The following is a 115,343-nucleotide window of genomic DNA, read 5'->3' as shown; positions in this document are numbered from 1 at the left end:
CGGACGCCGGTCGCAGGTGTCGCAGAAGCCGGTCTCGTCCACCGACCCGGTGCAGCCCGGGCGGTTGCACTTCTCCGTCACCGCGCCGCACCCGGCCGCTCGTCCCGGCCGTCGCGCGGTCCTGGATCATCCACCTCGGCGGGTCGACGATCAACGGGACGGTCCTCCGCCTCGGCGGCCCGCCGCCGGATCGCCGTGGCGTACCGGTCGACCAGCACGGCGCAGGCCGCCAGGTCGGCCGGCCCCTGCCAGAGCGCCTCGTGGGCCTCGCGGTAGAGCGCGGTCAGTTCCCGGTCCTCCCGCAGCGGTGCCGGTACGCCAGCCCGGTAGCCGTCGAGCCGGTCCCGCAACCGGTCGCGTTCGTCGAGCACCGCCTCCAGTTGCCGGCGTGCCTGCCTGGCGGCGTCAAGTGCCCGGTCGGCCTTCCGCCGGCACGACTCGATGCCGGGCAGCAGCGGGCTGTCGCCGGCTCGGGTGGCGGCCGCCCGCAACGCGGTCAGTCGCAGCCGCAGCCCCGGCTCGTGCGAGGACGGTGCCGGTACCGGCCTGACCCGGGCGGCGACGTACGCGTACCGTTCCCGGGCAGCCTGTTCCGCGGCCCGTACGTCGGCGACCCGGGCGGCCAGCAGTTCGAGCGCGGCGTACCCGAGGCTCGGCGCGTGGTCGTCGTGGAAGACCAGCAGCAGCCGGAGGTCGCGTCCGGCCACCCGGTCGGCGATGGGTCGCACCACCTCGGCGACCAGCGCGGCCGGGTCGGCCGCCCGGTCCACGCCGTCGAGCACCAGGTTCATCGGCGGCGGATCGCCGGCCAGGCTGTCGGCCAGCGACTTCCCCGGGTCGGCACCGACGCTCATCCAGTTGACGATCCGGCTGCTGACCTCGTCCACCGTCCGGCCCGAGACATCGAGCGCCAGGTCGATCCGGCCCGCTGGGGACTCCCCGGCGGCGGCCGGTGCCGGTGCGGGCCCGCCCCGGTCGGTGGGCCGGAACTCCCGACTGGTCCGCAGCACGACGTCGCGCAGGGCGGCCTGCGCAGCCGAACCCGGCGCGGTGACGATGATCCGCGAGTCCGGCGGGGCGCCGGGTGCGAGGAAGTCGGTGAGCTGCCGGACGACCGTCTCGTCGGTGGGCACCGGGCCGGCCGGCGCGGCGAAGCTCGCGTCGACCGCCGAGTCGCCGCTGACCCACTCCCGCACCCGGGGGAGGTATCTGATGATCGTCTCGACCGGGATCATCCAGGACAGTGCCGAGCCCCGGCCGGCGAGGTAGCTGACCACGATCCCCAGCACGTGGTCGGTTTCCTCGTCGAAGACCGCCGTGCCGCTGAACCCGGGTTCCACGGCGGGACCGGTCGGCTCGGAGTCGAGCTGGATCCACTCACCACCGGGCCCGCCGTCCCCGGCGAGCCGGGCCCGGGCCCAGACCCCGGTCGGGACGGTCGCGGGGAAGCCGAACATCCGTACCGCGCGACGCGCACCCGACGGCAGCCGGCGCAGCACCGGACCGGTGCCGGACGGCAGCGGCTCGGCGAGCCCGAGCAGGGCCAGGTCGGCCCGCTGGTCGTCCTGCGGCGGCCTCCAGCAGCCGTCAACCACCCCGGCCCGGACCGCCGGTACGCCGGGATGCCCGACGAGTTCCACCTCGAAGTCCCGGGACGGTCTGCCGTGGGCGCCGCCCGGCTCGTCATGGGGCACCGGAAGGAGAATGTGTGCACAGGTCAGCACGTGCCGGTCGCCGAGGACGATGCCGGCACCGCGGATTCCGGCCCGCTCGTCCCGGATGCATGCCCGCCACTGTGCGCGGCCCGAATGCGACACACGGCAACGTTATTCGCAGGTGTCGGATCGATGCCACCCGTAACAAGGTCGGGAATCAGTCTGCCGACCGGCCGGCACCGCCGCAGGCTACCGCTGGACCCGCAACCGCCACTGCCTTTCGGGTGACATTGGATGAAATGACCACGAGCTTCCGTGGTTGGTGCCGGGAGGCCGCGTCCTCAATTCGAGACGAATCCTGTCGGTCGGCGAAGGTGGTCGGCTGCGGCGGCAGGTCCGCCGACCGTGTCGGGAGGGTCGCCAACCGCGAGCCGCCTGGCAGGGCCGCGGAGTGTCTACCGGCCGACCAGCATCTTCCACGGCCGGCTCAAGCTGGCCCTACCCTTCGATCTCGACATCGGCCTCACCGAGCTCGACCGGCTCTGACGGTCGCGCTGCCAGACACGATCGCCTACCTCGCCAACCTTGCCGAGGCCGTGCTCTGGCTCAACAGCTCCCGGTGATCTGAAGACGGGCGTCCACCCTGAGTATGTCGCCGACGGTAGTCCTTGGGAGATATGCCGTAGACCGAGCGGAAGGTCCGGCTGAACGTCGCGGGGTCGGCGAAGCCCCAACGGTTGGCTACCTCGTGGATCGGAGTGGTGGCCAGCGCCGGATCGGCGAGGTCCCGGCGAACCCGTCCGAGGCGCTGCTCACGGATCCACGCCGCGACGGTGACGCCCTCCGTCTCGAACAGCCGGTGCAGGTAGCTGACGGAGATGTGGTGCTCGGCGGCGATGGTGCTGACAGTGAGCCGCGGATCGTGGAGGTGCCGCTGGATGAACGCCCGAATCCGCAGCGCCCGGGTCCGGCGATGCGTTTCCGATGGAAGTACGTTCTCGGCGTCGAGCGTGTGGGCCAACAACGCCGACAAGAGATCGATCAGGACCCCGCCCAGTCGTGGGCCGTCCGCCGGTCGGTAGCCGTCGGTCTCCCCACAGAGCCGGGTAATGACCCCCACCAGCAGAGCCCCGATTCCGCCCTTCCCCGGCAATCGCCGTGCCAGGAGCTTCTCGACCCTCTGCTCGGGCAGCGGCAACAGGACCTTGGGGACCTCGACTCCGATCATGGTCAGGTGCCCGCCGCCGATCAGACGGCAGTCGAAGGGCCGGGACAGATCAACGACAGACAGGTCGTGTCGGCCGTGTACGGCGTGCTTGCCGTCCTGGCGCACGTCGAGCGCTCCGCTGAGGACCAGCGAGATGTGGTACCGCTCGGACGCGGACTCCCGAAGCAGCCGTACCGTTCGCCGAAACCGCATCGGCTGAAGTGCCATGGGCCACACCTGTAGGGCGCCAAGGTGCAGTACCCGCGCCCGCGCCTGGAAGTCAGGGGCATGCTCGCTCGCCATTTCCATCGGCCCCATCAGTTGGGTCATTCGTTCGCACCAGATCGCAAACCGATCGGCCACAGGAAAGTCTTCAGTCTGGAATGTGACAGTCTCCATCATCAACGTCCCCCGTCAACGATCAATAGAGCGGTCGCCTCATCACCATATCTCGACGCGCTGGGCAGAAGATTTGTGACATCAGAGCCCCGGCCCCAACCTGCCGAGGACCGGGGCCCGCCGGAGTGGCACATCGAAGATCGCGCCACGCGGGTGGACACATCGTCAAGACAATGTGTACGGCGCGCCAACGACCATTCCGGGCACCGGTGGCACGCTTGGCACATCGATCGATCCGCAACGAGCCTCAGCTCAGAATGGAGACGTATCACGTGAAGCACAAGATCGTGGCGGTGTTCGCGACTGCGGCCATGTCCGTCCTCTCCGTCGGTGTCGCCGCGGGTCCCGCCTTCGCCGACTGCCCCGCCAACACGTTCTGCCTCTACGAGACCAACGGCTATCAAGACCGGGAGTTCCAGTTCGCACCCACCACTACCTGCCGCAACCTGCCGAGCGGCATCGACAACGACGCGAATGCGATGCGCAACTACCGGAGCCACGCCGTCAGGATGTGGGACCTTCCGGGGTGCGGGGGCTCCAGCACCTACTACGCGCAGGCAAATTCCTATGACTCGAACTTCGGGAACAACAACTTCTCGAACAAGGCCAGCTCCCTCAAGCGAGTCTGAGGTAGCGACCGATCGAGTTGCCTGAGTGAACCGCGACACAGGTGCTGGCACACGGGAGAACCGGTGTGCCAGCACCTGGCGACATTGGAGCGAAAATGATTCTGCGATCGGGACGAATTCTTGTCGTTGCCCTCCTGGTAGCCGGCTGTGCCGCACCTGAGTCACCGCGGTCCTCGCGGGACGTCGAGCCCTTCCCGCCGACCGCTGAGGTCGAGAACCTGCGCCTACCGTTCGACGCCTACACGCTCTCGCTGGCCGGGCTGTACATCATGGCGAACGCCCAGGATGTGCTCACCCAGGAATGCATGGCGGCGAGGGGACACGACTGGGAGATCATTGAGCGGCCCACGGACCTGAAGGACCTGAGAAACCGCCGACGGTACGGCGTCATCGAGATGAGCATCGCCGAGCGGTTCGGCTTCCATGTCCCGGCTGGGCTGCTCACGCCGCTGGATGTCGAACAGCGGTACGACCGGCGCGACAACGCCCTCAGCGAGAGCCAGCAGTCGGCGGTTTTCGGTGCGGACGGGTGCGGACGCGAGGCGGCCACCCGGCTCCGGCCGGAGAAGAGCGCGGACCTGGATCTGCTGCGGAAGCTGGACCGCGCGTCGCTGGACGAGTCCCAGCGTGAACAGCGCGTCGTGGTGGCGATGGACGCCTGGCGGGACTGCGTCCGCAACCTGGGTTTCGACTATCAGGACCCCTTCGCGGCCATGTCCGATCCACGATGGTGGGCGGATGACGCCGCCGCGGCGTCGAGCGAAGAGGCCACCGCGTCGAGCGAAGAGAGCACCGCGTCGAGCGAAGAGAGAGCGGTGGCGGTCGCCGTTGTTCGCTGCGAGGAGCAGACAGACCTGGTCGAGGTGTGGCACGCCGCCGAGGTGAAGATCCAGGAGGAGGAGATCCGGCGACACCCGGACTACTTCCAGGACCTCCGTGCCGCAACGGAGGCGGAACTCGCCGCCGCTGAGGCGGTGCTGGCGAGCTCGAAGCTCCGCTGACCGCCCTGGCGGCCAAACTCAGGTGACGCCGTCCTAGTGCAGGGCGACGGGCTGGCCGGCGTGGTGCCGGGCGAGCCGGCGGATGAGTGAACCTTTTTCAACCTGGACCGCGCGGCGCTGACGCACCGCGTCCGGCCTTGCGGTCCGTCGGACCGCAAGGGGAGGTTGAAAAAGGTTCAGTGGTACGGGATCGTCGGCCACGACCGGAGTCGGGGTCTGCGTTACCGGGATCGGCTGGGCGGGTCGTCGGGAACGCGACGGGCGACGGCGAGTTCGAGATATTCGAGGCAGTGCCCGACCGCGGCCTCCGCGCTGGGTCGGGCGGGCAGGGTGTCGGGGGCGACCGGCAGCGCCGGCGGTGCGACCTCGACGTGCGGACCGATCTGGCCGACCAGGGGTGGGCCGACCGCTACCTCACTGCGGATCGGGCGTGCCGTGCTCCCAGACGCACGGTGAGCTGCCGATCAGATAGATGTCGACCGACCCCGGCGCCCGGTTGTAGACGGTGACGCTGATCCGGTAGCCGTCGGCCGGGTCCTCGACGCTCAGCCGGGGATCGCTGCGCTCCCGCAGGTCGTTGACCACCTTGTAGTCGCGCTGCTGCCAGTAGTCGGCCAGCTTCGGCAACGCCTGGTCGGCGGGCCAGTTCGCCGGGAAGACCACCTCGTACTGCTGCTCCACGAAGACCCGGCCGGCCGGGCCACCGTCGGTCGGGTCGTCGCACGGCAGCGTGCCGCTGTCGCCGAACGGCTTCAGCTCGGCGCCGGGCGGGAGCTGCGAATGTGCCTCCCGCAGGATCTCCTCGACCCGCTGGGCCGCCTGTACGGCGGTGACGGTGGGCTGCACGTCCTCGTCTCCTCCACATGCCGATGTCGCCAGGCCGGCCATCAGGGCCGCCGCCAGTACGCCGGTGCGCCAGCGCCGCGCGGCCATCAGGTGACCTTGCCGTTCTGCCCGGTCACGATGTACGCGATGTTCTCCCGGGCCAGGTTCCCGTCGTCCCAGTACGCCGAGTGGGTCGCCCCCTCGTCGTCCGGGTCGCCCGGGTTGCTGCTGAACACCCGGCCGCCGAAGTCCTCCCGGGTCGGGTCGTTGCCGTGCGCGAGGTCCCAGTCGGGTACCCGCTTGATGGCGTCGTGTTCGGCCCTGGTCGCCCACACCTCGTGCGGGGAGACGCCCTTCAGCTCCGTCGCCGAGTTGGTGTCCACCCCGGGCGAGCCGACGAAGACCACCGCGTCGGCGTTGATCCCGGCGCCGGTGGCGGCGTGCCCGATCACTGTAGAACCGTAGCTGTGCCCGAGGACGACGTTGCGGGAGGGCTCTCCGTCGTGGGTGGCCCGCAGGCCGTTCTGGAACTGGTTGAGTTCCGGCGCACCGCCCTCGGCCGAGCCGTCGAAGGGTGCGTTCCAGGCGATCGAGTCCGGCGCGTCGTAGCCGAGCCAGAGCAGCGCGGCGGTCTCCTGGCTCGGGTCGACCCGCTTGGCGTCCAGGGCCATCCGGTCGGCCCGATCGATGTCGCCGCCCACCTTGGACAGTTCGGCGCCGGTGCCGGGAACGTATGTCAGCACGTTGTCGGCGGCGTCCGGGTTGCCGACCGAGACGATCGCCCGGCCGTCGTCCGCGGTGGAGAGCCCGATCAGGTACGCCCGCGGCTTGCCCGGATCCTCCAGCCGGTCGTCGATCCGGTTCAGCCCGCGCAGGCTGCCGTCGATCCGCTCCCGCTCTTCCTTGATCTTCTCCAGTTCCGCCAGCGCCGCCCCGGCCGGGTTACCGGCGTCCGGATAGAGTTCCGCGCCGCGCCCCTGCTCGACCATGGCCCGGATGTGCGCCTCCCGGGCGTCCAGGTCGGCCCGGCGCTGGGTCAGCCCGTCCAGTTCGCGGTCCAGCACGATCCGGTTGGCGATGTCCCGGCTCGCCACCGGTACCCCGTCGAGCGAGCCGATCAGCTCCGGGTACTCCGACATGACGTACCGGCGCTGTGCCGACGAGAGCGAGTCCCACCACTTCTTCACGTCGGCCGGATCGGTCCCCTTGGCCGGCACGCTGGACCTGTCCACCTTGGCCGATGGCGTACCGGAGGCGGTCGCGGTGTTCTCCGCGATCGCCTTCGCGGTCCGGGCGTCCAGCTCGGCGGCCTCCTTGAGCAGCGCGTCCCGCTGCCACACCAGACTGGACATCGACCGCGCGGTCCACTCGTTGGCGTGCGCCGGGTCCATCGTCATCGACCCGTCCGGGTTGATGGTGACGTGTGCGGCCCGGCCCTGCTCGACCAGTTCCTCGGCCCGGGCCCGCAGTTCCGCGACGTCGGTGCCGTGCTGGGCGAGTGCCTGGGCGATCAGCAGCACCGGTGGGAAGGCGGAGTCGAGTTCCTTGCGCAGACCGTCACAGTGCGCACCGGCTGCCTGCGATGCCGAGCCGGACTCCCAGACGTCCGGCAGCCGCCGAGTCGACAGCGCCAGCGCGTCCGCCCGCTCGTCGGTCGACCTGCCGAGCCGGTCCCAGCCGGCCGCCGCCTTCCGCCACGCCTCCGGGTCGGCGTTCAGCACCATCTCGAAGGTCACGCCGCTCATCGGCACGCCCCGCCGTCAAACGCCGAGCGATCAGGTCGACCGATCCGCGCGCTCATTGGACCCGCATCCCGCCGTGCCGCTGGCCGGCGCGCTGGTCCGAGCCCTGGTAGTTGTCGGCGGAGTCGATCAGGGACTGTCCGGCCGCCTCGATCCGGCCGCCGAGCCCGTTGAGATATGCCTCCCAGCCGTCGGAGGCCCTGGTCGTCGCGTCGAGGGTGGCCCAGCCGTTCACCCCGGGCCCGCCCGGGGGCACCAGTTGACCCTCGACCGCCGTGACATTGCGCTTCAGTTCGGTGCCGTGACCGACGATCTCGCCGCCCACCGTCCGCAACCCTGGCACGTTGACCCGCACCGGCTGCGTCATCACGCCTCCCCGTCAGACCCCGGGGGCGGTCACCCGGCCGACCGGGCCCCGTTGGGGAAGCAATATATCAACATCGACCTGCCGGCTAGGACTGGCCAACTGTCCTCACCCGACACACGGCCGCACCGGCTGTCCGGGACGGTCCGAGGCCGTCCGGCAGGCCGGTGCGGGCGGAGTCGGCCGGCTCGTCGGCCGGCACGAAGGACGATCGGAAACGATGCGCACGGGTCCGGCCGGCGGCCGGATCTGGCGCCTCACGCCGCTGGCGAACTCGGTCACTGGCGGGTGTCCATCGACGTCTGGAGTGCGCGACGAGCCTGCTCGCGGGCCTCGTCGGTGTTCTCCGGCTTGGGTTTGGTCGGCTTGGCGGCCATGACGTGGCTCCTTCCAGGGTGGGTGGCACCGCACGGCGCGGTCCACCGCGACAGGGATCCTGCTGATCGGCCGGTACGGCGGGTCCGGGATCTCCGGGCGAGACGGCCGGGACGGCGTGAGCCCCGGGTCGGTTGACCCTGGGAGGCAGGCGATCTGCGACGGGTTGCCACACCTGGTCACGGGTGGGACAGGTGCGACCACAACCCTAGGTGTCGTTCAGTTCCCTTACCCAAATTATCGTTCAGGTCCACATCCTGTGCAGCATTCCCGCCATACGGGACAGTACGAACCGTCAGATCTTGGCGGCTCGGCTGGTCAGCGCGGCCCTGCGCGGGACTGGGGTTCCGGAAACGTTCAGCGGGCGAAGAAGTGCCAGCCCATCCACCACCAGAAGCCGAACAGGGCGATCCGGCCGACCGGCACCGGGCCGACCTCGTATCGCATGACGTAGGCGCAGACGTCGCCGAAGGTGGGGATCCGGGAGCCCTCCCGACGGGCGGCCCACTCGACCACCACGAAGAGCAGCAGCGCCACGGTGAACCCGGCGATCGCGACGTATCTCATCGACGCACCAATCCCCAGAACGCGGCGAGCCACGCGAAGTAGCCGACCGAACGGACCAGCGAGTCGTCCAGCAACGGGTCGGCGATCTTGGAGAAGGTCGGGAAGTCGTCCCGGGAGCCGAGCATGAAGGTGCTGGCCTCGAAGACCCCGAAGACGAGTACCGGCAGCAGCCACCAGACGGCGCCGGACCGCAGCCGGTGCGGTACCGGCCGCCGGGGCACCCGGTTGGAGAGCCCAAGCCACACCAGCACGCCGCCGGTGCCGATGGCGTAGACGTTCGCCTGCGTCGAGAACGACGGGAACTGCCCGCCGATCAGGGACAGAACGGTGAGGGTCGGAACCGTGACGACCGGTCGGTCCCAGGCCCGGGGCACATCCGCAGAGAGCTCCGGCTGCTGTTCCATGAGCCGATTGTCCCCGGGCCACCGCCCGGCGGAAAGCTAGATGCCGTCCGCGTCACTGCCGATCTTGCGGGTCACCCCCGGTCGGTCCGCCCGCCGTGGCGTCCCGGGCCAACTCGGCCCGGATCGCGTCGACGACCTCGGGCGCCGCCCCGTACCCGGTGAACCCGGCCGCCAGCCGGTGCCCGCCTCCGCCGAGCGCCACCGCCACCCGGCTCACGTCGGTGCCGCCCTTGCTGCGCATCGAGACCGCCCACTCCCCCTCGGCGACCTGCTTGAGCACGCAGCTCACGTCCGCCTCGGCGGTGCAGCGTACCGAGTCGATCAGCGGCTCCAGGGTGTACGGGCGCTGCCCGTGCCGGGCCAGGTCGTCCAGGGTCGCGTACGTCCAGACCAGCCCCAGCCCGCCGGCCGCCAACGGCTCCAGCTCGGTACGCCCCAGCACGTCGCCGTAGAGCCGGACCGCGCCGAACGGCCGGGTGTCGAAGATCCGCCGGGAGATCTCCCCGGGGCGGATGCCGGTGGCCAGCAGCCGGGCGGCCATCTCGTGCACCGCCGGGGTGGTCATGTCGAACCGGAACGAGCCGGTGTCGGTCGCCAGCGCGATGTAGAGGCACTCGGCGATCCCCTGGTCGAGCGGCACGCCGAGCCGGACCAGCAGCTTCTCCACCACCACCGAGGTCGCGGCGGCGTCCGGGTCGACCAGATGGATCCCGCCGAACCGGGTGTTCGAGGCATGGTGGTCCAGCACGATGGCGGTGCCGGCCCGGTCCAGCCGGTCGGCCAGGTCACCGAGCCGGGACACGGCGGCAACGTCGAAGCAGATCACCAGCTCCGGGTCCGGGTCGGCGGCGGTCGCCGGGACCAGCAGGTCGGAGCCGGGCATCGCCCGGAGCGGCTCCGGCACCTCCGGACGGCCGGGGAAGGTGGCCTGGAGCTGCCGTACGCCGAGCCGGCGCAGCCCGAGCCCGAAGCCGAGCATGCTGCCCAGCGCGTCCCCGTCCGGGTTGACGTGACAGATCAGGAGTATCCGGCCGTCGGCGGGAAGCCGGGTGATGGCGGAGACCGCCGCCGCCCACTCCGCCTCGGTCGGCTGTTCGGCGGCCGGCTGGGACACGTCGGCGAGCAGTGCGTTGCTCACCGCCGGTCTCCGCCGTCCCCGGCCGGGGGCCGGTCCTCGTCCCGACCGTGGTCGGTGTCGTCCTCGTCGTCGTCCTCGTCGAGCTTGTACGGCTGCGCCTCGCCCGCGTACTCGGCCTGGGCGGCCAGCCGCTGCACCTCCGCGTCGGCGGTACGGGCCGCCGCCAGCAGTTCGTCGATCTGCTTGACCTGGTCCTGCACGTCGTCGAGGACGAAGGTCAGGCTGGGCGAGTGACGCAGCCCGAGCGCCTTGCCGACGGTGCTCCGCAGCAGCCCCTTGGCGCTCTCCAGCGCGGCGGCGGTGGCCGCCTGGTCGGAGGCGTCGCCGAGCACCGTGTAGAAGACGGTGGCGTCCCGCAGGTCGGGGGTGATGCGGGCGTCGGTAATGGTGATCATGCCGAGCCGGGGGTCCTTGATCTGGGTACGCACCACCGACGCCACCAGTTCCCGCACCCGCTCCGCATGCCGACGCACCTTGGCCTGGTCCGTCATCTCCGCACCTCCACGCCCATCTGCGCTTCCGGGCCGGACCGGCGACGCTGGGCGCCGCGGCCGGACCGGCCGACCTGGGAAACACTACCCGCGCATCCTGCGGCCTCGCCGCCGCCGTCGCCATTGGCCGTACCGGCCGATTACCCCCTGGCCAGCCGCCGATTCAGTCCTCCTCGCCGTGCAACCGGCGCCGTACGGAGAGCAACTCGACCTCCGGTCGGCCGGCGACCAGACGCTCGCAGGCGTCCAGCACCGTACCGACGTGCTCGGGTTCGGAGGCGACCAGGGCGACCGCGATCTGGGCCCGGCCGTGCAGGTCCAACGCGCCCACCTCGGCGGCCGAGACCTCGAACTTGCGCAATGCGGCGACGATGGGGCGGACGTAGGACCGCTTGGCCTTCAGGGAGCGCGAGTCTCCAGGCAACAGCAGGTCGAACAGGGCGGTTCCGGTATACACGGCGGGAAGGGTACGCCATTCCACCCCTGCCGTTCACCGCGTTTCGCCGGCGGCCGCCGCAGGCGACCGGCGGACAGGCCGGTGGCCGGAGCCCCACGGGCTCCGGCCACCGGTATCGAACTCGCTCAGGCGCGCGGCTTCTCGCGCATCTCGAACGTCTCGATGATGTCCCCGACCTGGACGTTGTTGAAGTTGCTCAACGTCAGACCGCACTCGAAGCCCTCACGGACCTCGGTGGCGTCGTCCTTGAACCGCTTGAGCGAGCTGATCGTGACGTTGTCGGCCACGACCGTCCCGTCACGCAGCAGCCGCGCCTTGGCGTTGCGGCGGATGACACCGGACCGGACGATACAACCGGCGATGTTGCCGATCTTGGACGAGCGGAAGACGTCGCGGATCTCCGCGCTGCCCAGCTCGACCTCTTCGAACTCCGGCTTGAGCAGGCCCTTGAGCGCGGCGTCGATCTCCTCGATGGCCTGGTAGATGACCGTGTAGTACCGGATCTCCACACCCTCGCGGTCGGCAATCTCCCGGACCTTGTTGGAGGCCCGGACGTTGAAGCCGATGATCGTGACCGCCTCGGACGAGGCGCTGGCCAGCATGACGTCGCTCTCCGTGATGGCACCGACGCCCCGGTGGATGATCCGCAGTTGGACCTCCGCCGGAATGTCGAGCTTGAAGAGCGCGTCCTCCAGCGCTTCCACCGAGCCGGAGCCGTCGCCCTTGAGCACCAGGTTGAGCGAGGTCTTCTCGCCCTCCTTGAGCTGCTCCATGATCGTCTCGAGACTCGGCCGCCGCTGCGAGTTGGCGAAGCTCGCCGCCCGCCGCCGCGCCTGCCGCTGCTCGGCGATCTGCCGGACCGTACGGTCGTCCTCGGCCGCCAGGAAGGTGTCACCCGCTCCCGGTACCGCGGTCAGACCGAGCACCATGACCGGACGCGCGGGGCCGGCCTCGGTGACCGGCTTGCCGTTCTCGTCCAGCATGGCCCGGACCCGGCCGTGCGCCCCACCGGCGACGATCGAGTCGCCGGCCCGCAGGGTGCCCTTCTGCACCAGCACCGTGGCCACCGCACCGCGCCCCTTGTCCAGGTGCGCCTCGATGGCCACACCCTGGGCCGGCCCGTCGATCGGAGCGGTCAGCTCCAGCGACGCGTCGGCGGTGAGCAGGACCGCCTCGAGCAGTTCCTCGATGCCGATGCCCGGCTTGGCCGCCACGTTGACGAACATGGTGTCGCCGCCGTACTCCTCGGCGACCAGCCCGTATTCGGTCAGCTGCTGCCGGACCTTGTCCGGGTTGGCCTCCGGCTTGTCGATCTTGTTGACCGCCACCACGATCGGCACGTCCGCCGCCTTGGCGTGGTTGAGCGCCTCGATCGTCTGCGGCATGACGCCGTCGTCGGCGGCGACCACCAGCACCACGATGTCGGTGACCTGGGCACCACGGGCACGCATGGCGGTGAACGCCTCGTGACCCGGGGTGTCGATGACGGTCAGCGCCCGGTCCTCACCCTCGTGCGGCACGTGCACCTGGTACGCACCGATGTGCTGGGTGATGCCACCGGCCTCGCCCTCGACCACGTTCGCCTTGCGGATCGCGTCGAGCAGCTTGGTCTTACCGTGGTCGACGTGACCCATGACGGTCACCACCGGCGGACGGCTGACCAGCCGGTCCGTGGCGACCTCGGCGTCCAGGTCGATGTTGAACTGGGCGAGCAGCTCGCGGTCCTCGTCCTCCGGGCTGACGATCGAGACCTCGAAGCCGAGGTGCTCGCCGAGCAGCTGAAGCGTGTCGTCGGAGACGGACTGGGTCGCGGTGACCATCTCGCCCAGGTTGAACATCTCCTGGACCAGCGAACCGGGGTTCGCGTTGATCTTGTCTGCGAAGTCCGACAGCGACGCGCCGCGAGGCAGCCGGATGACCTGGCCCTGGCCGCGCGGGGCGCCCGAGCTCATGGTCGGCGCGGACAGGTTGTCGAACTCCTGTCTGCGCTGCTTCTTCGACTTGCGACCACGGGTCGGCTTGCCGCCCGGACGCCCGAAGGCACCCGCGGCACCGCCACCACGGCCACGGCCACCACCACCGGGGCGACCGGCGCCACCGGCCGGCGCACCGCCACCGGGGCCACCGCGGTAGCCACCACCGGCACCGCCGCCACCACCAGGGCCACCGCGGTAGCCGCCACCGGCACCGCCGCCACCACCGGGACCGCCGCGGAAGCCGCCGCCACCGCCGCCGCCACCAGGGCCGCCGCGGAAGCCACCGCCACCGCCACCGGGACGACCGGCACCGCCACCGCCACCGGGACGGCCGGGGCCGCCACCGGGACGACCGGGCCGCTGCGTCGGCATGGACGCCGGGCTCGGCCGGGGCGGCATCGAGGCCGGGCTCGGCCTCGGCGGCATGTTGGCCGGGTTGGGCCGGGGCCCACCCGAGGCAGCCGGACGCTGCCCGCCCGGCGTGATGCCGAACGGGTTGTTACCGCCACTGCGCGCCGGCGGACGGCCACCGGGCCGGCCAGGGCCGGGCGTCGGGGCGCCAGGCGGCGCGGGGCGGGCACCCGACGGGGTACCCGGACGCGGCGGAACGGCGTTCGGACCCGGCTTCGGCCGGTTCGTGGGGCCGCCGTCGGCCGGCGGTTCCCGCCGGACCGTGTCGTTGCGCTGCTGCCGAGCCGCCTGGGCGGCCTTGACGGTCGCCTCCTGCTCGGCCTTCAGCGCGGCCGCGCGCGCCTCGGCGGCGGCCAACTCGATGTCATGCGCGCTCGCCGGCTTGGCGACCGGAGTCGCCGTCTGCGGCGGACCGGGCACCGGCCCCTTGGGCTTCGCCGGCGGCGTCGGCCGACGGGGTGGTCCGGGCTTCGCGGCGATCCTGGGCTCTCCCGGACCCGGCGCCGGAGCCGCCTTGGGTGCCGGCGGTGGCGTCGGGGCGGCGGCGGGTGCCGCCGGCTCCGGAGACGCGACGAAGGCGCCGCGCAGTCGCCGGGCCACCGGGGCCTCGACGGTGCTGGACGCTGATTTGACGAACTCGCCCATTTCCTTCAACTTGGCGAGAACGGTCTTGCTTTCGACCCCGAGCTCCTTAGCCAGCTCGTGTACGCGGGCCTTGCCTGCCACTGCACTCCTCACTCCGAGGTCGTGCGGGCAGCACCCGCAGCGACCTCACTCGTGCACTTGAAGCCTGGTCATTTCTGGGACTTCATCGTGTGCTCATGTCGGTCGTCCTACCTTGCTCGGGTTCCGTTGCGTCGATCCCGCCCGGCCGGATGGCCGGTCGTGGTCGTCGACGCCTTGGAGGTGCTCGGCCAACTCACTCGCGTCGGGTACGCCAGCGATACGCAGCGCCCGCCCGAAGGCCCGACGCCGCACTGCCAGCGTGAAGCAGGCCGGGTCGGGATGCAGGTGTGCTCCCCGCCCCGGCAGCTTACGGGTCGGATCGGGTCGGAGGCTGTGACCAGTCTCATCGCCGACCGCGACGATCCGCAGCAGCTGGCCGGCCGGCGCCCGTCGCCGACAGCCCACACAGGTGCGCTCCGGCTCCGCGCGTCGTACCACTGAGAAAGTCTACCCCTACCCGGCCGAGATCGCTCCGTCCGCCTCGGCTGCGTGATCAGGACCGCCCTGCCGCCCGGCCGGCGCCTGGCTCGGCATCTGCTCGGTGTCGGGCCGGATGTCGATCCGCCAACCGGTCAATCGGGCGGCAAGCCGGGCATTCTGCCCCTCCCGCCCGATGGCCAGCGACAGCTGGAAGTCCGGCACGGTCACCCGGGCCGTACGGGTCGCCGCGTCGACCACCTCGACCCGGAGCGCCTTGGCCGGCGAGAGAGCGTTGCCGACGAACTGGGCCGGATCCTCCGACCAGTCGATGATGTCGATCTTCTCACCGTGCAGCTCGCTCATCACCGCCCGGACCCGCTGGCCCATCGGGCCGATGCAGGCGCCCTTGGCGTTCACGCCCGGCACGGTGGAACGGACCGCGATCTTGGTGCGGTGACCGGCCTCGCGGGCGATCGCGGCGATCTCCACGGTGCCGTCGGCGATCTCCGGCACCTCCAGGGCGAAGAGCTTCTTCACCAGGTTCGGGTGCGACCGGGAGAGGGTGATCTGCGGGCCCCGGAAGCCCTTGACGACGTGTACGACGACGCAGCGGATCCGCTGGCCGTGCTCGTACAGCTCGCCGGGGACCTGCTCGGCCTGTGGCAGCACCGCCTCGACCTTGCCGAGGTCGACCGAGACGATGCCCTTCTCGCTGCGCGCCTCGTGCGCCTGCACCACCCCGGTGACCAGGTCGCCGTCCCGGCCCACGTACTCGCCGAAGTGCACCTCGTCGGTGGCCTCGCGAAGCCGTTGCAGGATGACCTGTTTGGCGGTCATCGCGGCGATCCGGCCGAAGTCGTGCGGAGTGTCGTCGAATTCCCGGATCACCGCACCCTCGGCGTCCTGCTCCTGGGCGTACACCAGGGCGGCGCCGGTCTTACGGTCGATCTCGACCCGGGCGTGCGCCTGGGCCCCCTCGGTGTGCCGGTACGCCGTCAGCAACGCGGTCTCGATCGCCGCGAGAATCGTGTCGAACGGGATCTCCCGCTCGCGCTCCAATGCGCGCAACGCCGCGAGGTCGATGTTCACCGCTCCTCGCCCTCCACATCTTCGTCGTCGCCGTTGCCGACGTCGTCATAGTCATCATCGCCGGCACCGGTCGGATCGTCGTCGGCGATCTCGTCCAGCCGGTTGAACTCCACCTGGACCCGGCCCGGCCCGAGGTCGGGGTACGCCCAGCCGACCGGTCCGGCGTCGGTCTCCAGCACCACCCGCTCGTCGTCGGCGGCGACCACCCGGGCGGTCACCTGCCGGTCCGCGGGTGCCGGCGGCCGCTCGTCGGCGCCGCCCCGCTCCGGGTGCTCACCCGGGCCCCGCACGGTCACCTTCACCAGCCGGCCGACGTTGCGCCGCCAGTGCCGCGGCTGGGTCAGCGGCCGGTCCACGCCGGGGGAGCTCACCTCGAGCTGGTATTCCCCGGCGACCAGGTCGCCGCCGGTCTCCTCCGCCTGGTCGAGCGCCTTGGACAGGAGCCGGGAGACGTCCGCCACGGCGTCGAGGCTGACCCCGGCGTCGCCGTCCACCACCACCCGGACGACGTACCGCCGGCCGGCCCGGGACACCGAGAGGTCCTCCAGGTCATAGCCGGCGGCGGTCACCACCGGTTCGATCACGGCACGGAGCCGGAGCCGACGCGCGGACGGGTCCTCGCGGGGACGGTCCGGAGCCCGGTGACCCGTCCTGGGCCGACCGGCGTTCCGGCCACGCTGCGTCATCTCCGCCCCTCTCTCGTGATCGCCGGCTCCGCCCGGCAGCCATACCAGCGTGCCACCGGACTGACGCGCCCGGCGGCTGCGCAGAGCGTAACGCGCTGACCGCCGGAGAGCCCGATCGGCGCACCGACGACCGGCCGTGGTGAGCGTGCCGACCCCGCCGGCGGTACCGATGGTGTTGACTTGCCGGGTGCGGACCGGCAACACGAACCAGACGATCGGCGCGGCGGGGCGGTCCCGGCGCGAAGTGGTGCGGGCGGTCGCCCTGGCGGCACTGGTCGGTACCACCGGCCCCCTCACCGGCTGTGGTCTCTTCGGCGGCGAGCCCGACCCGCCGCCTCCGCCGGACCCGCTGGCGCCGTTGATCACCGGCGCTCTCGACCTCGCCGCCCGATACGAGGCCGCGGTCACCGCGTTCCCCGAGCTGGCCGACCGGCTCCGCCCGGTCGCCGAGGCACACCGCGCGCACGCCGCCGAACTGTCCCGGGTGACCGGCACCGCCCTGCCGAGCGCCACCGCCACCGCCCCGGCCCCCGGCACCGGAGCCGGCGGTGTCTCGGAGACCCTGGGGCAGTTACGGGAGGCCGAGCAGCAGGGCCGGGACGCCGCCGCGAAGGCCTGCACCGCGGCGCCGGCCGCCCGCGCCGCGCTGGTCGGGTCGATCGCCGCGGCTCGGGCGACGCACCTGGAGGTGCTCCGGTGACCGGGCGCGGCGGCGCCCGGGGAGAGGCGGCCTGATGTCCGAAGCACTGGCGGCGGCCCTGGCCGCCGAGCACGCGGCGATCTACGCGTACGGGCTGATCGGGGTACGACTGAAGGGGGGCGCCGCCGAGCAGGCCCGCTCCGCCGAGGCGGCACACCGCAGCCGGCGGGACGAGCTCGTGCTGCTCCTCACCGAGCGGGGCGGTCCGGTACCGGCGGCCGAGCCGGCGTACGCGCCGCCGTTCGCGGTCACCGACGAGGCGAGCGCACTGCGGCTGGCGGTCGAGGTCGAGGAGCGCACCGCGGCGGTCTGGCGGGCCGCGCTGCCGGCGACCGAGGGTGCCGAGCGCACCCGCGCGCTGGACGGGCTCACCGACGCGGCGGTCCGGGCCACCCGGTGGCGCAGGGCGGCCGGAGTCAGCCCGGCCACGGTGCCGTTCCCGGGCCGCCCGACCTGACCTGCACGCCCCGCGTCCGAGACGGATGACGGTGCGGGCGAACCGGGGCGACGGTCAGCCGGCACACTGTATCGATGTCCGCTCTGGGAAGACCGGTCTCCGCGTTCGGCCGGGCCGTACGCCGGCTCGGCCACTCACGCTGGTTCGCCGCCTGCACCCCGGTACTGGTCCCGGCCGACCGCCTGGTCGCCAGGCTGACCCGGGGCCGGGTGGTGGCCCTCGGCCTGGTGCCGTCGCTGCTGATCACCACCACCGGGCGCCGGTCCGGACGCCCGCGCAGCAACCCGCTGCTCTACGTGCGCGACGGCGACGCCTTCGTGGTGACCGGCTCGAACTGGGGTCGCCCCGAGCAGCCGGCCTGGGCCCTCAACCTGCTCGCCGACCCGAGCGCCACGGTCACCGTCGACGGCACCCGGATACCGGTCCGGGCCCGGCTGGCCGAGGGGGCCGAGCGGGAGCGGCTGTGGAACCTGCTGGTGGCCGAGTGGCCGGCGTACCGGACCTACGTCCGCCGGGCCGGTGGTCGGGACATCCGCGTCTTCCGGCTCGAACGGACGTCTCCGCCGGGGCGGGAGTAGCCGCCGCCCCGCACCCGGCCCCCGGGACACCGGCGCGGTCAGGTCACGCCGACGCCGATGAGCCGGCCGACCAGGTACGTCGCGGCGGTGGCCGCCGCGCCGAGCAGCAGTTGCCGGCCGCCGCTGACCCACCACTTCCGGTTGGTGAACCGGGCGACGATCGCACCCGCGACGAACAGGCCGACACCGCCCACCCCGAGCGCCAGCCACAGGCTGGAGAAGCCGAGCAGGTACGTGATCAACGGCACCACGGCTCCGACCGAGAAGCAGAGGAACGACGAGAAGGCGGCGGTCCACGGGCTGGGCCGCTCGTCGGCGTCGACGCCCAACTCCTCCTGGACGTGTACCCGCAGCGCCTCCTCCGGGTTGTGCCGCAGCGCCTCCGCGACCTGCTCGGCGAGGTCCCGGGGCAGCCCGCGCTCCACCCATGCCTCGGCGAGTTCCCGGGCCTCCCCGGCCGGGTTCCGCTCCAGCTCGCGGCGCTCCTTGGCGACCTCGGCGGCCACCTGCTCGTTCTGCGACTGCACGCTGGTGTACTCGCCGAGCCCCATCGAGATCGCCCCGGCGACCAGCCCGGCGAAGCCGGTCAGCACGATGTTGCGCGGCGCGACCCCACCGCCGCCGACGCCCGCGATCAACGCGATGTTGGTGACCAGGCCATCCATCGCGCCGAACACGGCGGGGCGCAGCCAGCCACCGGAGACGTCCGCGTGGTGGTGCTCGCTGACCGGGGTGGACGCGTCCGTCACGAGTGTCCGTCCGTCACGAGGGCGCGTCCGTCACGGCAGGGTGAGGATCTCGTGGCCGTCCTCGGTGACCAGGATGGTGTGCTCGAACTGCGCGGTCCAGCGCCGGTCCTTGGTGACCACGGTCCAGCCGTCGTCCCACATGTCGTACTCGTGGGTGCCGAGGGTGATCATCGGCTCGATCGTGAAGGTCATCCCCGGCTCCATCACGTCGGTCGGCCGGGGGCTGTCGTAGTGCGGCACGTAGAGCCCGCTGTGGAACGCCTCGCCGATGCCGTGCCCGGTGAAGTCCCGGACCACCCCGTAGCCGAACCGCTTGGCGTACGACTCGATGACCCGGCCGATCACGTTGATCTGCCGGCCCGGAGCGACCGCCCGGATGCCCCGCATCATCGCCTCGTGGGTCCGCTCCACCAGCAGCCGGGCCGGCTCGGACACCTCGCCCACGCAGAAGGTGGCGTCGGTGTCCCCGTGCACCCCATCGAGGTACGCCGTCACGTCGACGTTGATGATGTCGCCGTCCATCAGCACGGTCGAATCCGGGATGCCGTGGCAGATCACCTCGTTGAGGCTGGTGCAGCACGACTTGGGGAAGCCCTTGTAGCCGAGGGTGGAGGGATAGGCGTTGTGGTCGATCAGGAACTCGTGCACCACCCGGTCGATCTCGTCGGTGGTGACGCCGGGCTTGCAGTGCTCGCCGGCGAGCTGGGTGGCCTGGGCGGCGATCCGGCCGGCGACCCGCATCTTCTCGATCGTCTCGGCCGACTGCACGTGCGAGCCGCGCCACTCCTTCGGCCGCTTCTTGCCGACGTACTCGGGGCGGACGATGTGGGGCGGCACCTGGCGCCACGGGGAGAGCGTGCCAGGGGTCAGCGGTGCACGTACGGTCATGACCTCCAGCCTATCGCCGGGACCGGGACCGCTCATCCGTCCGGCCAGGCAGCCACCGAAACCGAGGACGGCCGCGACGCCGCCTCCGGCCGAGGGTGGCCGAACTGTCGGCGGTGGGCAGGGCTCGCGCGGCGTCGACCAGCGGGGCCGGGGCGAGCACCCGTACCGGCGGGCCGGTGACCTCGTGGACCAACACCGGGGAGACGGCCAACCGGTAGAGATCGGTGGCGACCAGGTGCAGCATGCCGTCCTGCAGCTCGAACAGGATGCCGCCGAGCATGGGTAGCTCGGGCCCGTGACCGACCGCGAACCGGACGGCGTCGATGGCGGCAGCCAAATCGGCCGTAGCCAGGTCAATTCTGGTAGGCGTCGGCGAGGCCGTCCGCAAGCCGGAGCAGGTGTGCGTCCAGGAGATCGCGTACAGTCACCAGGTCGCTCAGGTGGCGAGCACCGAGCTGATCTGGGCCAGCGGCATCCCGACGCGCCGGATGCTGGCCAGCAACCGGGCGGGACCGAGTTGGCGCTGGTCGTGCCAGCGGTAGCCGGCGGTCGCAATTTAGATCTTGACCCTTGTTTCGTCCGACCACTAGCTTCCTGGTTGTGCAGGGGACGGACCAGCCGTCAACGACCGTACTGGGCCGTCGCGGTCGGTGGGAGTGTGTCCGAGCCCGGGGCCGCCCTCGATGACCGGGCCACGATCGGTAATGCCGCCACTGGTCGGACGTGACGACGATCTCGACCGGCTGGTGTCTGTGGTGTCCGCGTCACCGGCGGTGGTGGCGGTGGAGGGCGAGGCGGGAATCGGCAAGACCCGACTGGTGACCGAACTGATGGCCCATCCGCTGCTAGCAGGTCGACGGGTGCTGGTAGGCGCGTGCCGCCAGATTCGCGAGCCGTTCCCGCTTGGACCACTGGTGGAAGCGGTACGCGGCCTCGGCGAGGCGCTGGCAGGTGTGGAACTTTCCCCGGTGGCGGGCGCGTTGCGGCCGTTGCTTCCAGAGCTGACCGGGATGCTGCCACCGCGTCCCGAGCCGGTTGCTGATCGTGCTACGCGTCGGCATCAGGTGTTCCGTGGGCTGGTGGAGGTGCTCGGCGCGGTGGGCCCAGCGATTCTGGTGATCGAGGATCTGCACTGGGCGGATGAACAGAGCGTCGAGTTCCTCGACTACCTGGTGTCCGTACCGCCGTCGGGCCTGTCGATCGTTCTTACCATGCGGGGTGAGGAGGCGGCCCCGCGAGTACGGGCGGTGACCGTGCGACTGCCAGAGACGGTGCGCCGGGCATGGATCGCATTGGCGCCGCTGGATCCGCCGGCTACCGGGACGATGGCAGCGGCAATGCTCGGGATCGACCGGGTCTCCGAGGAGTTCGCCGTTCACCTGTGTCAACGGGCGTCGGGGCTGCCGCTGGCGATTCAGGAACTTGTCGCACTCCTTCACGCGCGGGGAACGTTGATCCGGCATGACGGAGGATGGGCCCGCCGGGTGTTGAGTGACCTGGACGTGCCGGCCGGTATTCGAGACCCGGTGCGAGAGCGGGTGAGCCGGCTCGGTTCTGCGGCGAAGGCGGTGGTGGAGGCCGCGGCGGTGTTGCAGACACCCTTTCCAGAGTCGCTCTTGCTGAGCGTGGCGCGACTGTCGACGGCCGATGCCACGGACGGGCTGACCGAGGGCCTGGCGTCGGGCCTGCTGGCCGATTATCGCCCGACCACGGTCGGGTTCCGCCATGTGTTGGCGGCACAGGCGGTGTACGGGGGTATCACCGGGCCTCGCCAGCGTGAACTGCACGCTCGGGCGGCGGAAGCACTGCGGGAGCTGCGACCGATGCCGGCGGGACAGGTGGCCCACCACCTGCGCCGGGCGGGCCGGTTGACCGAATGGGTGGCGGCTGCGGAAATTGCCGCCGACCAGGCCGTCGCGCTCGGCGACGATGCCGAGGCGGTCCGGCTACTGGCCGAGGTGCTGCGTCATGCGCCGCTCGACACCGCGCGGCAGGGGCACATCGCGGTGAAGCTGGGCCGGGCAGCGCTGGAGTCGCTTCGGCAGGACCCCGAGGTGATCGACCTGCTGACTGCGGCGCTGGAGCACGACCAGCCCGCGGCGGTCCGCGGTGAGCTGCGCTTCGCTCTGGCCATCCTGTACGACGCGTTCGAACGCCACGACCTGCAACGAGAGCTGTTCGCCGAGGCGCTGGCCGATCTCGCCGACCGGCCCGAACTGAAGGCATGGGCGATGGTGGGGCTCGGAATACCCCGGTCACTCGGAGTGCCGGCCGCGGAGCACCAGATGTGGCTGCACCGGGCGCTGCAAATCCTGCCCGAGGTGGCGAATCCGGTCGTCGAGGTGTTCCTGCTCGGCAAGGTCGCTATGGTGCTGGCACCAATGGGTGATCCACAGTGGCGCCCGGTGACCGATCGCATCGTGCGTTGCACGGGCGGCACGCCGCGGCACCCGCGGGAGGTGAACGCCTACCATTCGGTCGCGCTGGACGCGTGCAGGGCCGGGCATCATGCGGTCGCGGCCCGGCTGCTGGACCGGGCCCGGGAGGGCGCGGCGACTGCGCAGAACGAGCTCCTGGAGCTTCGGATCCAGATCGCCCTGGCGTTGCTGGACTACTGCCAGGGCAGGTGGGGCGGGCTGGGCGAGCGAGTTGAGCCGCTGATCGAGGCGGCGAAGTCGTCCCGCAACCACCTTGACGGTGAGGTGGTCGCTGGCTGCCTCGCCCTCGCCAATGGCGACCTGGACCGCGCCGAGAGCCGCCTAACCCGCCTGGTGCGACAGCTCGAACGGCACTACGCATTCGACGTGTTGGCCATTCCGGTAGCGGCGTCGGCCCGGCTCGCGGTGGCCCGTGGCGACCTGGACCAGTTTCTCGCTGGGCTCGATCGGTTCATCGCCTTGACCGAGTCCAGCGGGGTCTGGGCGTCGGCGGTGCGAGCACTGCCCTCGGTGCTGCAGGCGCTGGTCGCAGCGGGGTGGGTCGACCAGGCGCGCCTGTTCCTGATCCGGTTCGCCCGGCAACTACGGGGCCTCGACGTGCCCTTGGCCCCGGCGGCCCTGCACCATGCCCGGGGTTTCCTCGACGCGGCCGAGCGGCGCTGGCCCGCCGGTGGCCGGCACTTTCTTGCCGCCGCCGAGCGGTATGAGTCGCTGCTCTGTCCGTACGAGGCGGCGCAGGCCAGGGAACAGGCCGCGATGTGTCTGTTCGAGGTCGGAGATCCTCGGGCCGAGGAAGTGCTGCGTACGGCGATGACCACTTTCGACGGTCTCGGCGCCCGGTGGGACCTGGAACGCGCGGCCAGTATCGCCCGCCAGTGGGGGATGTCGCTGCCGGCCCGGCACCGGGGCGGCCCGCGCGGGTACGGCTCGGCACTCTCGCCTCGGGAGCGCGAGGTGGCCGACCTGGCGGCCACAGGTCGCACCAACCGGGAGATCGCCGCCGAACTGTTCCTGTCCCCGAAGACGGTGGACAAGCACCTCAGCGCCGCGCTGCGCAAGCTCGGCCTGCGTACGCGTACCGCGCTCGCCCGTTATCTGCGCGACGCGGTCGACGGGTAGCTCAGCACAGGTCGGCGAACGCCGCCGGTAGGAATGGGGAGTTTTTCCCATAGGTACGGCGAGGTGTTGGGCCGCACCCTGACCGTGTGCACGACGCCGAAGATCCGCGCGAGGGCCGAGCAGCGGAGCCCGACCTACTTGACGACCCTGGCCACGACCTGGGTACCAGGAGCCTCCCGGACCCATCTCCGCCCGAGGATGTCAAGCCGTCCAGGTCCGGTAAGCGCGCCCCCGACGTACCTGAGCAGATGCCCGGATTGGGCGACGGCTGGGTCGAGGTGTGACGGTGCGTCGCTTCGGCCCACCGCGGTGCACCTGCCGAACGGCCGATTGGAGGAGAAGAGATGGAGTCCACGGTGATCAGAGGTAACTTCCATCGATCGGCCGGGCGGCGGCACCGCCGTTCCCGGCCTCGCCCGCCGCGAGCTGCCGCGTTCGCGACGGTGGCGGCCGTGGCTGCCGCCGTGTTGGCTGCGCCGACCGGTCCGGCTGCGGCGGCGCCGGCCGCACCTGCGGCGCCCAGCCCAGATCTGACCGCGCCGGCCGGTGCTGGTTCCACCACGATCACACTGATCACGGGCGACCGGGTTACGTTGACCGGTACCCCTGGCCGGTACGGTGTCGCGGTCGACAAGGCGGCCCCACGGTCGGGCTTCGCTGGTGTGCCGTCCTTCGAGACAGAGTCCGGGCCCGATGGCGTGTACATCTTCCCCGAGGATGTGCTGCCGGCGATTGCCGCCGGAGTGTTGGATCGGGATCTATTCAACGTCACGTATCTGGCCGAGCATGGCTATGCCGATGCCGATGCTGGTCACCTTCCGGTGATCGTTACCTATCCGGCTCCAGCCGGTCGGCCCGGCGGCAGTGCGCCGCTGGCCGCAAAGCTGTTGACGGAGCGGGTGGAGCAATTGCCCGCCACTCCCGGCAAGGCGGTCGCGCTGCCCAGCATCAACGGTGCCGGCGTCGCGGTGGAGAAAAAGACCGCGGCGCAGTTCTGGCACCGGCTGCGCGGTGCCGAGGCGGCGCCCACGGCCCCGAAGTCGGCACCGCGTTCTGGCGCCGGGTCGGGTTCGTTCACGGTGGCGTCGAGGCCAGCGGGTCCGTCGGTGCTGGCCGCTGGAGTGGGAAAGGTGTGGTTGGACCGCGAACTGGAGTTGAGCCTGGCCGAAAGCGTGCCGTTGATCGGTGCTCCCGCTGCCTGGAGCGCGGGGTATGACGGTAGCGGGGTGAATGTCGCGGTGCTCGACTCCGGTGTCGACGCCACGCACCCCGACCTGGCGGGCAAGGTCGCCACGGCGGTCAGTTTCATTCCGGGCTCTGACGCCGGGGACCGGCACGGTCACGGGACGCACGTGGCGTCCACCATCGCCGGGTCCGGTGCCGCGTCCGGTGGCCGGTACAAGGGTGTGGCGCCGGGTGCACGGCTGTTGTCCGCGAAGGTGTGCTTTGACACCAACGGGTGCCCGACGTCGTCGATTCTCCAGGGGATGGAGTGGGCCGCCACCGAGCAGGACGCCGACATCGTCTCGATCAGCCTCGGTGGTTGCTGCACGGACGGCACCGACCCGTTGAGTCAGGCGGTTAACAGCCTGACCGCGCGCACCGGCACCCTGTTTGTGATCGCCGCCGGTAACGACGGGCCGAACGCGCAGACGGTCGGGTCGCCGGGTACGGCGGAGGCGGCGTTGACGGTGGCGGCCACCGACAAGCGGGACCAGATGGCGCGGTTCTCCAGCCGAGGCCCGCGACTGGACGGGGCGCTGAAGCCGGACATTGCCGCCCCAGGGGTGGATATCGTCGCCGCCCGTGCAGCGGGGACCACGCTGGGTACGCCGGTGGACGCCCGTTACACCTCGGCGAACGGTACGTCGATGGCCACTCCGCATGTGTCGGGTGCGGCGGCACTTCTGGCGCAGCGGTACCCGGACTTGACCGGTCCGGAGCTGAAGGCGGCGTTGATGAGCAGCGCCCACGACGCCGGGCATAGCGTCTATGAGCAGGGTGCTGGGCGAGTCAATGCGGCGCGGGCGGTCGACCAGGAAGTCTTCGCCACCACCCCGAATGTCGACTTCGGTCGGATCACCGGGGATACCGGTTCCGACCCGGTCAGCAAGCGGATTACCTATCGGAACCTGACCGACCAGCCGGTCGAGCTGACGCTGACGCCGAGTCTGCGGAGTATGGCGGGTGAGCCAGCACCGAACGGGGCGTTGACCGTCGATGGCACGCTCACCGTGCCGGCTGGAGGGGCCGCCACCGCCACGGTCATCCTCAACGTCGGCAGGCTCGGCCTGGAGACCTACAGCGGCACGGTGGTCGCCGCTGACGAGGCGAGCGGGGTCCGGCTCTCCACCCCGGTCGGGCTGGACCGCCGGGTGGCGCTCACCGTTCAGGTCCTCGGCCCGGACGGCCAACCGGCCGTCCCCAGCATCCGGCCGAGGGTGCAAGCGGTGGACGTCCCGGGTGAGCAGATCACCGACGTCACCTCGGTCGGCGTGGGTCGGTACCAGGCGCTGGTCCGGCCGGGCACCTACAGCGTGATGGCGGGGTTGACAGGACACGACGGCACTGCGGGGCGGAAGGTTTCGGCTTACCTCATCGACCCGCAGATCACGGTGACCGGAGGCACCGAAGTCATCCTCGACGGGCGGCAGGCCCGACCGATGTCGATCGCCACTCCGCGACCGGCCGCACCGTACGCCCTCTCCGTTAACTACGAGCGCAGCCACGCCGACGGCAGCATCACCACCATCAGCACCACCGGCAGCATCACGTGGGCCCAGACGAAGCTGTGGGTGACCCCGACCGAACGCGTCACGGTGGGGGAGTTCCAGTTCTCCAGCCAGTGGACGCTGGCGAACCCACCGGCCTCGATGCGGGTGCGCGGCGCCAACGACCTGGCATTGCAGCCGATGCTTCGCGCCCACGCCGACCGGGGGCTGACGTTCGATCCGGGTGCGTTTGACTGGGCCGGCGGCTGGCTGCCGTTCACCCGCAACGGGACGTTCGAGCTGGTCGATGCCGGGTTCGGTGACCCGGAGGACATCGCCGGACACGATCTGCGCGGCAAGCTCGCCCTGCTCCAGTGGGGCGATGACCGGTGGGGTGCGGGCAACACCCCGCCGGATGGCACCCCCGACCTTGCACTGTGGGTGGACCGGCTCAACAACCTGCACCGGGCCGGTGCGATCGGCGTCATCGCCTTCTCCAACCCGCCACCCGGCTACGAGCACCACCGGCTCGGTATGGCGCCCACAACACCGGCTAACTCGACCGTCATTCCAGATGAGCAGAAGCTGCTGCTACCGGAGGTCCAGATCCAACGGGACGAGGGCAAGCGGCTGCTGGACCTGGTCCGGAAGGGCACGGTGACCATCGGCCTGACCAGCGACCCGAACATCCGGTACAGCTACCAGCTCTCGCTCTATCACGACCAGCAGGTCTCCACGTCGCTGGACCACCGGTTCGGCGAGCGTGACCTCGCCCGGGTGGAGAGCACCTTCCACGCCACCCAGCCGGGACCGGCCTTTTCGCGTGACGAAGCGTCGAAGCCGGGCGCGCAACCGGGCGCGAGCTCTGACTTCGAATTCGCGGTGCCGCAGACCCGGACCCAGTACTTCGGCCCGGTCGACCCCCGGATGGTACGCCGGAGCGAGGTCTTCTACCGTGACGCCAGCGGAACCAAGGTCCGGCTAGAGGCGGCTGCTCGGGTCTTCGGCCGGCCGGGGCAGACCACCGAGCGCTGGGGCACCGCCCCGGTGGCCCCGGGAGCCGCGCCTTCGCTGCCGCCCGACTTGCTCGTCCACCCCGCCCACAAGACCGGGGCGCGGGATTGCATCGGGTGTCGCGAGGGCGACCTGATCTATCCCAAAACAGTCGGGATCACCGGAAGCCTCCACGCCGCGGAGGACGTCTGGAACAGTGCCGTCCGACTGCACCGGGAGGGCGGCCAGGAGATCCCGCTCAGCATGGAAGGGTTCCTCCCGGTGTTCCGGCTTCCGCAGGAGCCCGGCACCTACCGGCTGACCGAGTCCAAGCGGGATCTGAACAACACCACCACGACCTGGACGTTCAAGTCGGAGCATCCGGAGCGGGCCACCGCCAAACCCGGCACCCTGTGCTGGCTCAGCCGCGGCTACGGGCACAACCCGTGTCATCCGGAGCCGTTCGTCTTCCTCCGCTACGACCTCGGCAAGGACCTCCAGCTCAACAACACGGTCAAGGCACCCGGCCTGCACACCTTCACTGTCACCGCATACAACGGGCAGTCCATCGAGGCGATGCCCCGGATCGACGGGATGAAGGTGTGGACCAGCCTCGACGACGGCCAGACCTGGCAGCGGGCGGTGGTGCTGCCGAAGGGTCGGGGTGATGGTGACGGCCGGAGCTTCCAGGTCCTCACCGGCTACCCGGCGGTGAACCGTACCTCCGGTGCGGTCAGCCTGAAGGTGGAAGCCTGGGACGTCGACGGCAACCGGGTCGAGCAACGGGTCGACCGGGCGTTCGCCCTCAGCGCCAATCGGTACCAACCATCCAAGTAACCCGCCGATCGACCGATTACCACCAAGGCGACGTGCCCCGGAGACCAGACCTCCGGGGCACGTCCCGGATCGGGGGAGTATCTGCCAGCGCCATGACCACCTGAGGGGCGGCACGCTGGACCACGGCCCTACCGGGGCGACTCGTCCGGTGTGAAGACCGCCCGGACCCAGCCGTCGCGCTTCTCTCTGAACATCGCGTAGCCCTCGGGCGCCTCGTCCAGGGGCAGCCGGTGCGTCGCGAGATGCCCGTCACCCGATCCCTGATCGCCTACGACCACTGACCGGGATTCGGAACTACTCGTCTAGAGCCGGCGTGACGTACGCGCCGGTGATGCCGCCGTCCACCACGAACTGGGCGGCGGTCATGAAGGACGCGTCGTCGCTGGCCAGGAAGGCCACCGCGGCGGCGATCTCGCCGGGCTCGCCGAACCGACCCATCGGTACGTGCACCAGTCGCCGCGCCGCCCGTTCCGGATCCTTGGCGAACAGCTCCCGCAGCAACGGCGTGCCGATCGGGCCGGGACAGAGCGCGTTCACCCGGATCCCCTGCCGAGCGAACTGGACCCCGAGCTCCCGGGTCAGCGCCAGCACCCCGCCCTTGCTCGCGGTGTAGGCGATCTGCGAGGTGGCCGCGCCCATCAGCGCCACGAAGGAGGCGGTGTTGATGATCGAGCCCCGGCCCTGGCGCAGCATGTGCGGGATGACGTACTTGCAGCAGAGGTAGACGCTGGTGGTGTTGACCCGGAGCACCCGCTCCCAGGCGTCCAGGCCGGTGGTCAGGATCGAGTCGTCGTCCGGCGGGGAGATGCCGGCGTTGTTGAACGCGATGTCGATCCGGCCGCGCCTGGCCGCGACCTGGTCATACAGATCGCGTACCTGCGCCTCGTCACTCACGTCGCAGGCCACGAACTCGCCGTCCACCTCGTCGGCGGCGGCCCGCCCGGCGTCGGTCGCGATGTCGACGCAGACCAGGTACGCGCCCTCGGCGGCGAGCCGGCGCACGGTGGCCAGCCCAATCCCGCTGCCGGCACCGGTCACCACCGCCACCCGCCCAGCCAGTCGATCACTGATCATCGCCGTACTCCTCCCGGGGATCGCCGTCCCCGGCATCCTCGCCGACGGCGTGGCCGGTGGTCGAGGGGCGCCGGCCGGCAACGTGTCCTCGGGGCGCACCGTCAGCGACGTCGCGGCGTCCACTCCGGAGAGGTCGAGCAGCCGGCCGGCGTCGGCCACGTTCAGCCCGAACGCGGCCACCCAGTCGACGTCGACGCCCTCGAACATCGCCGGTACGTCCGCGAAGGTGGCCAGCCGGACCACCGGGTGCTGCTGGACGTCCTGTGCCCAGGGTTCGCGGGCCAGGAATCCAGTCCTGGCCCGCTGCGCCGCCGGGTTGGAAGCCGCGGTACTGCCGTTCGCGGCCCCGGCCGGGTCCGCTGGGCCGGCGAGATCGTCCTGCTCCTGGAGCAGTGCGAGCAGGCGGCCGGTGGCCAGTAGTCGTACGTTGGAGTTGGGGTGGTCGGTCAGGTGTAGGTACCTGGCTCGGGCCCGGCCAATCTCCCCCTGGTAGGCGAGAATGCCCGCTTGCCGCAGCTCGGGGCAGTCGGGCTCGACGGGAAAACGCAGCATGGCTTCGACGTACCGCAGGGCGGCAACGTGGTTGCCCGACCCGGCGCATTCGGTCGCGTACTGCTCGGCATGTTCAATGGCATACCGCGTGTAGTCGTCGTCGTCCTGTAGGGCGGCCAGCCTCAGTGCCGCCACGGCTGTGGTGTGGTCGCCCCGCTCGTAGGCTGCCTGTGCGTCGTCGAGCGCCGCGTTGGCCGCATCGTCGTCGACCGCGAGGGCGCCCGGCATGAGCGGCCGAATCCAGGCGGCGAACCGTTCGCCCAACTCCTGCTCGGCTGCCTCGATGGTGTCGTTCGGGTCCGCCGCGGGCGCCAGGCCGAAATGCTGGTGCAGCCAGGCGACGTACCGGTCGTGGTGCGGGGTGGGGCTGTGCGCGTCGCGGAATCCGAACGCGTCAAGGATCCACGGCTCTTCGTCGGGACCTATGGCGGCGATGAACTGGAAGAATTCTCGGAGGTGGCGGGCGACGAGTTGGACTCCACCTTCGTCGCCCAGCATCACGATCGGGAGATCCGCCAGGTCGGCGCGATCGTCGAGTCGCCAGAGCGCATAGAGCGAGCCGGAGTTGTTGGCCTGCCCGAAAGTAATCAAGCCGTCGATCAGCCTGGGTCCTCGAGGAAATCGTTCTTCCCGTACCCGTCGAGCTGAAAGCCATGCACATACCAGCCGTCCAGGCTGTCTTCGAACTCCTTTAGGAGATTCAGTTCGGGGATGGGAGAGTACGGCATTGTCACGCGGGCCTCCGTAGGCGACAGGGCCACATCGGGAAGGAGGCTATCCGGCGGAGGCGCGCCCCACACCTCGGCCGTCGTGTCGGACGCTCGTGGCATGCTTGCGCGAAATGATCGCCCGAGAAGGCATCCATAGTGGCCGATCTATCCCTGCTGGGCCCCTTGGCCGCCGTGATGCTCGCCCCGGCCTTCCAGTCGTATACGTCCTTGGACTCCGACCGGGCGCTCCTCCGGAATCTCGCTACTCACGGATTCGGGTCAGAGGCGTTCGAAACCGCGTCGCAGCTCCCAGTCCGTCACCGCCGCGTCGAAGGCGGCCAACTCCACCCGCGCCTGGTTGGCGTAGTGCGCCACCACCTCGGCCCCGAACGCGTCGGCGGCCAGCGGCGACTCCGTCCAGCGGCCGAGGGCGTCCCGCAGGGTACCCGGCACCCGGGGCGCGGACTCGTCGGCGTACGCGTTGCCGGCGAACTCCGGCTCCAGCTCCAGTTCCGCCTCGATCCCGTGTACCGCCCCGGCCACCAGCGCCGCGATCGCCAGGTACGGGTTGACGTCCGCGCCGGGCAGCCGGTTCTCCACCCGCATCCCCTGGCCGTGCCCGACCAGCCGCAGCGCGCAGGTGCGGTTGTCGGTGCCCCAGCGCAGCGCGGTCGGGGCGAACGAACCGGGCTGGTAGCGCTTGTACGAGTTCACGTTCGGGGCCAGGAAGAGGCTGAAGTCGGGGATCGTCGCCAGCAGCCCGGCCAGTACCCGGGTGCCGGTCGGCGACAGCCGGGCCGGGCCGTCGCCGAGCATCGCCGAACGCCCGTCGGCACGCCGCAGCGAGAAGTGGATGTGGCAGGAGTTGCCCTCCCGCTCGTTCGGCTTGGCCATGAACGTGAGCGACATGCCCTCCTGAGCGGCGATCTCCTTCGCCCCGTTCTTGTAGACGACGTGGTTGTCCGCGCAGGTCAGCGCGTCGGCGTACCGGAAGGCGATCTCGTGTTGGCCGAGGTTGCACTCGCCCTTGGCGCTCTCCGGGGTCAGCCCGGCGCCGGCCATCTCGGTGCGGATCCGCCGCAGCAGCGGCTCGACCCGGGCGGTACCGAGCAGCGAGTAGTCCACGTTGTAGAGGTTCGCCGGGGTCAGCTCGCGGTAGCCCCGGCGCCAGGCGTCCTCGTACGAGTCGCGGTAGAGCACGAACTCCAGCTCGGTCCCGGCGTACGCGGTCAGCCCGTGCCCGGCGAGCCGGTCGAGCTGGCGGCGCAGGATCTGCCGGGGCGAGGCGAGCACCTCCCCGCTGCCGTCGAGCCAGCGCAGGTCGGCCAGCAGCATCGCGGTGCCCGGCTGCCAGGGGACCCGGCGCAGCGTACTCAGGTCCGGGACCATGGCGAAGTCGCCGTAGCCGCGTTCCCAGCTCGACATCGCGTACCCGTCGACGGTGTTCATCTCGACGTCGACGGCGAGCAGGTAGTTGCAGCCCTCGCTGCCGTGCCGGAGCACCTCGGCGAGGAAGTACGGCGCGTGGAACCGCTTGCCCTGCAACCGCCCCTGCATGTCGACCAGGGCGAGGACCACGGTGTCGATGTCGCCGCTGTCCACCGCCACCCGGAGCGCCTCCAGACTCAGCGCCGGGACCCGGGCCCTCATCCGCCGTCCCCGTCCGCTGCGACCGCCCGGTCCGGAGCCGGGACGCCCACAACCGGGGCGGGCACGTCCGGGTCGGGCACGTCCGGGTCGGGTCGCGGGGCGGTCGGGACCACGTTCTGCCGGGGACCGGTGAACCAGTGCCGGGCGCCGAGCAGCCACCAGAGCCCGGCGGCGCCGAGCACCGCCGCGACCGCCACGATGGTGTAGTTGAAGGTCGACGGGGTGATCGGCGCGGTGGTGGGGAGCACGAAGAGTACGCAGATCACCGCCACCCAGCCGATCGCCAGCCAGCCGACCAGCGGGCTCCACCGGCCCAGGTGCCACGGGCCGGGCCGGAAGTCCCGGCTGCGGCGGCGCAGGAAGACCGGCCCGACGTACGCGATGTAGAGGCCGATCACCGCGATCGAGGTGGCCGCCAGGTAGGCCGTGGTGTTCCACAGCGACGGGAGCACCAGCAGGGTCGAACAGGCGACGCAGAGCCAGATGGAGTTGGTCGGCGTACCGGTGCGGAGGTTGACCCGGCGCCAGATCGCCGAACCGGGCAGCGCGCCGTCCCGGCTGAACGCGTACGCCATCCGGGAGTTGGCGGTGACCGAGGCCATCCCGCAGAAGAACTGCGCCACCACGCAGATGAAGAGCAGGAAGGTGCCCATGGTCTCGCCGGTGGCGTCGATGAAGATCTGGGCTGGTGGGAGGCCGAGCTCGGTCTGCCGCTGGACGTCGTAGTCCCGGATCGACCAGGTGATCGCGACCAGCAGGAAGAAGCCGGCGACCACCGAGACCACCACCGACATCACGATGCCCCGGGGCGCCGCCCGGGCCGCGTCGTGGGTCTCCTCGGCGACGTGCGCGCTCGCGTCGTAGCCGGTGTAGGTGTACTGCGCCATCAGCAGACCGATCAGTACGGCGTAGACCGCCGCGCCGGAGAAGTCGAAGCCGGTGGCGTTGCGTACCTCGAAGAAGACCTCGGAGATCGGCTTGTGCTGGTCGGGCACGACCGCCAGCACCCCGACGATGATCGCCACCCCGGCCAGGTGCCACCAGGCGCTCACGTCGGAGAGCACCCGGACCAGGTTGACCCCGAAGGTGTTCAGCAGGCCGTGCGCAATGATGATCACCAGGAAGACCACGAAGGTGCGTTCCGGGGTCACCTCCAGGTCGAAGGCGAGGCTGAGGAACGCCGAGGTGGTGATCGCCGCGCCGAAGTCGATGGCGGCGGTGACCGCCACCTCGCCGAGGAAGTTGAACCAGCCGATGAACCAGGCCCAGGCCGCCTTGTTCCGGCTGGCCAGCGCCGCCGCCCACCAGTAGAGCGCCCCGGCGGTCGGGTAGACCGAGCAGATCTCCGCCATCGCGAGCGCGACCAGGGTCACCATGCCGCCGACGAAGAGCCAGCCGAGGGTGATCGCCAGCGGGCCGCCGGAGTTCATCGCGATGCCGTACGAGGTGATCGCGCCGGCCAGGATCGAGATGATCGAGAACGAGACCGCGAAGTTGGAGAAACCCGAGAGCTTGCGGCGTAGTTCCTGCTGGTAGCCGAGTTCGGCCAGGCGTTGCTCGTCGAGGTCGACCCCGGCGGCCGTCGGCGTACGGGGCGGCGGGACAGGTGCGCTCATCGGCGTCTCCTTCGTCCGGATCCGGGGTGGGACGCAGCGTGTGACCGGCGTCACGCCTCTGTCCGAGATCGTGCGCCTCCGGAAGATCCACGTCAACCGATGTGGATCGAGTAACCGAGATCACGGCTCCCGTCCGGCCGCCGAAGCACGCCGTCGAGAAGTTCTCGATTGCTCAGACTCAGGTTCCGGTGTCCGCCGTGGCGTGTCGGCACTTGATTTCGGCAATATCATCCGGGGCTTCGGCTAGGTTTTCCCGCATGACGTTGTTGGACGACGCGGTGGCGGTGCTGGACGAGCAGGGCGTACTGGACCGGCTGGGTCGGCTGATCCAGCAGGTCTACCGGCGCGCGGCGGACCGGCACGAGCCGGAGCTCGGCGACGACGCGATGAGCTTCGGCACCACCGTGTGGCGCAACCTGACCAACCTGGGCAAGGCCGAATTCGACGGCCTCGACGGCATCCGGGTCCGGCTGGAGGACAACTCACTGGAGATCGCCTGCGCCGGTTACGTCGTCCGGCTCTACTCGTTGCAGGGCGGGATCGAGTCGATCCGCTGGGAGGGCAGCGAGGCCCGGCTCGGCGGCGCGGTGGAGAACAGCCGCGACGGGCAGCTCGCCTTCGACGACGAGGGGCAGTTCCCCGAGGTCTTCGCCGAGGTGGTGCCGCCGAAACGGCACATCCGGATCGCGCACACCGGAGACATCGTCACCGGCGAGGCGGTTGCCTACATCGGGCTGCCCCGGGACAACCGGGACAGCGGCTCACCCTGGTTCGAGGTACGCCTCTGGTTCGGCGAGCCGGCCACCACCGGAGCACCGCTGCCGGTGGTCGACGGTGCGGTGCCGCAGCCCCGCACCGACGAACTGCCGATCCCCGAGCTGGACCTGCTGGCCATCCAGCCCGACGACCGGAGCGGCCGGTTCGGCGCGGCATTCGGTCGTCCGGCCGAGCGGTCCGCGTGACGGGCCGGCTCCGACCTCCGGTACCCGCAGCCGCCGCAGCCGCCGCGTTCGCGCCGCACGCTCTCGCCCTGGCCCGGCGGTGGCGGCGGATGCGCAAGAACGAGCTGGCCCGGCAGGTCGGGGTCACGGCCGCGGCGGTCAGCCAGTACGAGCTGGGCCAGGCCCGACCGTCGGCGGCGACGCTGGCCCGGTTGGCCCTGGCGCTCTCGATGCCGGTCGAGTTCTTCGCCGCCGGATTCGCCGTACCGGTCACCTCGGGGCAGGCGCACTTCCGCAGCCTGCGGACGACCAGCCAGGCCGAACGGGATCAGGCGGAGGCGTTCGGCGAGCTCGCCTGGCGGGTGGTGGAGGCGGTCGAACGGCAGCTCCGGCTGCCCCGGCTACGGCTGCCGCACCTGGAACTGGCCGAGCCGACCGGCCCCGACGACGTACGCGCCGCCGCCGTCACCGCCCGGGACGCGTTCGGCCTCGGTGCCGCCCCGGTACCGCACATGGTGCGGCTGCTGGAGTCGGCCGGGGTGATCGTGCTCGCCCTGCCGGACGTCTCCGAGCGGGTCGACGCGTTCTCGCACTGGTACGGCCAGCGGCCGTTCGTCTTCCTCAACCCCGGCAAGGACGACAAGGCCCGGTCCCGGATGGACGCCGCGCACGAGTTGGGCCACCTGCTGATGCACCACGACGCCGAGCCGGGCAGCCAACTGCTGGAGCGGCAGGCCACCGCGTTCGCCTCCGAGTTCCTGGCCCCGAGCGCGGCGCTGCGCGACGAACTGCCGTCCCGGCTCGACTTCGACCGGCTGCACGACCTCAAGCGCCGCTGGGGGATCAGCCTGAAGGCGCTGGTCTACCGGGGGCACGACCTCGGCGTCTACCGGGAGCACACCTACCGGCGCGGGATGGCGCTGCTCGCCCAGTGGGGCTTCCCGGAGCCGGGCGACCTCGGCCCCCGCGAGCAGCCGTCGCTGCTCGGCAAGGCCGTCGAACTCCTCGGCCGGCAGCAGATCACCGTCGACCGGCTGGCCGCCCGGGCCGGACTGCCACCCGGGCTCACCGGTGCCGTGCTGGCCGCCGCCACCGAGCACGTCCCCGAGCTGGACATCGCCGTCACCTGAGGTGACCCGGGCGACCCCGCGCCGTGGGCGTCGACGCCGGTAATTGCGTTGCCGACCTGCCGTTTTGGCAGCATGATCTGAGCCATGACATGGCAGGCATCGCACACCGCACGCCGCCGACGCCGGCGTGCCGGGTCCCTGGCCTGACCGGACAGCATCGCGCGCGATCTCGGCGCGCCGGTCCGGCACCGCCGGACCCGTAGGACCCCGCCCGGGGCCCGACGCCGGGTTCTCGGACAACCCGGTTTCCCGCGGCGGCGCGGGGCGCGGTCACCTCTCTCATCGGGTACGACGCAGGTCGTGCCAGCGCCCGCCCCGCGCCGCCGCACCGCACCCGCACCGACCGGCGGCGGCGGCGATCCTGATCCTTCGGACGTTCGCCAGGTGGGCCTCGACACCGGTTGGTCCCGCCACCCCTCAGGTGAGGACGAGACCGACCAGCCAGACGGCGGTGATGCCGAGCGCCGCGGCCAACTCGACCAGCAGCGCGAGCCCGACCGCCGACAGCGCGTGCCGGGTGGACGGCCAGGCCTGCTTCGCGTCACCGAGCCGGGCCAGTTCGGCGAGCCAGAGCCCGAGTACGAAGCCGAGCACCAGCCCGACCACCGGTACCACGAAGAACCCGACCAGCCCGAGTACGCCCCCGGCGAGCAGGGACATCGTCGGCACCCCGCTGCGCTTCAGGTTCCGCCCCGGCCACAGGTACTTGATGGTGGTGCCGAGCACCGTGATCGCGGTGGCCAGGCCGAGTACCACCCAGCGGCCGAACCCCTCGCCGTCGCCGAAGAACGACCAGACCACCACGCCCAGCCAGCACAGGATCAGCCCGGGAATGATCGGCACGATCACCCCGCAGACGCCGATCACGATCGTCACGCCACACAGCAGGGTCACCACTGACTCGGTCTCGGTCATCAAGAGCCGCCCGAGGAATCCCTGGCTTCAGCCAGGGGAAGGAGAGGGCGGTCAGGCGTGGTGGTGGTTGTCGGCATGGGCGTCGACTCCTCCGTATGGGCGAAACTGTCGGATGCGGCTGAGATGGTTCGAGGTGTGGCCGAGACGGTGCGGTACACCTATCGGTTGCGCCCCGGCGCGACCGTGGAAGCCGCGCTGCTGGCCGGGTGGGGCGGTGTCGCTGGCTGTGGAACGAGGCTGTCCACCAACAGGCACTGATACGCCACAACTCCCCCGGCCTCCAGTCACGGGGAAGCGTTGAGTCCATGCCTCCCAGGGTGCCCTACCCGCACCTTTCACGCCGCATCCACCACCCGGCGTCAGACGGCACCCTCCCGGCGCCGCTGCGCGCGGGCGGCCAGCCACCTGGTGATCTCGCCCTCCGGTGCCGGCGCCGCGAAGTAGCGCCCCTGGGCGGCGTCACAGCCCAGCGCCCGGAGCTGGTCCGCCTGGCCGAGCGTCTCCACCGCCTCGGCGGTGACGGTCAACCCGAGGGCGTGGGCCAGTCGCACCAGCGCGTCGACGATCCGCCCGTCCACCAGGCCCTGCCGGTCGCTGGACCGGATCCCCTCGACGAACGGGCCGGCGAGCTTGAGATTGTGGATCGGCAGCCGGCGCAGGTACGCCAGGTTGGAGTAGCCGGTGCCGAAGTCGTCGATCGCCAGCCGTACCCCGAGGGCGGCCAGCCGGCGCAGCGCGGGCAGCGGCTCGCCGTCGGTGGCCATCACCGCGCTCTCGGTCAGTTCGAGTTGCAGCAGGTCGGCCGGGAGTTCCGTCTGGCGCAACACCTCGGAGACCGTGCCGACGACGCCCGGGTCGCGGGCCTGCCGGGCGGCCAGGTTCACGCTGACCACCAGCCGGGCGTCGGGGAACTCCCGGTGCCACCGGCTGGCCGCCTCGCAGGCCCGGGCCAGCACCCAGCGACCGAGTTCGACGATCAGCCCGGTCTCCTCGGCCAGGCCGATGAACTCGTCCGGGCCGAGCAGCCCCAGCTCCGGGTGCCGCCACCGGACCAGCGCCTCCACCGCGCAGATCGCCTCGTCGGCCAGGGTCACGATCGGCTGGTAGTCGACCATGAACTCGCCCTGGTGCAGCGCCGCCGACATGCCGGCGACCAGGGCCGACCGAGTCTGCTCCCGGGCCCGCCGCGCCGGGTCGTAGCTCACCCACCGGCTCCGGCCCTCGGCCTTGGCCCAGTAGAGGGTGACGTCGGCGGCCTTCATCAGCTCGGCGACCGAGGTGGTGGCGAGCGGCCCGGAGACCACGCCGATGCTGGCCGAGACCGACAGCCGGTGCTCGCCGATCTGCACCGGCTCGGCGACCGCCGCCAGCGCCAGGTCGGCCACCGCCTTGACCGCCCGGCAGCCGGCGTTGTGGTCGATCAGGATCACGAACTCGTCACCGCCCATCCGGGCGACCAGGTGCCCCTGCTCGGCCACGCAGTCGGCAAGTCGCCGGGCCACGGTGACCAGCAGGTTGTCGCCGAGGTCGTGCCCGAGGCTGTCGTTGACCGCCTTGAAGCCGTCGAGGTCGAGGAAGCAGATCCCGACCCGGTCGTCCGGCCCGCCGGTGGCGAAGACCTCGCCGAGCCGGTCGAAGAAGAGGGTACGGTTCGGCAGCCCGGTCAGCGGGTCGTGCGACGCCTGGTAGCGCAGCCGCTGTTGCAGCTCGTGCCGTTCGGTGATGTCCTCCAGCATCGCCACGGTGAACCGGGGCCGCCCGTCGTCGTGCCGGATCAGCGAGACCGCGAGATCGGTCCAGACCGCGCTGCCGTCCTTGCGGTAGTAGCGCTTCTCCACCCGTACGGCGTCCCGCTTGCCCTCGATCAGTTCCTGGTACAGCTCCCACATCCCGGCCGCGTCGTCGGGGTGGAACAGTGCGGCCACGTTGATCTCACGCAGCTCGGCGACGGAATAGCCGAGCAGCTCGGCGAAGGCCCGGTTGACGTCGATGATCTGCCCGTTGACGTCGGCGATGCCGATCCCGATCGCGGCGTCGACGAAGACCGCCCGGAACCGTGCCTCGCTGTCCCGCAGCGCCTGCTCGACCCGGTCCCGGGCCTCCCAGACGGCCTGGGCGATCCGCTCCTGCTGGCTGAGTGTCCGGTGGCGCAGCGCACCGGCGAATCCCGCCGACAGGGCACCCTGGAGGGCGGCGACCCGGGGTGCCGCCGCCGGCTCGGGCAGGGTGGGCAGGACGAGGGCACGGAACCGCTCGCCGAGGGCGCGTACCGACCAGTCCAGCACGCCCGGCTCGGTCAGGTGGGCGTCGACCAGGGCCCGGCCGACGTCGTACCCGGGCTGCGGGGTGAACGGGTCGGCCAGCACCGCCTCGGCGAGCCGTACGGTGTGCGCCAGCAGCAGCCGCTGGTTCTCGGCCGTACTCGTCGCCACGAAGCCGCACCGGATCACCTCCCGCGCCCAGCGTTCCGCGTACCGGTGCGCGCCGGACCGGTCGAACTCGGAGCCGGCGACGGAGACCGGCGGCTCGTCGACCGGCTCCGATCCAGCAACGGAGACCGACGGCTCGTCAACCGACGACACGTCCCCACCGGTTCCGGTGACGGAGGTCGACACCGCTAGCCCGCGCCACGGTCGTGCCGGCCCACACCGCCGAACGCGCCGAGCCGCTCCGGATGCTCCCCCGGGTCGCCGGGTTCGTCGGGCCGCCACAGCGGCATGTGCACCACACCCGGCTCGACCAGGGTGAAGTCGCCGAAGAACGCGGTGATCTCGGCCCGGGAGCGGAGCGTGATCTCGGTCGACGTCCGGGCGGAGAGGCGCTGCGCGTCCAGCATCTCCGGGGGCTGGTCCTCGTAGGTCGAGTGCGAGAGCAGCAGATAGCTGCCGGGCACCGTGGCGGCGCGCAGGGTGGCCAGGATTTCCTGCGGGTCGTCCGGGTCGGGGATGAAGTGCACCACCCCGGCCAGCAGTACGGCGACCGGGCGGCTGAAGTCGATCACGCCCAGCTTCTCGGCCTCGGCCAGGATCCGCTCCGGCTCCCGCAGGTCGGCGTGGATCACCCCGGTGTACTCGTTGCCGGCCAGGATCGACCGGCTGTGCGCCACCGCCACCGGGTCGATGTCGACGTACGCGATCCGGGCGGTCGGGTTGAGCGCCTGGGCCACCTCGTGCACGTTGCCGACGGTGGGAATGCCGGAGCCGATGTCGAGGAACTGGTCGATGCCCTCGCCGACCAGCATCCGTACGCCCCTGCGCAGGAACGCCCGGCCGGCCCGCATCGTCTCGGCCAGGTTCGGTGTCATGCTCGCGATCTGCTCGGCGAGCTGCCGGTCGATCTCGAAGTTGTGCGCGCCGCCGAGGAAGTAGTCGTAGACCCGGGCGGCGCTGGGCCTGGTCAGATCGATGTCCGCGGGTAGCCCGTCCGGAAGTCGCATGTCCGCCTCAGCTCGTCACTCCGGCCCGTGCAGGGGCTGGTCGGCCACGACCTGCACCGGCATGCAGCGCCGACGAACCCGGCGGAGTCGTGGTGATCGACCCACACTTTAGGGCCTGTACAGCGGATCTTCTACCGGCCGTACGGCGGCGGGATAGGTTTGGCCGCATGGCGCAGGCACAGTTCCTCCGGGTGACCGACGTCGATGGCCCGGTCGTCCGACCGGCCGGCCGGTCCCGCCCCCGGACTGGCCACCCGCCCCGTCTCCGTCGCGCCCGGAGGTGACCCGCCCGGAGATGACGGCCGCGCACCGGCCCGCCCTGGCGCTCGCCGCCGCGGTCTGCACCCTGCTCGGCACGGCTGCGGTGGCGCTCGCCGTCTACGCCGGACCGGCCCCGGAACTCAGCTCGTACGTCAGCGAGGCCGGCGCGTCGGACAGTGCGACCGTCTGGGCGTACCGGATCGGCCTGCTGGCCACCGCCGCCGGCCAGGTGTTGCTCGGCGCAGCCCTGCCCGCCGTGTTGCGGCTGGCGACCGGGCTGCTGGTGGCGAGCGCGGTCGGCACGGTGGTCTCGGCCGGGGTGAGCTGCCGGGCCGCCTGCCCGCTGCCACCCTTCGACCGGGTGACCCTGGCCGACCTGGTGCACGGCGGCGCCAGCATCGCGGCGGTGGCCGGCACCGTCTTCGCGATCCTGGCGGTGGCCGGGACGACCGGGGTGGCCCGGCCGCTGCGCCGGATCTCGGTGACCGCCGCCGCGGTCGCGCTGCCGCTGTCGGCGGTCGCCGGGCTCACCCTGCTACTGGTCGGCCGGAGCGTGCTGATGGGCGCGGTGGAGCGGCTGCTCCTGCTCGACCTGGCCGCCTGGGGAGTCGCCATCGCGCTGATCCTCGGGCTGGCCCGGGCACCCGCGACGCTGAACCTTTTTCCACCTGAACCGCGCGGCGCCCACGCACCGCGTCCGAGCTTGCGGTCCGACAGACCGCAAGGGGAGGTTGAGCGTTGAGCAAGGTTCACTGGTCGGCGGGGAGCGAGGCGCGCCGCCGACGAGGCGCCTCAGGCGATGGCTGTAAGGCGCCTCACGAAGATCCATCCTTTCATTACCGGCTCCGGCGTCGTATCGTCTCTTGACGATGACCAATGTCTGGTTCCTGACCGTGCGCCTGTATGTCGATCTTCGGCTACAGGCCAGCGGCTGCTGTTGCGGCTGACGCGTCTCCGCCGACCGCAGTCCGCCAGTCCGGCGTACCCCGGCCACCACAGCGCCGCGCCGGATCCAGACCTAGGGATTCCGTTCATGACTTCCGTGATCTCCACCATTCGCAAAATTCCATTTTCCGTACAGATCCTCGCCGGTCTGGTCCTCGGCATCGCGCTCGGCTATCTGGCCCGGGCAGCCGACATCTCCTGGCTCGGCACCACCCTCGACGAGATCGGCAGCATCTTCGTCCAACTGCTCCGGCTCGCCGTGCCCCCGCTGGTCTTCACCGCCCTGGTGGTCAGCGTGGTCAGCCTGCGCGGGGTGGCGAATGCCGCCCGGCTGGCCCTGAAGACCCTGCTCTGGTTCGGCATCACCGCGCTGATCGCGGTCGCCGTCGGCATCGGGCTGGGCCTGCTGACCAACCCGGGCCGGGGCGTCACCCTGGACGTCGCCGGAGCCAAGGCACCCGAGCGGACCGGCTCGTGGACGGACTTCCTCACCGGCATCATCCCGGAGAACCCGGTCGGGGCGTTCGTCGAGAACAACGTGCTCCAGATCGTCTTCCTGGCCGTGGTCGCCGGGATCGCGTCGCTGCTGGTCGGCGCGGCGGCCGAGCCGTTCGTCAACTTCAACAAGGCACTGCTGGCGATCACCCAGAAGGCGCTCTGGTGGCTGATCCGGCTCGCCCCGATCGGTACCCTCGGCCTGATCGGCCACGCCGTCGAGGCGTACGGGTGGGACCTGCTGGCGCCGCTGGCCAAGTTCACCACCGCGGTCTACGTCGGCTGCGCGATCGTGCTGCTGGTGGTCTACCCGCTGGTGCTGATCGTCGCCGGCAAGCTCAACCCGCTGCGCTTCTACGCCGGCACCTGGCCCGCGATCGAGCTGGCCTTCGTCTCCCGCTCGTCGGTCGGCACCATGCCGGTGACCCAGCGCTCGGTGGAGCGGATCGGCGTGCCGCGCGAGTACGCCTCGTTCGCGGTGCCGTTCGGCGCGACCACCAAGATGGACGGCTGCGCGGCGGTCTACCCGGCGCTCGCCGCGATCTTCGTCGCCCAGGTCTTCGGGGTCAGCCTGAGCCCGCTCGACTACCTGCTGATCGCCTTCGTCTCGGTGGTCGGCTCGGCCGCCACCGCCGGGCTGACCGGGGCGCTGGTGATGCTCACCCTGACCCTGAGCACGCTGGGCCTGCCGCTGGCCGGGGCGGGTCTGCTGCTCGCCATCGACCCGATCCTGGACATGATCCGCACCGCCACCAACGTCGCCGGACAGGCGCTGGTGCCGACCGTGGTCGCGGCCCGGGAAGGCGTACTGGATCGGACCGCGTACGACGCCGCCGGCCGGCGCGAACTGCTGGACGAGGAGCCCTCGGCCGAACCCCCGGCCCGAGACCTCAACCCGGCCCCGCAGCCGGCCTGACGCTAGGTTGACCGTGGTCTTCCGCCACCCCCGCACCGGGGCGGCGGAAGACCACGATCCGTTTCCGGCGCCCGCCCGGGAGCGCGGGGGAAGGGACGAGGATGAGTGTGCTGTTCAGCCCGCTGACGCTGCGTGGTCTGACCCTGCCGAACCGGATCGTGATGTCGCCGATGTGCCAGTACTCGGCGGGGCCGGACGGGCTGCCCACCGACTGGCACCGGATCCACCTCGGATCCCGGGCGGTGGGCGGGGTCGGGCTGGTGATCAGCGAGGCCACCGCGGTCGTACCGGAGGGCCGGATCAGTCCCCGGGACACCGGGCTCTGGTCGGACGCCCACGTCGACGCCTGGCGGCCGGTCACCGCGACCGTCGCCGGAGCCGGTGCGGTGCCGGCCGTGCAGCTCGCACACGCCGGCCGCAAGGCTTCCACGTACTGGCCCTGGTCACCCCGCAACGGCGGGGTGCCGGACGAGGAGGGCGGCTGGACCCCGGTCGGGCCGGGCACCGAGCCGTTCCTGCCGGCGTACCGGACGCCGGCGGCACTGGACCGGGCCGGCATCGCGCGGGTGGTCGAGGCGTTCGGGCGGGCCGCCGCAAGGGCGCTGGGCGCCGGGTTCCGGGCGGTCGAGATCCACGCCGCGCACGGCTACCTGCTGCACGAGTTCCTCTCCCCGCTGGTCAACTTCCGCACCGACCCCTACGGCGGCGACCTGGCCGCCCGGAGCCGGTTCGCCGTGGAGGTGACCCGGACGGTCCGGGCCGCGGTCGGCGACGACGTACCGGTGCTGGTCCGGATCTCGGCCACCGACTGGGTGCCGGGCGGCTGGACCCCGGCCGACAGCGTGCTGCTGGCCAAGCTGCTCGCGGAGGCCGGCGCCGACCTGGTGGACTGCTCGTCCGGCGGCGGCGTGCCGGAGGCCGAGATCCCGCTCGGCCCCGGCTACCAGGTGCCGCTGGCCGCCCAGGTGCGCCGGGATGCCGGGGTGCCGACCGGCGCGGTCGGGCTGATCCGCGAGCCGGAGCACGCCGAGGCGATCGTCGCGACCGGCGACGCCGACCTGGTGCTGCTCGGCCGGGAACTGCTGCGCGACCCGTACTGGCCGCGCCGCGCGGCGGACCGGCTCGGCGCCGCCGTGCACACCCCGGAGCAGTACCTCCGGGCCTGGTGAGCGCTTCGAGGAGGCAGAACAGCGGAGTCAGAACAGCACGGTGGCGAAGGTGCCGACCGAACGGAACCCGCAGCGCTCGTAGACCCGGCGGGCCGGGGCGTTGTAGTCGTTGACGTAGAGACTCACCGTGGGGGCGACCCGGGCCAGCGCGTCCCGGACCACCGCCGCCATCGCGGCGACGCCGATCCCCCGCCCCCGCCAGGCCGGATCGACCCAGACCCCCTGGATCTGCGCGGTGCGCCGGGTGACGACCGCCAGCTCGGCCTTGAAGATCACTTGGCCGTCCACGATCCGGGCGTACGCCCGGCGGGCCCGGACCAGCTCGGCCACCCGCTGCCGGTACGCCCGCCCGCCGTCCTCGGCCAGCGGCGACACCCCCACCTCCTCGGTGTACATCGCCACCGCCGCCGGAAACAGCGCGTCGATCTCGCCCACCCGCACCGGATGCACGTCCGGGTCCGGCGCCACCTGCGGCGCCGCCCCGGTCGCCAGCAGCGGCTGGTTCGGGCGTACGTCCCGGGCCGGTCCCCACCGCCCGGAGAGCCGCTCCCAGAGCCCGAGCACCCCGTCCGCCCGCCCCACGATCGACGAGCAGGTGCGTTCCTCGGCACCGAGCGCCTCGGCGAAGGCGGCGATAGCGGATCGGCCGGCGCAGACCGGGGTGACCTGGCCGCCCAGCCAGCAGACCGATTCGAGCTTGTCCCGGCTGCCGTAGCCGAGCACCCGGCCGTCCGCCCGCCACCAGGACAGGCCGTGCGCGGCGACCCGCTCGGCCACCTGTGCGGCGGCGAAGGGGTCGAGGTCGAGGATCCGCTCCACCGCGCCGCGTTCGGCCTCTCCGAGCTGGCGTACCGGCACCATCAGCACGCCTACCAGCGTGCCAGATCATCGGCCGGGGAACGGGCCGGATCACCGCGCCCGCCCCGGGCGGGTCCGGACACACCGGCCGTTACGCGGACTCCCGGACCACCAGCTCGGTGGGGAGGATGACCGCGGCGTGCGAGTCGCCGGCCAGGTGCCCGAGGAGCAACCGGACCATCTCGGCGCTGATCCGGGCCCACGGCTGCCGGATCGTGGTGAGCCGCGGTACGGAGGTGGTGGCGACCTTGGAGTCGTCGAAGCCGCCGACCGCGACGTCGTCGGGTACCCGCTTGCCGGCCCGGCGCAGCGCGGCGATCGCGCCGGTGGCCATCAGGTCCGAGCTGACGAAGACGGCGTCCAGCTCCGGCACCTGGCGCAGCAGCCGCTCCATCGCCGCCTCGCCGCTGTCGTGGGTGTAGTCGCCGGTCACCACCAGCCGGGGATCGGTCTCGCCGAGCACGTCGTGGTAGCCGGCGAGCCGGTCCACCCCGCCGGAGGTGTCCAGCGGGCCGGTGATGGTGCCGATGGTCCGGTGTCCCCGGGACCGCAGGTAGCTGACCATCTGCCGGGCACCACCCCGGTCGTCGGCGGCGACGTAGCTGACGTCGGAGTCGTGGCCGAGCGGGCGGCCGACGGCGACGAAGGGCAGGCCCCGCTCGTCCAGCTCGTACAGGAGCGGGCTGCCGGCGTGGTTGGAGATCACCAGCGCGCCGTCCACGTGGCCGGCGGTGACGTACCGGCCGACCCGCTTGCGGTCCTCGGAGGTGCCGGCGATCGTCAGCAGCAGCGTGATGTCGTGCTCGGCCAGCTCCTGGGTGCAGCACCGGAGCAGGATGTTGAAGTTCGGGTCCTCGAAGAGCCGGTCCTGCGGCTCGGAGAGGATGAACGCCACCGAGTCCGAGCGCTGGGTGACCAGGCTCCGGGCGTGCTGGTTGAGCACGTACCCGGTCTTGCGGATCGCCCGCCGGACCGCGTCCAGGGCCGGGCCGCTGACGTTGTGCCCGCCGTTGAGCACCCGGGAGACGGTGCCCCGGGAGACCCCGGCCACCGCCGCCACGTCGTCCATGGTCGGGCGGGGCCTCGTCCGGCGGGTACGGCTGCGGTCAGGCGCGGTCACCCTGTCATTGTCCCCGCGCCGGCACCCGGCGGCGGCACCGGACCTTGTGACACAGCTCGCCGTTACCTTCCCCATACGACCGCTACGCCTTGGTCGCCCCGGAGAGCAGGTCGATCCGCCAGTAGCGTTGCAGCGACAGGAAGAGCGCCACCAGCGGGATGATCGACAGCAGCGACCCGGCGATCACCAGCCGGTAGAGCGCCGGCTGGGTGTTGCCCTGGTTGAGCAGCGTGTAGAGGCCCAGCGTCACCGGGAACCGCTCGTCGTTCGCCAGCATGATGAACGGCAGCAGGAAGTTGTTCCAGATCGCCACGAACTGGAGCAGGAAGACGGTGATCAGACCGGGCACCATCATCGGCAGCGCCACCCGGCGGAAGATGCCGAACTCGCTCGCCCCGTCCACCCGGGCCGCCTCGACCACCGAGTCCGGCACCGCCGCCGCCGCGTAGATCCGGGCCAGGTAGATGCCGTACGGGCTGACGATGCTGGGCAGCAGCACCGACCAGTACGTGTCGGTCAGCCCCACCCTGGCCAGCAGCAGATACTGCGGTACGGCCAGCGTGATCCCCGGGACCAGCACCCCGGCCAGCAGCACGTTGAACACCACCGACCGGCCGGGGAACCGGAACTTGGCCAGGGTGTAGCCGCTCAGCCCGGAAACCGCGGCGGAGAGTGCCGCCCCGACTCCGGCGTAGAACAGGGTGTTCAGCATCCACCGCCAGAACAGCCCGTCCCGGTACGTCGACAGGTCGGCCAGGTTGCCGAGCAGCGCGTCGCCGGGGGCGAAGGTGGAGCTGGTGAAGAGGGTGGCCGCGTCCTTGCTGGCGGCGACCAGCACCCAGGCCACCGGCAGCAGGCAGTAGAACGCCCCGATCAGCAGGATCGCGGTCGGCACCAGCCGGGAGAGGCGGCCCTCGCCAGGGCTGCCCGTGCCGGCCCGTGCCGGTGGCGCCGTCCGTCCGGCCGCCGCGGCCCGGGCGGCGGTGACGGTGTCGGTTCCGGCCATCTCACTGCTCCTGTCCGAAGGCCCGCCGCTGCACCAGGCGCAGGAAGCCCAGCGAGAGGAGCAGGGTGATCGCGGCGATCAGCACCGAGGTGGCCGCGGCGGCGTACCGGTCGTCGGTGGCGAAGGCGTCGCGGTAGATCTTCATCAGCGGTGTCCAGGTCGACGAGATCGAGTTGGCCATCGGCGCCAGCGTCATCGGCTCGCTGAACACCTGCAACGTGGCGATCATGGTGAACAGCGTGGTCATCACCAGCGCCGGGGTGAGCAGCGGGATCTTGATCCGGAGCGCGACCTGGATCTCGGAGCAGCCGTCCAGCCGGGCCGACTCGTACAGCTCCGGCGGGATCGCCCGGAGCGCCGTGTAGAGCACGATCATGTTGAAGCCGACGCCGCCCCAGAGCGCGATGTTGACCACCGCGTAGAAGACCGCATCGGTGCCGAGCAGGTCCGGCTCGGGCAGGCCGAACCGGGCCAGCAGGTCGTTCAGCGGGCTGGTCGCCGGCAGGTAGAGGAAGCCCCAGAGCAGGCTGGCGATCACCGCCGGCACCGCGTACGGCAGGAAGATCGCGGTACGGCTGAACCGGGCGAGCCGGGCCCGGGGCCGGTCCAGCAGCAGCGCGAAGAGCAGCGCCAGCCCCAGCATGGTCGGCACCAGCAGGGCGCCGTAGCCGAGCACCCGCAGCGCACCGGACCAGAGTTCGGAGTCGGTGACCGCGGTGCGGTAGTTCTCCAGTCCGGCGAAGACCTCGGTCCGGGAGCCCCGGCCGAGTCCCAGCCCGGAGATCCGGACCTTGCGCAGGCTCAGGTACCCGGCGTACCCGATCGGGGCGAGGAAGAAGGCGAGGAACAGGATCACCGCCGGGGCGAGGAAGACGTACGGGATGCCCGTACGCCTTCCCCGGCGGCGCACCCCGGGGGTGGCCGTTGGCATCGACTCTCCGTTCGGTCGGCCGGTCGCTGACGCCTGCCCGGTGAACCTTTTTCAACCTGGACCGCACGGCGTGTGCGCCCCGACTTCCGCCTGCGGCCACGACGGACCGCGAGGGGAGGTTGAAAAAGGTTCAGTGGTCAGCCGGTGATGGTGAAGCCGTTCTTGCGCATGTCGTCCACGGTCGCGGTCTGCATCGCGTCCACCGCCGCGCCGAACGGCGTCTTTGCGGTGATCGCCTTGCCGAACGCGTCCTGGTAGGTCTCGTAGGTGACGTTGACGTTCGGTCCCCAGGTGACCCCCGCGGCGGTGTCGGCGATCTGCTTGGCCAGCGGATAGAAGTCGGTCTGGTTGGCGAAGAAGTCCGGTGGCGAGCCCAGCGCCGGGCCGGACTGGGCGTCCCGGGCCGCCGGATAGACCGCGCACTCCCGGACCAGCATGGTGGTGGCGGCCGGGTCGGTGTTCAGCCAGGTGGCGAAGCGGACCGCCGCCGTCTTGTGCTTCGAGGCCGCGGTGACCCCGGTGGAGGAGCCACCCCAGTTGCCGGTCCGGTTCTCTCCGGCGCTCCACTGTGGCAGCGGGGCCATCGCCCACTTGCCCTTGGTGGCCGGCGCGTTGCCGACCAGTACGCCGGGGGCCCAGACCGCGCTCGGCCAGGCCAGCAGGGTGCCGTCGTTCAGCGACTTGTTCCACTCCGGGGTGTACATCGGCTTGCCGTCGACCACGCCCTCGCCGACCAGCCCGCCCCAGTAGTCGGCGACCTTCCTGGTGCCGGCGTCGTTGACGGTGACCCGCCAGGACTCGCCGTCGATCCCCCACCAGCTCGCGCCGGCCTGCTGGGCCAGCCCGGCGAACCAGCCCGGGTCGCCCGCCGAGAAGGTGGTGAGGAAGTGCTTCCTGCTCTTGCCGCGCAGCGTACGGGCGGTCTGCGCGAACTCCTCCCAGGTCTTCGGCACGGTCAGCCCGAACTGTCCGAACAGGTCGGCCCGGTAGTAGAGCATCATCGGCGCCGCGTCCTGCGGGATCGCGTAGACCGCGTCGGTGCCGAGGGTCACCTGCCGCCAGGTGCCCTCGGAGAACTTCTCCTTCAGCGGCTTGGCCTGCTCGGCGATGTCGGCCAGCACGTCGTTGCTGACCAGGGTGGGCAACGACTGGTATTCGACCTGGGCGAGATCCGGCGGGTTGCCCGCCTTGGCCGCGGTGAGCAGCTTGGTGACGATGTCCGCGCCGCCGGCCTGCTTGCTGAGCGTCACCTTGGTCTCCGGGTTGTCGGCGTTCCACCGGTCGACCAGCTTCTCCATGTTGGGCGCCCAGGACCAGAAGGTCAGCTCGACCGGCCCGGTCGGCTCCGCCGGGTCGTCGTCCGACGTGGAGGTGCAGGCAGCGACCAGGCTGGCGCCGAGAGCCACCGCCAGGATCTTCGCGCCGAGCGTACGGGTCATCTCAACCTCTCAGTTTCCGTGGTGTCATCGGCTGCTGATCGACCAGAAACAACTGGGAGCGCTCACAGTCTTGAACCCTCGATCGATCATGTCAAGACACGTATTCACACTTGTTCACCTTGTAGATCCGTGTGCAATCATGCGCACTATCCCTGGGAGCGCGCACAGTTCGGAGATCCCGCATGAGTCAGACCCCGCATCTCCTGGTCGCCGCCGAGGACTCCGCCGGTCGGGCCGGGCCGCTGCCCCGGCTGGCCCGCCTGGCGTACGGCGGCGACTACAACCCCGAGCAGTGGCCGGAATCCGTCTGGGCCGAGGACGTCGAGTTGATGCGGGTCGCGGGGGTGAACCTGGTCAGCGTCGGGATCTTCGCCTGGGCCCTGCTGGAACCGGCCGAGGGGCAGTTCGAGTTCGGCTGGTTCGACCGGCTGCTCGACCTGCTGCACGACGGCGGGATCGGCGTCGACCTGGCCACCCCGACCGCCGTACCGCCGGCCTGGTTCCGCCGGCGACATCCCGAGGCCCGGCTCGTCGACCGGCACGGCGTACCACTGGGCGGGGGCGCGCGGCAGTCGTTCTGCCCCAGCTCACCCGCGTACGCCGAAGCCAGCGCGCGGATCACCGAGCAGCTCGCCCGCCGCTACGCCGACCACCCGGCGCTGGTGCTCTGGCACTCGCACAACGAGTACGGCGGCGCCAACGCGCTCTGCTACTGCGCCACCTCGGCCGAGGCGTTCCGGGACTGGCTGCGCGACCGGCACGGTGACGACCTGGACCGGCTCAACGCGGCCTGGGGCACCACCTTCTGGGGCCAGCGGTACGCCGAGTGGGCCGAGATCGAGCCGCCGTTGGCCGCACCGACCTCGGTCAACCCGACCCAGCAGCTCGACTTCCTGCGCTTCTCCTCCGACGCGCACCTGGACAACTTCCGGCGGGAGCGGGACATCCTGCACCGGCTCTCCCCCGGCGTGCCGGTGACCACCAACTTCATGATCGCCAACTGCAAGACGATCGACTACTGGCGCTGGGCGGCCGAGGTGGACGTGGTCTCCAACGACCACTACCTGCGGGCCGAGGAGCCGGACAACCACATCGAGCTGGCGATGTGCGCCGACCTGACCCGGGCGGTCGCCGGTGGTCGGCCCTGGCTGCTGATGGAGCACGCCACCTCGGCGGTGAACTGGCAGCCCCGCAACATCGCCAAGCGTCCCGGCGAACTGCGCCGCAACAGCCTGTCCCACCTGGCCCGGGGCGCCGAGTCGGCGCTCTTCTTCCAGTGGCGGGCGTCCCGGTTCGGCGCCGAGAAGTTCCACAGCGCGATGCTGCCGCACGGCGGTACCGGCACCCGGATCTGGCGCGAGGTGGTGGCGCTCGGCGCCGACCTGCCCAGCCTCGAACCGCTCCGCGGCACCCGGGTGGTCGCCGACGTGGCGATGCTGTGGGACTGGGAGTCCTGGTGGGCCGTGGAGCTGGACTGGCGGCCCTCGGTCGACCTGGACTACCGGGAGCGGATGGCGGCCTACTACGAGCGGCTCTGGCGGGACCGGCTCACCGTGGACTTCGCCCACCCGGAGCAGGCCCTGGACGGCTACCGGCTGGTCGTCGTACCGAGCCTCTATCTGACCACGCCGGCCGCGGCCGAGAACCTGCGCCGGTACGTCGCGGGCGGCGGGACGCTGCTGGTCTCGTACTTCTCCGGGATCGTGGACGCGGACGACGCGATCCATCCCGGCGGGCACCCGGGGGCGCTGCGCGACCTGCTCGGGCTGACCGTGGAGGAGTTCCTCCCGCTGCGCTCGGGTGAGACGGTCCGGCTGGCGGCGATCGACTCCGAGCCGGCCGGGGCGGGAGCGGGCGCGGAGACCACCGGGGATGTCTGGGCCGAGGTGGTGGTGCCGCAGGGCGCCACGCCGGTACTGAGCTATCTGGACGGCCCGGCCGCCGGCGGGCCGGCGGTCACCCGGCACGCCCTCGGCGCCGGCCACGCCTGGTACGTCTCCACCCGGCTCACCGCCGCCGGCCTCGCCCCGGTGCTCCGGGCGGCGTACCGGGACGCCGGTCTGGTCCCGCCGGACGGGGTGCCCGAGGGCGTCGAGCTGGTCCGCCGGGCCGGCGCCGACGGCAGCCGGTTCCTGATCGCGATCAACCACGCCGACCGGGAGGTGGAGTTGGCGGCCACCGGCACCGACCTGCTCGACGGCAGCTTCCAGCAGGGCGTGTGCCGGATACCGGCCGGCGGGGTACGCGCGCTGCGCGCCTGACCGGGTAAGGAGAGCCGGCGGCCCCTTGACATCCATCGACGGCGATGGTTCCGTGAGCGCTCACAACAACCTCTCTCAAACCTCGGACGAGATCGCTTGTTCGTCCAGTTCAGCGAGGGCAGACCGTGACTGTGAGCGCTCCCAACCCGGAACCTGGGCGACCGGTGTCGTCTCGGCGTTTGCCAAGAAGGAACGTCCCATCCCCCTCGACGGAAGGAATCCCCATGAGCGGTCCGTCCCATCCGCTCCGTACGGCAGCCGCCGCTCTCGGCGCCGTACTGCTCGCCGCCGGCCTGGTCGCCGGCCCCGCTCCGAGCCCCGTCCGCGCCGCCGCCGCCATCACCAACCCGGGCTTCGAGTCGTCCGGCGCCGGCCAGAGCCCAGCGGGCTGGTCCGAGTCGTCCAGCTCCGGGCAGCAGAGTGCCAGCTTCACCGAGGCCGGCGGGCGGTCCGGCAACTACCGCCTGTCGCACTGGGCCTCCGGCGCCTACCGGGTCGAGACCTACCAGCAGCTCACCGGGCTCGGCGCCGGGTCGTACACGTTGCGCGCCTGGGTCCGCTCCGGCGGCGGCCAGATCGCGGCGTACCTGGCGCTGCGCAACTGCGGCGGCGCCGAGCAGCGGGTCACCATCCCGACCGCGTCGAGCTGGACCCAGATCTCGGTGACCGCCCAGGTCAGCAGCGGGCAGTGTACCGCCGCGGTGGTCTCCGACGCCCGGGCCGGAAACTGGATAAACGTGGACGACGTCGAGTTCACCGGCGGTGGCACCAATCCGGGGGGCAACATCTCGATCCGCGGTGCCGACATCTCCACCCTGCTCAAGAGCCAGGACCGGGGCGGCGTCTACCGGGACGCCGCCGGCACCCAGCGGGACCCGCTGCAACTGCTCACCAGCAACGGGGTCAACTACGCCCGGCTGAAGGTCTGGGTCAACCCGGCCGACGGCTACAACAACCGGGCCCGGGTGCTGACCATGGCCAGCCGGATCAAGGCGCAGGGGATGCGGCTGCTGGTCGACTTCCACTACTCGGACAGCTGGGCCGACCCAGGCAAGCAGAACAAGCCCGCCGCCTGGAGCGGCTACAGCTTCAGCCAGCTCCGGGACGCGGTCTACAACCACACGTACGACGTGCTGAACGCACTGAAGGCGCAGGGTACGACGGCCGACATGGTGCAGGTCGGCAACGAGATCAACGACGGCATGCTCTGGCCGGACGGGCGCAGTGACAACTGGGCCAACCTGGCCGCCCTGCTCACCGCCGGCAGCAACGCGGTGAAGGCGGTGAACAGCTCGACCCAGGTGATGCTGCACCTGGCCGAGGGCGGGAACAACTCGCAGCACCGGTGGTGGTTCGACCAGGCCACCTCCCGGGGAGTGCCGTTCGACGTGATCGGGGTGTCGCACTACCTCTACTGGCACGGCTCGCTGGCCAGTCTCCAGGCCAACCTCAACGACCTGGCCTCCCGGTACGGCCGGCCGGTGGTGGTCGCCGAGACCGCGTACGGCTTCACCCTGAACGCCGACGACAGCGAGCCGAACATCTTCAACTCCTCGTTGCAGTCCGCCGGCGGCTATCCGGCCACTCCGCAGGGCCAGGCCGACGCGCTGCGGGCGGTCTTCGACGTGGTCCGCTCGGTGCCGAACGGGCGGGGCCTCGGCGTCTTCTACTGGGAGCCCACCTGGACGGCGGTGCCCGGCAACGGCTGGGACCCGACCAACCCGTCCTCGGGCAACGGCTGGGAGAACCAGGCGCTCTTCGACTACGGCGACCGCGCGCTGCCGGGGCTGGCGGTCTTCGGCTCGGTGTGACGCGAGGCACACCGGCCCGGCCGGGCGCGGTGTGCACACCTGTGGCGGCTCCCGCCCGGACCACCGGGCGGGAGCCGCCGTCGCCGGCGGACCGCACCGGTTGCGTAAGATAGACGATCGTAAATAAAGCCTGTTACAAGCTGTTAGCGATGGCGAGCGCTAGGGATCGATGTCCTTCGATGTAACCTGGTAGTCGGCGTCCGTTTACCCACCGGCCACCGGATGATATCCAGGAGGACAGGACCCATGCCCCAGCTCGCCCTCTTTGCGGCGGACATCGTCGCAGTGATCCTGCTCGTGTTCGGGCTCTACTTCCCACGCCACCGGCGCCGAGACCTGGTCGCCGCGTACCTCGGCGTCAACATCGGGGTGATGGCGGTGGCGAGTTCGCTCAGCACCAGCAGCGCCGGTACCGGTCTGGGTCTCGGTCTGGCGCTCTTCGGGGTGCTCTCCATCATCCGGCTCCGCTCCACCGAACTCGACCAGCACGAGGTGGCGTACTACTTCTCGGCGCTGGCGCTCGGTATCCTCTCCGCCCTCGGCGGCGGTCCGGCGTGGCAGGTCCCGACCATGATGGCCCTGATCCTCGTGGTGATGTTCGTCGGCGACCACCCCCGGCTGTTCCGCAGCTACCGGCGGCAGAGCATCTTCCTCGACTCGGCCATCACCGACCACGTCACGCTGGTCGCCTATCTCGAACAGAAGCTCGGCGCCCGGGTGCACTCGGCCAGCGTCCAGCGCCTCGACCTGGTCAACGACACCACCCTGGTGGACGTACGGTACTCGCACCCCTCGGTGCGGCAAGCGGTCCGGAACGTCCCGGTGACCACCGGTGGGGTGCCGCGATGACCGTCGCCGTCGACTGTGCCCCGCCCGCGCACCTGAAACCGATCGGACTGGACGAACTCACCGAACGCGCCGCGTTGCAGACCCGGGTGGACCGCAAGTACGTGCTGCCGGTCAGCGAGGCGCGGGCCGTCGTCGCCCAGCTCGACCTGGACACCCTGGCCTTGGAGATCGACGGACGCCGCTGCTTCAACTACCGCTCGATCTACTTCGACACCCCGGAACTGACCAGCTATCTGCTCACCGCCCAGCGCCGGCGCCGCCGGTTCAAGATACGCACCCGGACCTATCTCGACTCGGCGGAGTGCTGGCTCGAGGTCAAGACGCGTGGCCCCAGGGGCAACACCGTGAAGGACCGGCTGCCGTACCGGCCGGACCACGAGCGGAGCCTCTCCCTCGGGCGGCAGTTCGTCGACGACGTACTCGCGAGGGAGTCGATCGAGGTCGGCGGCCGGGTCTTCGCCCCGGTCCTCGTCACGCGATACCGGCGCAGCACGCTCTTCCTCGCCGCCACGGTCAGCCGGGTGACCATCGACACCGAGTTGACCTGGGAGGGCGGCACCGGCCCGCTCCGGCTGCCGGGGCTGGCGGTGGTCGAGACCAAGACCGGTTCGACCGCGTCCTGCGTGGACCGCCTGCTCTGGGCGCGGGGCCACCGGCCGGTCCGGATCTCCAAGTACGCCACCGGGCTGGCCGCGCTCCGGCCGGACCTGCCGTCGGCACCCTGGCGCCGCACCCTGCGCCGGCACTTCGCCTTCACCGGGGCCACCGACGGCCACCGGTCCCATTTCGACGTCGACCGGTCCGGTCTCAGCCTCGTGGCGAGCGCGGTCCCCCCGAACAGCTCTGGAACGGAGTAGGAATGCGCACACTCGGCTACTACCTGGCGGGCGTCCTGGTCGCCGCGGCGATGGGTCCGGCGGCCGGCCCCGCCCCGGGGCGGGGCGACGGGTCCGACCGTCCGGTGTCGGTCGCCCAGGACACGGCGGCGGAGGCCCAGGCGGATCCGACCGGTGACATCACCTTCTCGGTGCCGAGCGGCACCTTCCAGGGCGAGGTCTCGGTCGCGCTGGGCAGCACGGTGAGCGGGGCGGAGGTCCGGTACTCCACCGACGGCCAGCCGCCCGGCGCCAGCTCGCCGGTGTACTCCGGCACGCCGTTGAGGTTCACCCGCACCACGCAGCTCCGGGCCCAGGCGTACCTGAACGGCGCTCCCACCGGTGCACCCGGCACCGCCATGTACGTCGCCCGGGCGGTGAACACCAGCCACGACCTGCCGGTCCTGCTGTTGGACGCGTACGGGGCCGGCGCTCCGGGGCGGGAGTACGTCGACACCGCCGTCATGCAGTTCTCGCCGGTGAACGGGGCGACCTCGCTCTCCGCCGCACCCAGCCTGGTCACCCGGGGCGGCTTCCACCTGCGCGGGAACTCCAGTGCGATGTTCCCGAAGACGCCGTACCGGCTGGAGTTGCGGGACAACGCCGACGACGACGCCGACCTGCCGCTGCTGGGCATGCCGGCCGACTCCGACTGGGTGCTGCGCGGGCCGTACTCCGACAAGGCGCTGATCCGGGACGCCTTCATGCACGGCCTCGGCCAGGACATGGGCCTGCACGCCCCGCGCTTCGCCTTCGCCGAGGTGTACGTGAACACCGACGCGCAGCCGGTGGCGGCGACCGACTACCTCGGGGTCTACCTGATCATGGAGACCATCAAGAACTCGAAGAACCGGCTCGACCTGAAGCAGCTCGACGAGGAGGACGTCACGCTGCCCAAGCTGACCGGCGGATACATCTTCAAGTTCGAGTGGATGGCGGCCGAGGAGCCGACCCTGCCCTGCCAGGGCGCCGACGCGACCTGCTGGCACTACCTGGAGGTGGTCGACCCCGATCCGCTGCAACCGGCGCAGGCCGACTGGCTGCGCCAGCACATCCAGCAGTTCCACGACCTGTTGCGCAGTCCCGGGTTCGCCGATCCGGTGACCGGCTATTCGTCCTTCATCGACGTCGACTCCTTCGTCGACCAGCTCATCATCAACGAGCTGGGCCGGGGCATGGACGCGTACCTGCGCAGCGCGTACTTCCACAAGGACCGGGATGGCAAGATCGTCGCGGGCCCGCTCTGGGACTTCGACCTGACCTTCGGGGTGGGCGGCTTCTTCCAGAACGACCAGATCGCCGGCTGGCAGCACCAGCAGACCCGCAGCCCGAGCGCGAACGACTGGTTCCAGCGGCTGCTCCAGGACCCTGCCTTCGTTAACCGGGTCAAGGCCCGCTGGCAGCAGCTCCGCCAGGGGGTGCTCTCCAACGCCCAGCTCCAGGCCCGGATCGACCGGCTGACCGCCCCGCTGACCGCCGCGGCCCAACGCAACTTCCAGCGCTGGCCGAACCTCAGCACCCGGATGCTCGGCCCGTTCGTCACCCCGACCTCGCCGACCTGGCAGGGACAGGTGCAGTTCATGCGGGACTGGATGTTCCAGCGGGCGGCGTGGCTGGACACCACCGGCGGCTGGGGCTCCGGCGGGCCGACCAACCCGCCGACGACTCCGCCGGCCACCACCAGGCCGCCGACCCCGCCGGCCACCACCCCACCGGCCTCGGGCCGGACGTGTACGGCTGCCTACAGCGTCGTCGGCCAGTGGACCGGCGGATTCCAGGCCAGCGTACGGGTCACCGCCGGCTCGGCGCCGATCACCGGCTGGCGGGTCGACTGGACGTACGCCAACGGCCAGACGGTCAACCAGTCCTGGGAGGCGACCGTCACCAGCAGCGGTACGGCGGTGACGGCGACCAACGCCCCGCACAACGGGACGCTCGGCGCGGGGGCCAGTACCACCTTCGGGTTCCTCGGTACCTGGAACGGCACCAACAGCCTGCCCACCCCCACCTGTACGGCGTCCTGACCGCCCGCTGGCGGCGCCGGCCCTCGGGTCGGCGCCGTCGGCGTGTTGTCGCCGATAGTTTCCCGATATATCGTTGAGCTATCAGCGACAGTCAGAAGGAGGCCCAGATGGGTTTTCACCGAGGGTTCCACGCGATGCAGGAAGCTCGGATGCGGGGCTTCGGCTTCCCGCCGCCCGGTCACGGACACGGCCACGGCCGGGGTGGCGGCCGGGGACGCGGCGGTGGCCGCGGACGCCGGCCGAACGTCCGCGCCGCGGTGTTGGCGCTGCTGACCGAGCGGCCGATGCACGGCTACGAGATGATCCAGGAGCTGGACTCCCGCACCGGCGGCGCCTGGCGACCGAGCCCGGGGTCGATCTACCCGACCCTGCAACTCCTGGAGGACGAGGGCCTGATCGCCGGCAGCACCGAGTCGGGCGGTGGACGGCGCCGCTTCGGGCTCACCGAGGCCGGGCAGGAGGAGGCCGCCCAAGCGGCCGCACAGCCGCCGTGGGCCGAGTTCGCCCAGGACACCATCAACAGTTGGCACGACATCCGGGAGGCCGGCTTCCAGGCGATGAACGCACTGCGCCAGGTCATGGCGACCGGTACGGACGATCAGCGTGAGCGGGCCGCCCAGGTGCTCGACGAGACCCGGCGCAAGCTGTACGCCATCCTCGCCGAATCGGAGTAGCCGGAGTACGCCGGCTCGTGCCGGCGACCGGACCGGGCCGGTCGGTAGTGCCGCCGCGCCCGGCGGAGACCAGTCGATCGGGGCACTGTAGAGCTGCCCCGCCTGTGCGCCCGGGCGCCGCGGTCGGCATCAGGCCGACACGGCGCTCGGGCGATCACTGCACTCGGGCGATCGCAGCACTCGGGCGATCGCAGCACTCGGGCGATCGCAGCACTCGGGCGATCGCAGCGGGGAGGGCTGTGGGTGCCCCGGCTGTGCACCCAGCTCGACAGCCTCCGGGAAGACTTGCCCACGGCGGGCCGACTCCGGCGTCTCATCCCCGGCCGCAGGCAACCCCGACCACCGCCGCCGGTGCCCGGGGCGGCGGTCAGTGCACCGTCACGGTGGGCTTGACGACCAGGTCGCGCAGCTCCTCGGGCAGCTCGGCACCCATTTCGTCGGCGAGCCGGACTGCCTCCTCGATCAGGGTCTCCACGATCTGCCCCTCGGGCACAGTCTTGATCACCTGGCCCTTGACGAAGATCTGCCCCTTGCCGTTGCCGGAGGCCACCCCGAGATCCGCCTCCCGCGCCTCACCGGGACCGTTGACCACGCAGCCCATCACCGCCACCCGCAGCGGCACCGGCAGCCCCTCCAGGCCGGCGGTGACCTCCTCGGCCAGCTTGTAGACGTCGACCTGGGCCCGGCCGCAGGACGGGCAGGAGACGATCTCCAGGCCGCGCTCGCGCAGCCCCAGCGACTCCAGGATGGCGGCGCCCACCTTGATCTCCTCGACCGGGGGCGCGGAGAGCGAGACCCGGATGGTGTCGCCGATCCCCTCCGCGAGCAGCGCGCCGAAGGCCACCGCCGACTTGACCGTGCCCTGGAACGCCGGCCCCGCCTCGGTCACCCCGAGGTGCAACGGATAGTCGCACTGCTCGGCGAGCTGCCGGTACGCCCGGATCATGACCACCGGGTCGTTGTGCTTGACCGAGATCTTGATGTCCCGGAAGCCGTGCTCCTCGAAGAGCGAGCACTCCCAGAGCGCCGACTCGACCAGCGCCTCGGCGGTGGCCTTGCCGTACTTCGCCAGCAGGCGCTTGTCCAGTGAGCCCGCGTTGACCCCGATCCGGATCGGTACCCCGGCCGCCGAGGCCGCCGCCGCGATCTCCTTGACCTTGTCGTCGAACTGCCGGATGTTGCCCGGGTTCACCCGTACCGCCGCGCAGCCGGCGTCGATCGCCGCGAAGACGTACTTCGGCTGGAAGTGGATGTCGGCGATCACCGGGATCTGCGACTTCTTGGCGATCGCCGGCAGCGCCTCCACGTCGTCCTGGGACGGCACCGCCACCCGGACGATCTGGCAGCCGGAGGCGGTCAGCTCGGCGATCTGCTGGAGCGTCGAGTTGACGTCGGCGGTCAACGTGGTGGTCATCGACTGCACCGACACCGGCGCGCCGCCCCCGACCAGTACCGAACCGACCTTGATCTGTCGGCTGACCCGCCGGGTCGCCAGCGGTGGCGGCGGTACGGCGGGCATGCCGAGGCTGACGGCGGTCACTCTTTCTTCACCTCTGGATCAGGGTTATCGGATTGACCACGTCGGCGGTGATGGTGAGCAGCGTGAACGCGCCGCCGATCAGGATCAAAGCGTACGTTACGGGCATCAGCTTGAAGTAGTCGACCCGCCCGGGGTCGGGCTTGCCGAGCCGGGCGAAGAGCCAGGAGCGGACCCGTTCGAACCAGGCGATGGCGATGTGCCCGCCGTCCATCGGCAGCAGCGGAAGCAGGTTGAAGACGCCGATGAAGAAGTTCAGCGAGATGAAGAGGAGGACGAAGACCTCCCAGAGGCCGTGCTGGACGGCCTCGCCACCGAGCCGGCTCGCCCCGACCACGCTGATCGGGGTGTCGACGTCGCGCTCCTCACCGGTGATCGCCGCCCAGAGGGCCGGGATCTTCTGCGGGATCCGCTGGATCGCCTTGGCGGTGTTGACCGCCATCTCGCCGGTGAAGTCGGCGGTGGCGCCGAAGGCCCCGATCGGGCTGTAGGTGACGGTCGGCGGAGTGCCGAGCCCGACGCCCATGGCCGAGACCGGGCCGACCGGCCCGTCCGCCTGGTCCTGCGGCGGGCGCTGCACCTCGGCCAGGTTGACCTGGGCGGTCTGGGTCGTGCCGTCCCGCAGGTACGTCACCTGCACCGGTCCCGGCTTGGTCGCCCGCACGGCGTCCAGCATCTGGCCCCAGTTGGCCACCGGGGTGCTGCCGATCGCGGTGATCACGTCGCCGCTGCGCAGGTTGGCCTGGGCCGCCGGGCTCGCCGGATCGCCGGGCTGGCAGGCCCGGGCCGCGTTCTCCCGGACCACGCAGGGCGCCAGCTCGATCCGGGCCGGCTCGTTGCGGATCTCCGCGGTGTTGGTCGGGTAGTCGGGGTTGGGCAGCCCCATGAAGATCGCGGCGAACCAGAGGGTCACGATGGCGAGGGTGAAGTGCGCCACCGAGCCGGCGGCCATCACCGCGGTCCGCTTCCAGAGCGGGTACCGCCACATCGCCCGGGGCTCGTCCGCCGGGTCGACGTCGTCGTCCTGCGGCGTCATGCCGACGATCTTGCAGAAGCCGCCCAGCGGGATCGCCTTGAGGCCGTATTCGGTCTCACCCCGCCGGAACGACCAGATGGTGGGGCCGAAGCCGACGAAGTAACGGGTGACCTTCATCCCGAACCGCTTGGCCACGAGCATGTGCCCGGCCTCGTGCAGGCTCACCGAGATCAGGATCCCCAGGGCGAACGCCACCACCCCGAGCAGATACAGCATCAGGCTCCTTCCACCGCTTCCGCGATGATCTCCTGGGCGTGCGCCCGCGCCCAGGACTCGGCGGCGAGCACCTCCTCGACGTTACCCGGTTCGGCAAAATCCGGGGCCGCCTCCAACACCCGTTCCAACGTGTCGACGATGCCGAGGAACGGCAGCCGGCCGGCCAGGAAGGCGGCGACGCACTCCTCGTTGGCCGCGTTGTAGATCGCCGGGCGGCAGCGGCCGACCGCACCAGCCTGCTTGGCCAGGCGTACGGCCGGGAACGCCGCCTCGTCCAGCGGTTCGAAGCGCCAGCTCTGGGCCGCTGTCCAGTCGACCGCGGGCGTGGCCCCGGCGACCCGGTCCGGCCAGCCGAGGGCGAGCGCGATCGGCAGCCGCATGTCCGGCGGGCTGGCCTGGGCCAGCGTCGAGCCGTCGACGAACTCGACCATCGAGTGGATCATCGACTGCGGGTGCACCACCACGTCGATCTGGTCGTACGGCACGCCGAACAGCTCGTGGGTCTCGATCACCTCCAGCGCCTTGTTCACCAGGTTGGCGGAGTTGATCGTGACCACCGGCCCCATGTTCCAGGTGGGATGGGCCAGCGCCTGCTCCGGCGTGACCCGGGTCAGCTCGTCCCGCCGCCGGCCCCGGAACGGTCCGCCGCTGGCGGTGAGGATCAGCCGGCGTACCTCGGCGCGGCTGCCGCCGCGCAGGCACTGGGCCAGCGCCGAGTGCTCGGAGTCGACCGGCACGATCTGGTCCGGTCGCGCGACGGCGGCGCGGACCACCGGCCCCCCGGCCACCAGCGACTCCTTGTTGGCCAGCGCGAGGGTACGCCCGGCGCGCAGCGCTGCCAGGGTGGGCGCCAGCCCCAGCGAACCGACGACCCCGTTGAGCACGATGTCGCAGGGCCACTCGGCCAGCTCGGCCATTGCGGCCGGCCCAGCGACGATCTTGGGAAGCTTGAAGTCGCCGCTGGCCCATCCCCGCTTGGCGGCCTCGGCGTAGAAGGCGAGTTGCAGGTCCTGCGCGGCGGATGCCTTGGCGACCCCGACCGCCTCGACCCGGAGTTCGAGGGCCTGGGCGGCGAGCTGGGCCACGTTGCCGCCGCCGGCACCGAGCGCGACCACCCGGAACCGGTCCGGGTTGCGCCGGACTATGTCGATCGCCTGGGTACCGATCGAGCCGGTCGAGCCGAGCAGGACGACCTCGCGCGGAGAACTCACCCGGCTATTCTCCCTGACCGTCGCCGGACGTCCGCCGCAGCCTCGGCCCTGCACCCCGAGGTGCCTCTCCCGGCCTCGTCGGGCGGCCGGAAGGCGGTCACCTCCCGGCCGGGCCGGCGCACCACCTGGGCGCTGCCAGTGTTCGCCCTGTCGCGGTCAGTGTTCGCCCTGTCGCGGTCAGAGTTCGTCGGTGGTGATCAGGCCGTCCTGCAGTGCCCGGGCGACGAGGGCGGCTTTGGTGGGTGCCTCGCGGCCGACGTTGGCGTACTTGATGCGTACCCGTTCGAGGCAGGAGTTGACCCGATGGACGGTGAGCCGAAGGCGGCGGGCGACCATCTCCTTCGATTCGGAGTGGAACCATTCGATCAGCACCTGGTGCTCGCGGGGGGAGAGCCGGGGCCGCTGCGGGCGCTCGTCGGTGCCGAAGGCACCGGCGAGGGCAGGTGGGGTGTACGGCGTCCCGGCCGCGGCGGCCGTGATGGCGGCCACCAGGTGCTCCTCCCCCTCGGCCTTGGTGAGATAGGTGAAGGCGCCGATGTCGAGGGCGGTGAGGACGCTGTCCCGGTCGCTCCGCATGCTGTAGACGACGACCTGGCGGCCCGCGTCGACGAGTCGCTTCAGGTCGCCGTACGCGGGACCGGTGACGTCGAGCTGGAGGTCGAGGACGACGACGTCGGCCCGGTCGCCCGGGTCGAGCCAGGCGACGGAGACGGTCGGGCCGGCGGCGACGACGCTGATCGGCGGATCGGCCAGGGCACACCAGGCACGCACCCCGGCGATGACGACGGGATGGTCGTCCACGACTACCGCAGTGATCATCGTTCTCCCTGCCAGGCGGCCTGGATCCACAGGCGATCTCCGACGACCGTCGTGGACTGCCGGACCCCGTCGCCGTCAGGCATCGGTGGTGGGGCCGAACACGCGGCGACGACGCTGACGGTCACCGTCTCGCGGGTGCTGGCGACCGTGAGCCGGGCCTTGCCACGAGCGGTGGCGAGGGCGGCGATGGCCGGCTCGACGAGCCGCTGGCAGACCAGTGGTGGCAACTCGGGGCGGGTGCCGCACTCCGCGAAGGAGACCGAGACGCCGTTGCGCTCGGCCTGCTCGATGCAGGCCCGTAACTCGTGCGACAGCGAGTCGGCGGCGCCGTCGGTGGCGATGAGCCGGCGCATCCGGGCGGCTTCGGCTGCGCACATCCGGCGCACGGACTCGTCGCCCGGGTCCAGCTCGCCGGAGGCCAGGCCCGCCAGCAGTGGTACGGCGGTGGCCGACAACCCGGAAAGCCTGCTGGTCCGGTCCGCGTGCAGGTGCCGGGCGACCGCGTCGGAGGTGCGCACCCGTTCGGCGGCGCGCAGCGCCTGGGCGGACGAGGTCGCCATGCCCCGCAGGACGGCGGCGATCATCGCGATCGCGAGCTGGTAGGCGAGCACGGCCCAGGTGGCGCTCACCGCGCCGGCGACACTCAGGGCGGCCTGGCCGGCTCCGGCGGCCTGCCCGAACGTCATGAGGTAGTGGGCGGCGAGGACGGCGACGAAAGCGGGGATCCGACCGTCCATCATGAGCAGCACGACCTGCCAGCCCGCGTCCCCCTCCGACCAGTGCGCGGCGCCGAGCAGGTACTCCGGTCGCACCGACGCGGTCGCCAGGGCGGAAAGCGCGAAGACCAGCACGAGCAGTGCCGGACGCCACCGGCCGAGCGGGCGGTCGCGCCAGGTGGCGAGGGCCACGGCCAGGGTCACCGCGACCAGGCCGGCCCAGGTGACGACCTGGGGCCAGAACGCGGCGTACGCCTCGCGGCTGGACAGCAGGCGCGGCAGATCGAGAAACAGGAGGATCGCCAGGGACATGACGACGACGGCCCAGCGCAGGCCGCGCTGGAACGAGCCGGCGATGATCTCCTGGTCGTTGCCGCCGAGGTCGGGGACGGTCCGGGGACAGCTGAGGGTGACCGTCGTACCATGGCCGGGACGGCTCTGGATCCGCGCCTCACCGCCGATCCGGATCATCCGCTCGACAAGTGATCGGGTCACCCCGTACCGGTGGCTGCCGACGCGGGCGAGGTCGAAACCTCGGCCCTGGTCAGCGATCTGCACGGTGACCCGATCGGCGTCGTGTTCCACCCGGATCTCGGCCCGGTCGGTCCCCGCGTGCCGGACGACGTTTGTCAACGCCTCGCGCACGCCGCGACTGAGCGACACCGCGTCCGCGGCCGGCAACGGCAGGGAGTCGGGAGTCTGCCAGGCGATGTGCGGGAGAGCGTTGTCGGCGACCTCGTGCAGCAACGGGACCAGGTCTGCCTCGCCGTGCAGCACCTCCTCGGAGCGCCCCAGCTCCCGCAGGTCGCGGCGGGCCTGCTCGGCGAGCCACGGCTCGGTCCGGGCAACCACGCCGCCGCCCACCATCAGCAGCGTCGCGGCTGCGGTGTCGTGCAGTGCCGCGAGGTACTCCCGTTCGTCGCGTCGCCGGGCCGCCGCGACCGTCGCGGCGTGCCGCAGTTCCGCAGTGCGTTCGATGGTCCGGTCCGCGGCGCGGGCACCACGCCGGACGAACCGGTAGAGCCCCCACGAGAGGGCTGCCTCGGCGGCCGTCCAGGGCCCGATCGACGGGTCGACGAGCCAGCCGCCCGGATCGGCCAGCGTCGCGCCAACGTAGTAGGCGGTCACGATGGTGAGCGTGGCCCCGGCGAGCAGCCGCCAGTCGAGCTGCCAGGGGTAGGTGACGACCACCAGGTTCAGGGCGACGAAGATCCACGTTCCGCCCCCGCGCGGGTCCGAGGTGACGGTCCAGGGCTGCGTCAGGCAGGCGGCGCAGACCGCCGCGACGTCGGCGAGCGGCAGCCAGCGGCGGACCGACCGGGAGCCCCGCACCAGGGCGGCGGCGTAGCAGAGGCTCCAGCCGTTGAAGGCGGCCACCACGGTCACGGCCACCGCCCGGTCGGGCACCGGAGCGAGCGCGAGGTAGGCCGAACTGGACAGACCGATCACGACGACGCGGAGCCCGAGTGCGTAGATCAGTCCCTGACGGAGGAGCCTCTGTTCCACCGGGCCCGGCACGACGCTCATGGTATCGCCGCGCTGTCACATTCCGGGTGCCGCTGGTGGTCGAACGACCACCACTACCCACCCCACACGATCGATACGCTCAATGACGCAGGTAGGACAGCGTGTAGTTGGGGGGTGCCATGACGGGAGGGGTGCCGTACCCGGCCACTCCGGCTTCGCCCCGGCCGTCGAAGCCGTTGCGTTGGGCGACCGGGCTGCGCTGGGCCGCCGCGCTGGCAGCCACAGCCGTCCTGATCGGGCTCGCGGTGATCGTCGTCGTGCAGGCGGGACAGATCGATCAGTTGCGCGGCGACGTGACCCGGGCACAACGTGACGCGGAGGCCGCCGCGGACGGGACCGACCAGCGACTGGACAGTCTGGACGGCCGGCTCTCCTCGGTCGAGAAGCAGAACGAGCAGGCCTTCGATCCGCAGCGGGTCGCAGCCGCCGTGCTGCCCAGCGTCTTCCAGGTGATCGCGGACGACTTCACCGGCAGTGCGTTCGCCGTCGGAAAGGCCACTACGACCGGGCGCACCAACGTGTTGACCGCCTTTCACGTGATCGAGCCGGTCTGGTCGCGCAACGGCAGGTCGGTGAAGCTCGAGCGTGACGGCAAGCGGTACACCGCCCAGATCGCGGACGTGGACCAGTCGCAGGACATCGCCCTGTTGAGGGTCGACGCCGTGTTCACCGGACTGCCGCCTGCCGCCGAGGACCCCGATCCCGGCGAGAACGTCCTGGTCGTCGGCACGCCGCTCGGCCTTTCCCAGACCGTCACGACCGGCGTGGTCAGCGCGGTGCGTGAGCGTACCGACGGACCCGGGTCGATGATCCAGTTCGATGCGCCGGTCAATCCCGGCAGCTCCGGCGGGCCGGTCGTCAACACGCGCAGGGAGGTCGTCGGGATCGCCGACGCGAAGGCCCGTGACGCGGAGGGCATCGGGCTCGCCGTGCCGATCCAGACCGCCTGCGCGACCTTTCACGTCTGCTGATCAACACCGCGGAGGAACCCATGTCGTACCCGTCGTACGGGCCGGAGGACACCCAGTACCGTCCGCCAGCCGTACCCCACCAGCCGCACCAGCCCCACCAGCCCTACCCGGCCGGCGGCTACCCGCAGGCGCCCACGCAGCCGGTCCCTCCGGCGCCGTCGGTGTCGCCTGCGGCGGCCCCGCCGACCTCCGCACCACCCACCTCCGAACCGGCGACGCAGGCCTTCCCCGCGCAGCAGGCGTATGCCCCGGGCACGCCGTATGCGCCCGGCACGCCGCATACCCCGGGTATGCCGTACGCGCCGGGTGTGGCAGCCGCCGAGGCCCAGGCGCCGTCGTACGCGTCGGGGCCGCCGCCCGTGTTCAGGGGGCGTGCCACGCTGCTCCTCGCGATCCTGTCGGTCGCGCTCCTCGTCCTCGGCGGTGTCGGTTTCGGCCTGTACTTCAACGAGCGCGGTGAGCTACGCGAGACCAGATCCGACCTCAACACCCAACTTCAGGAGCAGCGCGACACCGTAACGCAGCGGGACGCGAAGATCGCCGAGACCGAGAAGAAGGTCAGCGACCTCACCACCGAACTGACCACCACGAAGGACAACCTGTCCGACGTCACCAAGGAACGCGACGTCCTGCTGCCGTGCATGCGGCGGGCGCAGGACATGTTCGACGCTGCCCGCGACCGGAACGAGAGCAGGCTGAGCACGGCACTGCGCCAGGCCGACACCGCGTGCAGCAAGGCCCAGGCCGGCATCGACTGAGCTGCCCGTTCGTCCATCACGGCGGTGAACATCGGCGGATCGGGTCGGGTCAGGATCTCCTGCCGGGCCAGCCGCGTCGCCACCTGCTCCTCCACCTGCTCGGCGGTGAGCAGCCCGCCGCTGGCCAGCAGGGCCCGCGCGTACGCCTCGGTCTGCAACAGTCCGGGTTCAACCCAGCACCGCCGGTTCCGCCGTACCCGCCGGTTCCGCCGCACCCGGCGGGGCTGCGGACGTACCCGGCGGGGCCTCGGATCGGCGCGAACCTGCCGCCCACGCGTTTCGACGGACTACCGCGACGACCGGGTCGGGCTGCACGTGTACCTGGGTGCGGCGTTCTTCGCCGCCACCGCCGACCTGTACCGGCTCAACCCCCCCGGAGCTGACCTCGGTTGCCTCTCGCGCTGATCAGGGCCTGCCCGGGACCGCTCACGGGCGGCTGAGTCGGAAGGTCTCCAGTTCCTCGCCGCCATACCAGTCGGTGCGCCGGCCGATCGGGGCCATACCGAGCCGACGGGCGACCGCCATCGACGCCTCGTTGCCAGGCGCCACCACGGCGTAGATCTCCGGCACCCCGGCGGCGAAGGCACGCTCGACCGCGCCCCGGGCCGCCTCGGTGGCGTAGCCGTGCCCCCAGGAGTCGGGGTGCAGGTGCCAGCCGACCTCGATATCGTCGGTCAGCTTTCCCTCGTCGCGTCCGGGCATCGGCTTCAGCAGTATCGTGCCGACCACCCGGCCGTCATCCCGGCGCTGCATCGCCCAGATGCCGTACCCGGCGCCGAACCCGGCGTTGCGGGCATGCCAGCGGCGTACCGTCTCGGCGGCCCCGGCCGGCTCGCGGAGCGGCAGCGTGGGCGCGTTGAGGAACCGGACCACCTCGGGCCGGGAGTACGTGTCGTAGACCCGGGCCAGGTCGTCGGGCTCCAGCGTCCAATCGCGGACCACCAGCCGCTCGGTCTCGTAGATCGTCACGCGGCCGGATGCTAGTCAACCGGCACCCAGTTGAACAGCCATTTACGGCGCGGCGCGGCGCGGCCCGGCCAGGCTTCGGTCGAGGCGCCCGACAAGTCAGACTGTAGGGGACGGGTTAAGGCCGTCTCGGTGGAGCCCAGTTCAACCGTCGTAGCGACCGGCGAGGTCGGCCGCCGACTCGCGGACGCCGTACCGGCGGTAGACCTTGGCCAGCGGGCCCGGCGCCCACCAGTTCCACCGGCCGAGCAGCCGCATCGTGGCCGGCACCAGCAGCGCCCGCACCAGCGTGGCGTCGACGACGATCGCCACGATCATCCCGATCCCGATCAGCTTGACGAAGACCACGCCGCCGGTGGCGAACCCGGCGACCACCACGATCAGCAGCAGTGCGGCGGCGGTGATGATCCGCCCGGTGTGCTGGAGGCCGGCGGTCACCGAGGCGGTGTTGTCGCCGGTGGCGTCCCACTCCTCGCGTACCCGGGAGAGCAGGAAGATCTCGTAGTCGGTGGCGAGTCCGAAGAGGACCGCCAGCATCAGGATCGGATTGCTCGGTTCGATGAAGCCGGTCGGGGTGAAGTCGAGCCAGTCCGCGAGGTGTCCATCCTGGAAGATCCAGACCACCACGCCGAACGACGCGCCGATCGAGACCAGGTTCATCAGCACCGCCTTGATCGGCAGCAGCACCGACCCGAAGGCGAGGAAGAGCAGCACCAGCGTTGCCGACGCCATGATCAGGGCCATCAACGGCAGTCGCGCCGTGAGGCTGTCCAGCAGGTCCACGTCGAAGGCGGGCCGCCCGCCGACGAGCACCTCCGCGCCGGCCGGTGCCGGCAGGTCCCGGATCAGCCGGACCACCCGCTCGGCCACCGGGCCGGTCGGCTCGCCCGGATAGGTCACCGAGAAGAGCGTGGAGTCGCCCCGGTTCGCGGTCGGCTGCACACCGGTCACGCCGGGAAGTTGTCGGAGCGTGTCGGCGAACCGCTGTGCGTCGGCGGCGGGAGCGCCGGAGAGGAGTACCTCGACCGGGCCGACGCTGCCGCCGGGGAAGTCCGACTCGATCCGCTCGGCCACCATCCGGGGCACCGCGTCGGCCGGGAGTACCCGCTCGTCGAAGCCGCCGGCCTCCATCCGCAGCGAGGGGGCGGCCAGCACGGCCAGCACCGCGAGCACGCCCAGCAGGTAGAGCACCGGTCGCCGCATCACGCTGTGGGCCAGCCAGGCCCAGGCACCGGAGCCGCCGATCCCCGCCGTTGCGGCACTGTCCAGCCGGCGCTGCCACGGCAGGCGTACGGCCAGGGCGTTGATCCGGGTCCCGAGCACCGCCAGCAGGGCCGGCAGTACGGTCAGCGCGGCAAGCATGGCGACCAGGACGGCAGCGATCCCGCCCAGTCCCATCGAGCGCAGGAACGACTGCGGGAAGATCAGCAGACTGGCCAGCGCGGTCGCGATGGTGAGCCCGGAGACCAGTACGGTCCGGCCGGCGGTGCTCATGGTGCGCCGGATGGCCTCGGTACTGGACCGGCCGGCGGCAAGTTCCTCGCGGAACCGGCTGACGACGAAGAGGGCGTAGTCGACGGCCATGCCGAGGCCGATCAGCGTGATGATGTTGATGGCGAAGACGGAGACCTCGGTGACCGTGCCGATCAGGCGTACCGCGACGAAGCCGCCGAGGATAGCCAGCCCGCCGACCAGCAGTGGCGTCGCGGCGGCGATCAGTCCACGGAAGATCAGGATGAGCAGCACCAGCAGGACCGGCAGGGAGAGCATCTCGGCCCGGGTGATGTCCTCCTTGCTCTGCTCGTTCGCCTCGTCGAGGAAGGCCACCGTGCCGCCGGCCTCGGTGCGGACCCCGGGCGTGTCCAGGGCCGGCCGCAGTTCCCGGTACGCCTCGGCCTGCTCGTCGGGGTCGGTCGCCCGCAGCCGCACCGCCGCGTATGTGGCGTGCCGGTCGGTCGAGAGCAGGGCCGGAGCCTGTGTCTCGTACCAGCTCGTCACGCTGGCCACCTCGGGGTGCTGGCGGAGCCGGTCCAGGGTGGCGGTGACCGGGTCGCGGAAGGCGGGCTGCTCGACGGTGCTGTCCGGGCTGGAATAGAGGACGAGCAGGTCCACGCTCTGGTTGCCGAGTTCGGCGGTGATCCGCTCGTGGGTGCGGACCGACTCGCTGCCCGGATCCTCGAAACCCCCGCCGGTCAGCGAGCCGAACACCCCGGTCCCCCAGGTGGCGCCGACCGCGACCAACACCAGTCCGGCGGCGAGCACCGCCCAGCGGAGTCGGACCACCGCCCTACCCCACCACGCGAACATCGTCTCGCCTCCCCCGTCGGCCGCTACCAGAAAAGGCCGCACAGCAACCAAACCGCAGCTGCCCCGACCGCGCACACCGGGCGCGGAACACCCAGGACGCACGCCAAGACGCCCGCACGCCCCGAAATTAGGCAACAGGCTCGTGCCGGGCCCGCAAACGATTATGTGCTTCGACAGCCCGGCAAGCACCGCCGGTCGACTGGTTCCAGATCCAGACGGCGCATCCGGCCGCGCGGCATCGCGACCTGATCCCGCGCCACGAGCACCTCAATCGGGTTGGCGCGCCCACCCGCGAGCCAACGGCATGACCGACTGCCGTACCTGAGGTGCACTGGTCAAGTCGTTCAAGGCACTGGACCGTCGGATTCCGCGGTCGCGCTGAGGCGGTCCCGGATCAGCGCGATCACGGTGTCGGCGGTCCGGTCGAGGTGACTGCGACCATCGGGTAGCCGGGCCTTCGGGCTGATGTAGCTGCGCGGACCGACGTGGGTGGCCGGGTCGAGCCGGTGCACCGTGATCTTCCCATCCCGGTGAGCCCGGTTCCATCCGCTCCAGCGGAACAGTCGCCACCGCTGCGGGAACATCCAGGTGCCGACTCGCTCAATCCGGTCGCCGGTACTCGTGAGCCGGTCGAGGTGCTGGGCGTGGCTGATGTCGTTGGCGCCGTTGTGGAACCCGCCGAGAGTGATCAGCCAGAGCGGGGAGCGCAGTTGGGACCACAGTTCCTCCACCGCGCCGGTGGCGACCTGGGCGCCGCCGCTGTAACTGAGCATAACCACCGGGATACCACTGTCAGGCTGATAACCGGCGTACCGGAGCTGAGTGGCGATCTGCGAGCCGACGGCGCGGTTGTACAGGGGTCGGTACCGGCGGTCGGCGGCGACGAAGGTCTGCATCACGTTGTGCAGGAACAGCACCAGACCGATGTGGCGGCGCAGCCATTTCCACACCGGCCGGTCGGCGAGCGGAAGGGCCAGCGGGGAGTACGGCTGCACCTGGCCCAGCACCCTGAGCTCCGGCGCTCCGTCGATCAGGGACTTGACCAGTCGGCCGCCGTCGCGGGTGTCGTGGAAGCGGCGTTTCCCGATACCGTCCAGATAGACCAGGTAGGCGTCCGGGGGGCGGTCCGCGTCCGCGCCTCGGGCCGGGGGCATGCCCTTGGGGCGTACGATCGTGGGGGTCCGCCAGCCTGCGGCATAGACCAGCACCTCGTAGCGGGCGAGCAGAGCTTCGGCGATCAGGACCGGTCCGACCCCACCGAGCAGCAGCAGAAGCGCAAACTCCATCATGCGAGCGGCTCCGGTGTTCTTGTCGTGTTGAGCCTCACGACCAGGCGGCGAATACCCTCGACGGCGACGCCGAGCGCGATTCCCGCGACGGCTACGCAGCCGGCGGCATCCCACCAGCCGATCCCGGTCACCGAGGCGAGCTCGGTGGCGAGGCCGGCCCCCACTCCCACCATGAGGAGCAGGTGCAGTAGCGGCCCGAGCAGCGGGAACGCGAGGATTGCGGCAAGCAACAGCGGGGCGGCCAGGCCTGGTGTCCAGACCAGCGCAGCCTCGTCGCCCGGTGAGGTGGGCAGCACCAGTTCGGCGAGGGTCCAGGCGGACAGTGGCCAGAGCGCGAATACCGCGCCGTCGACCACGGCGCCGCCCAGCACCATCCCCACCACCCTGGTGTGCGACACACCAGACAGGCGTGCCACCACGGGCAGGAGACGCCCGACGGCCTCGGACAGCCCGGCGAACAGCAGCAGGATGATAACGACAGTGGACATCGGTCAGCCCCGCGGTGGCAGATCGGCAGAGTCCGGCTCGGTCAACGGGCCGGTCTGCCGCAGATAGCGCTCGAGTTCGTCGGCGGCGCGCGAATAGCCGCCTGCCTGACGCTGGGCGACCTGAAGGGTGCTCGCGGCGGCCCGGAATCGGGGCTCGCCGAGCACACGTTGGGCGAGGGCGCGCACGACCTCCACGTTGACGTCCTCGGTGCGGATCGCGAGGCCGGCACCGAGTTCGACGATGCGGGAGGCCACCAACGACTGGTCAGCGCCCTGCGGGACCACCAGCATCGGGACGCCCGCGTACAGGGCCTCGTTGACGCTGTTCACCCCGCCGTGGGTGATGAACAGCGCTGCGCGGGACAGCACCTCCGGCTGCGGTACGGAGCGGTGGGCGATCACGTTGGCCGGCAGCGGGCCGAGCGCGGCGGGATCGGTGGGTCCGGTGGAGACGATCACGGTGCCACCCAGCGGGGCGAGCGCGTCGGCAAAGCTGCGCAGCAGCCGCCGGTCGGCACCGAACACCGTGCCGAGCGAGGCGTAGAGCACCGGGTCCAGCAGCCGCTCGACCGGAAACGACGAGTCAACTGGGCGGGCACCGATGCTCGGTCCGACGAACCGGTAGGAGTAGTCGAAACTGTCGACCTCGGGGTGGAACGCTCGCGAGGTGTAGACCAGGTTGAGCGGCTGACGGATGTTCGCCAGGTCGACCAGGGGCACCTCGCGCGTGTCGTACCGGCGGCGCAGCTCCCAGCGCGACTTCAGGTACCCCCCGGCGTGCCGAGGCAGGGCCGCCGCCGCGGCGAGCAGCTCCCAGGAGCCGTGGGTGGGGCTGGGCACGTGCCGATTGAACGCGAACGTGGTGAACGACGACGCTGCCGGCACGCCGAGTTCCCGGGCTGCCACCGGCCCCCACAGGCAGAGGGAGTCGTGCACGATCAGGTCGGGCCGGGCGCCGCGCAGATCGGTGAGTACGGCGGGTAGCACGCGTACGGCGGTGCGGGCAAGCTGCTCCATCACCGTGACCGGCGTCGGCGGGCCGGAGAGCGGCTGGTCATCCCCGGAGTAGAGGAGCACTCGGGCGCCGGTAGCCGCGATCTCCTCGGCGTAGGCAGGCGTCGTGTGGTAGGTGACGGAGTGGCCCCGACGAACAAGCTCGGCCACGACCGGCAGCGTCGGGTTGATGTGCCCATGCATGGCGATGTTGAGGAACGCGACTGTGCTCATCGGCCGACCCCGGACAGGAATGGGGTCAGCGCCCGGCAACATGTAACGATCACGATCCGCCTTTCTCGATCACAGCGTAGACGCTGCCGGATGGCATAGTGCCGTGGACAAGGTACTCGCCACGTTCCGCATGCAGGTTCGAGCGGGTCGAGCCGCACCGCACCGCGACCGGGTTCGTGTCCGGGCTGCTCGCCGATCGCGAGGTCAAGACGTTATGCCAGCTCGCTGAACAGGCCGGACATGCCCGTCCGACACGACGCCGGTAGCCGCGCACCGGCAACGGCCAAGCTCGCACCGGGGCGGCCCAACCGAACTAGGCTTCCCGAGCATGACCGCCGAGCTACCCTCCCGCGCCGACGTCGTGATCGTCGGCGCCGGCCACAACGGCCTGGTTTCCGCGATCCTGCTGGCCCGGGCCGGCCTCGACGTGGTGGTGCTGGAGGCCGCCGACACGCTCGGCGGGGCCGCCCGCACCGAGAACCCGTTTCCCAAGGTGCCGCAGCTACGGCACTCCACCGGCTCGTACCTGCTCGGCCTGATGCCGCCGGAGCTGATCCGGCTGCTCGACGTGAAGCTGCCGGTGCTGCGCCGGGACCCGCACTACTTCCTGCCCACCCCGGGCGGGCCCGGCTCGCCGTACCTGCTCTTCGGGGCCGACCGGGAGACGACCCGGCAGCAGATGGAACGGTTCTTCTCCCGGGCCGACGTGGCGGCCGACGACGCGATGCAGGCCGAACTCGCCGCGCTCCGCGACGACCTGGCGCCGGCCTGGCTGGCCGAGCCGCTGCCCGTGCCGGAGACCGCCGACCGCTACATCCGGCCTGCGCTGCGCCAGGTCTTCGTCGACCTGGTACGCGGCTCGGTCGCCGACTACCTCGCCCGGTTCGACTTCCGCTCCGAGCTGCTGGTCTCGATGTACGCGGTCACCGACGGCGTCTCCGGGTTGAACGCCGGGCCGGACGACCCGGGTACCGGCTACAACTTCCTGGCCCACAACATGTGCCGGCTGCCCGGGGCGGGCGGCACCTGGATGATCGTGGCCGGTGGGATGGGTACGGTGAGCCGCACCTTCGCCGACGCCGCCCGGGCCGCCGGGGCGAGGCTCTTCAGCGGTACCCCGGTCGCCGCGATCACCATGGACGGCGGCGCCGCCAGCGGAGTCGTACTCGACGACGGGCGGAGCGTCAGCGCCGGGGTGGTGCTCGGCGCCGGTGACCCGTACCGGCTGATGGAGCTGGTGCCCGACGGCGCGCTGCCGGCCGCGCTCACCGAACGGATGGCGGCGGTCCGGCGCACCGGCACCACCCTCAAGGTCAACCTGGCGCTCGCCGGGCTGCCGGACTTCTCCTGCCTGCCCGAGGGGGCGCCGAGCCCGTTCGGCGCCACCATCCACCTGCTGCCCGGCTCCGCGGCACTACTGCCCGGCTCGGCCGGCGACTCGCCGATGGCGGCGCTGCGCGGCATGTGGGCGGACGTGCGGGCCGGGCGGCTGCCGGACGAGCCGACCATCGAGTGGTACCTGCACACCACCGTCGACCCGTCGCTGAAAGACCCGGCCGGGCACCACTCGTCGGCGCTCTTCGTGCAGTCCGTCCCGTACGCCCCGACCGGCGGCTCCTGGGACGAGCTGCTGCCCGGATACGTGGCCCGGCTGCTGGAGATCTGCGACCGGTACGCCCCCGGCACCACCGGGCTGGTCGCCGACGCCGTGCCGCTGACCCCACCCGGCATCGAGGCGCACTTCGGCATCACCGGCGGGCACATCCACCACGTCGACAACACCGTCTCGTTCACCGACCGGATGCCGTACGCCACCGGGATCGACGGACTCTACGCCGGCGGTGCCGGGTGCCACCCCGCCGGCAGTGTGATCGGCGCGGCCGGGCACAACGCGGCTCGCCGCATCCTCACCGACCTCGGTCGGTTCGGCCCGGCCGCCTGAGTTCCGGCTCGGCCACCGTCCCGGCTCCACCTCGGGCCGGCAGCTCCGCCGGCTCCGGTCCCGCCTCGGGCCGGCGGGCTCCGCCGTCCCGGGGTGGCGGTGGGGCTCAGCCCGCGCTCTCGGACTCGGCGGCGGTCGCGGTCGCCGGGGTCTCGTCGACCCGGTGCGCCCGGATCGAGTGCCCGACGCTGGTCAGGCAGCGCCCGCTGGCCAGGTCGAACCGCCAGCCGTGCAACTGGCAGGTGAGCTGGTTGTCCTCGACGATGCCGAACCGGGTCAGGTCCGCCTTCAGGTGCGGGCAGCGCCGCTGCACCACCCAGTCGCCGAGGGTGATGTCCTCGGCGTCGGTGGCCCGCTCGTGCTCGTCGTACCAGCCCTCGGCGTACTGGAGGCGCTCCTCGGAGAGGCACTTGAAGAAGGCGTAGACGAACTCGTTGTACTGGCCGATCCGCGCCGCCGAGAACCGGCAGGAGAGGAAGAGCGAGTTGACCCAGTCCACCTCTTCGATGTGCAGCAGGTGCTCGACCAGCGCCCGCTCGGTACGGAACCGGTAGCGGACCTTCTCGTCCGCGTACGGCCGGACCTCCTTGCCCGGGAAGTCCACCAGGATGGATTCGACCGACTCGCCGTCGTAGCCGACCAGGTCGAACCGGACCGGCCCGCCGACCCCCTTGGCGAGATAGATCGACTCGTCCAGCAGCGGCTCGATCCGGCGCTTCATCTCGGCCAGTACGTCGATCTCCGGGTGCCGCCAGGACGCCTTCGCCGCCTCGATCACCGGCCGGGAGCGCTCCTGGTACTCCCGCAGGTGCTCCTCCTTGCGCGCGAAGAACTCCCGCACGTCCGGCACCGGGTGGGTGGTGTGCACGGTGTCCGTGCCGATCTCGGAGACGCTGCCGGGGAGCAGGATCACCCCGTTGTCGTAGCCGAGCCCGGTGTAGTGGTCGAGGAAGACCTGCTGGTCGGGGAAGATGTTTCCCTCGTCGCCGTGGATGTCGTTGAACTGCCACAGCTCGTCGTCGAGGAAGCACGGCGGGCCGGCGATCGGGAACACCCAGGACGCCTTGAGGTCGTCGATGTAGCGGATGGTCCGGTCCATCTGCCGGTCCCGCTTCTGCTTGCCGAACGCGGTCTTCGCCGCGCTGGGCAGCTCGTAGACCATCGGATACCAGATCGCGCCGGAGAACTGGAGCAGGTGCGCGTGCACGTGCCCCAACTCGGCGAAGACGCCGAGGTCGGCCGGGCGCGCGTCGTTCTGGTTCAGCAGCCGCACCCCGTCGTACTCCACCCAGAGCGAGGAGTCGCCGATCGGGCCGTCGGTGGGGCTGGTCAGCGCCTGGATCATCACCTTGAGGCCGCCGTCCAGCTCGACGACCTCCTCGCTCTTCGTCTTCAGGAAGCTGGTGAAGCCGAGTTCCCGCAGCTCGTCCTCCAGCTCAGAGGTGGGGTACTCGGGCAGCAGGACGGTCGCCTTCTTGGAGACGAAGCGCGTGAGGTGCGCCGCGTCGAAGTGGTCCCGGTGCAGGTGCGAGACGTAGAGGTAGTCGACGTCGCCGAGGCTCTCCCAGTCGAGCTGTGAATTGTCCGGGAAAGGGAACCATGAGGCGAAGTAGGCCGGGTTGACCCACGGGTCGCACAGAATGCTGCCCGCACCGGTGTCGATCCGCATGCTCGCGTGTCCCGTACCGGTCAACCGCACCGCACGGTCCCCCTATCTCGTCCCTCGCCGCAGGCGATCACAGGTGTACGCCCAAACGCTACCGGAGGCCCCGTACCGGCCGACCCGGGACGCCCGGTTGCGCCACCCGATCGCGCCGGAGCCCTGCCGAGGACGGAGCGTTGAGCGCGGCGCCAGGCCGCTGGAGAGCGCGGCGCCGGGCCGTGCCGAGGCGCTGCACCGGGCAGAGCCGGCTGCGGCGGAAGGCCCGGCCCGTGCGCCGTACGCCGGGTGGCACATGCCAGACTTACCAGCATCCGATCGTGAGGAAAGGACCGGAAAGTGGCTGGAAGCGAGCCGGTGACGTCACCCGACCAACGCAAGCCGGGGCACCGCAAGGCGGGCCAGATCGGCGCGATCCTCTCTGCGGCGGCGCTGGTGCTGATGATGTTCAACAACAACGAGGTCAGCGGCATCGCGAAGATCTGGCTCGGTTCGATCGCCGCCGCCCTGGTCCTCGCCGTCGTCGGCGACGCGATCCTGCGCCGCAACGGCCTGCGTTCCTGACCCTCGACCCTCGGCGTTCCCGACCCTCGACCGTCGGCGGTCCTCAGCACCGCCGGCGTTCCTGTCCCTCGACGGCGACGCCGGGGAGACCTGCCCAGCAGGCTCGACAGACCCGTCCTCGACCTGGGCGGGGTGGCGGCCGGCGCTGATCGGCGCCGGCTGCGGTTCATCCGGCCCCGGGGCGGGGCCGGATGCGCGACCGGGCCGGGTGTGTGACAGCGGCCGGATTCGTGTCACTGGCCGAGCAGCAGGTCCTTGACCTCCTTGAGCGCGGCGTCGACCTCGGCCTCGAAGTAGCCGCCAGGGACCAGTCCGAACCGGGTGGTGTCGAGGTCGGCAGGGTTGACCGGCATCGGACCCCGCCCCGCCATGCTGCCGAGGATCCCCTCGAACAACCGGTCGACCTGGTCCGGGTCGTAGCCGCTGCCGAACCGGCGTACCTGGAAGGAGCGCCGGATGTGGTCGATCCGGGCCATCTCGCTACCGGGTGGGCCCATCAGCGGCGGACCGCCCGCCGGTGGGCCTCCCATCGGCGGCCCGCCGGCCGGCCCGGGCATCGGCGGCAGGGCGTCGCCCATGCCACGCCCCGAGCCACGAAGGTCCCGGTCCGGCATCCGTATCTCGGCCGTCATGTCCGCCCGGCTCGGCCGCCCCGCGTCGAAACCGTCGAAGCGCTCGTTCGCCCCGAACCCGCCGGGCGGCGCCCCCGGAGCGCCCGGGCCGCCCGGCGTACGCGGCGGAAGTGGTGCCCCCGGGCCGCGCTGCGGATCGAACCCGCCCCGCTGCGGATCGAAGCCACCCCGCTGCGGATCGGGCGGACCACCCCGCTGCGGCTCGAACCCGCCGCGTTGCGGTGGCTCCATCCCGCGTTGCGGTGGCTCCATCCCGCCCCGCTGCGGATCGAAACCACCGCGCTGGGGCTCAAAACCGCCACGCTGGGGCTCGAAACCGCCGCGCTGCTGCGGATCGAAACCACTTCGCTGCGGCTCGCGCCCTTCGCGCTGCGGGTCGAAGCCGCCCCGCTGGCCGCCGAAGCCGCCGAAGGTGCCGGTCGGCTCGTCGTACTGGCCATAGGCGTCGTTGGGCGGACCGGCCTGGGCCGGCATCGGCCGAGGCGGAAGCTGGCCGGGCGGAAGACCCCGGTCGTCGCGCATCGGTGGCCCCATCCGGTCCGGCGGACCCATCCGGTCCGGCGGACCCATCCGGTCGGGAGGACCCATGCGGTCCGGCGGCCCCATCCGGTCGGGGGGACCCATCCGGTCCGGCGGACCCATCCGCTCCGGTATCCCCCGGTCGGCGAGCCGCGGGTCCCCGCCCCGACCGCCGCCGCGCTCCTCCAGCTCGGCGATCTGCCGCTCCACCCGGTCGAGGTGCAGGTCCACCTGCCACTCGTCGTACCCGCCGAAGCGCACCCGGAAGACGACGTCGTGCACCTCCTGGGAGGCGACGGGCGCGCCCAGCGGCTCACCGGCGAGCGTGGCCTCGACACGATCCAGGAACGTGTCGACCTCATCGACCTTGTAGCCCCGCCGGAGCGCCTTGCGCCGGAAACGCTGACCCTGACTCGCCACTATGTCTCCTGGTTCGCTCGCTCGCTTCGCTCGCTCACGCCGCCGCCCCGCCACGCGCGTCGGCGCCGCAAGCGGCACTACTAAGCCTGTTGACCCGGTCGCTCACTGCGTCACCGCCGCGGCGGCCAGCTGGCCGCACGCCCCGTCGATCTCGCGCCCCCGGGTGTCCCGAACGGTCGTCGAGACACCGGCCGCGCGGAGCCGCCGGACGAACTCCCGCTCTACCGGCTTCGGGCTCGCGTCCCAGCGGCTCCCCGGAGTCGGGTTGAGCGGGATCAGGTTCACGTGGGTCAGTCGACCGGCCAGCAGCCGACCGAGGAGGTCGGCACGCCACGGCTGGTCGTTCACATCCCTGATCATCGCGTATTCAATGGACACGCGACGCCCCGTACGCTCCGCGTAGTGCCATGCGGCGTCCAGCACCTCGGCAACCTTCCACCGCTGGTTGACCGGAACCAGTTCGTCGCGCAGCTCATCATCGGGCGCATGCAGCGACAACGCAAGAGTCACCGACAGTCCCTCGTCGGCCAGCCGGCGCATCGCGGGGACCAGACCGACGGTGGAGACGGTGATGTGCCGCTGCGAGAGACCGAGCCCCTCCGGGGCGGGCGCGGTCAACCGCCGGACGGCGGCCACCACCCGGGCGTAGTTGGCCAGCGGCTCGCCCATGCCCATGAAGACCACGTGGGACAGCCGGGACGGGGAACCGGCGATCGCGCCGGACGCGGCCACCCCGGCGAGGTACACGGCCTGGTCCACGATCTCGGCGGTGGAGAGGTTGCGGGTCAGCCCGGCCTGACCGGTGGCGCAGAACGGGCAGGCCATGCCGCAGCCGGCCTGGCTGGAGATGCAGACGGTGACCCGGTCCGGGTAACCCATCAGCACGCTCTCCACCAGAGATCCGTCGTGTAGTCGCCACAACGCCTTGCGGGTCGCGCCGTCGTCGGTGGCGACCTCGCGTACCGGGGTGAGCAGGTTCGGCAGCAACTCGGCCGCGATCCGGTCCCGGGCGCCGGCGGGCAGGTCGGTCATCTGCGCCGGGTCACGGACCAGCCGGCCGAAGTAGTGCGTGGAGATCTGCCGGGCCCGGAACGCGGGCTCCCCCAGCTCGGTGACGGCCGCCTTCCGTCCGGGAAGGTCGAGGTCGGCGAGGTGTCGGGGCGGCATCGCCGCGCGACGCGACGTAGACCCGGTCGGGTCGTCCGGCGCGATCTGGATCAAGGGCAGGCTCGTCATGGCCCGTCCAGTCTCCCACGTCGGCGCGACAACGCACCTGGCCGGCGGTGCCGAACCCGTGACCAGGCCCGCAGCTCGCGGATGTGCAGGCTCATCTCACCTCTCAGCCGGCCGGGACGAAGATCGCCAGCAGCAGGTAGGCGGTGGGCACCGCGAAGAGGATCGAGTCCAGCCGGTCCATCAGCCCACCGTGCCCCGGCAACAGGTTGCTCATGTCCTTGACCTTGAGGTCCCTCTTGATCATGGATTCGGCGAGGTCGCCGAGGACGGCCGCGACCGAGACCGCGACCCCGAAGAGGGCACCCCACCAGAACTCCACGTCGAGCAGGTACGCCAGCAGCAGGGAGCTGCCCACGGCAGCCGCCAGCACCGACCCGGCGAAGCCCTCCCAGGACTTCTTCGGGCTCACCGAGGGGGCCATCGGGTGCTTGCCGAAGGCCACTCCGGCCGCGTACCCGCCGGTGTCGGAGAGGACCACCGCGACCAGGGTGACCAGTACCCGCAGGTCGCCGTCGGCCGGCTCGGCGGCGAGCAGCGCCGCGAACCCGCCGAGGAACGGCACGTAGACCGCGATCAGGGTGGCCGCGGTCATGTCCCGTTGGTAGCCCGCCGGCCCGTCCCCGAGCCGCCAGACCATGGTGGCCAGCACGGTCACCAGCAGCCCCAGGCTGAGCGCGTCCGGACCGGCCCACCAGGCCAGCCCGACCATCAGCAGCCCGCCGGCGACCAGCGGCACGAGCGGCGGTCGCATCCCGGCGGGGCGTACCGCCCGGGTCATCTCCCAGATGCCGACGCTGACCGCGAGCGCCACCACGACCAGGAACGCCGGGCGGAACAGAAAGAGCGGCACGACGATCGCCGCGCCGAGCACGAGTCCGACGCCGATCGCGGCCGGCAGGTTCCGGCCGGCCCGGGACTGTCCGGCGGGCTTGCCCGACCGGGTCGCCCGACGCCGGCCGCGGCCGGGCCGGGTCGCCAGCGCCGGATCGGGGTCCGGTTGCGGGTCCGGGTCGACCAGTGGCCAGCCGACCGGGTTGGTCGGGGCGTCCACCGCCGGCTCGGCGCCGGCCAGGGCGCCACCGCCGAGGTGGTCGGTCCGATCGCGGTACCCCGCCACGCCGCCCTCGGGACGTGCCGGCCCACCGGCCGGCTCGGGAGAACGCCAATCCGCCGTCGGATCCGGTACGCCCTCGGCGAGCTGACCGTTGCGGTGCCCGGTCGCCCCACCCGGCCACCGGCCGGCGTCCGAGCCGCCGACCGCACCCGGATAGCCCTGCGGTACGGCGGGATACCTCTCCGCCGCGCTCGGGTAGCCGTCCGGCGCGGCCGGGTAGCCGTCCGGCGGGCTCGGATACGCCTCCGGAGCCGCCGGACGGGACTCCGAGCTGACCGGATACGCGTCCGTCGGGGCCGAATAGGCGTCGGGCGCGGCAACGCCGTGCCGCGCCCGAGCCCACGCGTCGTCGTCGCCGGCCGGCCACTGTCGGCCCGCCGGCCCGTCCTGGTGCCCCGGGCCACGGGACCACTCCCGGCCGCGTGGTTGCTCCGGCCGCTGCCAGCCACGCGGCTCCGTGGTACCGCCGTAGGGGTCGACGTGGGACATCAGACCTCGAGCAACTCGGTTTCCTTGTGTTTCACCAACTCGTCGACGTGGGAGACGTACTTGTGGGTGAGGTCGTCCAGTTCCTTCTCGGCACGCCGGCCCTCGTCCTCGCCCGCCTCGCCGTCCTTGACGATGCGGTCGAGTTCCTCCTTGCCACGCCGGCGGATGTTCCGGATCGCCACCTTGGCTTCCTCGCCCTTGTGCCGGGCCACCTTGATCATGTCCCGGCGCCGCTCCTCGGTCATCTGTGGCAGCAGGATGCGCAGCTGGTTGCCCTCGTTGTTGGGGTTGACGCCGAGATCGGAGTCGCGGATCGCCTTTTCCATGGCCTGCAACTGCGACGCGTCGTACGGCTTGATAATCGCCATCCGCGGCTCGGGCACCCCGACGGAGGCCATCTGGGTCAGCGGGGTGGGACTGCCGTAGTAGTCAATAATGATCTTGGAGAACATCGCCGGAGTGGCCCGCCCGGTGCGGATGGCGCCAAACTCCTCCTTGGCGTGCTCGACCGCGCGTTCCATCTTCTCCTCGGCCTCGAGGAGGGTGTCGTCGATCACCTGCTCCTTCGCCTCCCTCTGCTGGCTACTGCTCCCGAAAACTCCACCCGGACCCCCACCCGTCGGCCCGGGCTCCTGCCCGACTCACGTCGTGATCAACGTGCCGATCGGCTCGCCGGCGACCGCCCGGATGATGGTGTCGTCACCCTCGGCGCCGAACACCAGCATCGGCAGGCCATTCTCCTCGCAGAGGCTGAACGCGGCGGCGTCGGCGACCCGGAGGCCCCGACGCAGCACCTCGGAGAAGGTGATCTTGTCGAGCTTGCTGGCGTCGGGGTCGGTACGCGGATCGGCGGTGTAGACGCCGTCCACCCCGTTCTTGCTCATCAGCACCACGTCGGCGCGGATCTCCAGGGCCCGCTGCGCGGCGACGGTGTCGGTGGAGAAGTACGGCATGCCGGCCCCCGCGCCGAAGATCACCACCCGGCCCTTCTCCAGGTGCCGGATGGCCCGCAGCGGGATGTACGGCTCGGCCACCTGGGCCATCGTGATCGCGCTCTGCACCCGGGTCTCGATCTCCTCCTTCTCCAGGAAGTCCTGGAGCGCGAGGCAGTTCATCACGGTGCCGAGCATGCCCATGTAGTCGGCCCGGGCCCGGTCCATGCCGCGCTTCTGCAGCTCCGCGCCACGGAAGAAGTTGCCGCCGCCGACCACCACCGAGACCTGCACGCCCCGGCGTACCACGGTTGCGATCTGCCGGGCGATGGCCTGGACGACGTCCGGGTCGACGCCGATCGCCCCACCGCCGAAGACCTCGCCGGAGAGCTTGAGTACCACCCGGCGGGCCCGCCCGGGCGGCGGTGCCGTCGGATCGTCCGCCGCCAGGGTCCGGTCACTCACAACCTGCGTCATCCGACCCGCCTTTCCCACGCCGGTACGCCGGCGCCCAGTTCAGCCAACCTGCCGCTGCTGACCCTACGTGACGAGGAGGCCGCGGTGTCCGTCACGTACACCTGCGGCCTCCCGTCCGTCCGACTCCGCCGCAGGCCCGGTCACGGCGATCCGGGCCTGCGGTAACGACTCAGGCCTGGCCGACCTCGAACCGGACGAACCGGGTCACCTCGATACCGGCCTCGGCCAGCACCTGCTTGACCGACTTCTTGTTGTCGGCGACCGAGGCCTGCTCGATCAGGACGTAGTCCTTGAAGAACGCGTTGACCCGACCCTCGATGATCTTCGGCAGGGCGGCCTCCGGCTTGCCCTCCTCGCGGGCGGTCTGCTCGGCGATGCGCCGCTCGGAGGCGACGGTCTCGGCCGGCACCTCGTCCCGGGTCAGGTACTTCGGGCGCATCGCGGCGATCTGCATGGCGACACCGCGCGCGTCGGCGTCGCCCGCCTCGTCGGTCTTGCCGGCGTACTCCACCAGCACGCCGACCTGCGGCGGCAGGTCCTGCGCCTTGCGGTGCAGGTAGACCGCGACGGTCCCGTCCACCGCGGCGAAGCGGTTGAGCACCAGCTTCTCGCCGATCTTGGCGGACTGCTCCTGTACGGCGTCTGCGACGGTCCGGCCGTCCGGCAGCGTGCTGCCGAGCAGCGCCTCCGCATCGGCGACACCGGCCTGCGCGCCGTGCTCCACCAGGAGCTGGGCGAACGCGATGAAGTCGGCGTTCTTGGCGACGAAGTCCGTTTCGCAGTTGAGCTCGAGCAGCGCCTTGCCGGAGTGCGCCACCAGGCCGTTGGCGGCCGTCCGGCCGGCCCGCTTGCCGACGTCCTTGACGCCCTTGACGCGCAGGACCTCGACAGCCTTGTCGAAGTCGCCCTCGGCCTCGGTGAGGGCCTTCTTGCAGTCCATCATGCCGGCGCCGGTGAGGTCCCGGAGCTTCTTGACGTCCGCGGCGGTGAAGTTGGACATGACTCTCTCTTCGGTGTGTAACGCGGCTGATTCGTGGTCTTCTGCGGATTACCCCGATCGGGATCCGCCCTGCCTCGTACCGGGTCGGGCCCGCCGGCTGCGACGATCAGCCGGCGGAACCCGACGGAGGGGTCACTCGGCGGCGACGCCCGCCGGCTCGCCGGCCTTCTGCTCCGCCTCGCCGGCCGCCTTCTTCTCGGTGTCCTCGATCAGCTCGCGCTCCCACTCGGCGAGCGGCTCGTCGGCGCCGACCACACCCGGCTCGGGCTTCTCGTCGGTGCCCCGGCGCTTGCCCGAGCGGGCGATCAGACCGTCACCGACGGCCGCCGCGATGACCTTGGTCAGCAGCTCGGCGGAGCGGATCGCGTCGTCGTTACCCGGGATCGGGAAGTCGACCTCGTCCGGGTCGCAGTTGGTGTCGAGCACGGCGATCACCGGGATGCCCAGCTTGCGGGCCTCATCGACGGCGATGTGCTCCTTCTTGGTGTCGACCACCCAGATCGCGGCCGGGACCTTCTGCATGTCCCGCAGGCCACCGAGGGTGCGGGTCAGCTTGTCCTTCTCGCGGGAGAGCTGCAGGGTCTCCTTCTTGGTGTAGCCCTGCGCGGTGCCCGACAGGTCGCCGAGCGCCTCCAGCTCCTTCATCCGCTGCAGCCGCTTGTAGACCGTCTGGAAGTTGGTCAGCATGCCACCCAGCCAGCGGTGGTTGACGAACGGCTGGCCGACCCGGGTCGCCTGCTCGGCAATCGCCTCCTGGGCCTGCTTCTTGGTACCCACGAAGAGGATGCTGCCACCCTCGGCGACGGTCCCGCGGACGAACTCGTACGCCTTCTCGATGTAGTCGAGGGTCTGCCGCAGGTCGATGATGTAGATGCCGTTACGCTCGGTGAAGATGAAGCGCTTCATCTTCGGGTTCCAGCGCCGGGTCTGGTGCCCGAAGTGGACACCGCTCTCCAACAGCTGGCGCATGGTCACTACGGCCATGGTGGGGTGCTCCTTAGTTGTCCCTGGTTGTCACGCCGGGCCGGCGGCCTGGCGTCCTGGCGCCTGATCGCCGGCCATGGCGGACCCGATCGAAATCGGGACCAGGGGGCCGTCGCTCCACGGACGGACCGTGGAGAGGGCACGCGAGGTCGACCGCACGGGGCGGTCGCCAATCGCCAAGTGTACGCCCCGCCGCACCCACCAAGCACACAAACCCCCACCCACCACCGCTCACCGGCAGATCCGGCCAACCCGACCCGCCGGTACCCCGGGCGGTTGCGCCCGTTTCGCGACGTTCGGGCTCCCTCCGGCCCGGACGTCACCTTCCGGACCAGTCGTCCCGCCGGCCCTGCCCGGTTCGGGTTGCTTCCTGCGTCCACTCACCCGGGCCGCCGATCAGCCGGGCCGCCGGTCAGCCGGGCCGCCGATCAGCCGGGCCGCCGGTCAGCCGGGCCGCCGGTCAGCCGGTCAGCCGGTCAGCCAGGCCGCCAGGCCGCCGGGCCGCCGAGCCGGCGGGCCGGCGAGCAGCCGTGGCCGGCGAGCAGCCGTGGCCGTGGCCCTGTCCGACGGACGGGCCGGTCAGCCGGCGGCGAGTGCCGCCGCGACGAAGAGCACGAGGCCGATGCTGAGATAGCCGGTCGGTGGGCGAAGCCACGCCCGAGCCGGGTCGGCCAGCGCGGCGGCGCTGGTGACGAGGCCGTACAGCCCGGCGGCGAAGATCGGCAATCCCAGCACCAGGAAGGTCCCGGCGAGCACCGCCGACGGCAGGACCGGACCGCCGAACGCCCCGTCGAGGAGCAGGCGTACCGCCGGCACCTCGAAGATCACCGCGAGCAGTGCCAGGACCACGGCCAGAGCGGGCCGGCGGGTCCGGTACACGCCGTCGCCTGCCGGCTGGCCGAGTCCACCGGGCAGTCCCGGCGCCCCCGGTGCGGTTGGCCGGTATTGCGCGGCCCGGTCGGTCGCCTCGGTGTGCGGGCTCGACGGGCCGGCACCGACCGGTACGCCACCCGCACCGGCCCGCGAACCGAGCTGCGGCACCAGGTTGGTCGGCTGGTCCAGCACGCCGCCCTGGTCTGGGCCGCGCGCCGGCTGCCCGGTCTCGCCGCCCCGGCCCGGAGAGGTTGCCTCACCACCACCGCCCATCGAGACGGGATCGCCGCCACGGCCCGGCGGGACGGCCGCACCACCACCGCCCGCCGGGACGGGGTCGCCGCCACGGCCGGGCTGGACGATCGGGTACCCGGTCAGCGGCGCCCGGCCCTGGTCGGTGGTGATGGGCGGGCGTCCCGGATCGGTCGCCGCAGCGGGCGGCTGCCCCGGATCGGCCGGCGGGGCGCCGTGCCGTCCGGCGCCCCAGCCCTGGTCCGGCGCGAGCGGGCCGGCATCGTGCCGTCCGGCGACCCGGGCCTCATCGTGGGGGCCGGCAACGGTTTCCTGCCCCGCCCCGACGGGCAGGCGGCTCGTGCTGTCCGGTGACTGGAGGCGACCAGTGAGGTCGGCGGCGCCGGCCGGCCCGGTCGGGTCCGCCGCCCACGGGCTGGGCGGATACCCGGACCCGGTCCCGGTCGGGGCGGCGCCGAAGCTCGGCAACGGCACCTCCAGCGAGGACCGGGCCGGATCGGGGGCGCCCGCCGGCCCGAAGCCGGGGAATCCGCCGCCGTCGAGCGGGTTCCCGCCGCGCGGATCCGGCGTGGCGTACTGGTCCGGTCCGGCGGAACGCTCCGGTGCGCCGTACCGGGTCGGATCGGTGTACCGCTCGGTGCCGGTGTCGAACGGCTGACCGTACCGGCCGTCCGGTGCCGGACCACCGCGCTGGGTCGGCGCTGCCGGCTGCTCCGTACCGGGGTAACGGTCCTCGCCGGCGCCGTGCCAGCGCTGGTCGGGATAGCCACGGTCGTCGGCCCGCCAGCCGGACGCCTGCTCTTCCGGGAAGTCGCGTTGCTGCTCCACGGCCACGCACCGTATGTGACCTGCCCGGGTACCCGCCAGTCGGCCGTACCGCCGTCGCTCGTCGACGGGGTGCCCGCCACTGGCTCGCTGCTGACCTCGGCCGATGCGTCGGCGGGCCCACCGTCGCCGTCCCGGCCGGACGGCCGGCGGCACGCCGCAGGTGCGGGTGACCCGCCGAAGAGCTCGCCCCGCTCCAGGAACCCGGCCTCGCGGCCGCCCCTGGCCGCAGTGGCTCGCATAGCAGCAGTGGCTCGCATAGCAGCCGAAGGGCTTGATCGTCCGACCGTCCACAGCACCTCCCGATATCCACAGCCGGACGCTCCGAGGGTTGTCCCGGTCGGCAGCCGGGGCCAGGGTCCAGCCATGACAGCGGCGAGACAGGCGATCGGCGCGTACGGGGAACGGTGTGCCGTACGGCACCTGGTCGAGGCCGGGCTGCGGGTGGTGGCCCGCAACTGGCGGTGTGCCCACGGCGAGATCGACATCATCGCCTGGGAAGGCGACGTCCTCGCGTTCTGCGAGGTCAAGACCCGTCGGGGTGACGCGTTCGGCACACCGGCCCAGGCGGTGGTGGGCAGCAAGTCGCGCCGGCTGCGCCAGTTGGCCGCCGAGTGGTTGCGGACCAGCGGGGCGCATCCGGAGGAGATCCGGTTCGACGTCGTCGAGGTGTACCCGGCGCGCCGCGGCCCCGCCCGTGTCGAGCATCTGCGTGCGGCGTTCTGAGTACGACCAACTCTTGTTGCAAGAGATTGGCAACAAGATCAGACTCGTTCCATGCCCTCACCCGAGCCCCACCCGTCCGCCGGTCCCGCCCCGTCGATCCGTCGGTCCCTGTTCCTGCACTCACCGATCCACCGGATGCCCCGAACGGTGCTGCGGCAGATGCTCGACCAGGTCGACGACGACACCCCGCCGGCCGGGCCCGATGCCCCGGTCGCTCGGCTGGAGCGGCGGATCGCCGACCTGTTCGGCACGGAGTCGGCGCTCTTCTTTCCGACCGGCACGATGGCGCAGCAGGTGGCACTGCGGATCCATGCCGAACGTCGCGGCCGGCACGCGTTCGCCGCACATCCGCAGAGCCACCTGGACGTCTGGGAGCAGCGGGGCTACCACGTGGTGCACGGACTGCGGTTCCACCCGGTCGGGGACCGTCACCGGCTGATGACCGGCGCCGCCCTGGCGGCGATCGGGGAGCCGCTGGCCGCGGTGGTCTGGGAACTGCCGCAACGGGACATCGGTGGGCAACTGCCCGAGTGGGACGAACTGCGCGAGCAGGTCGCGGCCGTCCGGGCCCGCGGCGCCGCGGCCCATCTGGACGGCGCCCGGATCTGGGAGGCGCAGACCTACTACCGCCGGCCGTTCGCGGAGATCGCCGGCCTGTTCGACACCGTCTACACCTCGCTCTACAAGGCCCTGCTCGGCATCCGGGGTGCCGTCCTCGCCGCCGACACCACGACCATCGCCGAGGCGACGGTGTGGCGGAGCCGGCTGGGCGGAGCCATCCACGATGCCTGGCCGCTGGCGCTGGCCGGCCTCGCCGGCCTGGACAACCTGCTGCCCCGGATGCCGGCGTTCCGGCAGCACGCGATCGCGATCGCCGCCGCGATCAACGCCGACGGTGTGGCGCTGGCCTGGCCCGATCCGCCCCAGACGCCGATCTTCCACGTCCACCTCCCCGCGTCGGTACAGGACGTCGATCGGGCCGGTGCGGAGATGATCGCCGAGCACGGCGTCCAACTCTTCCCGTGGCTGCTCTCCGCGCCGGACCCGAGGAGGTGCGGCTTCGAGGTCACGGTCGGCGAGCAGGCCATGGCGTTCTCCCCGGAAGAGGTGGTCGCGCTCTTACACGAACTCCTCGACCGGGCGGCCACGCCCGGACAAGACCGGAGCTGAGCCGGTCGACCGGTCGGTCGGGACGGCGGGCTCCGTTGAGGATGGCGCGGAGGGCCACGACGAAGTGCAACTCCAGCGCGTCCTCCGGTGGGTCTTCCGGATCGACCGGGTCCGCCGCACCCACATCACCGCCGTACGGGAGACCGCCTTCGCGCGTCCGCTCGGCGCAGGAGCCGGGCCGGCCGCGCCGGAGTGACCGTGCGCGCAGGTCGGTGGGGCACCGGCGGGGCACATAGCACAGTCACGGCTTGATCGTCCGGGCATCCACAGGGCCCTCGGTTGTCCACAGGCCACTGCGCCCGGCCCTCTCACCGACGCCGCTCCGGGCACGGTCGGGAGCATGCCGATGCCACGAGACAGCTTTCCCGGGCCCCACCGATGAGTTACGCCAAGGTGCTCTGCGTCGGACTGGTCGGGGTGACCGGGCACGTCGTCGAGGTCGAGGCCGACCTGGCCACCGGCCTGCCGACCGTCGTGCTGTCCGGACTGCCCGACACCGCGCTCAACGAGGCCCGAGATCGGGTACGCGCCGCGATCGTCAACTCCGGTCAGCGCTGGCCGAACCGCCGTATCACCGTCAACCTGCTGCCGGCGACGCTGCCGAAGCACGGCTCGGCGTTCGACCTCGCCATCGCGGCGGCACTGCTCGGCGGTTCGGGCGAGATGCCACTCGCCCCGCTGGACCGGGTCGCCGTCCTCGGCGAGCTGGGGCTCGACGGGACGGTCCGACCGGTCCGGGGCGTACTGCCGATGGTCGCGGCGGCGGCCCGGGCCGGCATCACCCGGGTGGTCGTACCACTGGACAACGCCGCCGAGGCGTCGGTCGTACCAGGGGTACGGGTCCGGGCGGTCGACACCCTGCACCGGCTGGTGGCCTTCATCCGGGACGGTGCGCCGCTGCTCGATCCGCCGCCCCCGCCGGCGGTGCCACTCCGTCCCGGGCCGGATCTCGCCGACGTCGCCGGGCAGGGGCTCGGGCGACGTGCCCTGGAGGTTGCGGCGGCCGGCGGTCACCACCTGGCCCTGTTCGGCCCACCCGGGGCCGGCAAGACCATGCTGGCCGAGCGCCTGCCCTCGATCCTGCCCGAGCTGGACGACGAGGCCGCCCTGGAAGTAACCGCGTTGCACTCGATCGCCGGTCTGCTGCCGCCGGACGGGCGACTGCTGCGCCGACCCCCGTTCCAGGCCCCACACCACACGGCGACGATCGCCTCGCTGGTGGGCGGCGGATCCGGGCTGGCCCGGCCCGGCGCCGTGTCGTTGGCCCATCGCGGGGTGCTCTTTCTCGACGAGGCCCCCGAATATGCCCGGGGCGCGCTGGAGGCGCTGCGCCAACCCCTGGAGAGCGGCCGGATCGTGCTGACCCGGGCCCGGGGCGGCACGGAATATCCCGCCCGGGTGCAACTGGTGGTGGCGGCGAACCCGTGCCCGTGTGCGAAGCCATCCGGCGACATCTCGTGTGAATGCCCACCGCTGGCCCGCCGCCGCTACCTCGGCCGGCTCTCCGGTCCGCTGCTGGACCGGCTGGACGTACAGGTCACGGTGACTCCGCTGCGTGCGGCGGAACTGATGGCCGCCGAGCAGACCGTCGAGCCGTCCGCCGTGGTCGCCGAACGGGTCGGCAAGGCCCGCGCCGCCGCCGCTGCCCGATGGGCCGCCGGCGGTTGGCGGGTCAACGCCGAGGTGCCGGGGCCGCAACTGCGCCATCCCCGGTGGCGCTTGCCGGCTCGCGACACGTACGCGCTGCGCCGGCTGCTGGACAGCGGCGCGCTTTCCGCCCGTGGCTTCGACCGGGTGATCCGAGTGGCCTGGAGCATCGCCGACCTCGACGGTCGGCAGCGGCCCGACGCCGCTGACGTGGACGAAGCGACCCAACTTCGCACCGGGAGCATCGCATGACCAGACCAGCACGCCCCGCTCCGGCCGCCCCGAGCCGCGATCCCGCGCTACCGGTCGATCCGGGGCGGCGACCACCACACCCCGCCCCCGGACCGGAGACCGAGCCCTCGACCGATCCGACTCCGGAGGACCTGATTCCGGACCTGGACGAGCCGGTGGCGATGGACGAGGATCGACTGGCACGGGTCGCTCTGACCTGGCTCTTCGAGCCCGGTACCCGAGCGGTGTTCCGCCTGGTGCGGCAGTTCGGAGCGGTCGGTGCGTTGCGTCGGCTGCTCACCGGAAAGGTCCCGGACCACCGGCTGCGGGCAACGGTGGAGTCCCGGCTGGCCGCTGGAGACCCCTGGCAGGTCGCGCTCGCCGCCGCCGAGCAGACCGAGCGGCTCGGCGCGCGAGTGGTGACTCCCACCGACCCGGAGTGGCCGACCCGGCTGCGCAGCCTCGACCGGCTGACCCTGCCGAGTGCCGGTCGCAGGGTCGACCAGGAGACCGCACCGCCGCTCTGCTTCTGGGTACGCGGTGCCTGGTCGCTCGGGGAGGCGTTGCAACGATCGGTGGCGGTGGTCGGGTCCCGGGCCGCCACCTCGTACGGGCTGCACGTCGCCACCGAGATCGCCTTCGGGCTGGCCGAGCGGGGCTGGACCGTCGTCTCCGGTGGCGCGTTCGGCATCGACGCGGCGGCGCACCGGGGCGCCCTGAACGCCGGTGGCCTGACCATCGCGATCCTCGCCTGCGGCGTCGACCGGCCCTATCCGATGGGCAACACGGCCCTCTTCGACCGGATCTCCGACGCCGGTCTGCTGATCAGCGAATGGCCTCCCGGGGCGGAGCCGCTGCGGCCCCGGTTCCTGATCCGCAACCGGGTGATCGCCGCCGCGACCGCCGGCACCCTGGTGGTCGAGGCGGCGGCCCGCAGCGGTGCCACCCAGACGCTGCGCCGGGCCATCGCGATGAAGCGACCGTCGATGGTGGTGCCCGGGCCGGTCACCTCCGCCATGTCGGTCGGGGCGCACGAACTGCTCCGCGAATATCCCGAGGCGCGACTGGTCACCGGCGTGCCACACGTACTGGAGGAGGTGGGACGGATCGGTGCCGACCTCGCCCCGCCGGTTCGTGGTCCCGACCGGCCACAGGATGCGCTCGACGACGAGTCCGCGCTGATCCTGGAGTCGGTTCCCCGACGGGGCCCGCTCGGTCCGGACGTCCTCGCCGCGCGCACCGGCCTCGACCTGCGTACCGCCCTGCGCAAGCTCTCCCTGCTGGAACAGCTGGCTCTGGTGGTCCGCCGCGACGAGGGGTACGTGCTCGCTCCGGCGGCGACCCGGCCCAGCCGCGCTCCGGCGGGCCCTCGCGGCGAGCCGACTTGACGTGGCCGACGCCCGAGGTCCACCGTCGCGGGTGATGAGCCAGCCCCGTCGCAGTACCCGCGCCCGGCACGAGGCCCTGACACCGCCGCTCCGGGAGAGCGTCGACGACTTCGCCCAGCATCTCGCCTCGGTCGAGAACCGCTCGACGCACACCGTCCGGGCCTACGTCGCGGATGTGGTCGCGCTGCTCGACCATGCTGGCCGGATGGGCTGCGCCCGGCCCCGAGATCTGGACATCACCGTGCTGCGGAGTTGGCTGGCGAAGCTGCGTACCCTTGGGGCCGCCCGCGCCTCGCTGGCCCGCCGCGCCGCGTCCGCCCGTACCTTCACCGCCTGGGCGCACCGGGCCGGACTGCTGGACGCCGACGTCGGTGCCCAGTTGGCCAGTCCTCGAACGCACCGGGAACTGCCGACCGTGCTCCGGGCCGACCAGGCGAGCGAACTGGTGGACGCGCCCGGCGAAGCCGCGTCCCCGGAAGCGTCGCGGGATCGGGTGGTGCTCGAACTCCTCTACGCCACCGGCATCCGGGTGAGCGAGCTGTGCGGTCTGGATCTCGGCGATGTCGACCCGGCCCGTCGGGTGGTCCGGGTTCTGGGCAAGGGTGCCAAGGAACGCACGGTGCCCTACGGGCTGCCGGCGCAGCGGGCAATCGACGACTGGCTCCGGGCCGGCCGCCCCCGCCTGGCCGGGCCGGACAGCGGTGCCGCACTGCTGCTCGGAGTACGCGGCGGGCGGCTCCAGCCCACCGTGGTACGCCGGATCGTCGCCGCCTACGCACGTGCGACCGGGCTGCCCCGGATCAGCCCGCACGGACTGCGGCACTCGGCCGCCACCCACCTGCTGGAGGGCGGCGCAGACCTGCGTACGGTGCAGGAGATTCTGGGGCACGCCACGCTGTCGAGCACACAGATCTACACCCACGTTTCGGTGGAACGGCTGCGGGCGGCGTACCGCCAGGCACATCCGCGGGCCTGACTCCCCGGCGCGACGGGGCGACCACCCGAGCCCGACCACCCCAGCCCGACGGCCCCAGCCCGACGACCCGGGCCCAAGCACCCGGTCCGACCTGTCCGGCCCGCCAGCCAGGGCGCAACCATCCGAGCCCGACGGCCCGTGCCGACTGTCCGGCCGCTCGGCCAGGGGTCCGAGACGCCGGAGTGGGTCACGACGATGGCGACCGATGCCGACGACCCAAACCGGGAGGCCGGATCCGCCAGCTCGGCCATCCCGCCCGTCGGCGAGTGGCCGCCGCCCGATGACACGTTCCCGACCGGTACCCGATCGACGCCGGGCTACGATCACCGAATGAGCACCGCCGGGCCGCCGCCGCCCGTGCCGATCCCCGGCGCCCGACTGCTGTTCTCGCTGGATCCCAGCGTCGCCCACCTCAACCACGGCTCGTACGGGGCGGTACCGATCGGCGTGCAGCGCGCCCAGCAGCGGCTGCGCGACGAGACCGAGGCCAACCCGATGCGCTTCTTCAACCGCGGACTCGTCGACCGGATCACGCACGCCCGTCGACACCTGGCCGGCTTCCTCGGCGCCGATCCGGACGGGACGGCCCTGGTCGGCAACGTCACCATCGGGGCCGCCATCGTGCTCCAGTCGCTCGGGCTGGAGCCCGGCGACGAGGTGGTCGACACCGACCACGGGTACGGCTCGGTCGCCCTCGCCGTCGATCGGGAGGCGCGCCGGACCGGGGCCGTCCGGCGCACCCTGACGGTGCCACTGACCGCCACCGACGAGGAGGTCGTCGAGATCGTCCGGGCCGGGATCCGGCCCGGCCGTACCAAGCTACTCATCATCGACCAGCTCACCTCCGCCACCGCCCGGCTCTTTCCGGCGGCGGCTATCGCCGCGGTGGCCCGGGAGCGCAACGTTCCGGTACTGGTCGACGGTGCGCACGCCCCCGGGATGCTGCCGACTCCGGTGGAGAGCATCGGCGCCGATTTCTGGGTCGGCAACCTGCACAAGTGGGGGTACGCCCCGCGGGGCAGCGCCGTGCTGGTGGTGGCGCCTCGCTGGCGGCCACGGATCGAGCCGTTGGCCGTCTCTTGGCAGGAGGAGGCCGGCTTTCCCGATCGGGTCGAATGGCAGGGGACACTCGACTACACCGCCTGGCTCGCCGCCCCGGTGGGCGTGTTCACCCTTCGTACGCTCGGCCTGGACCGGGTCCGGGCGCACAACGCGGACCTGGCCGCGTACGGGCAGCGGGTGGTCGGCGCGGCTCTCGGGATCGCGCCGGCCGACCTGATCGGCCCTGGCGGGCCGACGGTGTCGATGCGGATCCTTCCCCTGCCGGCCGGCGTCGCGACCACCTTTCCGGACGCGATAGCGCTTCGGCAGCGGATCGGAGACGAGCTCGGCACGGAGGTCAACGTCAACCCCTGGCACGACCGAGGCTGGCTGCGACTGTCCGGCCAGATCTACAACCGGGCGGACGAGTACGACCGCCTCGCCGAGCGCCTACCCGCGCTGCTCGCCTCGCTCTCCTGACCGACGGCCCGGATGGCGTCACCGGATGGCGGCTCGGCGGCACCCGCACCATCGCTGCTTCTGGGAGCGATGCCCGACCGGTGGCCGCGGCCGGAGGGTCGCGGCTGGAGGGTCGCGGCTGGAGGGTCGCGGCCGGGCGTCCGCGTCACCCTGGAGGCGTCCAGCGGCACCCTGCGATCACGACGGCTCAACCGCGCCCGCAAGCGGCGGGCAGCGGCACCTTCACCCAGGCCGGTGGCGATGGACCGGGACCGGTAGCAGACGGACCCGGCCGAGGCCCAGCAGGAGCAGCGGATCGAGGTAGTCGTCGCCCCGGCGCAGACCCCAGTGCAGGCAGGCTGGTCCGGCGGCCGCGCAGCCCGGGTGGCCCGGTAGGAGCACGCCGAGCGGATCTCCCGCCCGAACCGCGTCCCCGGCCGCCAGACCGGCCCGCACCGGCTCGTAGGTGGTGCGCAGTCCGTTGGGATGGGCGACGCTGACCAGCGGACGGCCGGCGACCATCCCGGCGAAGAACACCACTCCCGACCCGGCCGCCCGCACCGTGGCACCGGGTGGGGCCGCCAGGTCGACGCCCCGGTGCCCGGCCGCCCACGGCTGCGGCGGCGGGTCGAACCGGCGGACGACCCGGGGCACCCCGTCGAGCGGCCACCGGAATCGTCCGGGCACCGGCGCTGACCATCGGGGCACGCTGGAGGTGGGTATTCGCGACCTTGCCCATGCCGGGCTCGGCGTCGAGACCGTGGCCGTGGCCGAGGCCGGGCCGGCGATCGAGACCATGGCCACCCAGTCCCAGGCCGGGCCGGCGATCGAGACCGGGCCGGCGCCGTCCCGGCCCGGCCTGGCGGTCGGCGCGGTGGCACTCCCGACCGACCTGCCGGTCGAGGTGGCGTCGGACCGCCCCGGTGGCGGTGTCAGGGCCAGCAGCAACACCGGTAGCAGGATCATCGGTCCCCCGCCGTGCCATCTCCTCGTCATGGTCGTACAGGCTCGTGGCACCGCGTGGTTCCAGCAACGCTCCGGACCGCGTCCTGTGCACAACTGCCCCGGCTGTGGAAAACCCCCGCAAAGCCCGATGATCTGCTACGCCCGGCTCCGGCGACGGTCCCAGCAGGGCTGGGAGACCGCCCGATCACCGCAGCGCGGCCGGCTCACCGTCGCCTTCCAGCACTGCTCGTTGGCGACGGCGGACGGGTCGGCGCGATGCAGGCGACGGACGCATGGCGACCGGGGACGACGGGACGGATGGCGCGGCTACCCCATCGAGGGCACGAACCGGGCAGCGGTCGAGGCGTGCCCGGGCCCGGTCGGGGCTTGCCCGCCCGGCCGTGACCTGGGCCGGCTCCATGTCCGGTCAGGCGGCTCGCCTAGGCTGGACGGCCGGAGGCGGGTTCCCGTCCGTCACCGGATCGACTTCAGGAGCGGCGATGACCACAGTGGACGACGTGAGCCGGCCTTCCCGGGTGGCCGATCCCGACGAGGGCATCAGCATCGAGGAACTGGGCCTCGCCGCGCGTAACCACGCGCTGCCGCTGGAGGCGCTCCGCTACGACGTCACCCCGGTGGGCCTGCACTATCTGCTCATCCACTACGACATCCCGGACCTGGACGCGGGCCGGCACCTGCTGACCGTCGACGGCCGGGTCGACCACCCGCTGACCCTCGATCTCGCCGCCCTCCGGCAGCGGCCCAGGGTCACCTGGCGGGTCACCCTGGAGTGCGCCGGCAACGGCCGGGCCCTGTTGACGCCCCGTCCGGTCAGCCAGCCGTGGCTCTCCGAGGCGGTCGGCACCGCCGAATGGACCGGCACGCCGCTGGCTCCGCTGCTGCGGGAGGCGGGGCTCGCGGCGGACGCGGTCGACGTCGTGTTCACCGGCGCCGACCATGGCGTGGAGCGCGGCGTCGAGCAGGACTACCAGCGCGGGCTGCCGGTCTCCGAGGCGCTGCGCGAGGAGGTGCTGCTGGCGTACGAGATGAACGGCGCCCCGCTGCTCCCACAGCACGGCGCGCCGCTGCGCCTGGTGGTGCCCGGCTGGTACGGCATGGCACACGTCAAGTGGCTCACCCGGATCACGGTGCTGGATCGGGAGTTCGACGGCTACCAGAACGCGGTGGCCTACCGGCTCCGCACCTCCGCCGACGATCCCGGGATTCCGGTCACCCGGATCGAACCCCGGGCACTGGTCCAGCCGCCCGGCTTTCCGGATTTCATGTCCCGGACCCGGGTGGTACGTCCCGGATCGTGCACAGTGGAGGGTCGGGCCTGGTCCGGGTACGCGCCGGTGACCGCCGTCGAGGTGACCACGGACGGGGGTCTCACCTGGGTTCCCGCCACCCTCGATCCGACCGGTGCGGTGGAACACCTGGGCAACGGCTCGGATCCGGCCTCGGCAGGGCAACGGTCATCGGAGTCCGCTCCGCACGGACCAGTCGTCGACGAGCGCTGGGCGTGGCGCCGGTGGCGGTACGAGTGGCCGGCGACCCCCGGCCGGTACACCCTCGGTGCGCGGGCCACCGACGCGTCCGGGCGTACCCAGCCGATCGAGCAGCCGTGGAACCGGGGTGGGTTCGCGAACAATCTGGTCCAGCGGGTGGAGGTCGTGGTCACCGAGGAGCACTAGGCCAGGTTCGCCAGGCAGCGGAGCCCTGGTCCGGCGTCGCCGGTAATCCCTTCTGAAGCTGAAGCTGAAGCTGAAGAGCTGGAGACCGGATCATCCGCCGCCGGACCGACCGGCAACTGGCGGCCGCCGTCCACCGACGTCTCCGGCTCGGGCAGAAGCCCGACGACGACTCCGGGCTCGGGCAGAGCGGCGCGACCGATGCCGGGGCAGCAGTTGATCTTGCTCGGTCGGCGGACGCGGACGGTCAGCCGGCGGATCCCGGGGCGGCCGGAATGCCGATGATCAACCGCCGAATCCAGAATCAGCAGGAAGGGAGATGTCCGGCTTTTCGAGTTCTTCGACGTTGACGTCCTTGAAGGTCATTACTCGGACATTTTTCACGAAACGCGCCGGCCTGTACATATCCCAGACCCAGGCGTCGTGCATTTCCACCTCGAAGTAGACCTCACCGTCGGAGTTGCGGACGTGCAGGTCAACCTGGTTCGCCAGGTAGAACCGCCGCTCCGTCTCCACGACGTAGGAGAACTGGCGAACGATGTCGCGGTACTCCCGATAGAGCTGCAGCTCCATCTCGGTCTCGTACTTCTCGAGATCTTCCGCGCTCATCCCACTCCGCCTTCCATGGCCACATCTTCCCCCACGAACGTTGACGGCCGAAGCCGCTCGCCCAACGCCACGCCGACGGTACTCCCTGCCCGGCCCCCGTGCGCCATCGACTCGATCCCAGCGAGGTGCGCCGGACGCCGGGAGCGAGGCGGCCAGCCGACCCGGCCGGAGACGGTCGCGACATTGACGTACGAGAAGCGATGTTCCGGGCACGGGCCGTGACGCTCGAGCGCGGCGCTGTGCTCGGCGGTGATGTATCCCTTGTGCTCGGCGAAACCGTACCCGGGGTGCCGGTCGTCCAGCTCCACCATGATCCGGTCCCGGGTGACCTTGGCCAGCACGCTCGCCGCCGCCACGCAGGCGGCGACCTGGTCGCCCTTCCAGACGGCCAGCCCCGGCACGCCCAGCCCGTCCACCCCGAAGCCGTCGGTGAGCACGTAGTCCGGGACCAGGGCGAGGGAGGCCAGCGCCCGGCGCATCGCCGCCAGGTTGCAGACGTGCAGCCCCCGGGCATCCACCTCGACGGCCGGGATGACCACCACGGCGTACGCCAGGGCCCGCTCCACCACCTCGGCGTAGATCCGCTCCCGGGTGGCCGGGGTGAGCAGCTTCGAGTCGGCCAGCCCCTCGATCTCGCCGCGCCGGCCGTCGGGCAGCACTGCCGCGGCGGCCACCAGCGGGCCGGCGCAGGCGCCCCGACCGGCCTCGTCGGCCCCGGCGACGTGCGGAAAGCCGCGTCGCCGCAGTGCCCGTTCCATGGCGTAGATGCCGCCCTCGCGGCGGATCACCGTACGGGGTGGGGTCAGCACCGCTACTCGCTCTCCAGCGCCCGGCGTAGCAGCTCGGGCAGGTCGGTCGGATAGAACCGTTCCGTCGTCCGGTCCAGCTCGTCGATCGACCACCAGCGGTGGGTGTCGATCGAGTCCTGCTCGACCGCGTCGAACCCAGCCGTGTCCACCGCCCAGGCGGCGACCCGGACGAGGAAGAAGTGCTGTTCCTGCCGGTACCACTGGCCGCCGAAACTGAACTCGGTGGTCTCCCGCCGGATCGGTTCGCCGAACTCGGCCGGGCGCAGCCGCAGCCCGGTCTCCTCGGCCAGCTCGCGGGCGGCGCCGGCCGCCGGCGTCTCGTCCGGGTCCAGGCCGCCGCCCGGGGTGAACCAGTAGCGGTGAACGGGTCGGGCCGGATCCCAGCCGTGGAACAGCAGCACCCGGCCGTCGGCGTCGACCAGGAGCACCCGGGCGGCCTGGCGGGGGGTGAACACGGTCACCGGGTCAGCCTAGCCGCGCCGGCACCGGACCCGCCGCCGGCCGCGGGCCGGCACGGTCGGCGATCAGCCCTGCGGATCGGGGATCGCGCCGTAGGAATCGGGTACGGAGAGCCAGGTTGCCCGGCCGACCGGCCAGAAGACGGTGAAGGCCCGCCCCACCACCGACTCCTCCGGAATCGTCGCCAGCTGGATGTCCTTGCGGCTCTGCTGCCAGTGTTCCAGGGAGTCGCCGGAGGCGGAGCGGTGGTCACCCATCACCCAGAGTCGTCCGGGCGGCACGGTGATGTCGAACTCCTCGTCGGCCGCCGGATCCCGCACCCCGTTCTCGGTGAAGATGTACGGCTCGTCCAGCGACTGCCCGTTGATCACCAGGCGGTCCTGCGGGTCGCAGCAGACCACCCGGTCCCCGCCGACTCCGATCACCCGCTTGATGAAGTCCTCACCCTTCGGGTTGCCGGTCCACTGGGTGGGTGCCTTGAAGACGATGATCTCGCCCCGGTGCGGCGACCGGAAGTCGTAGACCAGCTTGTTGACGAGCACCCGGTCGTAGATGTCGAGGGTGTGCTCCATCGACGGCGACGGGATGTAGAAGGTCTGCAGGACGAACGCCCGGACCAGTACCGCGACCAGGATGGCCACGCCCACCAGGATGGGCAGTTCCCGCCAGAACGAACTGCGGGGCTTGGACTTGTCGGTCTGCTCGTCAATCACGGGTGGAGCCTACGATGCCGAGTCCCACGAGAGCGCCGGGAACGCGCGGTAACGAGCAGAGAGCCCAAGATTGGCATCGCAATTGCTATTTCTCCCGTGTTCGCGCTGTTTTGCGGACTGTCGGCGGGCGGTTCCCCGGGGGCGGGCGCCGCGGCCGGCCTCGGCAGTTTGTCAAAGGTGTCCGGCACCGACAGCGAACTCCAGTGGCCGAACGGCCAGACGACCACGAAGGCCCGGCCGATGACGTTCTCGATCGGCACCGGCCCCTGGCAGCGCGCGTCCTGCGACACCAGCCGGTGGTCGCCCATCACGAAGATCTGCCCCGCCGGGACCACCACCTCGTCGAACCGCCGCGACCGGCATTCCTGGCGGTTGGGCGGGACGTCCAGTGGGGAATTCTCCAGCACGTACGGCTCGTCGATCGGGACGTTGTTGACGGTGACCCGGCCCTGGTCGTCACAGCACTTCACCTTGTCGCCGGGCAGCCCCACCACCCGCTTGATGAAGTCCTTCTCGCCGGGTCGGCTCACCCCGACCAGGTCCCCGATGGTGCGGCCCAGCTTGGCCACGAACCCCGGATCGGCCTCCTCGCGCACCTCGGGTGCCCAGGCGGCCGTACCCCGGAACACCACGATCTCGCCGCGGGCCGGGTCGCGCACGTCGTAGACGATCTTGTTGACCAGGACCCGGTCGCCGATCAGCAGAGTGTCCTCCATGGACCCCGAGGGAATGAAGAACGCCTGGAGCAGGAAGGTCCGGATCAGGACCGCGAGGCAGAACGCCACGATCAGCAGGAGCGGAAGCTCCTGCCACAGTGGCATCTGCTTACGGGTACGGCGGGACCGTCGGGGCCGACGACGCCACGGCTCGACATCGTCCTCGTCGTCCACCCTACGCACCACGCAACTCCCCGGTCCCGAGATACCGCGCCATCACCCACTGGCTGGGCGACGGGCACCGCGAGCGGAAGCGCGGGGGTGACGGGCGACCCCGGCAGTCGCCGGGGTCGCCGTGTCTCGCGTCTGCCCGTGCGGCCAGCGTAGTCGGCGTTGGCCGGGTCGGCACCCCGCGATCGGCGTCGGTGCGGGAAGCCGGGAGGTCAGCCGACCCGCTTCTCGCGCTTCTCCTTGATCTTGGCCTTCTTGCCGCGCAGCTCACGGAGGTAGTAGAGCTTGGCCCGGCGTACGTCACCACGGACGACCACCTCGATCCGGTCGATACCCGGGCTGTTGATCGGGTACGTCCGCTCCACCCCGACCCCGAAGCTGATCTTCCGTACGGTGAAGGTCTCCCGCAGGCCCGCTCCATGGCGCCGGATGACGACACCCTCGAAGACCTGGACCCGGGAGCGGCTGCCCTCGATGACTCGGGCGTGCACCTTGACCGTGTCACCGGCCCGGAAGTCGGGCACGTCGGTCCGCTGCGACTGGGCGTCGAGGGCGTCCAGGGTGTTCATCGCTGCATCCTTGAAGACTCGCGGCGCACCGGGCGTCGGCACGCGGATGGGTGATTCTGATCTCCGCGACGGGGTCCGGCAGGGCAACCTCGGCGGAGATCCTCGCAGCCGTCCGTGGCACGGACGGCTGCGGCAACCCCCCTACTTTGCCATATCGTCGGCCGGAGGCTGAAATCCGGCCCCGGCCAGGGCGGCGACGTCCCGTTTGTCCAACTGCTCCGCCGGCAGCGCGGCGAGCATGTCGGGCCGGCGCCGGGCCGTCCGGACCAGTGCCTGGTCGCGCCGCCACCGGGCGATCCGGCCGTGGTCACCCGAGCGCAGGATCTCCGGTACGTCCTGCCCGCGCCAGCTCGGCGGCTTGGTGTAGACCGGCGCCTCCAGCAGCCCGTGCGCGTGCGACTCCTCGGCGAGCGAGTCGGCGTTGCCGAGTACCCCGGGCAGCAGGCGGGTCACCGCCTCCATGACCACCAGAACCGCGACCTCGCCGCCGAAGAGCACGTAGTCGCCGAGCGAGACCTCGGTCACCGGCATCCGGGTGGCGGCGTGGTCGAGGACCCGCTGGTCGATCCCCTCGTACCGGCCGCAGGCAAAGACGAGGTGGGACTCGGCAGCCAGCTCGTGCGCCATGGTCTGGCTGAACCGCACCCCCGCCGGGGTGGGCACCACCAGGCGCGTGCCGGACTCCCGGCCGGGCGGCACCAGGGCGTCCAGCGCCTCCCCCCAGGGCTCGGGCCGCATCACCATGCCGGGACCGCCGCCGTACGGGGTGTCGTCGACCGTACGGTGCACGTCGTACGTCCAGGTCCGCAGGTCGTGCACGGCGACGTCGAGTACGCCGGCCGCCCGGGCCCGCCCGATCAGCGAGAGCCCCAGCGGGGTGAGGTACTCGGGAAAGATCGACACCACGTCGACGCGCATGTGTGGAGGGCCCCCTCGACGGCTCCCGGTCAGCGGGGCCTGGTCAGACGACGACAGACGCGAACCTGACTCACAGGTCCAGCAGGCCGGGCGGAGGGTCCACCACCACCCGGCCGGCGGCCAGGTCCACCTCCGGCACGATCGCCTTGACGAACGGGATCAGCGTGGTACGCCCCTCGGGGCGGCGCAGCACCAGCAGGTCGGAGGCGGGGGCGTGGTCGATCCGGGCCACCTCGCCGAGCGCCTCACCCGCCGGGGTGACCACGGCGAGACCGACCAACTGGTGGTCGTTGAACTCGTCGGGGTCATCCGGCGGCGGCAGCTCCGCGCTGTCCACCCAGAGCAGGGTGCCACGGAGCGCCTCAGCGACGTCGCGGTCGTAGACGCCGTCGAAGGTGACCAACAGCTTGCCCTGGTGCCACCGGGTGGCCTCGATGGTGAGCCGTTCGGGCACCCGGACCAGCTCGCCGTGCCCGGTGACCGGGGGCGGCGCCCCCGGGCCGGTGCCGGATGCCGCCGCCGGGTCGGTGCGCAACACCGCCCCGACGGCGAACCGTGCCTCGGGATCGTCGGTCCGCACCTCCACGGTCACCTCACCGCGGATGCCGTGCGGACGGCCGATCCGGCCGACGATCAGGAGCATCGGGATCCGCGGATCAGTACGAGTCGACGATGTCGACGCGTACTCCACGGCCGCCGATCGACCCGATCACCTGGCGCAGCGCCTTCGCGGTACGGCCGGAGCGACCGATCACCGTACCCAGGTCCTCGGGGTGCACCCGCACCTCCAGGCGCTTGCCGCGCCGGGAGTCGACCATCCGGACCCGTACGTCGTCCGGGTGGTCGACGATGCCCTTGACCAGGTGTTCGAGCGCCGGCCGGAGCGCCACGTCAGGCCTGCTCGCCGGAGTCCGCACCGGCCTGCTCCTCGGTCTTGGGGGCCTCGGCAGGTGCCGCCTTGGCCTCGGCAGGTGCCGCCTTGGCCGCCTTCTTCGCCGGCTTGGCCGACTCGGTCAGCCCGGCTGCGGCCTTCGCCTCGGCCTCGTAGGCGGCCGTGCGGTCGGCCCGCTCCGGCGCCACCAGCAGCGGCGGCGGGGCCGGCAGGCCCTTGAACTTCTGCCAGTCGCCGGTTTTCTCCAGCAGGCGCTGGACGGCCTCGCTCGGCTGGGCGCCGACAGAGAGCCAGTACTGCACCCGCTCCGACTTGACCTCGATCACCGAAGGGTGTTCCTTCGGCTGGTAGATCCCGACGAACTCGATCGCCCGACCGTCGCGCTTGGTGCGCGAGTCGGCGACGACAATGCGGTACTGCGGGTTGCGGATCTTACCCATCCGCAGGAGCCGGATCTTTACGGCCACAGTGTGTTCGCTCCTGTTGCGATTCTCACCGTCCCGGACACGGGCGGTGCGCGGGTGAGAGCCGACCGGCACAGTGGGGTTTGAGCCGGGGACTGCTCGATGGACTGGCGACACGCCCGGGTTAGAGGGCGCCGGACGCGTGCCGGATACCAGCGACCCATTGTGCCAGACCCGGCCCGGGAACCTCACACCGGCCGGCGAACTCGCCGGCCGGGCCCGCTCCGGGCGATCATGGCTGGTGACCGCCTCGCTCGCCCGGGGCGTGCCCCGCCGTCCCGACCGCCCCCGTCCGGACCTCGATCAGGCCGCGTCTCCCCCTTCCCGCGCCCGTACCCGCTGCCGCTCAACCCTTGACCGCGCCCTGTAGGCCACCGACGATCTGCTTTTCGGCGAATGTGAAGAAAAGCAGTGCCGGCAGCATCGCCAGCGAGGTGAAGGCGAGAATTCCCGCCGTGTCGGAGGTGTACTGGCTCGAGAAGTTCTGCACGCCCAGTGGCAGGGTGTGCAGATTGACGTCGCCGAGGACGAGCAGCGGCAGGAGGAACGCGTTCCAGCTCGCCACGAACGCGAGAATCCCGACCGTGACGAGCGCGGGCCGGGACAGCGGCAGCACGATCAGCCAGAGGAAACCGAGCCGGCCCGTGCCGTCGATCGCGGCGGCGTCCTCCAGCTCGCGCGGGATCGCGGCGAGGAAGGGACGCAAGATCACGATCGTCAGCGGCAACGCGAAGGCGACCTGCGGGAGGATCACCGCGTAGTACGAGTTGATCAGGTTGAGGTCGCGCAGCATGAGGTAGAGCGGCAGGATAGCCGCCCCGGCCGGGAAGAGCAGGCCGAGCGTGAAGAAGGTGTAGAGCGCCTCGCGGCCCCGGAAGGTGTACCGGGCGAGCACGTACGCGGCGCAGACACCGAGCACCACGACACCGAGCGTCGTACCCAGGGCGATCACCGCGCTGTTGAACGCCTGACCCCAGAAGTCACTCTGGGTCAGTACCCGGGCGTAGTTGTCGAAGACCCACGGGTCGGGCAGCCCGGCCGGGTCCGCCACGATCTGCGGGGTGGTACGGAAGCCGCCGACGATCACGTAGACGACCGGGGCGATCGACACGGCCGCGACCGCGAGCGCCAGCCCGTAGGTGAGCGGGTTACCCCAGGACACCGGGCGGCGCTTGGGCGGTGGGGGCAGGACAGCGTTCGCGGCCACGGTCAGTTTGCCCTTCTGGTGATGGCACCCTGGATGTCGCGGCGGAGCAGGAAGCGCTGGAACAGCAGCGCCGCGACGAAGGAGATGACGAAGAGGATCACGGCCACCGCGTTGCCGTAGCCCCACAGCCGGGCGAAGAAGCCGTTGTCCACCATGTACGTCGCCATGGTGGCCGACGCGCCGAGCGACCGCACCGAGGGCACCGAGGTCACCCAGATCACGTCGAAGACCTGCAACGAACCGATCATCGACAGGAACATCCAGATCCGGATCGTCGGGCCGAGCAGCGGAAGCGTGATGTGGCGCTGGATCTGCCACCAGCTCGCGCCGTCGATCGAGGCCGCCTCGGTCAGCTCGTGCGGCACGTTCGACAGGCCGGCGAGCAGGAGGATGATGGCGAAACCGACGTACTTCCAGGTGAGGACGGCAAGCAGCGTCCAGATGACGACGTCGAGGTCGGCGAGCCACGCCTGGACCAGACTGCCCAGTCCGAGCGACCGCAGCAGCGCGTCGGCCGTCCCGCCGTCGGTCAGGATCAGCTTCCACATGATGCCGACGGTGACCTCGGCGAGCACGTAGGGCACGAACGCCAGCAGGCGGAACACGGTGCGCCCACGGAAGCGGCGGTTGAGCAACAGCGCCACGGCCAGCGCGATGGGGCCCTGGATCACCAGCGACCCGACCACGATGATGGCGTTGTTGCGCAGCGCGTCGAGGAAGATCGGGTCCTGGAAGGCGAGGACGTAGTTGTCGAAGCCGACGAACTCGGTGGGCGGCCCGACCCCGCGCCAGCGGAAGAGGCTGTAGTAGACCGCGAAGCCCATCGGCACCAGCACGAACATCACGTAGACGACGACCGCCGGCGTCGTCAGCCCGATGATCTCGTACCACTTACGGCGTTTTTCGGCCACGCGGGAGGACGACCGCCTCCGGGCGGGCCGGACGCCCGCCGGCGGCGCGGACGCGCCGCCGGCGGGGTTCAGGGTTGGGTTGGTGGCGGTCACTTGCGTGCGGCCGCCTTCATGGCGTCGACGACCTGCTGCGGGCTGCCGCTGCCGGCAAAGATGGCGACGATCGCGTCGTTCATCGCGTTGCCGACGGTGCTGCCGAAGGCCGTGTCCAACCAGAGCTGCACGTAGGTCGCTCCGGACGTGGCCTCCAGGATGGACTTCAGGGCGGGGTCCGCGACACCGCTCTCCGCACCCTTGGCGACGGGCAGGCCGGTGCCGGTCTCGGCGTAGCCCTTCTGCACCTCGGGGCTCACGATGTACTTGAGGAACTCGACGCACTCCGCCGGGGCGTTCTTGGCGCAGGCGAACCCGTCACCACCGCCGAGAGCCGCCTTCGGGTCACCCGCCGAACCGGAGATCGCCGGCACGGGGAACCAGCCGAGGAACTTGGCCAGCGCCGCCTTGTCCTCCGCGACGGTCTCCAGGGTGCCCTTGTTCCAGTCACCCATCAGCTCCATCCCGGCCTTGCCGTTGGCGAGCATCCCGTTCGCGCTGGTCGGGTCGTTCTGGCCCGGGGTGGCGATGAAGTTGGGCTGGAACGGGTTGGTGCCGATGAAGGTCTTCAGGTCCTCGCCGGCCTTCACGAAGCACGGGTCGTCGAAGACCGCCTCGGTGGAGGCCTTCTTCAGGGTGTCGACCGAGCAGGCACGCAGCGCGAAGTTGTACCACCAGTGCGCGGCGGGCCACTTGTCACCGGCGCCGAGGGCGATCGGGACGACGTTGATCGCCTTGAGCTTGGTGACCGCCTCGTTGAGCTCGTCGAACGTGGTCGGCGGGGCGGTGATGCCCGCCCGCGCGAACATGTCCTTGTTGTACCAGATGCCCTCGATGCCCATCCGGTACGGCAGGCCGTACTGCTTGCCTTCCACCGCCCAGATCCCGGCGGCGCTGCCGATGTTGGCCACCTCCGTCTTCACCTGGTCGGTGATGTCCTTGAGGTAGTCGGCCTCCACCTGCTCGCGCATCTCGCCGCCGCCCCACGCCTGGAAGATGTCCGGCGGGTCGGTGGTCAGGAGCGCGGCAGGGAGCCGGGTGCGCTGGAGCTGGTTGGTCTCGATCGCCTCGATCTGGATCGTGACGGTCGGGTGGAGCGCGGAGAAGTCCTTGGCGACCTTCTCCCAGTAAGTCTTGCCGGGCCCGTCCTGCGAGGCGTTGTGCCACCAGGTCAGGGTCACCGGGTTCTTGTAGAGCTCTTCCTCAGCGGGCGCTTCGTCGCCGCCGCCGCTACATCCGGCAGCAAGGAGTGCGCTGGTCGTAAGCAGCGCCAGGACGGTGCCCGCGCGGCCTTTCATCGCCATCGAATGTCTCCTCGACTATCAGTCGCGGTAATCACCTGAACGGGGAGTTTTACAGCCGCGTTACGTGGTGTCAACCGTTGTCGATAACGGTTTCGACTCCCCTGCCGTGGGCCGCCGGCAGCCCTCTATCATCGTCGTCGTGGCGTTTCCGCAGCGTGTCAAGATGTCGGACGTGGCCCGTACGGCCGGCGTCTCCGTCGCGACTGTATCCAAGGTGGTCAATGGCAGGTATGGCGTGGCGCAGGCGACGGTGGAACGCGTCCAGCAGGTCATCCACCAACTCGGGTACGAGGCCAGCCTAGGGGCACAGAGCCTGCGCAGTCACCGCACGAACGTGCTGGGAATCCTGGTCGCGGAGTTCGAGCCGTTCTCGACCGAGCTGCTCAAGGGGGCGTCCAGGGAGGTCGTCGGCACCGGCTACCAGCTACTGGCCTACTCCGGCGGCGACGGTGCCAGCGCGGCCATCGGCTGGGAGCGGCGGTCGCTGGCCCGGCTGTCCGGAACGCTCATCGACGGGGCCGTGATCGTCACGCCGACCGTGGTCGAGACCAACCAGGGCTTCCACGTCGTCGCCGTCGACCCGCACACCGGCCCGTCCGGCCTGCCCACCGTCGACTCCGACAACTTCGCCGGCGCCGTACTCGCGACCAACTACCTGCTGTCACTCGGTCACCGCCGCATCGGGCACATCAGCGGACGCTCCGACCTCGAGTCGGCACGCCTGCGCGAGGCCGGGTTCCGCAAGGCGATGGCCGACGCCGCCGTCCCGGTGGACGAGCGGCTGGTCCGGGTCGGCGGGTTCCGGACCGAGAGCGCCGCCGGTACGGCCGCGGAGCTGCTCGCCCTCCCCGACCGGCCGACCGCGGTCTTCGCCGGAAACGACCTCTCCGCGATCTCCACCCTCGACGTCGCCCGGAGCATGGGTCTACGGGTACCCGACGACCTCTCCGTGATCGGCTTCGACAACGTACCGGAGTCGGCGCTGGTCAATCCGCCGCTGACGACGATCATGCAACCACTGCAACGGATGGGCGCCGAGGCGTTGCGCCTGCTCATCGACCTGATCGGCGGCGTCGAACGGGACACGCACATCCGGCTCCCCACCGAGCTGGTCATCCGGGCGTCCTGTCGCCCCTACGCCCCCGCCCGCGAGCCGAGCCCGCCGCTCTCCGCCCGCGCCACGCCGGCGCCCGGCTGAACGCGCCGCGCCGGTCGCGGACGTCCGGTCTCCAGCGCACGGACGTCCGGTCACCTGCGGACGGGTGGACGGTTCAGCGCACGGGTGGACGGTCCCAGCCGGGCGGCAGGTCCGGCGCGGTCCAGGCCGGATCGGGGACGAAGTCGCACCAGGTGCCGTCGAACGGGAACTGCGCCGCCTCGGCAATCTTGATCACCCGCTCCCCCTCGGCGCGTACCGCCGCCGGGTCCGGCACCCAGTAGTGCTCCGGGACGGCGAGCCGCTCGGCGAACTCCCCCTCGTCCTTCCACTCCCAGGTGTGGTCCGGCCAGACCACCACGTCGAGATCCTGGTCCACCACGTCCACGCCGGCCAGCTCGCCGTCGTCCCAGCGGACGCCGTGCTCCTCCAGGTTGACGTACCAGTTGGCGAACCGGTCCGCCGCGTCCCGGAAGAACCAGACCGAGTGGTCCGCCCCGGCCGGCAGGAACTTCAACACCGGCGGTCCGGCCCAGGGAGCGACCCGCAACCGGTAGGTCGAGGCCACCCACTCGGTGAACGGCATCGTCCGCATCCCTCGGCCGTCCGCGGTGACCTCGCTGGCCACCTGGGTGCCCCGGGCGACCCAGAGCAGCAGGCCACGGTCGTCGTCGCTGACCACCCGGGCCGGGCGGACCCAGCCGATCCGGCCCCGCCGCACGTTGCGGTGCACGACGACGCGGCCCGGTGAGAAGCGCAACCCGGTCACGTCCGGCCGCTCAGTAGGAGCGGGCGAGGATGGCGGTCAGCTCCGGCTCGTCCTCCGAGTCCGGCACCGAGCCGTCGGCCCGGCGCAGGCAGCGGACGGTCACGCCCTGGGCGTTCGCCTCCGCCTCCCCCTCGGCCCCGACGGCGGACCACGGCACCCGAGCCCAGCCGGTGCCGGCCGCCTCGATCGCCTCGGCCAGCGAGTCCACCGCGACGGTGTGCGACTCGCGCCGGGCCAGCGCCTCGTCGTAGAGCGCCTTCTGGTCGGCGTCGAGCGCGGCGAGCACCCCGGCGACCACGTCCGGCACCGGGACCGGGGTCTTGGCGCCGGTGGTCCGGCGGACCAGCACCGCGTTGCCGGCGGCCAGGTCGCGGGGACCGAGCTCGATGCGTACCGGATAGCCCTTGAGCTCGGCGTCGACGGCCCGGCGGCCGAACGGGGTGTCGACCCGGTCGTCGAGGGCGACCCGCACCCCGGCGTCGCGCAGCGCGTCGCAGAGCTTGGCGGCGGCCTCGGCGACCCCGTCGCCAGCCTTCACCACCATCACGTACGCCTGCACCGGCGCCAGCCTCGGCGGCACCCGCAGCCCGTTGTCGTCGCCGTGGCACATGATCAGCCCGCCGAGCATCCGGGTCGAACTGCCCCAGGAGGTGGTCCAGGCGTGCTCGACGCTGCGCTCGGCAGAGGTGTAGGTGATGTCGAAGGCGCGGGCGAAATTCTGCCCCAGCTCGTGCGAGGTGCCCATCTGGAGCGCCTTGCCGTCACCCATCATGCCTTCCAGGGTGTAGGTGCGGGTGGCACCGGCGAACCGCTCCCGGGCGGTCTTCAGCCCGGTCAGCACCGGGATGCCGAGCACCCCGACCATGAAATCCTCGTAGACCTCGTGCAGGATCTTCCGGGCGTACGCCCGGGCGTCGGCTTCGTCGGCGTGCGCGGTGTGCCCCTCCTGCCAGAGGAACTCGGTGGTCCGCAGGAAGACCCGGGGCCGCAGCTCCCAGCGCACCACGTTGGCCCACTGGTTGAGCAGCAGCGGCAGGTCGCGGTAGGAGTCGACCCACTTCGCCATGAACTCGCCGATCACCGTCTCGCTGGTCGGCCGGACCACGACCGGCTCGGCGAGCTGCTTGCCGCCACCGTGGGTGACCACCGCCAGCTCGGGCGAGAAGCCCTCGACGTGCTGCGCCTCCCGGCGCAGGTAGCTCTCCGGGATGAAGAGCGGGAAGTACGCGTTCTCCGCGCCGGCGAGCTTGATCCGGGCGTCCATCTCGGCCTGCATGCGCTCCCAGATGGCGTAACCGGCCGGTCGGATGACCATGGTCCCCCGCACCGGGCCGTTGTCGGCGAGCTGCGCCTTGGCGATCAGGTCCTGGTACCAGCGGGGAAAGTCCTCCGCACGGGGAGTGAGCACGCGTGCCATGAGGGCACATCTTAGGCGCCGACCCCGGAGCCGACGCGCCCGGCCCGCTGCCGCCGACCGTCAGCCCGTCACCTGCGCCGGTCGCCGTGAGCCGGCGCACGGTGCCGGCGGACCGGCCCGGCCAGCCGCAGAGTCAGCGCAGCACCCGGCCGCGCAGCACGATGCGCTCGGGTGCGCGTACCACCCGCAGGTCGGTCCGGGGGTCGGTGGGGTACACCACCAGGTCGGCGAGACCACCTTCGACCAGGCCGGGGAAGCCGAGCCAGTCCCGGGCCCGCCAGGAGGCGGCGGCCAGCACGTCGACGGTGGACATCCCGGCCTGCTCGTGCAGCAGCAGCATCTCCTCGGCGGCCAGCCCGTGGTCGATCCCGCCGCCCGCGTCGGTGCCGACGTAGATCGGCACCCCGGCCTCGTACGCCGCGCCGACCACCGCCGGGAAGTTGTCCCGGAGCGCGAGCATGTGTGTGGCGTACCCGGGGAACTTTGCGGCCGCCCGCTCGGCGATCTCGCCGAAGGTGGCGATGTTGATCATCGTCGGCACCAGCGCGGTACCGCGCCGGGCCATCTCGTCGACGAGGTCGAGGCTGACCCCGGTGCCGTGCTCGACCGAGTCGACCCCGGCCCGGACCATCACCTCGACCGCCGCCTCGGAGAAGGTGTGCACCGCGGCCCGGGCGCCGGCCGCGTGCGCGGCGGCCACCGCCGCGGCCACGGTCTCCGGCTCCCAGGACGGCGCCAGGTCACCGACGTTCCGGTCGATCCAGTCGCCGACCAGCTTGACCCAGCCGTTGCCGGCCCGGGCCTGCTCGGTCACCGCCGCCGGCACGTCGGCGGGCTCGACCTCCACCGCGATGTCCCGCAGATACCGCTTCGGCGGCGCGATGTGCCGCCCGGCGCGGGCCAGTCGCGGCAGGTCCGGCTCGTCCTCCAACTCCGGGTACGGGAACGGCGAGCCCGCGTCCCGGATCGCCAGCACCCCGGCGTCCCGGTCGATCCGGGCCAGCTCGCGGGCCTGGTCGAGCGAGGTGATCGGCACCGAACCGGGAGCGATGCCGGGGTGGCAGTGCGCGTCGACCAGACCGGGCAGCACGAAGCCGCGATCGGCCACCGTCACCGCTCCGGGGACCGGGGTGAAGGTGACCCGGTCGCCGACCAGCCACAGGTCGCGGACCTCGTCGTCCGGGAGCACGACCCCTCGTACGTGCAGCGCCATGCGCACATTCCTACCCGATCGGGCCCGGGCGACCCGCCGCACCCCGGCCCGCCCCGCCGAGGATCACGCCCCGGCCACCCGTGGCACCGCCCTCGCCGCGCGACGCGGCCCGACGTCACACCCCGACGCGACCCGACGTCACACCTCGGCGCGGTCGCGCAGGCCGGCCCAGCGGGTGGTCAGGGCTCCTGCCGCTCCGGCAGCATCGGCGCCGCGGTCATGACCACTCCATCCCGGTGACGCCGTCACCCTACGCGGTCAGGCTATCGCCCACTGTCCCGTACCACGCACACCCTGTCCGTCCCGGGTCACTTCTCGTTCGGGCGCTTGCCGAGCTTGTTGAAGTCGAGCTTCGGCAGCTTGAAACCGGGCGGCAGGCCCTGGCCGCCCTGCAGCGCGTTCGGGTCCAGCCCCGGCGGCAACTGCGGCATGCCGCCCGGGAAGCCGCCAGCCGGACCGCCGACCCGGGGGCGGCCGCCGCCCTTGGTGCCCTTGCGCTTGTTCTTCGGCGACTTGGTCGCCTTGCGCCGGCCGCCGGGCAGGCCCATCATGCCGCCCATCTGCTTCATCATCTTCTGCGCCTCGGCGAAGCGGTTGAGCAGCTGGTTGACGTCCATCACGGTGACACCGGAGCCGTTCGCGATCCGGGCCCGCCGCGAGCCGTTGATGATCTTCGGGTTGGTTCGCTCGCCGGGGGTCATGGACCGGATGATCGCGGTGACCTTGTCGAAGTGCTTGTCGTCCACCTCGGCCAACTGGTCCTTCATCTGCCCCATCCCGGGCATCATGGCCAGGACGTTGGCGATCGGACCCATCCGGCGTACCGCGATGAGCTGGTCGAGGAAGTCCTCCAGGGTGAACTGCTCGCCGCCCATCAGCTTGGCGGTCATCTTCTCTTTCTGATCGGCGTCGAAGGCCTGCTCGGCCTGCTCGATCAGCGTGAGCACGTCACCCATGCCGAGGATCCGGCTGGCCATCCGGTCCGGGTGGAAGACGTCGAAGTCGGTCAGCTTCTCGCCGGTGGAGGCGAAGAGGATCGGCTGGCCGGTGACCTGCCGTACGGAGAGCGCGGCACCACCGCGCGCGTCGCCGTCGAGCTTCGAGAGCACCACGCCGGTGATCCCGACGCCGTCCCGGAACGCCTCGGCGGTGCGTACCGCGTCCTGACCGACCATCGCGTCGATCACGAAGATGACCTCGTCCGGGTCGACCGCGTCCCGGATCGCGGCGGCCTGCGCCATCATCTCGGCGTCGATACCGAGCCGGCCGGCGGTGTCGACGATGACGATGTCCCGGGCGGCCCGCCGGGCGTGCTCGATCGACGCCTTGGCGACCTGTACCGGGTCGCCGACCCCGTTGCCCGGCTCCGGCGCGAAGACCTCGACCCCGGCCCTGCCGCCGAGCACCTGCAACTGGTTGACCGCGTTGGGTCGCTGGAGGTCGGCGGCGACCAGCAGCGGCTGGTGCCCCTGCCCCTTCAGCCAGCCGGCCAGCTTGCCGGCCAGGGTCGTCTTACCCGAGCCCTGGAGGCCGGCAAGCATGATCACAGTCGGGGGCTGCTTGGCGAACTGCAACCGGCGACCCTCGCCGCCGAGCACGGCGACGAGTTCCTCGTGGACGATCTTGATTACCTGCTGGGCCGGGTTGAGCGCCTGGGACACCTCCGCGCCCCGGGCCCGCTCCTTCACGCTGTTGATGAAGGACTTGACCACGGGCAGGGCGACGTCCGCCTCCAGCAGCGCCAGCCGGATCTCCCGGGCGGTGGCGTCGATGTCGGCGTCGGTGAGGCGACCCTTGCCACGCAGCTTGGTGAAGATCCCGGACAGGCGGTCACTCAAAGTGTCAAACACGGCGCAGCATCCCGTTTGTCGTATTTACCCGAGCATGGCATGGCCGAGGCACGGGTGCCCGGCCACCGCAAGGGTAGCCGCCCACCTCCCCCGCCGCCTCCGCCCCGCCCCAGCCGGGCTAGGCCGGGCGGTGGTGGCCGGGTGGTGGCGGTGGCGGCCGGTGGTGGCCGGTGGCGGCGGTGGCCGGTGATGGCCGGTGGCGGCGGTCGCGGCCGGTGGCGGGTGCACAGGCGGGGCAGCTCGATCGCGGCTAACCTATCCCCGGCCGGCCGGGCCACCGGGGTCTCGGCGTCAGGGCTCGACCAGGCCGGACTGGTAGGCGTACACCACCAACTGGGCCCGGTCCCGGGCGCCCAGCTTGACCATGGCCCGGCTGACGTGGGTACGCGCCGTCGCCGGGCTGACCAGCAGCCGGCTGCCGATCTCGTCGTTACTCAGCCCCTCGCCGACCAGCCCGACCACCTGCCGCTCCCGCTCGGTCAGGGTGTCCAGCCGGGGATGCGGCCGGAGCACCCGGGACGGCCGAGTGGCGAACTCCCGCACCACCCGCCGGGTCACCGACGGGGAGAGCAGCGCCTCGCCGCTGGCGACCAGCCGGATCGCCCGGAGCAGCTCGACCGGCTTGGTGTCCTTGGTCAGGAAGCCGCTGGCACCGTGCCGGAGCGCCTCGAAGACGTACGCGTCGAGCTCGAAGGTGGTCAGCACCACCACCCGGGTACCGGCCAGCTCCGGGTCGGCGACGATCCGCCGGGTCGCCTCGATCCCGTCGATCCCGGGCATCCGGACGTCCATCAGCACCACGTCGGGGCGCTCCCGCCGGGCCACCGCCAGCGCGCCCAGCCCGTCGGCCGCCTCCCCGACCACCCGCAGGTCGGCCTCGCTCTCCACCAGGGCACGCAGCCCCAGCCGGACCAGGTCCTGGTCGTCCGCGATCAGTACCCCGATCGGCGTGCTCCGCCCGGTCGTCATCCCGCTCTCCTCCCCCGTCATCTTCCCTCCCCCGTGATCTGGCGTGCCGGCGCGGGCAGCCGGGCGAAGACCCGGAACCCGCCCCCGGGGCGCGGCCCGGCCTCCAGGGCGCCGCCGAGCGCGTCGATCCGCTCCCGCATCCCGGTCAGCCCGTGGCCGTCCCCCGGACCGGCCGCCCCCGCCCCGCCGTGTCCGGTGTCGACCACCTCGACCGTCACCTCCGCCGGTAGGTACCCGATCCGGACGGTCGCGGCGGCAGTGCCGGCGTGTCGCAGCACGTTGGTCAACGACTCCTGCACCACCCGGTACGCGGCCAGATCGACCGCCACCGGCAACGGCCGGCGCTCCCCGGCGACCTCCAGGGCGACCGTCAGCCCGGTCTGGCGCAGCCGGGCGGTCAGCGCCGCCACCTGGTCCAGCCCGGGCACCGGAGCGCGGTCGACGGCGGCGTCCCGGCGCACGACCGAGAGGGTGACCCGCAACTCGTCCAGCGCCTCCCGGCTGGTCCGGCTGATCGCGGTCAGCGCCGTCTCCGCCTGCTCCGGGCGCTTCGCCAGCAGGTGCAGGGCGATCTCGGCCTGCATGTTGATCGCGGCGAGCCCGTGCCCGACCACGTCGTGCACCTCCTGGGCGATCCGCAGCCGCTCGTCGTCGGCCAGCCGGCGGGCCTGCGCGATCCGGTCCCGGGCGGCAGCCTCCCGGTTGTTCCGCACCGTGACCCCGACCGCGAACGGTACGACGATCCACGCCGAACCGGGCAGCAGGCCGGGCAGTCCCATCGGTTCGCGCAGGGAGACGAAGACGTGCACCAGCAGCACCACCAGGGCGGGGGCGCAACTGAGCACGGCCCGCCGGATCGGCAGGTGCCGGGCGACCGTGTAGACCGCGATGAAGAACGAGATCAGGATCGGCCCGGGGGGATACCCGACCACCAGGTACGCCGCGGTGGCCAGGGTGCAGAGCGCCAAGGTGACCAGCGGCCAGCGCCGGCGTACGACCAGCGCCAGCGCCGCCGTCACGACCAGCGCGTACGCCGCACCGTCGACCGGCGCGGCGTCCGGGAAGTTCTGCGCCGCGCCGGTCGTGCCGAAGTAGCCGAAGACCAGCAGCACGAGCGCGAGCACGGCGTCGGCCAGCAGGCTGCTCCACCGCCTGTCGGCCGGTCGCACCCCGCCGTCCGCCT

103 protein-coding genes and 1 pseudogene (2 of these 104 running past the window's edge) are annotated in these 115,343 nt (G+C 71.6%); 33 read left to right on the top strand and 71 right to left on the bottom strand.

Features of this window, described 5'->3' with window-relative positions:
* The 3 genes from AAH979_RS01675 to AAH979_RS01665 all read right to left on the bottom strand — a co-directional run.
* A protein-coding gene (locus AAH979_RS01675; protein ID WP_346255966.1) for a tetratricopeptide repeat protein crosses the window boundary here: on the bottom strand, nt 1–81 show its start. The gene continues 2,142 nt to the left of window position 1, outside the view; only the first 81 of its 2,223 coding nucleotides appear in the window; the start codon lies at nt 79–81; the stop codon falls past the left edge of the window.
* Nucleotides 78–1,817: a serine protease gene (locus AAH979_RS01670; RefSeq protein WP_346255965.1), complete on the bottom strand. Its 1,740-nt coding sequence runs from the start codon at nt 1,815–1,817 to the stop codon at nt 78–80. Before AAH979_RS01670 ends, AAH979_RS01675 begins: the two co-directional genes overlap by 4 nt.
* 409 nt (nt 1,818–2,226) lie before the next feature.
* Entirely contained in the window at nt 2,227–3,264 is a 1,038-nt protein-coding gene (locus tag AAH979_RS01665; protein WP_346255964.1) for a helix-turn-helix domain-containing protein, read from the bottom strand.
* A gap of 269 nt (nt 3,265–3,533) precedes the next feature.
* On the opposite strand from AAH979_RS01665, the gene AAH979_RS01660 reads away from it, so the two are divergent.
* Both AAH979_RS01660 and AAH979_RS01655 read left to right on the top strand, forming a co-directional pair.
* Nucleotides 3,534–3,890: a peptidase inhibitor family I36 protein gene (locus tag AAH979_RS01660; RefSeq protein ID WP_346255963.1), complete on the top strand. Its 357-nt coding sequence runs from the start codon at nt 3,534–3,536 to the stop codon at nt 3,888–3,890.
* A 95-nt stretch (nt 3,891–3,985) separates the two neighbouring features.
* Nucleotides 3,986–4,891, top strand: a complete 906-nt coding sequence (locus AAH979_RS01655) for a hypothetical protein (RefSeq protein WP_346255962.1) — start codon at nt 3,986–3,988, stop codon at nt 4,889–4,891.
* A 414-nt stretch (nt 4,892–5,305) separates the two neighbouring features.
* On the opposite strand, the gene AAH979_RS01650 is transcribed toward AAH979_RS01655, so the two are convergent.
* From AAH979_RS01650 to rimP, 12 genes are all read right to left on the bottom strand, one after another.
* Nucleotides 5,306–5,824 carry a hypothetical protein gene (locus tag AAH979_RS01650; protein WP_346255961.1) on the bottom strand — a complete coding sequence of 173 codons (519 nt, stop codon included), beginning with the start codon at nt 5,822–5,824 and terminating at the stop codon, nt 5,306–5,308.
* Entirely contained in the window at nt 5,824–7,461 is a 1,638-nt protein-coding gene (locus AAH979_RS01645) for an alpha/beta hydrolase (RefSeq protein WP_346255960.1), read from the bottom strand. The genes AAH979_RS01650 and AAH979_RS01645 overlap by 1 nt, the downstream gene beginning before the upstream one ends.
* A 52-nt stretch (nt 7,462–7,513) precedes the next feature.
* The gene (locus AAH979_RS01640; protein ID WP_346255959.1) at nt 7,514–7,825 is read right to left on the bottom strand and encodes a hypothetical protein; all 312 of its coding nucleotides are present in this window, start codon (nt 7,823–7,825) and stop codon (nt 7,514–7,516) included.
* A 729-nt stretch (nt 7,826–8,554) separates the two neighbouring features.
* The gene (locus AAH979_RS01635) at nt 8,555–8,764 is read right to left on the bottom strand and encodes a DUF6186 family protein (protein ID WP_101370376.1); all 210 of its coding nucleotides are present in this window, start codon (nt 8,762–8,764) and stop codon (nt 8,555–8,557) included.
* Complete coding sequence (locus AAH979_RS01630) at nt 8,761–9,168, bottom strand: hypothetical protein (RefSeq protein WP_346255958.1); 408 nt, start codon at nt 9,166–9,168, stop codon at nt 8,761–8,763. Before AAH979_RS01630 ends, AAH979_RS01635 begins: the two co-directional genes overlap by 4 nt.
* Before the next feature lie 52 nt (nt 9,169–9,220).
* Nucleotides 9,221–10,282 carry a bifunctional oligoribonuclease/PAP phosphatase NrnA gene (locus AAH979_RS01625; protein ID WP_346256298.1) on the bottom strand — a complete coding sequence of 354 codons (1,062 nt, stop codon included), beginning with the start codon at nt 10,280–10,282 and terminating at the stop codon, nt 9,221–9,223.
* Between the two features lie 20 nt (nt 10,283–10,302).
* Nucleotides 10,303–10,797, bottom strand: a complete 495-nt coding sequence (gene rbfA / locus AAH979_RS01620; protein ID WP_346255957.1) for a 30S ribosome-binding factor RbfA — start codon at nt 10,795–10,797, stop codon at nt 10,303–10,305.
* A 163-nt stretch (nt 10,798–10,960) separates the two neighbouring features.
* Nucleotides 10,961–11,254 carry a DUF503 domain-containing protein gene (locus AAH979_RS01615; protein WP_346255956.1) on the bottom strand — a complete coding sequence of 98 codons (294 nt, stop codon included), beginning with the start codon at nt 11,252–11,254 and terminating at the stop codon, nt 10,961–10,963.
* Nucleotides 11,255–11,379: 125 nt separating this feature from the next.
* A complete protein-coding gene (gene infB / locus AAH979_RS01610) occupies nt 11,380–14,367 on the bottom strand; it encodes a translation initiation factor IF-2 (protein ID WP_346255955.1) in 2,988 nt (995 codons plus the stop codon).
* 93 nt (nt 14,368–14,460) lie between these two features.
* Nucleotides 14,461–14,805 (bottom strand): YlxR family protein, encoded by a 345-nt coding sequence (locus AAH979_RS01605; RefSeq protein WP_346255954.1) that lies wholly within the window; start codon nt 14,803–14,805, stop codon nt 14,461–14,463.
* Nucleotides 14,806–14,820: 15 nt separating this feature from the next.
* On the bottom strand, nt 14,821–15,876 hold the full coding sequence (nusA, locus tag AAH979_RS01600) for a transcription termination factor NusA (RefSeq protein WP_346255953.1): 1,056 nt from the start codon (nt 15,874–15,876) through the stop codon (nt 14,821–14,823).
* Nucleotides 15,873–16,562, bottom strand: a complete 690-nt coding sequence (gene rimP / locus AAH979_RS01595) for a ribosome maturation factor RimP (RefSeq protein ID WP_346255952.1) — start codon at nt 16,560–16,562, stop codon at nt 15,873–15,875. The genes nusA and rimP overlap by 4 nt, the downstream gene beginning before the upstream one ends.
* A gap of 244 nt (nt 16,563–16,806) precedes the next feature.
* Between rimP and AAH979_RS01590 the strand changes: the two genes are divergently transcribed.
* The 3 genes from AAH979_RS01590 to AAH979_RS01580 all read left to right on the top strand — a co-directional run bounded on the left by AAH979_RS01590 (nt 16,807) and on the right by AAH979_RS01580 (nt 18,297).
* The gene (locus AAH979_RS01590; RefSeq protein ID WP_346256297.1) at nt 16,807–17,262 is read left to right on the top strand and encodes a hypothetical protein; all 456 of its coding nucleotides are present in this window, start codon (nt 16,807–16,809) and stop codon (nt 17,260–17,262) included.
* 34 nt (nt 17,263–17,296) lie between these two features.
* Nucleotides 17,297–17,719, top strand: coding sequence for a ferritin-like domain-containing protein (locus AAH979_RS01585; protein ID WP_346255951.1), 423 nt, complete (start codon nt 17,297–17,299; stop codon nt 17,717–17,719).
* 74 nt (nt 17,720–17,793) lie between these two features.
* Nucleotides 17,794–18,297, top strand: coding sequence for a nitroreductase/quinone reductase family protein (locus AAH979_RS01580; protein ID WP_346255950.1), 504 nt, complete (start codon nt 17,794–17,796; stop codon nt 18,295–18,297).
* A 38-nt stretch (nt 18,298–18,335) separates the two neighbouring features.
* Here AAH979_RS01580 and AAH979_RS01575 read toward each other — a convergent pair whose 3' ends face one another.
* The 3 genes from AAH979_RS01575 to AAH979_RS01565 are packed head-to-tail and all read right to left on the bottom strand — an operon-like array spanning nt 18,336 to nt 20,271.
* Entirely contained in the window at nt 18,336–19,046 is a 711-nt protein-coding gene (locus tag AAH979_RS01575; RefSeq protein ID WP_346255949.1) for a VIT1/CCC1 transporter family protein, read from the bottom strand.
* Nucleotides 19,047–19,076: 30 nt separating this feature from the next.
* Nucleotides 19,077–19,934, bottom strand: a complete 858-nt coding sequence (map, locus tag AAH979_RS01570) for a type I methionyl aminopeptidase (RefSeq protein WP_346255948.1) — start codon at nt 19,932–19,934, stop codon at nt 19,077–19,079.
* 10 nt (nt 19,935–19,944) lie between these two features.
* A complete protein-coding gene (locus AAH979_RS01565) occupies nt 19,945–20,271 on the bottom strand; it encodes a hypothetical protein (protein WP_346255947.1) in 327 nt (108 codons plus the stop codon).
* Here AAH979_RS01565 and AAH979_RS01560 point away from each other — a divergent pair.
* From AAH979_RS01560 to AAH979_RS01550, 3 genes are all read left to right on the top strand, one after another.
* Complete coding sequence (locus AAH979_RS01560; RefSeq protein ID WP_346255946.1) at nt 20,258–20,476, top strand: hypothetical protein; 219 nt, start codon at nt 20,258–20,260, stop codon at nt 20,474–20,476. The genes AAH979_RS01565 and AAH979_RS01560 overlap by 14 nt on opposite strands.
* 141 nt (nt 20,477–20,617) lie before the next feature.
* Nucleotides 20,618–23,491: an AAA family ATPase gene (locus AAH979_RS01555; protein WP_346255945.1), complete on the top strand. Its 2,874-nt coding sequence runs from the start codon at nt 20,618–20,620 to the stop codon at nt 23,489–23,491.
* 698 nt (nt 23,492–24,189) lie between these two features.
* Complete coding sequence (locus AAH979_RS01550; RefSeq protein ID WP_346255944.1) at nt 24,190–28,032, top strand: S8 family serine peptidase; 3,843 nt, start codon at nt 24,190–24,192, stop codon at nt 28,030–28,032.
* Nucleotides 28,033–28,160: 128 nt separating this feature from the next.
* Here the strand turns inward: AAH979_RS01550 and AAH979_RS01545 are convergent, their stop codons facing one another.
* The 5 genes from AAH979_RS01545 to AAH979_RS01525 all read right to left on the bottom strand — a co-directional run bounded on the left by AAH979_RS01545 (nt 28,161) and on the right by AAH979_RS01525 (nt 33,634).
* Complete coding sequence (locus tag AAH979_RS01545) at nt 28,161–28,310, bottom strand: hypothetical protein (protein ID WP_346256311.1); 150 nt, start codon at nt 28,308–28,310, stop codon at nt 28,161–28,163.
* 16 nt (nt 28,311–28,326) lie between these two features.
* Complete coding sequence (locus AAH979_RS01540; RefSeq protein WP_346256296.1) at nt 28,327–29,106, bottom strand: 3-oxoacyl-ACP reductase; 780 nt, start codon at nt 29,104–29,106, stop codon at nt 28,327–28,329.
* Nucleotides 29,107–30,257: 1,151 nt separating this feature from the next.
* Nucleotides 30,258–30,392 carry a hypothetical protein gene (locus AAH979_RS01535; RefSeq protein WP_346255943.1) on the bottom strand — a complete coding sequence of 45 codons (135 nt, stop codon included), beginning with the start codon at nt 30,390–30,392 and terminating at the stop codon, nt 30,258–30,260.
* A 255-nt stretch (nt 30,393–30,647) separates the two neighbouring features.
* Entirely contained in the window at nt 30,648–32,018 is a 1,371-nt protein-coding gene (locus AAH979_RS01530) for a glutamine synthetase family protein (RefSeq protein ID WP_346255942.1), read from the bottom strand.
* A complete protein-coding gene (locus tag AAH979_RS01525) occupies nt 32,015–33,634 on the bottom strand; it encodes an amino acid permease (RefSeq protein WP_346255941.1) in 1,620 nt (539 codons plus the stop codon). The genes AAH979_RS01530 and AAH979_RS01525 overlap by 4 nt, the downstream gene beginning before the upstream one ends.
* Nucleotides 33,635–33,891: 257 nt before the next feature.
* On the opposite strand from AAH979_RS01525, the gene AAH979_RS01520 reads away from it, so the two are divergent.
* Together AAH979_RS01520 and AAH979_RS01515 are read left to right on the top strand one after the other, a co-directional pair.
* A complete protein-coding gene (locus tag AAH979_RS01520) occupies nt 33,892–34,596 on the top strand; it encodes a hypothetical protein (protein WP_346255940.1) in 705 nt (234 codons plus the stop codon).
* Nucleotides 34,593–35,705: an XRE family transcriptional regulator gene (locus tag AAH979_RS01515; RefSeq protein ID WP_346255939.1), complete on the top strand. Its 1,113-nt coding sequence runs from the start codon at nt 34,593–34,595 to the stop codon at nt 35,703–35,705. Before AAH979_RS01520 ends, AAH979_RS01515 begins: the two co-directional genes overlap by 4 nt.
* Nucleotides 35,706–36,122: 417 nt before the next feature.
* On the opposite strand, the gene AAH979_RS01510 is transcribed toward AAH979_RS01515, so the two are convergent.
* Nucleotides 36,123–36,620: a DUF456 domain-containing protein gene (locus AAH979_RS01510; RefSeq protein ID WP_346255938.1), complete on the bottom strand. Its 498-nt coding sequence runs from the start codon at nt 36,618–36,620 to the stop codon at nt 36,123–36,125.
* Between the two features lie 57 nt (nt 36,621–36,677).
* Here AAH979_RS01510 and AAH979_RS01505 point away from each other — a divergent pair, with 57 nt between their 5' ends.
* Entirely contained in the window at nt 36,678–36,878 is a 201-nt protein-coding gene (locus AAH979_RS01505; protein WP_346255937.1) for a hypothetical protein, read from the top strand.
* Nucleotides 36,879–36,979: 101 nt separating this feature from the next.
* On the opposite strand, the gene AAH979_RS01500 is transcribed toward AAH979_RS01505, so the two are convergent.
* On the bottom strand, nt 36,980–39,202 hold the full coding sequence (locus AAH979_RS01500; RefSeq protein ID WP_346255936.1) for an EAL domain-containing protein: 2,223 nt from the start codon (nt 39,200–39,202) through the stop codon (nt 36,980–36,982).
* 35 nt (nt 39,203–39,237) lie between these two features.
* The gene (locus AAH979_RS01495; protein ID WP_346255935.1) at nt 39,238–40,056 is read right to left on the bottom strand and encodes an SAM-dependent methyltransferase; all 819 of its coding nucleotides are present in this window, start codon (nt 40,054–40,056) and stop codon (nt 39,238–39,240) included.
* 295 nt (nt 40,057–40,351) lie between these two features.
* Between AAH979_RS01495 and AAH979_RS01490 the strand changes: the two genes are divergently transcribed.
* The 3 genes from AAH979_RS01490 (at nt 40,352) to AAH979_RS01480 (ending at nt 43,842) form a co-directional block, all read left to right on the top strand.
* Entirely contained in the window at nt 40,352–41,059 is a 708-nt protein-coding gene (locus AAH979_RS01490) for a DUF998 domain-containing protein (protein ID WP_346255934.1), read from the top strand.
* A 312-nt stretch (nt 41,060–41,371) separates the two neighbouring features.
* Nucleotides 41,372–42,673: a dicarboxylate/amino acid:cation symporter gene (locus AAH979_RS01485; RefSeq protein WP_346256295.1), complete on the top strand. Its 1,302-nt coding sequence runs from the start codon at nt 41,372–41,374 to the stop codon at nt 42,671–42,673.
* A gap of 101 nt (nt 42,674–42,774) precedes the next feature.
* Nucleotides 42,775–43,842, top strand: coding sequence for an NADH:flavin oxidoreductase/NADH oxidase (locus AAH979_RS01480; protein WP_346255933.1), 1,068 nt, complete (start codon nt 42,775–42,777; stop codon nt 43,840–43,842).
* A 27-nt stretch (nt 43,843–43,869) separates the two neighbouring features.
* Here the strand turns inward: AAH979_RS01480 and AAH979_RS01475 are convergent, their stop codons facing one another.
* The 5 genes from AAH979_RS01475 to AAH979_RS01455 all read right to left on the bottom strand — a co-directional run bounded on the left by AAH979_RS01475 (nt 43,870) and on the right by AAH979_RS01455 (nt 49,196).
* Nucleotides 43,870–44,709: a GNAT family N-acetyltransferase gene (locus tag AAH979_RS01475; RefSeq protein ID WP_346255932.1), complete on the bottom strand. Its 840-nt coding sequence runs from the start codon at nt 44,707–44,709 to the stop codon at nt 43,870–43,872.
* Between the two features lie 82 nt (nt 44,710–44,791).
* A complete protein-coding gene (locus AAH979_RS01470; protein ID WP_346255931.1) occupies nt 44,792–45,820 on the bottom strand; it encodes a LacI family DNA-binding transcriptional regulator in 1,029 nt (342 codons plus the stop codon).
* Between the two features lie 82 nt (nt 45,821–45,902).
* Nucleotides 45,903–46,826, bottom strand: coding sequence for a carbohydrate ABC transporter permease (locus tag AAH979_RS01465; RefSeq protein ID WP_346255930.1), 924 nt, complete (start codon nt 46,824–46,826; stop codon nt 45,903–45,905).
* A gap of 1 nt (nt 46,827) precedes the next feature.
* Nucleotides 46,828–47,757 carry a sugar ABC transporter permease gene (locus AAH979_RS01460; RefSeq protein ID WP_346255929.1) on the bottom strand — a complete coding sequence of 310 codons (930 nt, stop codon included), beginning with the start codon at nt 47,755–47,757 and terminating at the stop codon, nt 46,828–46,830.
* Nucleotides 47,758–47,894: 137 nt separating this feature from the next.
* Nucleotides 47,895–49,196, bottom strand: a complete 1,302-nt coding sequence (locus AAH979_RS01455; protein ID WP_346255928.1) for an extracellular solute-binding protein — start codon at nt 49,194–49,196, stop codon at nt 47,895–47,897.
* A gap of 182 nt (nt 49,197–49,378) precedes the next feature.
* Here AAH979_RS01455 and AAH979_RS01450 point away from each other — a divergent pair, with 182 nt between their 5' ends.
* From AAH979_RS01450 to AAH979_RS01425, 6 genes are all read left to right on the top strand, one after another.
* Nucleotides 49,379–51,457, top strand: coding sequence for a beta-galactosidase (locus AAH979_RS01450; protein ID WP_346255927.1), 2,079 nt, complete (start codon nt 49,379–49,381; stop codon nt 51,455–51,457).
* A 224-nt stretch (nt 51,458–51,681) separates the two neighbouring features.
* Nucleotides 51,682–53,268: an arabinogalactan endo-1,4-beta-galactosidase gene (locus tag AAH979_RS01445; protein WP_346255926.1), complete on the top strand. Its 1,587-nt coding sequence runs from the start codon at nt 51,682–51,684 to the stop codon at nt 53,266–53,268.
* A gap of 246 nt (nt 53,269–53,514) precedes the next feature.
* Entirely contained in the window at nt 53,515–54,117 is a 603-nt protein-coding gene (locus AAH979_RS01440) for a DUF4956 domain-containing protein (protein ID WP_346255925.1), read from the top strand.
* Nucleotides 54,114–54,974, top strand: coding sequence for a polyphosphate polymerase domain-containing protein (locus tag AAH979_RS01435; protein WP_346255924.1), 861 nt, complete (start codon nt 54,114–54,116; stop codon nt 54,972–54,974). Before AAH979_RS01440 ends, AAH979_RS01435 begins: the two co-directional genes overlap by 4 nt.
* Nucleotides 54,975–54,976: 2 nt before the next feature.
* The gene (locus AAH979_RS01430) at nt 54,977–57,016 is read left to right on the top strand and encodes a CotH kinase family protein (protein WP_346255923.1); all 2,040 of its coding nucleotides are present in this window, start codon (nt 54,977–54,979) and stop codon (nt 57,014–57,016) included.
* A 107-nt stretch (nt 57,017–57,123) separates the two neighbouring features.
* Nucleotides 57,124–57,690 carry a PadR family transcriptional regulator gene (locus AAH979_RS01425; RefSeq protein WP_346255922.1) on the top strand — a complete coding sequence of 189 codons (567 nt, stop codon included), beginning with the start codon at nt 57,124–57,126 and terminating at the stop codon, nt 57,688–57,690.
* Nucleotides 57,691–58,057: 367 nt separating this feature from the next.
* On the opposite strand, the gene ispG is transcribed toward AAH979_RS01425, so the two are convergent.
* The 5 genes from ispG to AAH979_RS01400 form a co-directional block, all read right to left on the bottom strand.
* A complete protein-coding gene (gene ispG / locus AAH979_RS01420) occupies nt 58,058–59,230 on the bottom strand; it encodes a flavodoxin-dependent (E)-4-hydroxy-3-methylbut-2-enyl-diphosphate synthase (protein ID WP_318395350.1) in 1,173 nt (390 codons plus the stop codon).
* Nucleotides 59,231–59,237: 7 nt separating this feature from the next.
* Complete coding sequence (locus AAH979_RS01415) at nt 59,238–60,479, bottom strand: site-2 protease family protein (RefSeq protein WP_346255921.1); 1,242 nt, start codon at nt 60,477–60,479, stop codon at nt 59,238–59,240.
* Complete coding sequence (gene dxr, locus AAH979_RS01410; protein ID WP_346255920.1) at nt 60,479–61,690, bottom strand: 1-deoxy-D-xylulose-5-phosphate reductoisomerase; 1,212 nt, start codon at nt 61,688–61,690, stop codon at nt 60,479–60,481. Before dxr ends, AAH979_RS01415 begins: the two co-directional genes overlap by 1 nt.
* Nucleotides 61,691–61,867: 177 nt before the next feature.
* Complete coding sequence (locus AAH979_RS01405; protein WP_346255919.1) at nt 61,868–62,509, bottom strand: response regulator; 642 nt, start codon at nt 62,507–62,509, stop codon at nt 61,868–61,870.
* The gene (locus tag AAH979_RS01400) at nt 62,506–64,731 is read right to left on the bottom strand and encodes an ATP-binding protein (protein WP_346255918.1); all 2,226 of its coding nucleotides are present in this window, start codon (nt 64,729–64,731) and stop codon (nt 62,506–62,508) included. Before AAH979_RS01400 ends, AAH979_RS01405 begins: the two co-directional genes overlap by 4 nt.
* 140 nt (nt 64,732–64,871) lie before the next feature.
* Here AAH979_RS01400 and AAH979_RS01395 point away from each other — a divergent pair, with 140 nt between their 5' ends.
* Entirely contained in the window at nt 64,872–65,723 is an 852-nt protein-coding gene (locus AAH979_RS01395; protein WP_346255917.1) for a trypsin-like peptidase domain-containing protein, read from the top strand.
* A gap of 308 nt (nt 65,724–66,031) precedes the next feature.
* Nucleotides 66,032–66,481 (top strand): hypothetical protein, encoded by a 450-nt coding sequence (locus AAH979_RS01390; RefSeq protein ID WP_346256310.1) that lies wholly within the window; start codon nt 66,032–66,034, stop codon nt 66,479–66,481.
* Nucleotides 66,482–66,489: 8 nt separating this feature from the next.
* Here AAH979_RS01390 and AAH979_RS01385 read toward each other — a convergent pair.
* The 6 genes and pseudogenes from AAH979_RS01385 to AAH979_RS01360 all read right to left on the bottom strand — a co-directional run.
* A pseudogene (locus AAH979_RS01385) lies at nt 66,490–66,657 on the bottom strand (Scr1 family TA system antitoxin-like transcriptional regulator); the annotation flags it as partial.
* A 250-nt stretch (nt 66,658–66,907) separates the two neighbouring features.
* Complete coding sequence (locus AAH979_RS01380; RefSeq protein ID WP_346255916.1) at nt 66,908–67,450, bottom strand: GNAT family N-acetyltransferase; 543 nt, start codon at nt 67,448–67,450, stop codon at nt 66,908–66,910.
* 141 nt (nt 67,451–67,591) lie between these two features.
* On the bottom strand, nt 67,592–69,754 hold the full coding sequence (locus AAH979_RS01375; RefSeq protein WP_346255915.1) for an MMPL family transporter: 2,163 nt from the start codon (nt 69,752–69,754) through the stop codon (nt 67,592–67,594).
* Between the two features lie 344 nt (nt 69,755–70,098).
* On the bottom strand, nt 70,099–71,043 hold the full coding sequence (locus AAH979_RS01370; RefSeq protein ID WP_346255914.1) for a hypothetical protein: 945 nt from the start codon (nt 71,041–71,043) through the stop codon (nt 70,099–70,101).
* Nucleotides 71,040–71,531, bottom strand: a complete 492-nt coding sequence (locus AAH979_RS01365; RefSeq protein WP_346255913.1) for a hypothetical protein — start codon at nt 71,529–71,531, stop codon at nt 71,040–71,042. Before AAH979_RS01365 ends, AAH979_RS01370 begins: the two co-directional genes overlap by 4 nt.
* Before the next feature lie 3 nt (nt 71,532–71,534).
* The gene (locus AAH979_RS01360; RefSeq protein ID WP_346255912.1) at nt 71,535–72,758 is read right to left on the bottom strand and encodes a macrolide family glycosyltransferase; all 1,224 of its coding nucleotides are present in this window, start codon (nt 72,756–72,758) and stop codon (nt 71,535–71,537) included.
* Nucleotides 72,759–73,086: 328 nt separating this feature from the next.
* On the opposite strand from AAH979_RS01360, the gene AAH979_RS01355 reads away from it, so the two are divergent.
* Entirely contained in the window at nt 73,087–74,700 is a 1,614-nt protein-coding gene (locus tag AAH979_RS01355; protein WP_346255911.1) for an NAD(P)/FAD-dependent oxidoreductase, read from the top strand.
* Between the two features lie 106 nt (nt 74,701–74,806).
* Here the strand turns inward: AAH979_RS01355 and AAH979_RS01350 are convergent, their stop codons facing one another.
* The gene (locus tag AAH979_RS01350; protein WP_346255910.1) at nt 74,807–76,399 is read right to left on the bottom strand and encodes a Rieske 2Fe-2S domain-containing protein; all 1,593 of its coding nucleotides are present in this window, start codon (nt 76,397–76,399) and stop codon (nt 74,807–74,809) included.
* Between the two features lie 300 nt (nt 76,400–76,699).
* Here AAH979_RS01350 and AAH979_RS01345 point away from each other — a divergent pair, with 300 nt between their 5' ends.
* On the top strand, nt 76,700–76,924 hold the full coding sequence (locus AAH979_RS01345; protein ID WP_346255909.1) for a hypothetical protein: 225 nt from the start codon (nt 76,700–76,702) through the stop codon (nt 76,922–76,924).
* A gap of 233 nt (nt 76,925–77,157) precedes the next feature.
* Here the strand turns inward: AAH979_RS01345 and AAH979_RS01340 are convergent, their stop codons facing one another.
* The 8 genes from AAH979_RS01340 to AAH979_RS01305 all read right to left on the bottom strand — a co-directional run bounded on the left by AAH979_RS01340 (nt 77,158) and on the right by AAH979_RS01305 (nt 86,680).
* Nucleotides 77,158–78,495, bottom strand: a complete 1,338-nt coding sequence (locus AAH979_RS01340) for a DivIVA domain-containing protein (protein ID WP_346255908.1) — start codon at nt 78,493–78,495, stop codon at nt 77,158–77,160.
* Between the two features lie 102 nt (nt 78,496–78,597).
* Nucleotides 78,598–79,731, bottom strand: a complete 1,134-nt coding sequence (rlmN, locus tag AAH979_RS01335; RefSeq protein WP_346255907.1) for a 23S rRNA (adenine(2503)-C(2))-methyltransferase RlmN — start codon at nt 79,729–79,731, stop codon at nt 78,598–78,600.
* A gap of 103 nt (nt 79,732–79,834) precedes the next feature.
* Entirely contained in the window at nt 79,835–81,334 is a 1,500-nt protein-coding gene (locus tag AAH979_RS01330; protein WP_346255906.1) for a phosphatidate cytidylyltransferase, read from the bottom strand.
* On the bottom strand, nt 81,334–81,891 hold the full coding sequence (gene frr / locus AAH979_RS01325) for a ribosome recycling factor (protein WP_318395474.1): 558 nt from the start codon (nt 81,889–81,891) through the stop codon (nt 81,334–81,336). Before frr ends, AAH979_RS01330 begins: the two co-directional genes overlap by 1 nt.
* Before the next feature lie 84 nt (nt 81,892–81,975).
* Nucleotides 81,976–82,743 carry a UMP kinase gene (pyrH, locus tag AAH979_RS01320; protein ID WP_318395367.1) on the bottom strand — a complete coding sequence of 256 codons (768 nt, stop codon included), beginning with the start codon at nt 82,741–82,743 and terminating at the stop codon, nt 81,976–81,978.
* A 169-nt stretch (nt 82,744–82,912) separates the two neighbouring features.
* Nucleotides 82,913–83,743: a translation elongation factor Ts gene (gene tsf / locus AAH979_RS01315; protein ID WP_346255905.1), complete on the bottom strand. Its 831-nt coding sequence runs from the start codon at nt 83,741–83,743 to the stop codon at nt 82,913–82,915.
* Nucleotides 83,744–83,875: 132 nt separating this feature from the next.
* Complete coding sequence (gene rpsB / locus AAH979_RS01310; protein WP_107258473.1) at nt 83,876–84,727, bottom strand: 30S ribosomal protein S2; 852 nt, start codon at nt 84,725–84,727, stop codon at nt 83,876–83,878.
* A 579-nt stretch (nt 84,728–85,306) separates the two neighbouring features.
* On the bottom strand, nt 85,307–86,680 hold the full coding sequence (locus AAH979_RS01305) for a hypothetical protein (RefSeq protein WP_346255904.1): 1,374 nt from the start codon (nt 86,678–86,680) through the stop codon (nt 85,307–85,309).
* Nucleotides 86,681–87,043: 363 nt separating this feature from the next.
* On the opposite strand from AAH979_RS01305, the gene AAH979_RS01300 reads away from it, so the two are divergent.
* From AAH979_RS01300 to AAH979_RS01270, 7 genes are all read left to right on the top strand, one after another.
* The gene (locus AAH979_RS01300) at nt 87,044–87,403 is read left to right on the top strand and encodes a YraN family protein (RefSeq protein ID WP_346255903.1); all 360 of its coding nucleotides are present in this window, start codon (nt 87,044–87,046) and stop codon (nt 87,401–87,403) included.
* Between the two features lie 135 nt (nt 87,404–87,538).
* On the top strand, nt 87,539–88,573 hold the full coding sequence (locus tag AAH979_RS01295; protein ID WP_346255902.1) for a beta-eliminating lyase-related protein: 1,035 nt from the start codon (nt 87,539–87,541) through the stop codon (nt 88,571–88,573).
* Between the two features lie 64 nt (nt 88,574–88,637).
* Complete coding sequence (locus AAH979_RS01290) at nt 88,638–88,769, top strand: hypothetical protein (RefSeq protein WP_346255901.1); 132 nt, start codon at nt 88,638–88,640, stop codon at nt 88,767–88,769.
* A gap of 182 nt (nt 88,770–88,951) precedes the next feature.
* Nucleotides 88,952–90,472: a YifB family Mg chelatase-like AAA ATPase gene (locus AAH979_RS01285; protein ID WP_346255900.1), complete on the top strand. Its 1,521-nt coding sequence runs from the start codon at nt 88,952–88,954 to the stop codon at nt 90,470–90,472.
* 161 nt (nt 90,473–90,633) lie between these two features.
* Nucleotides 90,634–91,839: a DNA-processing protein DprA gene (locus tag AAH979_RS01280; protein ID WP_346256294.1), complete on the top strand. Its 1,206-nt coding sequence runs from the start codon at nt 90,634–90,636 to the stop codon at nt 91,837–91,839.
* 34 nt (nt 91,840–91,873) lie between these two features.
* Complete coding sequence (locus AAH979_RS01275) at nt 91,874–92,815, top strand: tyrosine recombinase XerC (protein ID WP_346255899.1); 942 nt, start codon at nt 91,874–91,876, stop codon at nt 92,813–92,815.
* A 330-nt stretch (nt 92,816–93,145) separates the two neighbouring features.
* Entirely contained in the window at nt 93,146–94,336 is a 1,191-nt protein-coding gene (locus AAH979_RS01270; protein ID WP_346255898.1) for an aminotransferase class V-fold PLP-dependent enzyme, read from the top strand.
* A 222-nt stretch (nt 94,337–94,558) separates the two neighbouring features.
* Here AAH979_RS01270 and AAH979_RS01265 read toward each other — a convergent pair whose 3' ends face one another.
* Nucleotides 94,559–95,113 (bottom strand): M23 family metallopeptidase, encoded by a 555-nt coding sequence (locus AAH979_RS01265; protein WP_346256293.1) that lies wholly within the window; start codon nt 95,111–95,113, stop codon nt 94,559–94,561.
* A gap of 647 nt (nt 95,114–95,760) precedes the next feature.
* On the opposite strand from AAH979_RS01265, the gene AAH979_RS01260 reads away from it, so the two are divergent.
* Nucleotides 95,761–96,954 (top strand): sulfite oxidase, encoded by a 1,194-nt coding sequence (locus AAH979_RS01260; RefSeq protein ID WP_346255897.1) that lies wholly within the window; start codon nt 95,761–95,763, stop codon nt 96,952–96,954.
* Between the two features lie 282 nt (nt 96,955–97,236).
* Here AAH979_RS01260 and AAH979_RS01255 read toward each other — a convergent pair whose 3' ends face one another.
* The 13 genes from AAH979_RS01255 to AAH979_RS01195 form a co-directional block, all read right to left on the bottom strand.
* Nucleotides 97,237–97,560, bottom strand: a complete 324-nt coding sequence (locus AAH979_RS01255) for a DUF2469 domain-containing protein (protein ID WP_007075222.1) — start codon at nt 97,558–97,560, stop codon at nt 97,237–97,239.
* Nucleotides 97,557–98,369, bottom strand: coding sequence for a ribonuclease HII (locus AAH979_RS01250; protein ID WP_346255896.1), 813 nt, complete (start codon nt 98,367–98,369; stop codon nt 97,557–97,559). Before AAH979_RS01250 ends, AAH979_RS01255 begins: the two co-directional genes overlap by 4 nt.
* A 2-nt stretch (nt 98,370–98,371) precedes the next feature.
* A complete protein-coding gene (locus tag AAH979_RS01245; RefSeq protein WP_346255895.1) occupies nt 98,372–98,830 on the bottom strand; it encodes an NUDIX domain-containing protein in 459 nt (152 codons plus the stop codon).
* A gap of 63 nt (nt 98,831–98,893) precedes the next feature.
* Nucleotides 98,894–99,541 (bottom strand): signal peptidase I, encoded by a 648-nt coding sequence (gene lepB, locus AAH979_RS01240; RefSeq protein ID WP_346255894.1) that lies wholly within the window; start codon nt 99,539–99,541, stop codon nt 98,894–98,896.
* Entirely contained in the window at nt 99,538–100,362 is an 825-nt protein-coding gene (gene lepB / locus AAH979_RS01235; protein WP_346256292.1) for a signal peptidase I, read from the bottom strand. Before lepB (AAH979_RS01235) ends, lepB (AAH979_RS01240) begins: the two co-directional genes overlap by 4 nt.
* A 278-nt stretch (nt 100,363–100,640) precedes the next feature.
* Nucleotides 100,641–100,997 carry a 50S ribosomal protein L19 gene (rplS, locus tag AAH979_RS01230; RefSeq protein WP_203858388.1) on the bottom strand — a complete coding sequence of 119 codons (357 nt, stop codon included), beginning with the start codon at nt 100,995–100,997 and terminating at the stop codon, nt 100,641–100,643.
* A 141-nt stretch (nt 100,998–101,138) separates the two neighbouring features.
* On the bottom strand, nt 101,139–101,915 hold the full coding sequence (gene trmD, locus AAH979_RS01225) for a tRNA (guanosine(37)-N1)-methyltransferase TrmD (protein WP_346255893.1): 777 nt from the start codon (nt 101,913–101,915) through the stop codon (nt 101,139–101,141).
* 70 nt (nt 101,916–101,985) lie between these two features.
* Nucleotides 101,986–102,558: a ribosome maturation factor RimM gene (gene rimM, locus AAH979_RS01220; protein ID WP_346255892.1), complete on the bottom strand. Its 573-nt coding sequence runs from the start codon at nt 102,556–102,558 to the stop codon at nt 101,986–101,988.
* Between the two features lie 13 nt (nt 102,559–102,571).
* A complete protein-coding gene (locus AAH979_RS01215) occupies nt 102,572–102,832 on the bottom strand; it encodes an RNA-binding protein (RefSeq protein WP_199853371.1) in 261 nt (86 codons plus the stop codon).
* Complete coding sequence (gene rpsP, locus AAH979_RS01210) at nt 102,807–103,274, bottom strand: 30S ribosomal protein S16 (RefSeq protein WP_346255891.1); 468 nt, start codon at nt 103,272–103,274, stop codon at nt 102,807–102,809. The genes AAH979_RS01215 and rpsP overlap by 26 nt, the downstream gene beginning before the upstream one ends.
* Nucleotides 103,275–103,617: 343 nt before the next feature.
* On the bottom strand, nt 103,618–104,484 hold the full coding sequence (locus tag AAH979_RS01205) for a carbohydrate ABC transporter permease (protein ID WP_346256291.1): 867 nt from the start codon (nt 104,482–104,484) through the stop codon (nt 103,618–103,620).
* Nucleotides 104,481–105,389: a sugar ABC transporter permease gene (locus AAH979_RS01200; RefSeq protein ID WP_346255890.1), complete on the bottom strand. Its 909-nt coding sequence runs from the start codon at nt 105,387–105,389 to the stop codon at nt 104,481–104,483. The genes AAH979_RS01205 and AAH979_RS01200 overlap by 4 nt, the downstream gene beginning before the upstream one ends.
* Nucleotides 105,390–105,478: 89 nt before the next feature.
* The gene (locus tag AAH979_RS01195) at nt 105,479–106,786 is read right to left on the bottom strand and encodes an extracellular solute-binding protein (RefSeq protein ID WP_346255889.1); all 1,308 of its coding nucleotides are present in this window, start codon (nt 106,784–106,786) and stop codon (nt 105,479–105,481) included.
* Nucleotides 106,787–106,925: 139 nt separating this feature from the next.
* Between AAH979_RS01195 and AAH979_RS01190 the strand changes: the two genes are divergently transcribed.
* On the top strand, nt 106,926–107,984 hold the full coding sequence (locus AAH979_RS01190) for a LacI family DNA-binding transcriptional regulator (RefSeq protein ID WP_346255888.1): 1,059 nt from the start codon (nt 106,926–106,928) through the stop codon (nt 107,982–107,984).
* 73 nt (nt 107,985–108,057) lie between these two features.
* Here AAH979_RS01190 and AAH979_RS01185 read toward each other — a convergent pair whose 3' ends face one another.
* From AAH979_RS01185 to AAH979_RS01160, 6 genes are all read right to left on the bottom strand, one after another.
* On the bottom strand, nt 108,058–108,702 hold the full coding sequence (locus tag AAH979_RS01185; protein WP_346256290.1) for a DUF402 domain-containing protein: 645 nt from the start codon (nt 108,700–108,702) through the stop codon (nt 108,058–108,060).
* A gap of 19 nt (nt 108,703–108,721) precedes the next feature.
* Complete coding sequence (gene proS / locus AAH979_RS01180; protein WP_346255887.1) at nt 108,722–110,128, bottom strand: proline--tRNA ligase; 1,407 nt, start codon at nt 110,126–110,128, stop codon at nt 108,722–108,724.
* A 133-nt stretch (nt 110,129–110,261) separates the two neighbouring features.
* Nucleotides 110,262–111,341, bottom strand: a complete 1,080-nt coding sequence (locus AAH979_RS01175) for an amidohydrolase family protein (RefSeq protein WP_346255886.1) — start codon at nt 111,339–111,341, stop codon at nt 110,262–110,264.
* A 308-nt stretch (nt 111,342–111,649) separates the two neighbouring features.
* The gene (gene ffh, locus AAH979_RS01170; protein ID WP_346255885.1) at nt 111,650–113,191 is read right to left on the bottom strand and encodes a signal recognition particle protein; all 1,542 of its coding nucleotides are present in this window, start codon (nt 113,189–113,191) and stop codon (nt 111,650–111,652) included.
* Nucleotides 113,192–113,482: 291 nt separating this feature from the next.
* The gene (locus tag AAH979_RS01165; RefSeq protein ID WP_346255884.1) at nt 113,483–114,181 is read right to left on the bottom strand and encodes a response regulator transcription factor; all 699 of its coding nucleotides are present in this window, start codon (nt 114,179–114,181) and stop codon (nt 113,483–113,485) included.
* A protein-coding gene (locus AAH979_RS01160; RefSeq protein WP_346255883.1) for a histidine kinase crosses the window boundary here: on the bottom strand, nt 114,178–115,343 show its 3' portion. Its footprint extends 37 nt past the window's final position; 1,166 of the gene's 1,203 nt are visible here — the last part of the coding sequence; the start codon falls outside the window, past its right edge; the stop codon is at nt 114,178–114,180. The genes AAH979_RS01165 and AAH979_RS01160 overlap by 4 nt, the downstream gene beginning before the upstream one ends.

It is taken from the genome of Plantactinospora sp. ZYX-F-223, from assembly GCF_039649625.1.
Taxonomy (GTDB): Bacteria; Actinomycetota; Actinomycetes; order Mycobacteriales; family Micromonosporaceae; genus Plantactinospora.
Note: the sequence above shows the minus strand (reverse complement) of the source record. Positions and strands in the feature narration are given on the sequence as shown.

What these genes read in the sequence shown, in the direction of transcription:
- rbfA (WP_346255957.1), bottom strand. Translation starts at nt 10,797, where the DNA reads ATGACGGACCAGGCCAAGGTGCGTCGGCATGCGGAGCGGGTGCGGGAA.
- rpsB (WP_107258473.1), bottom strand. Translation starts at nt 84,727, where the DNA reads ATGGCCGTAGTGACCATGCGCCAGCTGTTGGAGAGCGGTGTCCACTTC.
- rplS (WP_203858388.1), bottom strand. Translation starts at nt 100,997, where the DNA reads ATGAACACCCTGGACGCCCTCGACGCCCAGTCGCAGCGGACCGACGTG.
- pyrH (WP_318395367.1), bottom strand. Translation starts at nt 82,743, where the DNA reads ATGACGCAGGTTGTGAGTGACCGGACCCTGGCGGCGGACGATCCGACG.
- AAH979_RS01490 (WP_346255934.1), top strand. Translation starts at nt 40,352, where the DNA reads ATGACGGCCGCGCACCGGCCCGCCCTGGCGCTCGCCGCCGCGGTCTGC.
- AAH979_RS01280 (WP_346256294.1), top strand. Translation starts at nt 90,634, where the DNA reads ATGGACGAGGATCGACTGGCACGGGTCGCTCTGACCTGGCTCTTCGAG.
- AAH979_RS01355 (WP_346255911.1), top strand. Translation starts at nt 73,087, where the DNA reads ATGACCGCCGAGCTACCCTCCCGCGCCGACGTCGTGATCGTCGGCGCC.
- AAH979_RS01655 (WP_346255962.1), top strand. Translation starts at nt 3,986, where the DNA reads ATGATTCTGCGATCGGGACGAATTCTTGTCGTTGCCCTCCTGGTAGCC.
- AAH979_RS01530 (WP_346255942.1), bottom strand. Translation starts at nt 32,018, where the DNA reads ATGAGGGCCCGGGTCCCGGCGCTGAGTCTGGAGGCGCTCCGGGTGGCG.
- rimM (WP_346255892.1), bottom strand. Translation starts at nt 102,558, where the DNA reads ATGCTCCTGATCGTCGGCCGGATCGGCCGTCCGCACGGCATCCGCGGT.
- lepB (WP_346256292.1), bottom strand. Translation starts at nt 100,362, where the DNA reads ATGCCACTGTGGCAGGAGCTTCCGCTCCTGCTGATCGTGGCGTTCTGC.
- AAH979_RS01520 (WP_346255940.1), top strand. Translation starts at nt 33,892, where the DNA reads ATGACGTTGTTGGACGACGCGGTGGCGGTGCTGGACGAGCAGGGCGTA.
- AAH979_RS01440 (WP_346255925.1), top strand. Translation starts at nt 53,515, where the DNA reads ATGCCCCAGCTCGCCCTCTTTGCGGCGGACATCGTCGCAGTGATCCTG.
- AAH979_RS01405 (WP_346255919.1), bottom strand. Translation starts at nt 62,509, where the DNA reads ATGATCACTGCGGTAGTCGTGGACGACCATCCCGTCGTCATCGCCGGG.
- AAH979_RS01480 (WP_346255933.1), top strand. Translation starts at nt 42,775, where the DNA reads ATGAGTGTGCTGTTCAGCCCGCTGACGCTGCGTGGTCTGACCCTGCCG.
- AAH979_RS01395 (WP_346255917.1), top strand. Translation starts at nt 64,872, where the DNA reads ATGACGGGAGGGGTGCCGTACCCGGCCACTCCGGCTTCGCCCCGGCCG.
- AAH979_RS01435 (WP_346255924.1), top strand. Translation starts at nt 54,114, where the DNA reads ATGACCGTCGCCGTCGACTGTGCCCCGCCCGCGCACCTGAAACCGATC.
- AAH979_RS01465 (WP_346255930.1), bottom strand. Translation starts at nt 46,826, where the DNA reads ATGGCCGGAACCGACACCGTCACCGCCGCCCGGGCCGCGGCGGCCGGA.
- rimP (WP_346255952.1), bottom strand. Translation starts at nt 16,562, where the DNA reads ATGACGCAGCGTGGCCGGAACGCCGGTCGGCCCAGGACGGGTCACCGG.
- tsf (WP_346255905.1), bottom strand. Translation starts at nt 83,743, where the DNA reads ATGTCCAACTTCACCGCCGCGGACGTCAAGAAGCTCCGGGACCTCACC.
- AAH979_RS01455 (WP_346255928.1), bottom strand. Translation starts at nt 49,196, where the DNA reads ATGACCCGTACGCTCGGCGCGAAGATCCTGGCGGTGGCTCTCGGCGCC.
- AAH979_RS01275 (WP_346255899.1), top strand. Translation starts at nt 91,874, where the DNA reads ATGAGCCAGCCCCGTCGCAGTACCCGCGCCCGGCACGAGGCCCTGACA.
- AAH979_RS01555 (WP_346255945.1), top strand. Translation starts at nt 20,618, where the DNA reads ATGACCGGGCCACGATCGGTAATGCCGCCACTGGTCGGACGTGACGAC.
- AAH979_RS01460 (WP_346255929.1), bottom strand. Translation starts at nt 47,757, where the DNA reads ATGCCAACGGCCACCCCCGGGGTGCGCCGCCGGGGAAGGCGTACGGGC.
- AAH979_RS01495 (WP_346255935.1), bottom strand. Translation starts at nt 40,056, where the DNA reads ATGCGACTTCCGGACGGGCTACCCGCGGACATCGATCTGACCAGGCCC.
- AAH979_RS01430 (WP_346255923.1), top strand. Translation starts at nt 54,977, where the DNA reads ATGCGCACACTCGGCTACTACCTGGCGGGCGTCCTGGTCGCCGCGGCG.
- AAH979_RS01270 (WP_346255898.1), top strand. Translation starts at nt 93,146, where the DNA reads ATGAGCACCGCCGGGCCGCCGCCGCCCGTGCCGATCCCCGGCGCCCGA.
- AAH979_RS01330 (WP_346255906.1), bottom strand. Translation starts at nt 81,334, where the DNA reads ATGTCCCACGTCGACCCCTACGGCGGTACCACGGAGCCGCGTGGCTGG.
- proS (WP_346255887.1), bottom strand. Translation starts at nt 110,128, where the DNA reads ATGGCACGCGTGCTCACTCCCCGTGCGGAGGACTTTCCCCGCTGGTAC.
- map (WP_346255948.1), bottom strand. Translation starts at nt 19,934, where the DNA reads ATGACCGTACGTGCACCGCTGACCCCTGGCACGCTCTCCCCGTGGCGC.
- AAH979_RS01630 (WP_346255958.1), bottom strand. Translation starts at nt 9,168, where the DNA reads ATGGAACAGCAGCCGGAGCTCTCTGCGGATGTGCCCCGGGCCTGGGAC.
- AAH979_RS01560 (WP_346255946.1), top strand. Translation starts at nt 20,258, where the DNA reads ATGGCGGCAGCCAAATCGGCCGTAGCCAGGTCAATTCTGGTAGGCGTC.
- AAH979_RS01645 (WP_346255960.1), bottom strand. Translation starts at nt 7,461, where the DNA reads ATGAGCGGCGTGACCTTCGAGATGGTGCTGAACGCCGACCCGGAGGCG.
- AAH979_RS01650 (WP_346255961.1), bottom strand. Translation starts at nt 5,824, where the DNA reads ATGGCCGCGCGGCGCTGGCGCACCGGCGTACTGGCGGCGGCCCTGATG.
- AAH979_RS01640 (WP_346255959.1), bottom strand. Translation starts at nt 7,825, where the DNA reads ATGACGCAGCCGGTGCGGGTCAACGTGCCAGGGTTGCGGACGGTGGGC.
- AAH979_RS01585 (WP_346255951.1), top strand. Translation starts at nt 17,297, where the DNA reads ATGTCCGAAGCACTGGCGGCGGCCCTGGCCGCCGAGCACGCGGCGATC.
- AAH979_RS01540 (WP_346256296.1), bottom strand. Translation starts at nt 29,106, where the DNA reads ATGATCAGTGATCGACTGGCTGGGCGGGTGGCGGTGGTGACCGGTGCC.
- AAH979_RS01445 (WP_346255926.1), top strand. Translation starts at nt 51,682, where the DNA reads ATGAGCGGTCCGTCCCATCCGCTCCGTACGGCAGCCGCCGCTCTCGGC.
- AAH979_RS01415 (WP_346255921.1), bottom strand. Translation starts at nt 60,479, where the DNA reads ATGCTGTATCTGCTCGGGGTGGTGGCGTTCGCCCTGGGGATCCTGATC.
- trmD (WP_346255893.1), bottom strand. Translation starts at nt 101,915, where the DNA reads ATGCGCGTCGACGTGGTGTCGATCTTTCCCGAGTACCTCACCCCGCTG.
- AAH979_RS01580 (WP_346255950.1), top strand. Translation starts at nt 17,794, where the DNA reads ATGTCCGCTCTGGGAAGACCGGTCTCCGCGTTCGGCCGGGCCGTACGC.
- AAH979_RS01360 (WP_346255912.1), bottom strand. Translation starts at nt 72,758, where the DNA reads ATGAGCACAGTCGCGTTCCTCAACATCGCCATGCATGGGCACATCAAC.
- AAH979_RS01255 (WP_007075222.1), bottom strand. Translation starts at nt 97,560, where the DNA reads ATGAGCGCGGAAGATCTCGAGAAGTACGAGACCGAGATGGAGCTGCAG.
- rlmN (WP_346255907.1), bottom strand. Translation starts at nt 79,731, where the DNA reads ATGACGAGCCTGCCCTTGATCCAGATCGCGCCGGACGACCCGACCGGG.
- AAH979_RS01260 (WP_346255897.1), top strand. Translation starts at nt 95,761, where the DNA reads ATGACCACAGTGGACGACGTGAGCCGGCCTTCCCGGGTGGCCGATCCC.
- AAH979_RS01165 (WP_346255884.1), bottom strand. Translation starts at nt 114,181, where the DNA reads ATGACGGGGGAGGAGAGCGGGATGACGACCGGGCGGAGCACGCCGATC.
- AAH979_RS01665 (WP_346255964.1), bottom strand. Translation starts at nt 3,264, where the DNA reads ATGATGGAGACTGTCACATTCCAGACTGAAGACTTTCCTGTGGCCGAT.
- AAH979_RS01175 (WP_346255886.1), bottom strand. Translation starts at nt 111,341, where the DNA reads ATGGCGCTGCACGTACGAGGGGTCGTGCTCCCGGACGACGAGGTCCGC.
- AAH979_RS01300 (WP_346255903.1), top strand. Translation starts at nt 87,044, where the DNA reads ATGACAGCGGCGAGACAGGCGATCGGCGCGTACGGGGAACGGTGTGCC.
- AAH979_RS01525 (WP_346255941.1), bottom strand. Translation starts at nt 33,634, where the DNA reads ATGAGCGCACCTGTCCCGCCGCCCCGTACGCCGACGGCCGCCGGGGTC.
- AAH979_RS01510 (WP_346255938.1), bottom strand. Translation starts at nt 36,620, where the DNA reads ATGACCGAGACCGAGTCAGTGGTGACCCTGCTGTGTGGCGTGACGATC.
- AAH979_RS01375 (WP_346255915.1), bottom strand. Translation starts at nt 69,754, where the DNA reads ATGTTCGCGTGGTGGGGTAGGGCGGTGGTCCGACTCCGCTGGGCGGTG.
- AAH979_RS01195 (WP_346255889.1), bottom strand. Translation starts at nt 106,786, where the DNA reads ATGGCGATGAAAGGCCGCGCGGGCACCGTCCTGGCGCTGCTTACGACC.
- AAH979_RS01295 (WP_346255902.1), top strand. Translation starts at nt 87,539, where the DNA reads ATGCCCCGAACGGTGCTGCGGCAGATGCTCGACCAGGTCGACGACGAC.
- AAH979_RS01265 (WP_346256293.1), bottom strand. Translation starts at nt 95,113, where the DNA reads ATGGTCTCGATCGCCGGCCCGGCCTCGGCCACGGCCACGGTCTCGACG.
- AAH979_RS01425 (WP_346255922.1), top strand. Translation starts at nt 57,124, where the DNA reads ATGGGTTTTCACCGAGGGTTCCACGCGATGCAGGAAGCTCGGATGCGG.
- AAH979_RS01635 (WP_101370376.1), bottom strand. Translation starts at nt 8,764, where the DNA reads ATGAGATACGTCGCGATCGCCGGGTTCACCGTGGCGCTGCTGCTCTTC.
- AAH979_RS01370 (WP_346255914.1), bottom strand. Translation starts at nt 71,043, where the DNA reads ATGATGGAGTTTGCGCTTCTGCTGCTGCTCGGTGGGGTCGGACCGGTC.
- AAH979_RS01365 (WP_346255913.1), bottom strand. Translation starts at nt 71,531, where the DNA reads ATGTCCACTGTCGTTATCATCCTGCTGCTGTTCGCCGGGCTGTCCGAG.
- AAH979_RS01285 (WP_346255900.1), top strand. Translation starts at nt 88,952, where the DNA reads ATGAGTTACGCCAAGGTGCTCTGCGTCGGACTGGTCGGGGTGACCGGG.
- AAH979_RS01450 (WP_346255927.1), top strand. Translation starts at nt 49,379, where the DNA reads ATGAGTCAGACCCCGCATCTCCTGGTCGCCGCCGAGGACTCCGCCGGT.